Origin of the sequence: Pseudomonas putida (genome assembly GCF_028682475.1) — a bacterium.
GTDB lineage: Bacteria > Pseudomonadota > Gammaproteobacteria > Pseudomonadales > Pseudomonadaceae > Aquipseudomonas > Aquipseudomonas putida_AG.
Window position 1 is genome coordinate 115343 of sequence record NZ_JANHLE010000008.1, and the last position, 99381, is coordinate 214723.

At 60.9% G+C, this 99381-nt stretch carries 83 protein-coding genes (1 of these 83 running past the window's edge); 31 read left to right on the forward strand and 52 right to left on the reverse strand.

What is annotated here, in order from left to right; genetic code table 11:
* The 9 genes from NPS47_RS09445 to NPS47_RS09485 all read right to left on the reverse strand — a co-directional run.
* On the reverse strand, positions 1–1066 hold the 5' end (the start) of the coding sequence (locus NPS47_RS09445) for a Tc toxin subunit A (RefSeq protein ID WP_274294724.1). It extends 3743 nt beyond the left edge of the window; only the first 1066 of its 4809 coding nucleotides appear in the window; the start codon lies at positions 1064–1066; its stop codon lies off the left edge, out of view.
* 184 nt (positions 1067–1250) lie between these two features.
* Positions 1251–1958 (reverse strand): zinc ribbon domain-containing protein, encoded by a 708-nt coding sequence (locus NPS47_RS09450; protein WP_274294725.1) that lies wholly within the window; start codon positions 1956–1958, stop codon positions 1251–1253.
* 163 nt (positions 1959–2121) lie between these two features.
* On the reverse strand, positions 2122–3765 hold the full coding sequence (locus NPS47_RS09455) for a fatty acid--CoA ligase (RefSeq protein ID WP_274294726.1): 1644 nt from the start codon (positions 3763–3765) through the stop codon (positions 2122–2124).
* 11 nt (positions 3766–3776) lie between these two features.
* Entirely contained in the window at positions 3777–5573 is a 1797-nt protein-coding gene (locus NPS47_RS09460; protein WP_274294727.1) for an acyl-CoA dehydrogenase C-terminal domain-containing protein, read from the reverse strand.
* The gene (locus NPS47_RS09465) at positions 5566–8040 is read right to left on the reverse strand and encodes an efflux RND transporter permease subunit (RefSeq protein ID WP_274294728.1); all 2475 of its coding nucleotides are present in this window, start codon (positions 8038–8040) and stop codon (positions 5566–5568) included. The genes NPS47_RS09460 and NPS47_RS09465 overlap by 8 nt, the downstream gene beginning before the upstream one ends.
* Before the next feature lie 30 nt (positions 8041–8070).
* Positions 8071–9138: a WD40/YVTN/BNR-like repeat-containing protein gene (locus tag NPS47_RS09470; RefSeq protein ID WP_274294729.1), complete on the reverse strand. Its 1068-nt coding sequence runs from the start codon at positions 9136–9138 to the stop codon at positions 8071–8073.
* Positions 9139–9235: 97 nt separating this feature from the next.
* Complete coding sequence (locus NPS47_RS09475; RefSeq protein ID WP_274294730.1) at positions 9236–10594, reverse strand: DUF1329 domain-containing protein; 1359 nt, start codon at positions 10592–10594, stop codon at positions 9236–9238.
* Positions 10595–10636: 42 nt separating this feature from the next.
* A complete protein-coding gene (locus NPS47_RS09480; protein ID WP_274294731.1) occupies positions 10637–12592 on the reverse strand; it encodes a DUF1302 domain-containing protein in 1956 nt (651 codons plus the stop codon).
* Between the two features lie 85 nt (positions 12593–12677).
* Entirely contained in the window at positions 12678–13244 is a 567-nt protein-coding gene (locus NPS47_RS09485) for an RBBP9/YdeN family alpha/beta hydrolase (protein ID WP_274294732.1), read from the reverse strand.
* Positions 13245–13521: 277 nt separating this feature from the next.
* On the opposite strand from NPS47_RS09485, the gene NPS47_RS09490 reads away from it, so the two are divergent.
* Together NPS47_RS09490 and NPS47_RS09495 are read left to right on the forward strand one after the other, a co-directional pair.
* Positions 13522–14532 (forward strand): AraC family transcriptional regulator, encoded by a 1011-nt coding sequence (locus tag NPS47_RS09490; protein ID WP_274294733.1) that lies wholly within the window; start codon positions 13522–13524, stop codon positions 14530–14532.
* A gap of 1155 nt (positions 14533–15687) precedes the next feature.
* The gene (locus NPS47_RS09495; RefSeq protein WP_274294734.1) at positions 15688–15990 is read left to right on the forward strand and encodes a DUF6124 family protein; all 303 of its coding nucleotides are present in this window, start codon (positions 15688–15690) and stop codon (positions 15988–15990) included.
* A 59-nt stretch (positions 15991–16049) separates the two neighbouring features.
* Here NPS47_RS09495 and NPS47_RS09500 read toward each other — a convergent pair whose 3' ends face one another.
* From NPS47_RS09500 to NPS47_RS09530, 7 genes are all read right to left on the reverse strand, one after another.
* Positions 16050–17060, reverse strand: coding sequence for a YeiH family protein (locus NPS47_RS09500; RefSeq protein ID WP_274294735.1), 1011 nt, complete (start codon positions 17058–17060; stop codon positions 16050–16052).
* Complete coding sequence (locus NPS47_RS09505) at positions 17057–17383, reverse strand: Rieske (2Fe-2S) protein (RefSeq protein WP_274294736.1); 327 nt, start codon at positions 17381–17383, stop codon at positions 17057–17059. Before NPS47_RS09505 ends, NPS47_RS09500 begins: the two co-directional genes overlap by 4 nt.
* Complete coding sequence (locus NPS47_RS09510; protein ID WP_274294737.1) at positions 17380–18033, reverse strand: DsbA family oxidoreductase; 654 nt, start codon at positions 18031–18033, stop codon at positions 17380–17382. Before NPS47_RS09510 ends, NPS47_RS09505 begins: the two co-directional genes overlap by 4 nt.
* A complete protein-coding gene (locus NPS47_RS09515; protein WP_274294738.1) occupies positions 18030–19349 on the reverse strand; it encodes an MFS transporter in 1320 nt (439 codons plus the stop codon). The genes NPS47_RS09510 and NPS47_RS09515 overlap by 4 nt, the downstream gene beginning before the upstream one ends.
* Positions 19350–19457: 108 nt before the next feature.
* Positions 19458–20510, reverse strand: a complete 1053-nt coding sequence (locus tag NPS47_RS09520) for a 3-keto-5-aminohexanoate cleavage protein (protein ID WP_274294739.1) — start codon at positions 20508–20510, stop codon at positions 19458–19460.
* A 58-nt stretch (positions 20511–20568) separates the two neighbouring features.
* Complete coding sequence (locus NPS47_RS09525) at positions 20569–21417, reverse strand: TauD/TfdA dioxygenase family protein (protein WP_274294740.1); 849 nt, start codon at positions 21415–21417, stop codon at positions 20569–20571.
* A gap of 13 nt (positions 21418–21430) precedes the next feature.
* Positions 21431–22411 (reverse strand): quinone oxidoreductase family protein, encoded by a 981-nt coding sequence (locus NPS47_RS09530; protein WP_274294741.1) that lies wholly within the window; start codon positions 22409–22411, stop codon positions 21431–21433.
* 195 nt (positions 22412–22606) lie between these two features.
* Between NPS47_RS09530 and NPS47_RS09535 the strand changes: the two genes are divergently transcribed.
* From NPS47_RS09535 to NPS47_RS09545, 3 genes are all read left to right on the forward strand, one after another.
* Positions 22607–24106, forward strand: coding sequence for a PLP-dependent aminotransferase family protein (locus tag NPS47_RS09535; protein ID WP_274294742.1), 1500 nt, complete (start codon positions 22607–22609; stop codon positions 24104–24106).
* Between the two features lie 112 nt (positions 24107–24218).
* Positions 24219–25280 (forward strand): sugar phosphate isomerase/epimerase family protein, encoded by a 1062-nt coding sequence (locus NPS47_RS09540; RefSeq protein WP_274294743.1) that lies wholly within the window; start codon positions 24219–24221, stop codon positions 25278–25280.
* A 34-nt stretch (positions 25281–25314) separates the two neighbouring features.
* Positions 25315–26583: an MFS transporter gene (locus NPS47_RS09545; RefSeq protein WP_274294744.1), complete on the forward strand. Its 1269-nt coding sequence runs from the start codon at positions 25315–25317 to the stop codon at positions 26581–26583.
* A gap of 111 nt (positions 26584–26694) precedes the next feature.
* On the opposite strand, the gene NPS47_RS09550 is transcribed toward NPS47_RS09545, so the two are convergent.
* Positions 26695–28536, reverse strand: coding sequence for a potassium transporter Kup (locus NPS47_RS09550; RefSeq protein WP_425313491.1), 1842 nt, complete (start codon positions 28534–28536; stop codon positions 26695–26697).
* 233 nt (positions 28537–28769) lie between these two features.
* The gene (locus NPS47_RS09555) at positions 28770–29648 is read right to left on the reverse strand and encodes a Dyp-type peroxidase (protein WP_274294746.1); all 879 of its coding nucleotides are present in this window, start codon (positions 29646–29648) and stop codon (positions 28770–28772) included.
* Positions 29649–29783: 135 nt separating this feature from the next.
* On the opposite strand from NPS47_RS09555, the gene NPS47_RS09560 reads away from it, so the two are divergent.
* Positions 29784–30686, forward strand: a complete 903-nt coding sequence (locus NPS47_RS09560; RefSeq protein WP_425313489.1) for a bile acid:sodium symporter family protein — start codon at positions 29784–29786, stop codon at positions 30684–30686.
* A gap of 41 nt (positions 30687–30727) precedes the next feature.
* On the opposite strand, the gene NPS47_RS09565 is transcribed toward NPS47_RS09560, so the two are convergent.
* Both NPS47_RS09565 and dksA read right to left on the reverse strand, forming a co-directional pair.
* Complete coding sequence (locus NPS47_RS09565) at positions 30728–31363, reverse strand: DUF1826 domain-containing protein (RefSeq protein ID WP_274294748.1); 636 nt, start codon at positions 31361–31363, stop codon at positions 30728–30730.
* Between the two features lie 20 nt (positions 31364–31383).
* Entirely contained in the window at positions 31384–31788 is a 405-nt protein-coding gene (dksA, locus tag NPS47_RS09570) for an RNA polymerase-binding protein DksA (protein WP_274294805.1), read from the reverse strand.
* Positions 31789–32181: 393 nt separating this feature from the next.
* Here dksA and NPS47_RS09575 point away from each other — a divergent pair, with 393 nt between their 5' ends.
* From NPS47_RS09575 to NPS47_RS09585, 3 genes are read left to right on the forward strand one after another with little or no spacing between them, the layout of a single operon-like run.
* Positions 32182–32946, forward strand: a complete 765-nt coding sequence (locus NPS47_RS09575; protein ID WP_274294749.1) for an ABC transporter ATP-binding protein — start codon at positions 32182–32184, stop codon at positions 32944–32946.
* Positions 32943–34373: an ABC transporter permease gene (locus NPS47_RS09580; protein WP_274294750.1), complete on the forward strand. Its 1431-nt coding sequence runs from the start codon at positions 32943–32945 to the stop codon at positions 34371–34373. Before NPS47_RS09575 ends, NPS47_RS09580 begins: the two co-directional genes overlap by 4 nt.
* Complete coding sequence (locus tag NPS47_RS09585) at positions 34370–35719, forward strand: ABC transporter permease (protein WP_274294751.1); 1350 nt, start codon at positions 34370–34372, stop codon at positions 35717–35719. Before NPS47_RS09580 ends, NPS47_RS09585 begins: the two co-directional genes overlap by 4 nt.
* Positions 35720–35957: 238 nt before the next feature.
* Here the strand turns inward: NPS47_RS09585 and NPS47_RS09590 are convergent, their stop codons facing one another.
* From NPS47_RS09590 to NPS47_RS09630, 9 genes are all read right to left on the reverse strand, one after another.
* Complete coding sequence (locus tag NPS47_RS09590; protein ID WP_274294752.1) at positions 35958–37085, reverse strand: fimbrial protein; 1128 nt, start codon at positions 37083–37085, stop codon at positions 35958–35960.
* A complete protein-coding gene (locus NPS47_RS09595; RefSeq protein ID WP_274294753.1) occupies positions 37082–39679 on the reverse strand; it encodes a fimbria/pilus outer membrane usher protein in 2598 nt (865 codons plus the stop codon). The genes NPS47_RS09590 and NPS47_RS09595 overlap by 4 nt, the downstream gene beginning before the upstream one ends.
* A gap of 35 nt (positions 39680–39714) precedes the next feature.
* On the reverse strand, positions 39715–40461 hold the full coding sequence (locus NPS47_RS09600) for a fimbrial biogenesis chaperone (RefSeq protein WP_274294754.1): 747 nt from the start codon (positions 40459–40461) through the stop codon (positions 39715–39717).
* A gap of 71 nt (positions 40462–40532) precedes the next feature.
* The gene (locus NPS47_RS09605) at positions 40533–41081 is read right to left on the reverse strand and encodes a fimbrial protein (RefSeq protein ID WP_274294755.1); all 549 of its coding nucleotides are present in this window, start codon (positions 41079–41081) and stop codon (positions 40533–40535) included.
* Between the two features lie 293 nt (positions 41082–41374).
* Positions 41375–43771, reverse strand: a complete 2397-nt coding sequence (locus NPS47_RS09610; RefSeq protein WP_274294756.1) for an ATP-binding protein — start codon at positions 43769–43771, stop codon at positions 41375–41377.
* Positions 43753–46149 (reverse strand): ATP-binding protein, encoded by a 2397-nt coding sequence (locus NPS47_RS09615; protein WP_274294757.1) that lies wholly within the window; start codon positions 46147–46149, stop codon positions 43753–43755. Before NPS47_RS09615 ends, NPS47_RS09610 begins: the two co-directional genes overlap by 19 nt.
* Positions 46146–46811, reverse strand: coding sequence for a response regulator transcription factor (locus tag NPS47_RS09620; RefSeq protein WP_274294758.1), 666 nt, complete (start codon positions 46809–46811; stop codon positions 46146–46148). Before NPS47_RS09620 ends, NPS47_RS09615 begins: the two co-directional genes overlap by 4 nt.
* Before the next feature lie 165 nt (positions 46812–46976).
* Positions 46977–47642: a response regulator transcription factor gene (locus NPS47_RS09625; RefSeq protein WP_274294759.1), complete on the reverse strand. Its 666-nt coding sequence runs from the start codon at positions 47640–47642 to the stop codon at positions 46977–46979.
* A gap of 242 nt (positions 47643–47884) precedes the next feature.
* On the reverse strand, positions 47885–49219 hold the full coding sequence (locus NPS47_RS09630) for an EAL domain-containing protein (RefSeq protein ID WP_274294760.1): 1335 nt from the start codon (positions 49217–49219) through the stop codon (positions 47885–47887).
* Positions 49220–49378: 159 nt separating this feature from the next.
* Here NPS47_RS09630 and NPS47_RS09635 point away from each other — a divergent pair, with 159 nt between their 5' ends.
* Positions 49379–50278 carry a TauD/TfdA dioxygenase family protein gene (locus NPS47_RS09635; RefSeq protein WP_274294761.1) on the forward strand — a complete coding sequence of 300 codons (900 nt, stop codon included), beginning with the start codon at positions 49379–49381 and terminating at the stop codon, positions 50276–50278.
* A gap of 22 nt (positions 50279–50300) precedes the next feature.
* Here NPS47_RS09635 and NPS47_RS09640 read toward each other — a convergent pair whose 3' ends face one another.
* Both NPS47_RS09640 and NPS47_RS09645 read right to left on the reverse strand, forming a co-directional pair.
* Positions 50301–53930, reverse strand: a complete 3630-nt coding sequence (locus tag NPS47_RS09640; RefSeq protein WP_274294762.1) for a transporter substrate-binding domain-containing protein — start codon at positions 53928–53930, stop codon at positions 50301–50303.
* A 132-nt stretch (positions 53931–54062) separates the two neighbouring features.
* Positions 54063–55274, reverse strand: a complete 1212-nt coding sequence (locus NPS47_RS09645) for an EAL domain-containing response regulator (RefSeq protein WP_274294763.1) — start codon at positions 55272–55274, stop codon at positions 54063–54065.
* A gap of 209 nt (positions 55275–55483) precedes the next feature.
* Between NPS47_RS09645 and NPS47_RS09650 the strand changes: the two genes are divergently transcribed.
* The 10 genes from NPS47_RS09650 (at position 55484) to NPS47_RS09695 (ending at position 63773) form a co-directional block, all read left to right on the forward strand.
* Positions 55484–56110 (forward strand): response regulator transcription factor, encoded by a 627-nt coding sequence (locus NPS47_RS09650; protein ID WP_274294764.1) that lies wholly within the window; start codon positions 55484–55486, stop codon positions 56108–56110.
* 176 nt (positions 56111–56286) lie between these two features.
* Positions 56287–56841: a fimbrial protein gene (locus NPS47_RS09655; RefSeq protein WP_274294765.1), complete on the forward strand. Its 555-nt coding sequence runs from the start codon at positions 56287–56289 to the stop codon at positions 56839–56841.
* 71 nt (positions 56842–56912) lie between these two features.
* Positions 56913–57458 (forward strand): fimbrial protein, encoded by a 546-nt coding sequence (locus NPS47_RS09660; protein ID WP_274294766.1) that lies wholly within the window; start codon positions 56913–56915, stop codon positions 57456–57458.
* Between the two features lie 44 nt (positions 57459–57502).
* Complete coding sequence (locus NPS47_RS09665; protein WP_274294767.1) at positions 57503–59992, forward strand: outer membrane usher protein; 2490 nt, start codon at positions 57503–57505, stop codon at positions 59990–59992.
* 22 nt (positions 59993–60014) lie between these two features.
* On the forward strand, positions 60015–60773 hold the full coding sequence (locus tag NPS47_RS09670) for a fimbria/pilus periplasmic chaperone (protein WP_274294768.1): 759 nt from the start codon (positions 60015–60017) through the stop codon (positions 60771–60773).
* Between the two features lie 32 nt (positions 60774–60805).
* Positions 60806–61384, forward strand: a complete 579-nt coding sequence (locus tag NPS47_RS09675; RefSeq protein WP_274294769.1) for a fimbrial protein — start codon at positions 60806–60808, stop codon at positions 61382–61384.
* Between the two features lie 10 nt (positions 61385–61394).
* Positions 61395–61877 (forward strand): fimbrial protein, encoded by a 483-nt coding sequence (locus NPS47_RS09680; RefSeq protein ID WP_274294770.1) that lies wholly within the window; start codon positions 61395–61397, stop codon positions 61875–61877.
* Positions 61874–62377, forward strand: a complete 504-nt coding sequence (locus NPS47_RS09685; protein ID WP_274294771.1) for a fimbrial protein — start codon at positions 61874–61876, stop codon at positions 62375–62377. The genes NPS47_RS09680 and NPS47_RS09685 overlap by 4 nt, the downstream gene beginning before the upstream one ends.
* Positions 62378–62385: 8 nt before the next feature.
* Entirely contained in the window at positions 62386–62919 is a 534-nt protein-coding gene (locus NPS47_RS09690) for a fimbrial protein (RefSeq protein ID WP_274294772.1), read from the forward strand.
* A gap of 5 nt (positions 62920–62924) precedes the next feature.
* Entirely contained in the window at positions 62925–63773 is an 849-nt protein-coding gene (locus NPS47_RS09695; protein WP_274294773.1) for a hypothetical protein, read from the forward strand.
* Positions 63774–63876: 103 nt separating this feature from the next.
* On the opposite strand, the gene NPS47_RS09700 is transcribed toward NPS47_RS09695, so the two are convergent.
* The 7 genes from NPS47_RS09700 to NPS47_RS09730 all read right to left on the reverse strand — a co-directional run bounded on the left by NPS47_RS09700 (position 63877) and on the right by NPS47_RS09730 (position 71199).
* Positions 63877–65283, reverse strand: coding sequence for a purine-cytosine permease family protein (locus tag NPS47_RS09700; protein ID WP_274294774.1), 1407 nt, complete (start codon positions 65281–65283; stop codon positions 63877–63879).
* Between the two features lie 131 nt (positions 65284–65414).
* Entirely contained in the window at positions 65415–66230 is an 816-nt protein-coding gene (locus NPS47_RS09705; protein ID WP_274294775.1) for an AraC family transcriptional regulator, read from the reverse strand.
* On the reverse strand, positions 66231–67148 hold the full coding sequence (locus NPS47_RS09710) for a pyridoxal-phosphate dependent enzyme (protein WP_274294776.1): 918 nt from the start codon (positions 67146–67148) through the stop codon (positions 66231–66233). It lies immediately after the preceding gene.
* A 222-nt stretch (positions 67149–67370) separates the two neighbouring features.
* Entirely contained in the window at positions 67371–67835 is a 465-nt protein-coding gene (locus tag NPS47_RS09715) for a sterol desaturase family protein (RefSeq protein WP_274294777.1), read from the reverse strand.
* 80 nt (positions 67836–67915) lie between these two features.
* Complete coding sequence (locus NPS47_RS09720; protein WP_274294778.1) at positions 67916–68857, reverse strand: HlyD family secretion protein; 942 nt, start codon at positions 68855–68857, stop codon at positions 67916–67918.
* 4 nt (positions 68858–68861) lie between these two features.
* Positions 68862–69062, reverse strand: a complete 201-nt coding sequence (locus NPS47_RS09725) for a DUF1656 domain-containing protein (protein WP_157192674.1) — start codon at positions 69060–69062, stop codon at positions 68862–68864.
* On the reverse strand, positions 69052–71199 hold the full coding sequence (locus NPS47_RS09730; RefSeq protein WP_274294779.1) for an FUSC family protein: 2148 nt from the start codon (positions 71197–71199) through the stop codon (positions 69052–69054). The genes NPS47_RS09725 and NPS47_RS09730 overlap by 11 nt, the downstream gene beginning before the upstream one ends.
* Before the next feature lie 469 nt (positions 71200–71668).
* Between NPS47_RS09730 and NPS47_RS09735 the strand changes: the two genes are divergently transcribed.
* Positions 71669–72376, forward strand: a complete 708-nt coding sequence (locus tag NPS47_RS09735) for an MgtC/SapB family protein (RefSeq protein WP_191832550.1) — start codon at positions 71669–71671, stop codon at positions 72374–72376.
* Here NPS47_RS09735 and NPS47_RS09740 read toward each other — a convergent pair.
* Complete coding sequence (locus NPS47_RS09740; RefSeq protein WP_274294780.1) at positions 72373–72588, reverse strand: hypothetical protein; 216 nt, start codon at positions 72586–72588, stop codon at positions 72373–72375. The two genes, NPS47_RS09735 and NPS47_RS09740, sit on opposite strands and share 4 nt — an antisense overlap.
* Before the next feature lie 191 nt (positions 72589–72779).
* On the opposite strand from NPS47_RS09740, the gene NPS47_RS09745 reads away from it, so the two are divergent.
* A complete protein-coding gene (locus NPS47_RS09745; protein WP_274294781.1) occupies positions 72780–73691 on the forward strand; it encodes a LysR family transcriptional regulator in 912 nt (303 codons plus the stop codon).
* 73 nt (positions 73692–73764) lie between these two features.
* Here NPS47_RS09745 and argE read toward each other — a convergent pair whose 3' ends face one another.
* The 5 genes from argE to NPS47_RS09770 all read right to left on the reverse strand — a co-directional run bounded on the left by argE (position 73765) and on the right by NPS47_RS09770 (position 78079).
* A complete protein-coding gene (gene argE, locus NPS47_RS09750; RefSeq protein ID WP_274294782.1) occupies positions 73765–74925 on the reverse strand; it encodes an acetylornithine deacetylase in 1161 nt (386 codons plus the stop codon).
* Positions 74918–75592: a DUF1028 domain-containing protein gene (locus tag NPS47_RS09755; protein ID WP_274294783.1), complete on the reverse strand. Its 675-nt coding sequence runs from the start codon at positions 75590–75592 to the stop codon at positions 74918–74920. Before NPS47_RS09755 ends, argE begins: the two co-directional genes overlap by 8 nt.
* Positions 75593–75602: 10 nt before the next feature.
* Positions 75603–76013 (reverse strand): RidA family protein, encoded by a 411-nt coding sequence (locus tag NPS47_RS09760; protein ID WP_003201555.1) that lies wholly within the window; start codon positions 76011–76013, stop codon positions 75603–75605.
* Positions 76013–77332, reverse strand: a complete 1320-nt coding sequence (locus NPS47_RS09765; protein ID WP_274294784.1) for a flavin-containing monooxygenase — start codon at positions 77330–77332, stop codon at positions 76013–76015. The genes NPS47_RS09760 and NPS47_RS09765 overlap by 1 nt, the downstream gene beginning before the upstream one ends.
* Before the next feature lie 210 nt (positions 77333–77542).
* Positions 77543–78079 (reverse strand): hypothetical protein, encoded by a 537-nt coding sequence (locus NPS47_RS09770; RefSeq protein WP_274294785.1) that lies wholly within the window; start codon positions 78077–78079, stop codon positions 77543–77545.
* Between the two features lie 187 nt (positions 78080–78266).
* On the opposite strand from NPS47_RS09770, the gene NPS47_RS09775 reads away from it, so the two are divergent.
* Positions 78267–78788 carry a GNAT family N-acetyltransferase gene (locus NPS47_RS09775; RefSeq protein ID WP_274294786.1) on the forward strand — a complete coding sequence of 174 codons (522 nt, stop codon included), beginning with the start codon at positions 78267–78269 and terminating at the stop codon, positions 78786–78788.
* Here NPS47_RS09775 and NPS47_RS09780 read toward each other — a convergent pair.
* From NPS47_RS09780 to NPS47_RS09795, 4 genes are all read right to left on the reverse strand, one after another.
* Positions 78773–79636 carry a DNA-binding protein gene (locus NPS47_RS09780; protein WP_274294787.1) on the reverse strand — a complete coding sequence of 288 codons (864 nt, stop codon included), beginning with the start codon at positions 79634–79636 and terminating at the stop codon, positions 78773–78775. The two genes, NPS47_RS09775 and NPS47_RS09780, sit on opposite strands and share 16 nt — an antisense overlap.
* 108 nt (positions 79637–79744) lie before the next feature.
* Complete coding sequence (locus tag NPS47_RS09785; protein ID WP_274294788.1) at positions 79745–80596, reverse strand: helix-turn-helix transcriptional regulator; 852 nt, start codon at positions 80594–80596, stop codon at positions 79745–79747.
* 102 nt (positions 80597–80698) lie between these two features.
* Positions 80699–81739, reverse strand: coding sequence for an ABC transporter substrate-binding protein (locus NPS47_RS09790; protein WP_274294789.1), 1041 nt, complete (start codon positions 81737–81739; stop codon positions 80699–80701).
* Positions 81740–81805: 66 nt separating this feature from the next.
* Positions 81806–83296, reverse strand: coding sequence for an aldehyde dehydrogenase (locus tag NPS47_RS09795; protein ID WP_274294790.1), 1491 nt, complete (start codon positions 83294–83296; stop codon positions 81806–81808).
* A 302-nt stretch (positions 83297–83598) separates the two neighbouring features.
* Here NPS47_RS09795 and NPS47_RS09800 point away from each other — a divergent pair, with 302 nt between their 5' ends.
* The 6 genes from NPS47_RS09800 to NPS47_RS09825 all read left to right on the forward strand — a co-directional run bounded on the left by NPS47_RS09800 (position 83599) and on the right by NPS47_RS09825 (position 92211).
* Positions 83599–84981, forward strand: coding sequence for an aspartate aminotransferase family protein (locus NPS47_RS09800; protein ID WP_274294791.1), 1383 nt, complete (start codon positions 83599–83601; stop codon positions 84979–84981).
* A gap of 163 nt (positions 84982–85144) precedes the next feature.
* Positions 85145–86524 (forward strand): APC family permease, encoded by a 1380-nt coding sequence (locus NPS47_RS09805; RefSeq protein ID WP_274294792.1) that lies wholly within the window; start codon positions 85145–85147, stop codon positions 86522–86524.
* 208 nt (positions 86525–86732) lie between these two features.
* The gene (locus NPS47_RS09810) at positions 86733–88211 is read left to right on the forward strand and encodes a benzaldehyde dehydrogenase (RefSeq protein ID WP_274294793.1); all 1479 of its coding nucleotides are present in this window, start codon (positions 86733–86735) and stop codon (positions 88209–88211) included.
* A gap of 19 nt (positions 88212–88230) precedes the next feature.
* A complete protein-coding gene (locus tag NPS47_RS09815) occupies positions 88231–89355 on the forward strand; it encodes an NAD(P)-dependent alcohol dehydrogenase (protein ID WP_274294794.1) in 1125 nt (374 codons plus the stop codon).
* Between the two features lie 63 nt (positions 89356–89418).
* Positions 89419–90303 (forward strand): transporter, encoded by an 885-nt coding sequence (locus NPS47_RS09820; RefSeq protein WP_274294795.1) that lies wholly within the window; start codon positions 89419–89421, stop codon positions 90301–90303.
* A gap of 93 nt (positions 90304–90396) precedes the next feature.
* A complete protein-coding gene (locus NPS47_RS09825; protein WP_274294796.1) occupies positions 90397–92211 on the forward strand; it encodes a sigma-54-dependent Fis family transcriptional regulator in 1815 nt (604 codons plus the stop codon).
* A 4-nt stretch (positions 92212–92215) separates the two neighbouring features.
* Here the strand turns inward: NPS47_RS09825 and NPS47_RS09830 are convergent, their stop codons facing one another.
* On the reverse strand, positions 92216–93001 hold the full coding sequence (locus NPS47_RS09830) for an enoyl-CoA hydratase/isomerase family protein (protein ID WP_274294797.1): 786 nt from the start codon (positions 92999–93001) through the stop codon (positions 92216–92218).
* 222 nt (positions 93002–93223) lie between these two features.
* Here NPS47_RS09830 and NPS47_RS09835 point away from each other — a divergent pair, with 222 nt between their 5' ends.
* Positions 93224–94936 carry a hypothetical protein gene (locus tag NPS47_RS09835; protein WP_274294798.1) on the forward strand — a complete coding sequence of 571 codons (1713 nt, stop codon included), beginning with the start codon at positions 93224–93226 and terminating at the stop codon, positions 94934–94936.
* A gap of 31 nt (positions 94937–94967) precedes the next feature.
* Here the strand turns inward: NPS47_RS09835 and NPS47_RS09840 are convergent, their stop codons facing one another.
* From NPS47_RS09840 to NPS47_RS09850, 3 genes are all read right to left on the reverse strand, one after another.
* Positions 94968–96113, reverse strand: coding sequence for a glycerate kinase (locus NPS47_RS09840; RefSeq protein ID WP_274294799.1), 1146 nt, complete (start codon positions 96111–96113; stop codon positions 94968–94970).
* 240 nt (positions 96114–96353) lie between these two features.
* Entirely contained in the window at positions 96354–96617 is a 264-nt protein-coding gene (locus NPS47_RS09845; RefSeq protein WP_274294800.1) for a hypothetical protein, read from the reverse strand.
* Positions 96618–96787: 170 nt separating this feature from the next.
* Positions 96788–97882 (reverse strand): sugar diacid recognition domain-containing protein, encoded by a 1095-nt coding sequence (locus NPS47_RS09850; RefSeq protein ID WP_274294801.1) that lies wholly within the window; start codon positions 97880–97882, stop codon positions 96788–96790.
* A 161-nt stretch (positions 97883–98043) separates the two neighbouring features.
* Between NPS47_RS09850 and NPS47_RS09855 the strand changes: the two genes are divergently transcribed.
* Positions 98044–99378 (forward strand): MFS transporter, encoded by a 1335-nt coding sequence (locus tag NPS47_RS09855; protein ID WP_274294802.1) that lies wholly within the window; start codon positions 98044–98046, stop codon positions 99376–99378.
* The last annotated feature ends 3 nt before the right edge of the window (positions 99379–99381 follow it).

The following is a 99381-nucleotide window of genomic DNA, read 5'->3' on the forward strand; positions in this document are numbered from 1 at the left end:
TAAAGGGGGCCTGAGTTTCCAGGGCAAATAACGAATCCAGATCCGATCGGTGGACTTCAGTCGCCAGGCAAAAACTATCGGCTCTTTGCAACTCGGACAAACCGTTCACACCGAAATTCTTGATAAAGAATTCGTCTTGCTCGGTGGCAAGGTTATCGGCGTAAAGCTGGTGAGTGCGAGGGTCGCTACGTCGACCACTGCCATCGTTACCTGTAAAAACGGGCGCCTCGATAAGCATCGCTCTTCTGTGCGCGCCCAGCCCGGTACTTTGTTGCATCGCCGCATCCGACAGCAGGGAATGCGCGCCCTTACGAATAAAGTAAGGGTATTCCCCGTCAACGTGTCTGCCTACCTCGCCCAAGGTTAATTCAGGCAAACCGGAAGTCAGCACCCCATTGATTTGATCTTGCCAGCGCTCATACGGCAATAAAAACGGATAACGGCTTTTAGCCAGCGCCTTATCAACATCCTCCTCTTCGTCATGACTGCGCAGGAATCTTTTTATCGTACTTTCCAACACGTCGCTGACAATATCCAAGGTTGAAACGATGCCATTCATTGCTGCTGTATCCAGCACTTTGCTACTCAAATCTGACCGGCGCTCACTGAGACGCAGCTTGAAATCCGCTGCGTCGACTGCCTGTTCAAGTTTCAACGCCTTGCAGTACAGCGCTCTTGCGTAAGCCACCGGAGACGTCGAGGCTTCGATGGCTTTTGGTAGCGCCATCGCATCCCAATCGATGAGAAAGCAGTTGTTATAGGTAGGACCACCGACCAGTGCCGACACGCCATGGCGTTGGCTGAAAGCGCGTCGAATACCGCCACTCAAGGCGTTCTCTCTGAACTGACGGGCCACCACGATGCCAACGCTCTGGGCTAATCCAGAGAGGGTCCGGGCATCAGTGATATGCAGTTGGCTGTGCTTTCGTAACAACGCTTCTGGCGCCGCGTTTACCAGGGCCGTCAATGACCCTGCTTGAGCAACAACGGCTTGCAGCGCCACGGATTGCGACGAAGACCATTGTTGCAGCCATGGCTGATCAATCGACTGCTCACTCTCTTCCATGTCATTTCACCTGGTAATTTGCGTACGCCGATGGTGATGATTTGATGGATAGATAAGTACAGCTAAGCGGCTGGCTCAACTGGCATTTTTGTCAGTAGCGGGGCTGATGGCGTGAGCTTAAAGTGAAGCGGGAACAACCCTTATCGTTGTTCCACGTTGATGGCAGTACTGGCAGGCTACGAAGTCAATCAGGCTGGATCGGATCGGCTGAAAACCAGGCGCCCATCATTTGCGTGACCCCGGCTTTGAACTCCACATGACCGTGCCGGTAGGGTTCCTGGTTGAAGACCATGTCCTTGAAGCGCTTGATGATTTCCTCGTGATCGGCGTCGGGCGATGCGCCCGCCAAGGCGACACTGGCAACCAGCTGAATCTCTTCGCCCGAGGCCCGCGTATCATCGCCGGAGGCAAAAAGGGCGATACTGGTCAGGTAACCGGTTTCTTTGTCCACAGAGCCGGTCAGGGCAACGTAGGAACCGAGCGCTGCGTTGAGAAAATCAAGGGCCTGCCCCGTTTCGATGTCCGTCGGGTCAATGGCAAAAGGCTTGTCGAGCGCTTTGAAGGTTGCGTTCACACGATCGGCGTAGTGCTTGGGTGTCATCCCCAGCGTCACGTAATACACCAATTGGCCGTTCTGTACCTTCACCGGGCTGCGAGGTGCACGGACCTCCACCGACTCGTCGACGGCGAAGATAGGGGGGACAGGGGCTGGTGCAGTGTTGTTCCAGCCAGAAAATAGCGCAAGAACCAGGACCAGCACACCCCCGACGCCAGCGATCACTTTAAGCTGTCTGGCCGTGTTCACCGCCGGGTGGTCTTCGCCGCAGTTCGGGCAAACGATGGCATCGTGGTCTACGGGTTGGTTGCACGACTTGCACAGCGTGACGGTCATCAACAGCGTCCTTTCGTCCTTGAAAATGGAAGGACGATTGTAACGCCTGACCGCCCCGTGTGGGAGCTGGCCTTGCCAGCGATGCAGGCACCGCGTAGCAGCTGGCGATGCGTCGATCCCATCGCCAGCAAGGCTGGCTCCCACAGAGATTCAACCGCAGTACCTACAAGGCGTGAATTTCGCGAATCAGCTTCTTGTTGATCTTGCCGACGCTGGTTTTCGGAATCTCCTCGACAAACCGCACGTGCCGGGGCACCGCCCATTTGTTCAGGCGGCCACTGTCGACAAACTGCTGCAGGTGCTGCGCCAGGGACTTTTGATCCAGTTGCACACCCGCGACACAGACCACCAGGGCCAGCGGCTGCTCGCCCCATTGCGCATCGGCGATCCCCACCACCGCCACCGAATCGACGCCAGGGTGCTGGCTGATCAGGCTTTCCAGCGCCACCGAGCTGATCCACTCGCCGCCGGTCTTGATCACATCCTTGATCCGGTCGCGAATCTGCACCACCCCACGGTCATTGATGCAAGCCATGTCGCCAGTGTGCATCCAGCCGCCAGCCCACAACGCGGCGCCTTGCTCGGGCTCTTTCAGGTACCCCTGGGTCAGCCACGGCGCGCGCACCACGACTTCACCCAGACTTTCACCGTCGTGCGCCACGTCATGGCCCTGCTCATCGACGATGCGCAGGTCCACCAGCGGGATCGGCACACCGGCGTTGATCCGCAGCGGTACCTGCTGCTCCATCGGCAGAGCCAGGTCTTCGGGGGTCAGGCTGGTCAGGCACAGCAGCGGACAGCTCTCGGACATACCGTAACCGCAGTGCACCCGAATCCCGCGCGCACTTGCCCGTGCCGCCAGCCCCTGGGTCAAGGCGCTGCCGCCGAGGAGCATTTTCCAGCCGACCAGGTCGGTTCTGCGGCCCTCATCGCAATCGAGCATCATCTGCAGCAGGGTCGGTACGCAGTGGGAGAACGTCACCTGCTCTTCCCGGAACAGGCGCACCAGCTGGTTGGGCTCGTAGCGCCCGGGATACACCTGCTTGATGCCAAGGGCGGTGGCGACATACGGCACGCCCCAGGCATGCACATGGAACATCGGCGTGATCGGCATGTACACATCACCCGAGCGCAGCAACGGCTCGCCGCCACAGGCAGCAAAGGTGCCCAGCTCGTTGAGGGTATGCAGCACCAACTGACGATGGGTGAAGTAGACGCCCTTGGGGTTGCCGGTGGTGCCGGTGGTGTAGAACAGGGTCGCCAGCGAGTTTTCATCGAAGTCGGGGAAGTCGAACTGACTGTCGGCTGCGGCCAGCAACGCCTCGTACTCACCCAGCACCGATAGTTCAGTGGCGCACGGCTCGGCGTCGCTGAAGCGGATAAAGCCTTCCACCGTCTGCAGTTCACCCTGCAGCTGCTCCATCAGCGGCAGGAAATCGTCATGCACCAGCACCAGGCGGTCCTCGGCATGGTTCATGGTGTAGAGGATCTGCTCGGCAGACAGGCGTACGTTGACCGTGTGCAGCACCGCACCGATCATCGGCACGGCAAAAAAGCATTCCAGCGCGCGGTGGCTGTCCCAGTCGAGCAAGGCCACGGTATCGCCAGGTTTGACCCCGGACTGCACCAGCACATTGGCCAGGCGCTGGATACGTTCCAGCAAGGTCGTGTAGGTGTAGCGCAGCTTGTCGGCGTAGACGATTTCCTGGCCGGGTTGATAGCGCACGCCGGAAAGCAGCAGGCGCTTGATCAGCAATGGATAGCTATAGGCCCCGGGAGCCGGGGTGATAACGCGGGTGTTGATCATCTCGGGGTCCTTCACAGTTGATCGGCATCGAGCAGGAACAGGCTGGCACTGCCGGCCTTGACCGTGGCGCTGAGCGACTGGATACGCGGCAGCAGACGGGCGAAATAGAACCGGGCAGTGCCCAGTTTGCTGGCGTAGAACCCGGATTGCGGCTCCTGTTTCAGGGCGACATCGGCCATCTGCGCCCACATGTAGGCGTACAGCGTGTAGCCGAACACATGCAGGTACTCTACTGCTGCTGCACCGATTTCCTGCGGGTTACCTTGGGCGCGGTCGAGCAGCCAGGCGGTCAGCTCGTCGAGGTTTTCGACTGCGGCCAGGAGGGGGGCGCTGAACTCAGCTGTCATCGCGGGGCAAGCCCGCTCCCACCGGGGGGATTGGGCGAATGCTTTGATTTGCGCGGAAAGCAAGGCGTAAGCGCGGCCACCGTCGGCGACCAGTTTACGGCCCACCAGGTCCATGGCCTGAATGCCATTGGTGCCCTCGTAGATCTGGGTGATGCGGCAATCGCGAATCAACTGCTCCTGACCCCATTCGCGGATGTAACCATGGCCGCCGAACACCTGCTGGCCGTGGACGGTGGCTTCCAGGCCCATGTCGGTCAGGAACGCCTTGGCCACCGGCGTCAACAGCGCCACTTGTGCCTCGGCGTTGCTGCGCTCGGCAGGGTCCTGGCTGTATTTGGCCAGGTCCAGCTGCAGCGCGACATAAGTGGAAAACGCCCGCCCGCCTTCGTTCAGGGCTTTCATGCTCAGCAGCATGCGGCGCACGTCCGGGTGCACGATGATCGGGTCGGCAGGCTGTTCAGCCGCTACCGGGCCAGTGGGTGCCCGGCTTTGCAGACGCTCACGGGCATACTCGATGGCGTTCTGATAAGAACGTTCGCCCAGCGCCAGGCCCTGAATGCCAACACCCAGGCGTTCGTAGTTCATCATGGTGAACATGGCGTTCAGGCCCTTGTTCAGGTCGCCGACCAGATAACCGACGGCGCCATCGAAGTTCATCACGCAGGTGGCCGAGGCCTTGATGCCCATCTTGTGCTCGATCGACCCGCAGCTGAGCGCGTTGGCTTCGCCCAGCGAGCCGTCCGCTTCGACCATCACCTTCGGCACCAGGAACAGCGAGATACCCTTGGCACCGTGCGGCGCATCCGGCAGCTTGGCCAGCACCAGATGAATGATGTTTTCCGACAGATCCTGCTCACCGCCGGTGATGAAGATCTTGGTGCCGCTGATGCGGTAGCTGCCGTCGGCCTGCGGTTCGGCGCGGGTGCGGATCAGCCCCAGGTCAGTGCCGGCATGGGGTTCGGTCAGGCACATCGAGCCGGTCCAGCGCCCTTCGTACATGGCCGGCAGGTACTGGGCCTTGAGTGCTTCGCTGGCGTGATTGAGCAGCGACAGGCAGGCGCCGGCAGTCAGCATCGGGTACAGGCCAAAGGACAGGTTGGCGGCGTTGAGCATTTCCTCGACCTGAGCACCGATCACTTTGGGCATGCCCATGCCACCATATTCCACGGCACCGGCCACGCCCACCCAGCCATCCTCGGCGTAGCGGCGATAGGCGTCGGCGAAACCGTCCGGGGTGATCACCCGGCCCTCTTCCCAGCGGCAGCCCTGCTCGTCGCCGCTGCGATTGAGCGGGGCCACCACCTGGGCAATGAGCTTGCCGGCCTGTTCGAGAATCGCCTTGGCCGTGTCGGCATCGACCTGCTCGGCCAACGCTGGAATCCGTGACCAGACGGCCGGAATGTCGAAGACCTCATTGAACAGAAAATCCATATCGCGCAAAGGTGGAAGGTAATCAGACATTTTGCGAACACTCGACTGCTTGGGTGGTGTGTTTTAGCCGGTCGTCAGTGACGGTACCGGGAGCGGTAACCTGGGCCTTGTTGCCAGGCAGAAGGAAGTACGACAGCGCCGGAATCAGGATCAGCGCACCGAGCATGTTCCACAGGAACATGAAGGTCAGCAGGATGCCCATGTCGGCCTGGAACTTGATCGGCGACCAGGCCCAACCGACCACCCCGGCCGCCAGGGTGATGCCGACCAGGCCGACGACCCGACCGGTAAAGGCGACGGCGTTCTCATAGGCCTCGGACAGCGGCATGCCTTTACGCTGGTAGTGCAGCTGGACGCTGAGCAGGTACAGCGCATAGTCGACGCCGATGCCCACGCCCAGGGCGATCACCGGCAAGGTGGCGACCTTGACCCCGATGCCCATCATCACCATCAGCGCCTCGCACAGCACCGAAGTGAGCATCAGCGGTACAACCGCCACCAGGGTGGCGCGCCAGCTGCGGAAGGTAATCAGGCAGAACACAGTGACGGCCAGGTACACCAGCAACAGCATGGTGCGGTTGGCATCACGCACAACGATGTTGGTCGCCGCTTCGATACCGGCGCTGCCAGCGGCGAGGAGGAACTGGCGGTCTTCACTGCTGTTGGCCTGGGCGAAGCGCTCGGCCACCGCGACCACTTCATCCAGGGTGTCGGCCTTGTGGTCCTTGAGGTAGGCGATCACCGGCATTAGCGAGCAGTCGTTGTTGAACAGCTCCGGGGCATTGACCGAGGCCTGCTGCGCGGCGTAATTGAGCACATCCTGGTTGCGCTGGATGCTGTTGAGCTTGGGGTTGCCTTCGTAGGTACCGGCGGTGATCTGGCGCACGGCGTTGGTCAGCGACAGCGTGGTCTGCACCCCGGCGTGTTGTTGCAGCTCCCAGGCCAGGCGGTCGGCGAGCACCAGGGTCTGGTAACGCAGGCAGCCTTCGGGAGCGGTCTTGATCATCACCGCGAAGGTGTCGCTGGACAGCGCGTAATGGCCGGTGATGTAGGCATTGTCGCGGTTGTAGCGCGAGTCGGCGTGCAGCTCCGGAGCACCGCTGTCGAGGTCGCCAATCTTCAAATGCAGGCTCAGGGCAAAGCCCCCTGCCCCCAGCACTGCAGCCACCAGCAAGGCCGCCGTCGCCCACTTGCGCGTGGTAAAGCGATCGAGCAGGTCCCAGAGCTTGCCGAAGCCACGGTGCTCGGCGGCCCGCGAGTCGATGCGCAAGGCGCGCTCGGCGGCTTTGCGACCGACACCGACATAGGACAGTGCCACCGGCATCAGCAACAACGAGGTGAAGATCAATACCGCCACGCCGATACTGGCGGTGATGGCCAGGTCCTTGATCACCGGGATGTCGATCAGCATCAGCACGGCAAAGCCCACCGCATCGGCGAGCAGCGCGGTGACACCGGCGACGAACAAGCGGCGGAAGGTGTAGCGCGCAGCCACCTGACGATGGGTACCGCGGCCGATGTCCTGCATGATGCCGTTCATTTTCTGCGCGGCGTGCGACACGCCGATGGCGAAAATCAGGAACGGCACCAGGATCGAATAAGGGTCGATGGCATAACCCAGCCAGGCGACAATGCCCAGTTGCCAGACCACCGCCGTCAACGAACACAGGACCACCAGCAGGGTACTGCGTACACAGCGGGTGTAGAGGTAGATGATCACCAGCGTGGTCAGCACCGCCAGGGCAAAGAACAGCATGACCTGGATCAGGCCGTCGATCAGGTCGCCCATCAGCTTGGCAAAGCCGATCACGTGAATCTTGTAAGGGCCCTGCGCCTCGTACTGGCTGCGCAGTTGCTCAAGCTTTTGCGAGAACGCGTGATAGTCGATGCCACGGCCGGTAGCCGAATCCTGGTCCAGCAGCGGCACGATCAGCATGCTCGACTTGAAGTCGCGGGCGACCAGGCTGCCGACGATATTGGCGCGCTCGATGTTCTGGCGCAGCTGCTCGATGTCGGCCGCCGCACCCTGATAGCTGTCGGGCATCACCGGCCCGCCCTGAAAGCCCTCTTCCGTGACTTCGGTCCAGCGCACTGCCGGGCTCCACAACGACTTCATCCAGGCGCGGTCCACGCCCTGGCTGAGAAACAGCTCGTCGTTAATCTGGCGCAGGGTCTGCAGGTAGGCCGGGTCGAAGATGTCGCCTTGGGTGTTTTCCACCACCACCCGCAGAGAGTTGCCCAGGCCGCGCAACGACTGGCGGTTTTCCAGGTAGTTCTGGATGTACGGGTGGCTCTGCGGAATCATCTTCTCGAAGCTGGGCCGCAGTTCCAGGCGCGTCACGGCCATGAACCCCAGCACCAGGGTCGCCAGCAGCATCATCAGCATGAACGGCAGGCGATGATTGAACACCAGGCGTTCCAGCCAGTTGCCGGAGCGGGTGTCGAATTCGCCGAGGGTGCGGATCACCGGCAAGGTGTCTTGTTGGATAGTGGCCATCAGGTTTTTCTCTTGTTATGGGGACGGCAGTTATTCAACGGCGAGCGTGCGCACGCCACGTTCGCCCACCAGCACCAGTTCGCTGGCAGCATCGAATGCCGCCGCGCTGATCGGTGTGCGCGCCGCTTGCCTGACCTGGGCGAAACTGGCGCCGTCGTCGCGGCTGAGCAGTACATGCCCGGCCTGGCTCAGCAGCCACAGCTGTCCGGCGCTGTCCAGGCTGCCTGCGGTGATGCTGTTGGCAAGGTCGGTGGTCACTGGCTGCCATTGCTGGCCGCCGTCGGTGCTGCGCAGCACATGGCCACGCAAGCCATAGACCAGGAGCACCCCCGGCTTGCCGGTGGCGCCAAAGAACGTGCCGCTGTAAGGCGTGGTCAGCCGGGTGAAGTGCTGGCCATCGGTGTCGAGCTTGAGCAGCAAGCCCTGCTCACCGGTGATGTACAGCGCACCATCGACACTGGCGAGGCTGGTCAGGTGCAAGCCTTGCGGGTTGTCGCTGCGCTCCAGCCACGGCGTCCAGTGCTGGCCACCGTCAGTGGTGTGCAGCAGCAGGTTGAAGACACCGACGGCAAAGCCGTTGTGTTCGTCGGCGAACCAGACATCCAGAAACGGTTTGTCGGCGCCCTCTTGCACCAGCCGTTCAGCTTCGCCGATCAGTGCAGGCCAACGTTCGTCCTGCGGTGCGGCCTGGGCCTGGGCGCGGTAGTAGGCCAGCACCTGCTCGCCGAGCACGCGACCGTCCAGTTGCTTTTGCCAACTCACGCCGCCATCGCGGCTGTGCAGGATCACGCCGTCGTTACCGACTGCCCAGCCCTGCTCGGCACTGGGAAAACTCACGGCGTTGAGGTCGGCACTGGCCGGCACGCTGGCCTGTTGCCAATGGCCGCCGTTGTCATCGGAATACAGAATGTGCCCACGCGGGCCGACCGCCACCAGGCGTGCGCCGAGGTTGGTCACATCACGCAACGGGCTGACCGTCGCCAGGACGCTGGGCATGGCCGGCAGATCCAGCACATCCGTGTAGGGCGCGGCCTGTGCCGCACCTTGAAGGGCGGCCCACGTCAGCATCAACGCAGTACAGCGCTTGAGAAAATACATACCGGGTCCTCCGGATCGCCGCTGCACGCAGCAGGCTGCTCGACAAACGTTCCGGCATCAGGGGCGATGCCGGAGCGTACCTACCTTGTGGGCGGATTCAGCGAATACCGGCGCCAGCCAGCGACTCAGGCGACCACTGGGTTTTGGACAGCGGGTCGATGTAACGAATGCCGCCGTAAGCACCGACTACGCCATTGAGGTTGTAGGTGCCGCCGATCAGGTCGTAGATCATGAAAGGCGTGGCGTCCGGGGTCTGTTTGTCGTAGCTCTGGCTGAGGAAGGCGAACGAGCCACGGTACAGCTGACCACGGGCGTCATACTGGTCGGAGGCCAGAGCGATCCAGCTGTCCTCGTCGAGGTAGAAGCGGCGCTTGTGATAGATGTGACGGGCACCGTCCTTGAGCTTGCCCTCGACCACCCACACGCGGTGTTTCTCCCAACGCACGAACTGCGGCGCCAGATGGTTGGGGGTGATGAGCTGCTTGATGTCGGTGTTATAGGTCAGCTTGTAGGTGTTGTAAGGCACATACATTTCCTGCTTGCCGACCAGGTTCCAGTCGTAGCGGTCCAGGGCGCCGTTGAAGACGAACACGTCATCATAGGTACCCGAGCCCGAGGTCCCCGGGTTGGGGGTGTCGTAGGCCAGGTTCGGCGCCAGCTTCACCCGGCGCTGCCCCGGCAGGTACTGCCAGGCGCTGCGTGGCTGCACCAGCGGGTTGGCAGCGTCACGCAGCATCATCGCTTCACCGGCACGGCGGGCAGGCGCGGTGTACACCAGCTTCATCTGGTAGTAGGTGTCTTTGGCACCGATGGTTTTGTTCATGTCCTCATAGATCGGGTAGCTGATGTTGGCTTGACCGGTGGTGGACAGGGTCGGCACACCCGCGGAATCGACGTTCCAGGAGTCGTACTTGGCCGCCATGCTCACGCCCTGGTAGCGCAGGAGGAAGTTCCACATGGCCTCGGCACCGGTCTGCGGAATCGGGAACGGAATCCCCGGCAGCACGTTTTCAACGGCTGCGCCGCCTTCCTGGCTGTGCGCACCGACAGCATTTTTCGCGGTGTTGTCCAGCACCTGCGCAGGCAGCGCCACGGTGCGGTGGGTCGGGTAGACATCAACCGAGAAGGTCGGGAAGCGCTTGAGCAGCTCCTGGGTGGTCGCCGTCAGCTGGCCTTTGTACTGATCAGCGTTCTTGCCATTGATGACCAGCAGCGGTTTTTCCCCGGCAAACGGGTCGGGACGCATGCTGTCGCCGTTCTTGAAGCTGGCCGGTGGGGTAACCAGCCCGCCCTGGTAGGCGGGAATCGAGCCGTCGGCATTGGCGGCGCTTTCGGCACCGATGCGGGTCAGGCTGGTGCCGAGGCGGGCTGCCTGGTCGCTGGATACAGCGGCCTGGGCAGAATGGATTGCAGCCAGGGACAGACAGGTAGCTAAAAGTGTACGCACGTAGTTCATGATGATTGTTTTCCTGCGTGATGTCTGAAGGAAAGACGTGACTTAAAAAGTGGTTTTAACGGTCAGGTACAGCGCGCCACGGTCCTCAGTGGTCGCCCCGCCGCCAGAAAAAGAGGCATAGCCTCCGCCGTAGCAGGTGTAATCCTGCTCGCCGTCCAGGGCATTGGGAGTCGTGCCATCGGTCTGGCCGTTCTTGCACGACTGCGTCTTGCCAAAGCTGTCGACGTACTTGAGGTCGACGAAATACTGGTTGTAAACGGCGGCGCTGACGCCCACCGCGTAGTTGCCGGTGTCCTCGGCGCCGCCGCCCTGCACCGGCGAGACGCCATCGAGACCGACGTTGACCGACAGCGGCATGCTCAGGTCGACACCGGGCATGACCTGGTACCAGGTCGGGGTGAAGTTGACGGCGATGCCCCAGTTGTCACGGGTCGGTTTGTCGATCCCGCGGTAGCTGCTCTTGCCCTTGTACAAGGCCTCGTTGTGGCCATCGAGCTTGAGCAGGTTGCTGTAGAACAGTTCGCCCAACAGGGTGGCGCTATCGAACAGCGGCGTATCGGCGATGGTCATCAGGCCGTTGAGGGTCCAGTGCAAGGTCTGGCCGGTGGCACTCAGACCGTCGCCGTCACTGGGCACGTCAGTGATCACACCACTGCTCGGCAGGCGTGGCGGCAACAGACCGAAGCCTCCAGCCAGGCCGCCTTGGCCCGGCGCGCTGACGATCGCCGGAATGCTCGCCAGCGGCATGTTGTGGCGGATGTTCAGGTCGCTGCCGACGCTGATGCCGGCGACGTCTTTGGACAGGCTCAGGCCATAGACATCGATGTTGTCGGCGTAGGCAAACTGGTAAGTGGCGCTTTGCAGCGAGTTGTAGAGGTTGCCAACCGCGCCCTGACGACCGGCTGGCGGGTTGCCGAACGGGCCACGGGAAACCGTCAGGCCACGGGTATCAAGCCAGGCCTGCGGAAGGATTTCCGAAGTCTTGCGGTAGTAGAAGCCCACGGTGCCGCCCAGCCATTCAGGCGACCACTTGGCCATCACGCCCCAGTCACCGCTGTTGCTCGGGGTCAGGTCGTCACCACGACGGATGCTGGTCAGCGCGCCGCGCACCGGGATCAGCCCGGGGGTGCCGGTGTGACCCAGGAGGAAACTCTGGGCGCCCTCACCCACCACATCGGAGCCGCCATAGTAGGTGCCTGCTTCCGGCAAGCGAGCGGCATCCCAGTTGAAGAAATACTGCGCGCCGATGGTCAGTTCCGGGTTCACCAGGAACGAGGTGGACAGCTGATTGCGCGGTACGAACAGCTCCTTGGCTTCAGTGCCCGGCGAGGCCGCCAGCTTGGCCAGGTCCAGGCCGGACTGGCCATAGCTGAGCGAGTGCACCGGGTTGAGCAGGGTCTCGCCCCAGAACAGGTTGTGCTGGCCCAGTTTGCCGCTCAGTTGCGAGTTCTCGCCCACTTCAGTGCTCATGAACACAAACGCATCGAGCACTTCGCCAGACGGGCCGGTGTAGTAGCGTTGGGCATAGTTGCTCAGGTGCGGGCTGCCCAGCGGGGTGCCGGTACCCGGCAAGCCGTTCAGGCTCGGCACGATGCCGGAAGTGTCGCCGTTGCCGTTGACGAACGGGTTGGAATTGGAACCGGTGTTCTCGTAAGCCTTGTCATACCAGCTGGCAGCACTGACGCGAAAGCCCATGTTGCCCTGGTAGATCACATCCAGCTCGGTCAGCAGGTCGACGCGGTTGGTGATGTTGGTACCGGCCTTGCGGAAGTTGTAGTCGCCGTCGTTGTTGTTCGGCGTTGCCAGCATGCGTTTGTCGGCGCTCTCGGTGCGTACGCCGTAGTTGTACTTGACGGTGTTGTCCAGGCGCACGGCCCAGTCTTCGTTCCCGGTATCGAGTTCAAACGCCTGAGCGCCAGGCAAAGCGAGCAAACCGATGGCACAGACCAGCAGACGGCGCTGCGACGGCACAGCGCAATGAGTGCGGTGTTTTGGCATTACGATGACTCCACGAATTGTTATTTTTGTTATCGCCGCCCGACTGATGCGGGCGTTGGTCAAGCGTCCGTGCACTACTGCAGGATTAACGGTCCAGAATCTGAATGAAGGTTTCGGCCTGAGGCCATGGGCCAAATCCGGCAGCCGGGTTCAAGTGGCCGACTTCGCCAAGGAGCTCCAGCTCGCTGCCCCAGCCTTCGGCCATGGCGGTAACGGCTTCGAGGCTGGCCAGGTGATCGTTGCTGCTGGCGGCCACAATACTGGGGAACGGCAAGGGGGTGATGGGCAGCGGCGCCCAACCGTTGGCGCGCAGGGTGTCCGGGCTTGGGTAAGCTGCGGGCCATTGCGCGTTCAGGTCCGGTGGTGCCGCCAGCAAGGCGCCTTTGATCTTGCGGTTAAAACGTGCGGCCCAATGGGCGACCATCAACACACCGGCGCTGTGCGCCACCAGCACGACGTCGCCGTCGATCTGCTCCAGTTCGCGCTGGATCGCTTCGACCCGGGCGTTGCAGTCCAGGCCGTTGACCTGCAACGGCGGTACTGAGCGGACCTTTTCCAGGCGCGCCTGGAGCAGCGTCTGCCAATGCTCGGCGACATGGTCGCGCAGGCCGGGGACGATCAGAACGGTAGCGGCGGTATGCAATCTTTCCACATCAGCACCTATGCTCAGGAGAGTCAGCTCACCCCGTTGGGGGAGCGCTTCGAGAGTCACAGTAATCACCCCTCCCCCTGGGTGCTTTACATTGAACGTCAGTGACTTCACATTTGATGACACGGGTGCGGGCAGCCGTCCGCTACGCTTGAACAGTCGGAAACTGACCCAGGATGAGGGGCAGCAAACGACTTTTCATTTGATGACACTCAGGCTATAAGAAGCAACCCGCCACAGAAGCGGGACGCCTAATGAGAAATGCGTGGAAAACAATAAAATGACCGCCCTTGTCCGTGCTGCAAGCTTGACCAATTACCTCGAAGTGTCGCGCCACGTGGGGTTGAACCCGCATGCCTTGCTGGCCCAGGTGGGCCTGAGCGCGGCATTGCTGGATGATCCCAACCAACGCCTTGCGGTCTCAAGCGTGATTACCCTGCTGGAAGAGTCGGCACGGGTCAGTGGCTGTGAGACCTTTGGCTTGCGCATGGCCGAATTGCGCCAATTGTCCGACTTTGGCGAGATCAGCCTGCTGCTCAGTCATCAGCGCACGCTGCGGGATGCCTTGCAGGTGATCGTGCAGTACCGGCATTTGCTCAATGATGCGCTGGCAATCCACATCGAAGACGCTGGCAAATCGGTGATTATTCGTGAAGAGGTGGTCAGCGACCTGCCACGTAGCAGTCGTCAGGCCACCGAGCTTGCGATCGGTGTCATGCGGCGTCTGTGTGCTGCGGTGTTGGGGGCGCACTGGCATCCGATCAGTGCCAACTTCACCCACGCCGCTCCGGCCGATCTGGCGATCCATCGGCGGATTTTTGGTTGCAAGCTGGTGTTTGGCAGTGAGTTCAACGGCATTGTCTGCCCGGCTGCCGATCTGGATGCGGCCAATCCGCTGGCCAACGAGGCGATGGCGCGTTTGGCCCAGCGTTATCTGGATACGCTACAGGCCGGGGGCAAGTTGTCGCTGGAGCTGGAGATGCGCAAGACGATTTATCTGCTGTTGCCGATGGGACGGGCGACGATCGAGCAGGTGGCGCAGACGCAGGGGATGAATGTGCGGACCTTGCAGCGGCGGCTGGAGGAATGTGGGGTGACCTTCAGTGATCTGATCAACGGCGTGCGGCGGGATCTGGTGGTTCGCTATCTGGAGAATCCCAGTTATTCGTTGGGGCGGATTGCGGATATGTTGGGGTATTCGATGCCCAGTTCGTTTACGCGCTGGTTTATTGCGCAGTTCGGGATGCCGCCGGCGGCCTGGCGGGTGCAGCATGGGGTTCAGCAGCGTTGAGGTTTTGGGCTTTGGGCTTTGATGGTTGGGGGCATATCCATTGGCGGCGGTGGCGCTTAATCACCTTTCCGCCCTTACGGCGGGTTACTTTGGCAAACGCCCCAAAGTAACGCAAAGGGCTTGCCCCACCAGGGGCCCTCCGCTGCGCTCCGGGTCCCCTCGCTGCGGCGTCGCTACGGGGTATCGCGAGCTACGAGTTGCAAGCAACTCTACGCTTCGCGACTTCGGCTACGCCGAAGGTGCTACGCACTCACCCCTTCGCAACGCCTCCGCTCGGCCCTTCTGGTTAACGGGGCAGTAGATCAAGATCAAAAGCACAATTCGCTTCGCTCTTGCTTATCGAGGTGTGCCGACAGTCGAAGTGGCTAACGCTTTAAAAAAGGAAAGCTGAATCAATACAAAACGTAGCCCTCTACCCAAAGCAAGAGCGCAGCGAATTGTGCCCTTGATCTTGATCTGCTTTTGATCTTGATTTTGATCCACCGGCCCCGTTAACCAGTAGGGCTGAGTGGAGGTGTCGTGGAGGGACTAGCGCGCAGCGCCTTCGGCGTAGCCGAAGTTGCGAAGCGTAGAGTTGCTTGCAACTCGTAGCTCGCAATGCCCCGTAGCGGCACCGGAGCGAAGGGACCCGAAGCGTAGCGTAGGGCCCCTGGTGGGGCGAGACCTTTGCTTACTTTGGGCTGGGCCGGCACACCGGCGTTTGCCAAAGTAAGCCGCCGTAAGGGCGGAAAGGTGATTCAGTGCCGCATTGGCAAATGGATATGCCCACAACTCCGAGGGCCTCATCGCGGGACAAGCCCACTCCCACCGGGCAAATCAGATTCCACTGACTAGCCAGCGTCTGGTCCTAGGACCTATCCTACGCAATCTGTCGGCCTCAGTAGCTTGCCCGGGGAAGGTCTTCACACTAGGCTCGCTCGGTCACTGAATATTCGGTGATCGGGTTTGGCGACCCGGCAAATACATGCAGACATACCCCTGAACGATGGCTGGCGTCCTGGACGCTTGCGCCTCTTTTATGGTGGCTGTGCGCGGGAGGGCTTAGGCCCTGCCGGGGTTTCCTGCGTTGATCCGGTTCGCCAACCCGCGTACAGCTACCACCCATTCTCGTTTGGCGACGAGGGAGTGGTGGCTCCATCAACCAGGAGCACCATGATGAAAAAGCCCGTCCCCGATCCTCCCAGCCTGCACCTCATTGAAACGCTCGAGACCGACGTCCCCAGTTGCCCGGAACATCCACCCCTGTTCAGCGTACGCGCCGGCATCAATGCTGAAGATGCGCTGGTGCATGCTTCGTTTTACCTCAAGTGCGCCCGTACCACCGTTATCGAGTCCGTCCGCCATACCAACAAGGAAGGACGAGGCTTGGCCTGGTCCACCCAGCATTCGGTGGAGATGGCCATGGCGCTGCTTGATGCGTTGCTGGACGGGCTAGAAGCGCGACAGATGCCAGACTGATCAGGCTGCTGTAGGAGCGGATTTATCCGCTCCTACAAAAGATAGGCGCTCCCACCCCGTTACAACCCCCAATGCATCAATGCCAACACCAGCAACACCAGAAACACCGTCTCCCCGACCATCAACGCAATGGGCTTGAAGCCAACTTTGGCCAGCTCCTTGAGCTGCGTCTTCATCCCCAGCGCACTGATAGCCACCACCAGACACCAGCGCGACAGATCATTGACCCCGCCCTGGACCACCGTAGGCACCCACCCCGTACTATTGAGACAAGCCAACAACACAAACCCCACCGCAAACCACGGCAACAGCGGCGGCCGCTGCCCACCGGTATCATCCCCGGACCGCCGGGTAATCATCGCCGCACAGACAATCACCGGCAGCAACATCGCCACCCGCATCAACTTGACCACCGTGGCAATGTCCCCCGTCTCGGTGGACATGCTGTAACCCGCCCCCACCACCTGCGCCACATCATGAATAGTGGCGCCGAGAAACACCCCGGCTTGCGGCGGTGACAGCTGCAACCAATCGGCAATCATCGGATAGAGGATCATCGCCAGGGTCGACAGCGCCGACACCCCGATCACCGTGAACAGCGTCGCATGCTCCTTCTGCCGGTGCGCCGGCAAGGCTGCGGCCAACGCCAACGCCGCCGACGCACCACAGATCGCCGTCGCGCCACCGCTCAACATACCGAACAGCCGATTGAAGCCCATGGCCTTGGCCGCCACCATCGACACAGAAATGGTCACCACGACAATAATCACCACCAGCGCCACCGGCTTCCAGCCAAGGCTGGCAATCTGCTCCAGGGTAATACGCATGCCCAGCAGCGCCACGCCGATACGCAGCACCGTGCGGGCGGTGAATTCAATTCCGGCCTTGCAGCTGCCGTCAGCCGAGAGAAAATTCAGTGCCAGGCCCAGCAACAGGGCAAACAACATCACCGGTGCATCGTAATGCTCACTGAGAAAACTCGCCGCCGCCGCCGCGATCAGACTCACGATAAAACCTGGCGCAAGCGCTCGCACCCGGTTGTTAACGGCAGTAATTGCCATGGTGCTCATTGGCCGCACTCCTCGGATTCGATCACGATAAACACCTGCTCGCCCTGACGCTCGACCGGGTAACTGGCTACCTTGAGCTGGGTGGAATTGAGCAGATAACCACTGGCCAGATCGAAGCGCAGGCCATGCGCGCAACACTGGATCACTCGCCCATCCAGGCGCCCGCCACACAACGACGCGCCCTGATGCGGGCAGCTGTCGTCGATGGCATATAACTGGTCGGCGACGTTGAACAGCGCCAGGCTCTTGTTATCAAAATCCAGCAGCACACGGCTGTCGCGTGCTGGCACCTTGGCCTGCGGCACGCAGTAGCGGTAACTCATGCCACTGCCGCCTGATTCAGCGCTTCCCGCATCACGCCAAGCAGCACCTGGGCCGGTTGCGCGCCGCTCACCACCTGCTGGCGGTTGAAACGAAAACAAGGCACACCCTCGTGCGGGTAGTCGTCTGCGCCAATGAACGGGCTGGCATCGCCACGCAGGCAGTCGGCGACCTGCGCGGGACTCAAGCCACAGTTCTGGGCAATGTGCAGCAAGGTGACCGGATCGCCCAGGTCCTTGCCTTCCTGGAAGTAAGCCGCAAACAGCTGTGCCAGCAACGCCTCGACGCGCTCAGGTTCACCCAGGGCCACCGCGCGTTGCAGGAGGCGGTGCGCGTCGGCCGTGTTGGGCATGCGGCTGATACGCGAGAAATCGATGTTGACCCCCGCCGCTTCCGCTACCGCACGTACCTGAGCCTGACGCTGGCGCACAGCCTCTTCGCTGCCCAGACGCTTGCGGTAGAACGCTTCGAACGGTTGACCGGTCCTGGCCATGTCCGGCAGCAGTTGCACGCCGCGCCAGCACAGATCGATTTCGACGTCGGGCTGTTCAACCAGCAACTGCTCAAGCGCACGCTGCAGATGACGCTGGCCAATCAGGCACCAGGGACAGATGAAGTCGAAGAACACTTCGATGGATAAGGTTTGCTTCACGGTTTTACCTCTTGAATCTGCCCTGCATCAGGTGCTGGTTGCACCTGCCCCTCCAGGCGAGCCATGTCGCTGTGGTAGTGGCGCTTGGCAATAAAAAACACCGCCGCCGCGCCGATGCTGATCAGCGGCACCAACTGGAACGCGGCATGCAGGCCGATCAGATCGGAAACCCGGCCGGTAATCAGCGGCCCGGTGGCCAGGCCCAACAGGTTGTTGCACAGGGTCAGGGTGGCGAACGCGGTGCCGTGCACCGAATAGTGGGTCAGGTTGGCGACCATGGCACTGGACGGGCCATTGGTACCGACGGCAATCATCATGCCCAGGCAGATCAGCACCAATTGCCCAGTGCCTGAGGGCAGCGCAAAGGCCACCGACAACAACAGGCAGCTGCCCAGGCAATAAGCGATCGCCAGACTGATTTTGCGGTCCGGACGCTGACGGCCCAGACGGTCGCAGAGCATCGCGCAGAGAATCGTGCCGATACCGCTGCACAGCACGATAATCGCGGCGACAACGCCCGCCTGGTCGGTGCCCATGGCGTAATAGCGGTTCAGGTAGCTGGGCATCCACACGATCACCGTGCCACCGACGAACAGTTGCAGGCCGCTGGCTACATAGGCGGCGATCACCGAGCGGCTGCTGTACAAAGTGCGCAACGGACGGCTGACCTTGCAGGGTACCGTCGAGCGCGGCGGCGAGATCTTCGCCTCTTTGACCAGCAGTGGATACAACAACGCCAGCATCAGGCCAAAAAGCGCCATGCCGGCAAAGGCCCAGCGCCAGCCCAGATGCTGGGCCATAACCCCGCCCAGGGCCATGCCCAGCACCGAGCCGAACATGCCACCGGCCATGAAGGCACCGGCGAGGGTCGCGCGCATGTCGCGCGGGAACACCGCAACCACTACAGCGATGCCGACGCTGCCATAGGCCGCTTCGCCAACGCCGACCAGGAAACGGGCGACAAACATCTGCTGATAGTTTTCCGCCAGGGCGCACCCCAGGGTCGCCAGGCTCCAGAGCACGGCCATCAGCACCAGGCTTTTGACCCGGCCAAAGCGGTCGGCCAGCAGTGAAAGCGGAAAGGTCAGCAGCCCGACCATCAGCGCAACGATACCGCTGAGCAGGCCGAGCTGGCTGTCACTCAGAGCCCATTCGCTCTTGAGCAGGGGGAATACCGCGTTGAGCACCTGGCGCGACATGTAGTCGGAAATCAGCAGGCCAAAGGTCAAGGCGAAGACAATCCAGGCATAACGCCTTGGAATGCCACGTGAAGTGTCGGCACCGTCATCTGCGGCGCTGGCGATATAGGCGGCCATGCTGCCTCCTCTGTTGTCTGGCGTAAGTCTTGTTGTTATCGAAAGCCTGACTAACAGCGCTGTTGGTTAGGGTGGGTCGGCCCGCCGTCACAGGCCGACCCTGTCCGGTCAGCCGCGCTGTGGTACACCCTTTTGGCCCGGCTGGCGGTTAGGCGCCATGCCGTTGGCTTTGAGTGTCTCTTCAATGCTGCTGTACTGCTGGCCGATGCGGTAGATGGCACGGGCTTCTTTACCGTTGGCGATCTCACGGCCCAGTTCATGGGCAACGCGCACGGTCTGCTTGATCTGATCCACCGAACCGAAGCGCTTGCCCTGGTGGTCGATGATGGTGTCTTCGTTGCCGCAACGTGGGTGCAGGCCCATGGCCAGTGCCATGGTATTGAACGGCAGCACGTTCTTGAGCAGCGATTCTGCGGTCAAGGTGCAGCCGTCCGGCGCGCGGTGAATGAAGTTGAAGAAGTTGAACGGATTAGGACCGTCGAAGCCGCCACCAATGCCGATCCAGGTCAGGTTCAGCGGGCCCATGTAGTCGCCGCGGCGCACGATGCGCTCGAGGGTTTCCAGGGCATGCATGCCGGTCAGCTGGAAGTGTGGCTGAATGCCGCTCGCCTGCAGGCGACGCAGGTGCTCGCGGACCCAGGCAGGGCCGGCTGGCACGGTCATTTCACTGTAGGCAGCCTGAATTGCCGGGTGGGCCAGGGAGGTGCCTTCCAGGTATTCCGGATACAGCAGCTCCATGATGTTCATTTGCGTGGTGTTGATCGCCACGGTGACCTGATCAGGTTTTGGCGTCAGCTCAGCGAGCATGTGGCGGGTGTCGTCCGACAGCCATTTGGCCGCTTCGCCGTCACTTTCCGGGGCGAAGGAAATCGAGCCGCCCACTTGAATGATCATTTCCGGCACGGCTTCGCGTACGCCAGCAATCAGTTCGTTGAACTTGGACAGGCGTTTGGAGCCTTTGCCATCGAGTTCACGTACGTGCAGGTGGAGCACGGTGGCGCCTGCTTCATAGCAGTCGACGGCTTTCTGGACCTGTTCGTCCATGGTCAGCGGAATGTCTTCGGGAAAATCCTCAGGCATCCATTCCGGGCCATACGGGGCGACAGTGATCACCACCTTTTCCATGTTTTCCGGGTGTAACGAATCATCGAAGAATTGCATGCTGCGGTCCTCTATCTTGTTATTGTCTTGGCTGCACTGAGCAGCGAATGGCTAATGCTTAAAAGGTCCGGTCACCCTTGATCCCTGCGCGCTCCATCTTGCGATGGCAGGCCGGGTAGTCCATCACCGCGTAATGCTGGGTGCTGCGGTTATCCCAGATGGCAATGCTGTTGGGTTTCCAGCGCCAGCGCACCTGATATTCGGGCAGGTATGCCTGGCTGATCAGGTAGCGCAGCAGATCGCCGGCACCGGGGTTGGCGTCCTGACCAAAGCGCACCCGCTGCGGGGTGTGGTAGTTGCTGAAATGGGTGGTGAAGGCGTTGACGAACAGCACCTGCTCGCCGGTTTCCGGGTGGGTGCGCACCACCGGGTGTTCGGCGTCGGGGAACTGGGCTTTGAGCGCCAGGCGTTTTTCCAGCGGCATGGCCGCACCGAAACTGGCTTCGATGCTATGGCGGGCGCGCAGGCCTTCGATCTTCTGTTTCACTTCATCCGGCAGGTTCTGGTAGGCCAACACCATGTTCGCCCACATGGTGTCGCCACCGACCGGCGGGCACTCCACGCAGCGCAGCACGCAACCCATGGGTGGTGCTTCGCGCCAGGTGGCATCGGTGTGCCAGGCATTTTCGTAGCGGTCGGCAGGCTGGTCCGGACGCTTGTAGATCTGTACCAGGCCCGGGTGCTCCGGGTCGCTGCCGGCTACCGGGTGGTCTTCCAGCTCGCCAAAACGCCGGGCGAAGGCCACATGCTCGGCACGGCTGATGTTCTGGTCACGCAAGAACAGCACCCGGTGCTTGAGCAATTGCGCACGAAGCTGGTCGAACAGATCGTCATCGTGCACCGCATCCGCCAGGTTGACCCCGGACACCTCAGCGCCAATGGCGCAAGTCAGTTGTTCGATGTGCATGCTACAGCCCTCTTCAGATGACGAAGATCGACGAACCGGTGGTTTTGCGTGCTTCCAGGTCACGGTGCGCCTGAACCGCATCTTGCAAGGCGTAGTGCTGGTTGATTTCAATCTTGATGCGGCCGCTGCTGACGTGGTCGAACAGCTCACCGGCAAGGTCAGCCTTCTCCGCAGGGTCAGCGATGTAGTCGGCCAGTGCCGGACGGGTCAGGTGCAGCGAACCTTTCATCGCCAGGATCTGTGGATCGAACGGCGGGATGGTGCCGGAGGCAGTACCGACGCAGACCATCAGGCCACGGCGCTTGAGCGAGTCGAGCGAGGCCATGAAGGTGCTTTTGCCAACGCTGTCGAACACCACGTTGACGCCCACGCCATCGGTCAGCTCGCGCACGCGCTTGGCCACATCTTCGTGGCTGTAGTTGATGGTGTGCGTGCAACCATGCGCCTTGGCCACTTCGGCCTTGGCCTCAGTGGACACGGTGCCGATCACGTTGATGCCGAGCAGCTTCGCCCACTGCGAAACGATCAGGCCCACACCACCGGCGGCGGCGTGCAGCAGGATCGTGTCACCGGCTTTGAAGTCGTACAGACGGCGCATCAGGTAGGCCGAGGTCAGGCCACGCATGGTCATCGCCGCTGCAGTTTCAAAGGCGATGGTCTCTGGCAGCTTGATCAGCGCCGCAGCCGGGATCAGACGGTCGGTGCAATACGCGCCGAGGGTGTTGAGAAAACCGGTGTAGGTCACGCGGTCGCCGACCACCACGTTGGTCACGCCCTCACCCACCGCTTCCACGACCCCCGCCGCTTCCACGCCCATGCCGTTGGGCATCGGGATCGGATAAGTGCCGTTACGGAAATAGGTGTCGGCGTAGTTCAGGCCAACCGCCACCTGGCGCAGGCGAACTTGCCCTGGACCGGGCTCGCCGACCTCGGCGTCTTCATAGCGCAATACTTCGGGACCACCGGTTTCATAGAAGCGTACGACTTTGGCCATGCTTGTCACTCCAATCATCCATTCGGACGCGTTGCGTCTGTTTTTGTTGATTGGACTCTATGCGCTACGGGGTGAGGGTGCTTCTCATCAGACGACAAGGTGTTTTCATTTGATGACACGGCGTGCGCCACTGGCCGGGCGCAAGGGTTTCTCGTACGATTACCTGGCCTTTTTCACCTTGCCAACGAGCACCCAATGAAGTCCGCCTCCGGTTTGCTGTTGTCAGGTATTGAGCTGGACCGCGACAGTGCCACCCCGCTTTATCGCCAGCTTTACCTGCAGATCCGCAAACAGATCCTTACCGGGCGCCTGCAAGGCGGCGTACGCCTGCCGTCGACGCGCACCTTGAGCCAGGAGCTGAGTCTCTCGCGCATTACCCTGCTCAATGCTTTCGATCAGCTGATCGCCGAGGGTTTTCTGGTGTCGCGCACCGGTGCCGGGACCTACGTCGGTGACGAGTGGGAGCGTGCGGACCAGAGCAACACACCACCGCCCCCTGCGGCGCCGCGACTGTCCAACCTCAGCCAGTCGATGCTGTCGATGCGCAGTCATCATTTTCGCGGAGTGTCCTACTCGCACTGCAGCCCCGATACGCCCACCTCCTTTCTGCCCAGCCACGGCGCATTCGAGGCCTTTCCCCAGCATGTGTGGAAGCGACTGATCAGCCGTCATGTGCAAAAACCGAGCAAGGCGATGCTCGGCTATGGCGAGTTGCAGGGCCTGGAGGATCTGCGTCAGGCCATTGCCGACTATGTGTTCGATGCCCGCGGCATCGACTGCAGCGCCGCGCAGGTGGTGATCGTCTCCGGCGCCCAGCAAGCCTTCAACCTGCTGGCCATGCTGCTGCTCAACCCGGAAGACCCGGTGTGGATGGAAGATCCCGGGCATATCGCTGCACGCATCGCCTTCCAGGCCCACGGCTGCCAGATCGTGCCGGTACGGATCGACGACCAGGGCATCGATGTACAGCAAGGCATCGCCGACAGCCCCGACGCCCGCCTGGTGTTCACTACCCCCTCGCGTCAGCACCCGCTGGGCGTGACCCTCAGCCACAGCCGCCGCATTGAGCTGATCGAGTGGGCTGCCAGCAACCAGCGCTGGGTTATCGAAGACGATTGCGACAGCGAACTGCGCTACAGCGGTCGGCAATTGCCGGCGCTGTATGCCATGGACCAGAGCGATCGGGTGATCTACGTCGGCACCTTCAGCAAGGTACTGTTCCCGTCGCTGCGCCTGGGCTATGTGATTCTGCCGCAGGCCCTGGTCGAGCCGTTCTGCACCATTCGCGCGGTGATGGACCGCAGCCCGTCGACGCTCCTGCAGGCGGTCACCGCCGATTTCATGACTGAAGGTCATTTCATCGGTCATATCCGGCGCATGCGTGCGCTTTATCAGGCCCGCCAGCTGTGTCTGCTGGAAGTCCTGCAGCGCAGGCTCGGGCACTTCTTCAGCGTCGCTGCGGTAGAAGCCGGCATGCACCTGATCGCCTGGCTGCCACAGCACCTGGACGACCAGGACATCGCCCGCCAATTGGCCCAGCACGGCGTCCACACCTACGCCTTGAGTGACTACTGCCTGCAGCGCTACCTGCCCCCTGCCCTGTTGATCGGCTTTGCCGGCACGGCGCAAGAACAGGCCGAGGCCAAAGTCGAGGCGCTGGTTCAGGCGCTCACGGCCATGGGGCAGCCTGTGTAGACAGTGGCCAGTGGTCTTAATGTTTGCTTCGTAATGGATCTATCGAGAGTTCCCCAGTGGCGCGATAAAGGATGCGCCGGTAAAACCGGTGCCCGCACCAGGAACGACTCGAATGAATGCTATCCAAGAACGCTTCACCCGGTTGCTCGATAACAAGACTAAAGGCGCTGCAGCGCCGGTGCTGTTGACCCGACAACTGGCCACACGCCTGATCGAGCGCCTTGATCAGGTTCGTTTGTTTGCCCATGCCTATCCGTTACTGACCAACCTCACCCACGGGCGTCTGACGCCTTTCGACCTGCTCGACTTTGCCTACCGTCATGAGCTCAAGGGCTTGAGCCTGCACATGCTCGACGGCGAGCACAACAGCCTGTCGCAGATGAATGCCGGGCAATTGCGCGCCTTCGCCGACAAGGCCCGGCAGCTCGAACTTGATGTACACCTGGAAATCAGCAGCACGCTCAAGCCCGACGTTGATGCGGTGATCGCCGTGGCCAACGCCATCGGCACCCGCAACATCCGCGTGTACTCGCGCTACGAAGGCGCGCTGTCGCAGGTCATGGACACCATCGCCGGCGACCTGCATTACCTCGCCCAGCAAGCTGACGCCCACGACCTGTACTTCGATTTCGAGCAGCACGAAGAGCTCAAGAGCGATGAAATCGCCCGGTTGCTCAAGCAGGCCGATCATCCGCGCCTGCATGCGCTGTTCGACTTCGGCAACATGATCAATGCCTGTGAGCAACCGCTGGAAGCCCTGAGCAACCTTGCACCGCACATTCGCCAGGTACACCTCAAAGGCGTGCGGGTGGTCCCCGAAGCACAGGGCTTTGGCCATTACGGTGTGCTCCAGGGCAGCGCCGAAGACGACCTGCCCAGCCCGCGTATGGTCTACGAGCTACTGATGCTCGGCGAACAGCAACCGCAGGTTATCGCCTTCATCCTTGAGCAGGAAAACCACTACGTCGCCCCGGCGTTCCGGCAATCCAACGAGCCTGCCGACCCCTTCATCGCCTACCGCGAGATGAGCGAAACACCGCTGCCCGAAGGCTTCACCCTTGAGCAGATGCTGGCCGGCGAACAGCGCTGGGCGAACAACCAGGTCAGCTACATCAAAGGCCTGTTTGCTGAATTGCGCACCCTGGCCGAGCTGAGCCTGGCCACCAGCGCCTGATGCCGCCAACCCCCACTACGCCTGGAGAATAACAATGACTGCGCAAGACAAGGCCAAATGGTTCAAATTCCTGATTCTGATCCTCGGTGGCGGCACCATCTACAAGCTGGCCAACCTCAAGGACGCGTTTTATGTACCGATGCAGACATTCATGGGCCTGTCCCATACTGAGATCGGTCTGCTGCTCAGCGCCAACGCCATCATCGCCACCGGCCTGTTCGTGGTCGGCGGCCTGCTGGCCGACCGCTTCGATACCCGCAAGCTGATCCCTCTCGGCCTGCTCAGCACCGGCGCGCTGGGCCTGTACCTGGCGACCTTCCCGCCGTTCAGCAGCTTGATGGTCGTTTTTTGCCTGCTGGCGGTGTGTGCCGACTGCATCTACTGGCCGGCGCTGCTCAAGGCCATTCGCGGGCTGGGCAACGACAAGGAACAGGGGCGCCTGTTCGGCTTGCTTGAAGGCGGTCGTGGGGTGGTCGACACCCTGGTGGCGTTCTCGGCGCTGGGTGTTTTCATCGCCATGGGCGCCGCCGAGGCGGGTCTGAAAGCCGCGATCATCTTCTATTCGATGATCGACATCGCGGCGGGTGTGCTGACCTGGTTCCTGCTCAAGGGCAACCACAGCGCACCGGTCGTCGGCGCGAAGAAAAACCCGTTGTCCAACCTGATGGAAGCGATCAAGGTCCCGGCGATCTGGCTGGTCAGCTTCAACGTGTTCATGGTGTACATCGTTTACTGCGGCCTGACCTACTTCATCCCTTACCTCAAGGAAGTCTATGGCTTGCCGGTTGCCCTGGTCGGCGCCTACGGCATCATCAACCAGTACATGCTGAAGATTCTTGGCGGCCCGGCCGGTGGCTTCATTGCCGACAAGCAGTTCAAGAGCCCCAGCCGTTACCTGAAATGGGCGTTCCTGGCGTTGCTGCCGTTGATGGTGATCATCCTCATGGTGCCCAAGAGCCCGGGCTACATCTATGCCGGCATGGCCGCGACGCTGTCCTTCGCCTTTATCGTGTTCTCGATGCGCGGCGTGTTCTGGGCACCGATGGGCGAAGTGGGCATCGCCCCGCACATTACCGGCTCAGCCTTCGGTATCGGTTGCCTGATCGGCTATGCACCGGGCATGTTTGCCTATGTCGGTTACGGCGCGATTCTTGACCACTTCCCAGGGCAGCAGGGTTACAACTATGTGTTCATGGCGATGATGGGGCTGGCGGTGATCGGCTTTGTGGTTGCCAGCCAGATGCACCGGTTGGTGCGCAACAATGCCCAGGTTGCCGGGGTGGAGGCGCAAACGGCGGTGTAAGCAACCACCCTGTGGGAGCTGGCCTTGCCAGCGATGCAGACGACGCGGATCAGCTGACACCGCGCCGATACCATCGCCGGCAAGGCCGGCTCCCACATCAAGCGCTTCCCATCACATCTCCACCTGTGTCCCCAGCTCAATCACCCGGTTGAGCGGCAGGTTGAAGTACTTCAGGTTGCTGTTGGCATTCTTCAGCAAGAACGCAAACAGCCCCTCACGCCAACGCGCCATGCCGATACGTTTGGTCGGGATCACCGTCTCGCGGCTGAGGAAATAGGTCGTGGCCATCGGGCTGAAGTCAAGCGCCGGTACATGGCACAGCTGCAATGCGGCCGGCACATCGGGCTCTTCGATAAAGCCGAAGTTGAGATTCACCCGATAAAAACCATCACCAAAGTCCTGCACTTCAAAGCGCTCGGACACCGGCACCCGCGGACGATCCTGGGACACCACAGTCAATAGCACCACCCGCTCATGCAGCACCTGGTTGTGCAACAGGTTGTGCAGCAACGCATGCGGTACGGCGTCGGCACGAGCCGTGAGGAACACCGCCGTGCCCTGCACCCGGTGCGGCGGTTGCGCGGCAATGCTGCTGATGAACAACGGCAGCGGCAAGGCCGACTCATCCAGGCGCTCAACGATGATCTTGCGCCCGCGTTTCCAGGTGGTCATGAGGATAAACAGCGCGATACCGGCGATCACCGGGAACGCCCCGCCCTGGAAGATCTTCGGCGCGTTGGCGGCAAAGTACAGGCTGTCAACCAGCAGAAAACCGAGCAGCAGCGGCACCGCCAGCCAGCGTGGGGTTTTCCACAACAGCAGCACCACCGCCGCCGAGAGCAAGGTGGTGATCAACATGGTACCGGTGACGGCCACACCATAGGCCGCCGCCAGAGCACCGGAAGATTCGAAGCCGATCACCAGCAGCACCACGCCGACCATCAATGCCCAGTTCACCGTGCCGATGTAGATCTGTCCTTGTTCCTGGCTGGAGGTGTGCTGGATGAACATGCGCGGCACATAGCCGAGCTGAATGGCCTGGCGGGTCAGCGAGAAGGCCCCGGAAATCACCGCTTGGGAGGCAATGATGGTCGCCAGCGTCGCCAGCCCGACCATCGGCAGCAAGGCCCAGTTTGGCGCCAGCAGGTAGAACGGGTTACGCACGGCTTCGGGATTGCCGAGGATCAGCGCGCCCTGGCCGAAGTAGTTGAGCACCAGGCCGGGCAGCACCAACAGGATCCAGGCGCGGGCAATCGGTTTGCGGCCAAAGTGGCCCATGTCGGCATACAGTGCCTCGGCACCGGTCAGGGCCAGGACCACGGCGCCCAGAATCGCCACGCCGATACCCGGATGCACCACGAAGAACTGCACCGCCCAGGCCGGGTTGAGCGCCAATAGCACTTCCGGGCGCTGGACAATGCCATACACACCCAGCGCTCCGAGCACGCTGAACCACAGGACCATGACCGGTCCGAACAGGATGCCGATGCGTGCGGTACCGTGTTTCTGGATCAGGAACAGGGCCACCAGCACCACGACAGCGATCGGCACCACCCAATGGCCGATGCCATCAAACGCCAGCTGAAGGCCCTCCACTGCCGACAGCACCGAGATCGCCGGGGTAATCATGCTGTCGCCGTAGAACAGCGCCGCACCAAACAGACCGAGCAATACCAGCACCCGACTCAGCCGCGGATAAGGTGCCGCCGCTCGCCGCGCCAGCGCCGTCAGGGCCATGATGCCGCCCTCGCCCTGGTTGTCGGCACGCAGCACGAACAGCACGTACTTGATCGTCACCACCCAGATCAACGACCAGAACACCAGCGACAGAATACCGAGCACGCCGTCATGGTTGGCCTGCACGCCATAATGGCCGGCGAAGACTTCCTTGAGGGTGTACAGCGGGCTGGTGCCGATGTCGCCATAGACCACGCCGACGGCGGCGATGAGCAGGCTAAGTGACGAGGTTTTTACGGGGGAATGGGGTGTTGCTGAGGATAAGACTTGGCTCACGATAGGACGTCTCGGAACGTAGGGCCTGAAAACGCTGCCAGTATCCCTTTATGCGTTACGAGGCTTCGTAAAGAGTCCGTAATTTTTTCTTACAATTAAGCAGTATCGCGGGGCAAGCCCGCTCCCACCGGATCAGCACAACGCGGGTGGGAGCGGGCTTGCCCCGCGATCTATCAGCCCAGCAAGGCGCTCAGGTCAAGCCCTTGAGCACTCAGCGGTGGGCACCAGTAGTACCCCCCGGTAAGCGGCCGGCTGAAGCGGTACAAAGCGTCTACCACGCCGTCTTCCAGCCCGCTCATGCGCCGCAGCTGCACTTCGAAGGCATCGAACGAGTGACCGAAAGCCAGAAACGCCAGGCCCGCACCGCGCTCATCCGCCCATGGCATGGAGCGACGAACAATAAACGCCTCGGGATCGTAGCTCTCCTGGGCCGTGCGTTTGACGTGAGCCGACTCCGGCGCGTCATCGAGTTCTTCGTTGTCAGCCTTGCGCCGGCCGATGATGTCGTCCTGCTCAGCCTGCGGCAACGCCTTGAAGCAGTCCAGATCGTGGCGCCACAGCTGGAACGCGGCAAAGCTCGAACCGCTCAGGCCAGGTACATCGGTGGCCAGAATAGCGGCGTCGACCGCTGCGTCTTCCACCGGGTTTTCCGTGCCGTCTTCATAACCAGTCAGGTCGAAGCCGGTTTTGTGGCGGAAGGCATCGGTGGCCTCAACCAGGGTAAAGGCCGGTGCCAGCAGTTTTTCCAGGGCCTGGCTGAGCAACCACAGGTCACCACGGTCTTCGCCGCGCAACCACAGCCACAGGTCGTGCTGGGTGCACGGGTTGTCTACCGCTGCAGTGAGCTGTGGAAACGAACGCAGGCCCTCGATGCTACGACCCAGCGCGTGCACCAGGGGCGCACCGAACCCGGCCACCACGCGGCTGCCATCGACCTGCTGTTGCAATACGTCAAGCACACCTGGCAGCGCGGCTGGTGTGTGCAAGGTGAAGAACAGGTGACGGGCTTGTGCTGGAATCGGGGCGGCGAGAACGCCTGGCTGGAATTGCATTGGTGATCGGATCCTTAGGTAAAGCGTGAATGCTACTGCCTGGCGCCTGGGTCCACAAGGATCAGCGGGGACCGCACTACACGGCTCAGAATCCTCGCCTACACTGCCGTTCATCCCTTTTTGCGAGCCTCCGACATGACTGCATCGCCACTGCTCAGTGCTTTTCTGCCGATTGCCCTGGGCTTCATCATGCTGGGATTGGGCCTGACCCTGACCCTGGCTGACTTCGCCCGGGTGGTGAAATTCCCCAAACCGGTACTGATCGGCCTGGCCTGCCAGATACTGCTCCTGCCTTTTATCTGCTTTCTGATCGCCAAAGGTTTCGGCCTGGCTCCCGCGTTGGCAGTAGGTCTGATGCTGCTGGCGGCCTCTCCCGGCGGCACCACGGCCAACCTGTTCAGCCACCTGGCCCATGGTGATGTGGCCTTGAACGTGACCCTGACTGCGGTCAACTCGCTGATTGCGATCCTGACCATGCCGCTGCTGGTAAACCTGTCACTGGCCTACTTCATGACCGCCGACCAGGCCATTCCCCTGCAGTTCACCAAGGTGCTGCAGGTGTTCGCCATTGTTCTGGTGCCGGTGGCCATCGGCATGCTGATCCGCCGCCTGGCACCGGGGTTTGCCGCGCGCATGGAACGGCCGATGAAGATCGTTGCCGCGTTGTTTCTGGTGTTCACGATTGTCCTGGCGATGGTCAAGGACTGGCAGACCGTTGTGGACTACGCCCCGGTGGTAGGCGGCGCGGCCCTGCTGTTCAATCTGCTGAGCCTGGGCATCGGTTACTGGCTGCCACGCCTGCTGCAGATCCCCAAGCGCCAGGCGATAGCCATCGGCATGGAGATCGGCATCCACAACGGCACCCTGGCCATCGCCCTGGCCCTGGCTCCGAGCTTGCTGAACAACTCGACCATGGCGATTCCAGCGGCTATTTACAGTTTGATCATGTTCTTCACCGCAGCCGGCTTCGGCTGGTGGGTGAGCCGCGGCCACGACACCGCCCCGGTAGGAGCGGGCTTGCCCCGCGATGCACGATGAACATTGATCCCGATGGGGGCATGCCGCCCCCTCAGGCTCAGTCAGCCTAACCAGTCGAGCGTCACCAACAACCGCCTTTCGCCGATTGGCGGTTGCGGCGAGCGGTGAATCAGCCCTCCTCCCTCATTGCCGATCCACTTCTCGCCTTTTGCCAGCAGTACATGACCAGCCTCGCAGCGTTCTATCAACCCCGCATCGCCGGGCTCGGCTTCCGGGTCGCCCAGGCGATGACGTGCCATCACCCCTTCACGCAACCACTCACTGCCTACCCCGGCGTAACTGGTGATCAGCCTGACCGGCACATGGTCAACATGAAAGCGCGGGCACATAGCCTTGTCTAGAATGCGCAGACGCAGGCCGATACGTTTGCTGTCGAACAGACAGGCAAAGGCACTGACCAGCCAGGTCAGATCCTGCACAAAGGCCCCCTGCCCGGGTAAATCACTATAGCCCTCGACCAGGCCATTCAAGTTCGGCGTACGCTCCGGGCTGGCCAGCTCAAGCACGATGGATTGCCCCAGCGGCTCGCCCTGGGCCAGCAAGGCCGTGGCAAAGTCACTGATTTGCGCCGGTAACTGGCGCTGCCAGACGGCCAGATTCACCTCATCGCGCAGCACCTCACAGAGCACCTTGATCTGCTCGCTGCTTACCTGCCGTAACGGCTGACGGTCGTTCATGGTTTCGGGCTCCGTCAGCTTCAGGCGTGGCGCAGGTGTTTTTCGCGTTGTTCCTGGCGTTCTTTGGCTTCGATGCTCAGGCTTGCGGTGGGCCTGAGCAGCAGGCGCTTCAAGCCGATCGGTTCACCGCTTTCCCGGCACCAGCCATATTCGCCACAGGCCAGGCGCTCGAGCGCATAATCCATCTTGTCGAGCAATTTTTTTTCCCGCTCCAGCAGACGCAGTTGCCACTGGCGCTGCGCTTCGGCGCTGCCGATATCGGCGGGGTCGCTGCTGGTATCGGGCTCGCGCAGGGCTTCGAAGGCTTCGGCGATCCGGGCTTGCAACTCGATACGCTGACGCAGCAGCAAGGCGCGGAAAAACTGCTGCTGTGTGGCATTCATATAGTCATTCGCGGGCTGAGCAAGGAGCTCGGCTTCGGTGATTACTGGGGACATGGTGAGGTGCCTGACTGACAAGTGTAGATGTTATAACATAGCATTTCTGAATCGGATATCTACAGAGTTCAGCTTACTGTCCTTGACGGTGCTCGCCCGACGCAAAGGCCCGGCAATCCATGCGTCGGTAAAGAACCCTTGAGCCGGGCGAGCGGGTAAAACTTAACCGGGCCTCCCTGTGCGGTCTTTAGGAACTGTCTGAAAAATACAAAGCTTGCTGTATTCCCGTTCTTCACATTGAGGGGGTAACGCGCCAATGAACACGCTGCCTTGTCGATAAACGCTTCGACTTCAACCGGCCTGGACGTAAATGACGCACGAGCAAATGTTATGTTATAACGCTTCACACTTCATTGTTCTCTGCATCCAAAGGTTTCCTTCATGTACGCGACACAGCCTTGCACCGGCAGCTCTTCGCTCGCCGAAGAAAAAGCAGCAGTACTCGACCTCCATTCAGTACAGGTGCGATATGGGCAAAACCTGGTCCTCGACGCGTTGACGCTCAAGGTCCATCGCGGTGAAATCTATGCGCTGCTGGGGGCTAACGGCGCGGGGAAAACAACCACGCTGAATGTGCTCCTGGGTTTCATCAAACCGAGTGCAGGCAGTGTCCGGATCAACGGCGTCGACCCGGTCAGCCACCCCGACCAGGCTCGACAGAATGTGGCCTACATTCCAGAGAACGTCTCACTGTATGGGCACCTAAGCGCCCGGGAAAATATCGCTTATTTTCTAGACCTGGCCGAGCAGAGCGAGGACGATGAATCGATTACCTGCGCCTTGGATACGGCCGGCCTGGACCGCGCCATGCATGACCGCAGAGTGAGCAGGTTTTCCAAAGGTATGCGGCAAAAAGTGGCCATCGCGCTGGCACTGGCGCGCCAGGTTCCGGTGCTACTTCTGGATGAACCCGCCTCAGGTCTGGACCCCCGTGCAACAGCCGAACTCAATCGCTTGTTAAGCCGATTGCGAGGGCAACACGTGGCTGTGTTGATGGTTACGCATGATCTGCTAAGCGCTGCAGATATTGCAGATCGGGTTGGCTTTCTTGACGCCGGGCGCCTGGTTGAAGAAGTGGCCGCCTGTGGCAGTGACCGCTTCGATGTACGCGCGCTGCACCGCCGCTACGCGGGGCAAACATCATGAACCTGACGATGCGTATGGCCGCTGAAGAGTGGCGCTACATGGCCCGCAATCGTCTCACTGTTGCAGGTTTGCTCATACTGGCTTTGCTGACGTTAGTCGCTTCACTGACGGTTTTCGAACACCAACGCAAAACCAGTGCAGAACGCGCCCGCTACCAGGCGCAGGCCAATGACGCCTTCGCGGCGCAACCAGACCGGCATCCTCATCGGGTTGCCCACGCCGGACACTTCGTGTTTCGTCCTGTAAGTGCCCTGGCCGCCTTTGATCCAGGCATCGACGCCTATACCGGGCAAACCGTCTTTCTCGAAGCCCATCGTCAGAACGGGGTGAGTTTTGGCGACGTAAGCCAATCCTCACTGCTGCTGCGCTTCGGACAGTTAACCCCGGCCTTTGTACTCCAGGTGCTGGCGCCGCTTTTATTGATATTCGTCGGCCATGCTGCCGTTGCCAGAGAACAGCAGCACGGCACATTACGGGTGTTGCTAGCCCAAGGCGTGAGCAGCCGTCAGATCATTCTGGGCAAACTGCTGGCGCTGTGCAGCATTGCGGCGCTGGCACTGCTGCCGACGGTGCTCGCTCTGGGCTGGCTGGCGTACTTCCAGCAAGCCTCCTGGTTGTTGGCGGCCTGGCTAGTGCTGGGTTATGGCATCTGGCTGTTGATCTGGTCGATAACGGTCGTGCTGGTTTCCGCAGTCGTTGCTCGTGGCCGCGATGCGTTGCTCAGCTTGCTTGCACTATGGGTGGTATTGGCGATTCTGCTGCCACGCGGGGTAGCGGATGTCGCCAATGCCGTTGTCGCCCTGCCCAGCAAGTTTGAAACCGACATAGCCGTAGTGCGTGACTACCTGGCCTTGGGCGATGCGCATAACCCGGATGACCCGCATTTCAGCGCCTTCCGTCAACAACTGCTGACGAAGTACGGCGTTGCCAAGGTTGAAGACTTGCCAGTGAATTACAAAGGCTTGCTGAGTATGGAAGGTGAGCGCGCCTCCAGTGAATTATTCAACCGCTACGCCGCGAAAACATTCAACCAGCAGCAAGCGCAGCTAACGCTGGTTGATCGATTCGCCTGGCTCAGCCCCACCTTGGCATTGCGACGGCTGTCCATGGCGGCGTCTGGTACCGACCTGCTCAACTTTCATAGTTTCCTCGAACAAGCCGAACACTATCGCTACAACCTTGTTCAGCGCTTGAACCAGCTTCAGGCGCAAACGCTCAGCTACAAGGATGACACCAACCCGAACAAGGAGAACCGCATTGAGCACAGCCACTGGCAGCAGTTCCCGACCTTTGAGTATCAGGCTGAATCGGTGAGCACTGGGCTGCAGCGATCGCTGCCGTCATTGGGCGTGTTATCGGCCTGGTTATTGATACTTGTGACAGCCGTAGGTGCGGCAAGCAAGCGTTTAGGGAGCGGCGTGAAATGAGCTGGATAACCTTTGAACTGCGGCTGCTCATGCGCTCCAGGCTGTCACTGGCGACCTTCACACTGATGCTGACGTTGTCGTGCCTCTCGGTGGCGATGGGACTGCATGAAATCAACCGCCAACAACACGCCTTGACCCGACTCAACGCCTTGCAAAACGAGGATGTGGCAGCTGTTGCCGAGGGCTTCAAATCGCCTGGTGAAGCCGGCAAGGCAGCCTATTACACCTTCTACAACACCTGGAACCCGCCTTCGTCCATGGCCTTCGCGGCACTCGGCATGCGTGATGTTGCGCCTTACGCCATGCGGGTCAGAGCCTTGGGGTTGCACGCCCAGCTGTATGCCGGCGAAACCTTGAACCCGGAGCTGGCCCTGGCGGGACGATTTGATTTCGCCTTCGTGCTTATCTATCTGGCGCCGTTGTTCGTCATTTCGCTCTTCCACGACCTGATCTCCAGCGAGCGGCAGTCCGGCAGGCTGGGACTCCTGCTGTCAATGCCCGGCCCCCTCGGACGGCTGTGGGTGCGCCGCGCGAGCCTGAGGTTCACAGTGATACTCGCCTGCCTGAGTGTACCGCTGCTGGTCGGTGCAACCCTGTCAAACGCTGCGCCTCTCGAGGTGGCGATGGCCGTGGTGCTGACGGCCAGCTACCTGGCATTCTGGACCGGCCTCTCGCTACTGGTGGCGAGCCGCCGCTGGCACTCGACGACCCAGGCCATAGCCTTGATGGCGACCTGGGTAACCCTGACGCTGGTGCTGCCAACACTGGCGAACATCGTCTTGAGCCGATCACTGCCGGTCAGCCAGGGCATCGAGCTGATGATGGCGCAACGCGACAAGGTTCACGGTGCCTGGGAAGTCCCCAGAGAAAAAACCATGTCGGCCTTCTTCTCCACTCACCCAGAATGGAAAAATACGCCACCATTGCCGCAGGGCTTTCACTGGAAGTGGTACTTCGCGTTCCATCAGGTTGGCGATGAAAACGTTGCCGAGCAGGTGCAGCACTACCGCAACGGGCTGTTGGCGCGCCAGCGTTGGACCGAGCGGCTCGCCTGGTTGCTGCCCGGTGTCGCGACGCAAGGTGTGTTGCATCATCTGGCCGCCACCGACCAGCATGCGCAGCTGGCCTACCAGGACGCCACCGCACGCTTCCACCAACAGATCCGTGCGTTCTATTACCCCTACCTGTTCAATGATCGCCTTTTTGGCTTGAGTGACTTTGCCCAGCGACCGGTGTTCTTGCCGCATCATGTGAGGTCGGCAGGCTGGACAGCTGACACGCTGGTGCTGATGCTGATCTCGGTACTGATGCTCGGTTTGGGCTTGAGGTCGCTGCGTTGGCACTGACGCGGGCTGCAATCTCTGTAGGAGCGGGACTTGCCCGCGATCTGCCGCAAAGCGGCAGCAAACCCGAACGACGCGGTAAATCAGGAAAATCGCGAATTCAGTATTTGCGGCCGCTACGCGCCCGATCGCGGATAAATCCGCTCCTACAGGGTGGAGGTTGAGCGACACCTCAGCTATCCAGCTGTCGTGCCTCTAGCCCGTCCAGCAACGCATCGAGCAGCGCCATGGCCATGGCTACCTACTGGTAGATAAGGGTAAAGGTCGCCGAAGCATTCGCCGGGCCAGGAGTTACCTTGCTTGAGGTCTGCAGGTAGCGGGCCCGCAAGGGGATGGTGTAGTTGCCTTGTTCGCTTTGCAAGTAGAAGTCGGTATCGCGGACAGTTGCCAGCGGCAGCGGGATGCCGTAGCCGTCGGCGATCTGCACACCAATACCTGTTGCTGCGGGGGCCGTGCTGGATCCGCTCGGGTCAAGGCTGAGCACTCCGTTCCTGGCGTTTATCGCAGGGCGAGCCGGATCGATGTGCAGCTGCAAGTTGTTGTCCGTACGGTATCCAGGATAGCCGTCACCACCTGGATTTTTTCCCCCTTGCGAGATCCAGGTTGAAGCGCTCTCGGCGTACGTACCATGGAAGGCCGGGCAGTTGTTCAAGGCAATGTTGAAGTCCTTCCAGCCGGTAGCACTACCTACCTTTGTAAAGGTTTTGCTCAGATGTGTACCCATCGGTACCACCACATCGGGAGTTTTGCAGGTATTCGCTACGATTTGAATGTTCCCCGAATGGTTCACCTTGTAGAGCAACATCCGCGCGTCGCCAAAGAAGCCCTGCAGTGTGATTTGAGGCAACCGGTTGCCGCGAAGCACACCGGGGCTGACCTCACCGATCTTGATCAGGACCAGCTCGAAGGAGGACTTTTCACGCGTAACGTCCTGGACACAGCGGTGACCAGCATCACAAGTGACTGGTCTCATAGTCGAGGTCATCGGCAGTACACCGTCCAGTTGACTCTTGAACGCCACCCCAATACCAGAGATATCGGTCTTGTAGACCTTGTTGGCGTAAGGACCCGTTGACCAGTTGGCCTTGGGATACATGGCGCTGACGGTGTACTCGAACCATCTTTGGAATGGCGCGAACTCACAAACCACTGTAGTTAACTGGCTTGTGTTGAGCATGAAGGTCTGGCGAAACACCTCTGTACCCAACGGCAGGTCACGGCCTACGGTGATAGCCGAGATCTGCAACGGCATAGTGCCGTCAGGTGGCTCGACGCCTTCGTACTTACAGGTAACAGCCATGGCTGATACGGCCATGCTCCACAATATCGCAGCCATCAGTATCGATTTTATCAGCGTACCTATGTTCATAGCTTCACCTTCTGCATATGCGTGGCAGGCACGTTCTCTGCGACCTGTTTACCGGCCGCACACACTGCATCCACTTGTATAAGATGTTGGTCGGCGTCTGCGCTGGCAGGGATGATCAGCGCGCACTGCTGATCGACCTTGCTGCCCCAGTTGATCAGCAAGCGTCGCGTCTCGGGTTTGACCCGCGCATAGAGCTGCCCCCCCTGCCCGACCATGCCCACCGAGGTGCCTTCACCATCGGTCACCCCAGCGCCAAATGGCAAGGCGCTGCCATCGTCCAGGCGCACGTTAAGCAGCACCGCCCGGCCCTGATTGGTGCCGTATTTCAGATGCACCACAGCACCCGCGCGTGGCGCCACCTGGTGGCTGGTCTCGCTCAATTCGACGTTCAGTGAGATGCCTACCGGGTCGATCGCCACTTCGTTGAGTTCGTACGGACGCAGGTACGGCACCACGGCGTTGCCGCGGCTGTCGAGCTTGAGGCCGGGGTAACCGGTGACCTTCGCCCCTTCGGCGCCCGGGGCACTGACCACGGCCATGGTTTCGCCGCGATAAGGCGTCAAGGTCACGCCTTCACTGTGGGCAACCACGCTGCCACTGGCACCAACCGAAGTGCTGGTGTAACCCTCACCGCGTCCCACACTGGCACTGAGCATGGCGCTCGCGCCGGTGTACTGGCCATTGAAAGTAGCGTTGTTGCTGTTGCCGGCACCATCGTGGCCAATGGTTGCGCCATAGCCATACTGGCGGTCGGCACCGGCCGTACCACTGAGACTGGCCTGCTGGTTGTAATGGCCCTGGCTGTCACGGCCAACCTGGGTCATCAGTTGTGGGCCATAGCCCGAACCGCCGAATTCCAGGGGCATGCTCATGGTCAGCAGATAGCTGTTTTCCATGTCGCCCAGCCCCATGCGGCTGCGGTTGGCGTTGAGGCTGAAGCTGACCCGGTTGAACTGCTTGCTGTAGCTGAACTGGTACTGCACGTCACGACCGGGCAGGTCCCAATAGTTTTGCGCATAACCACTGAGCGCGACTTGCCCCCACGGCCCCAGACTCTGGTCGGCACTCACCGACAGGCGACTGCGAGGTCGCCCGATTGCAGTGGTGCCCCAGCCGTTCTTTTCGCCTTCAAGCAACTGCAAGGCGTTGCTGAAGTCCAGATAGCCATCGGTAGAAAACCGGTAGGCCGCCACCGAGAAGTTACTGCCGGTGCTGAGGATGTTCTTGCTATAGGACAGGCGCATGCTCTGCCCTTTCGAGGTGCCGGCGTCAAGCGCAGTCTGGGCGTGGGTGACATCCACAGCCATGGCACCGATCGGCGTGCCGAATGCCAGGCCGGTGAGCACCGCCATATAGTCATCACTCGATTGCACACCGCCGTAGCCGGTGAAGGTGTTGTTCAAGCCATATTGCAATGTGCCCTGCAGCAACCGGGCCTGATCATCGATGTAGTTGTTGCGGGTCTCGCCAATGGTAAGGCTGAAGCGTGAGGTGCCCGGGCGCAGCAACTGGCTGACCGAGGCATAGGGCACGATAAAATTCTGTTCAGTACCATCGGCTTCGGAAACGGTGACACTGAGGTCGCCGCCGTAGCCGGTGGAATACAGGTCGTCGATCACGAAAGCGCCCGGGGCTACGGTGGTTTCCAGCAAGACGTTGCCGGCCTGGCGGATGGTCACCCGTGCGTTGGTGCGAGCAATGCCACGGACCACTGGGGCATAACCGCGCAAGGAGTCGGGCAACATGCGATCGTCGCTGGCCAGTTGCACACCGCGGTATGACAAGGTGTCGAAAATATCACCGCTGGTGTTGGACTCCCCCACCAACAACTGGCTTTTCAGCGCCGTGATGTCGCGTTGGGCGTAGCTGTCCAGAGCCTGGTACTTGTTGCCCAGACGCGGTTGCCAGCTCATCGAGCCGTTATGGCGCAGGCGCCAGTCGCCCAGGTTGAGGCCGGTATTGAGGCCGAGAAACGCCGAGTCGTAGTGACCATCACGGGTCTTGTTGCGATTGCCGTTGAAGTTGTAGCTCAGCATGCCGGCGGTGACGCCGCGGTCCCACAGTTCCGGGCTGACATAGCCACGGGCGTTACGCTTGAGCGATGCTTGAGGAATGCTGATGTCGAGAATCTGCTCCTCGGGTGAAAAGCTCGCACTGGCCCCAGGGATCAGGCTCACTATCGATGGGCAGGCCTGGCTTTCAAGAATCTGGCTGGCTTCGGGCGTCAAGCGCGTCATCTGTACCCCCAGGCGCTCAAGCAAGGCAGTGGTCATGCAGATAACCGGTTTGCTGCCATCTTTCTCGGCGTCAATCCGAATGTCCTGACGACTGCTCAGCAGACCATTGAGCTTGACGTCGGCACGGTATTGACCAGGCATGATCGGGTTGCCGGCCTGGTAGGCACTAAGGTCAAGATTGCGCGAGTCTTCGGGCAGGAAGGCATCATTGAACTGAATGTCCTCTGCCAGTACGCCTTGCCCTACCCCGGCACCAAGCGCAACCGTCAACATCTTGCGAATCAAGGCCGCTAGCGAATTCAAGGCGAAGCCGGGCTCCGCCCGCAGGAAATACCTGGAGCTGGATGTGGTAGGCATAGGTAACTCGCGAGCAATATCGTCTGAAGGGTGAATCAGGGCTTGAGCGCTTTACGCGTCGGCACCAGCGCCCCGTAATCGTTGATGGCGTTGAACGCCACCTGGGCATTGCCACCCGGTAAAGCGTTGGGCTTTTCCAACGCAAACTGGCGCGTTTCACCCGGCCCGACCATGCCATCGGTGCCACGATTGCGCTGTGCTCCGGCAACCAGTTCAAGCTCTACCACGGAGACGTGGAACGCCGACGGGTTGAATGCCTGCAAGGCCATGCCCTGCCCCTTACTGGCCGGCACCACTTGCCATTGCACTTGTTCGATTGCCTCGGTCGGCGTGCCCGGCAGACCATCAGGGCGATAGAACAGCTTGATCCGCGAACGGAACGCCATCTGCAGCATGTTTTGCGCCTCGGCATCCTGGGGCTTGGGTGGAATTTCCAGCACATTGAGCCAGAACACTGACTCTTTGTTCGCTGCCAGCGCCGCGCCGGTAAACATCACCCGCAAACTCTGGCCTTTACCCGGATCGATGCGCGCCACCGGTGGCGACAGCACAAACGGCGCCTTGGAGTTAGTAGGCGTGGATTCGGCATTACCGGTATCGATCCATGACTGGGTCAAAGCCGGTTGCGAGCCGTTGTTGTTGAGCTTAACGGTAATTTCTTTTTGCCCGGCCGGGTAAACCAGTCGGGTACCAGTGATCACTACACCGGCCACCGCCTGAGAACAGCTCAGCGCTAACAGACTGACCAGTAACAGCTGTTTGAATGGACGTTTGTAAAACATATGAAAGCCCTGCTAGCCCCTCGAATCACGCCCCTTCCCAGAAGAAAAGGGCGTGGACTTTTGTCTGCCGCTTACGGGTAAGCGATGGAGTAAGTCACGGAGCTGGTTACGGTGCCGGCAGCGGCTACGTCTTGCGCGTAGTACTGCACACCATAAGGCAGAAGCGCGCTACCTGAAGCAATATCAATCTGGGTGGTGGCGGTTCTTTGCGACTCATGCCCGGCTTTGATTGCGTTGTTGGCGTTAGCGCTGCTGGTATCGACCAATTGCAACTGCACGCCCTTTGCCGTGCCACCAACGTTTTTCAGGTTACCGCTGCTAGGATCGACAGAGCTGCCGGCTTCGAAGAAGGTATAGGCTTTTTTCGAGGCCGCACCGCACTCGCTCAGCTCCATGGTGAATCCGGTCAGGCCTGCGACCTGGCCCTTGGTGCCCAGGGTTTTGGCCGCGACAGCTGGCAAGGTGACAGTGCTGGAGTTACTACCCCCGTTGACTTTGACAACACAGGTTTCGGCTTTGACTTCACCGTTGAACGTGATGGTGCCGTCCCCCGCCGCCATGGCGAAAGGCGTCGAGCCGGCAGCGATCATTAGTGCAAGAAGGCGGGATTTGTAATGCATGAAAGAACTCCGAGAGAACGATTGTTGTGCTGTTAGTTGCGCACGCTCATGAACGGTAGCGATCATGATTTGTTGCGTGACCAAGTGTAAGTAGCAGGACAGCCGCTCAATATAGGAGTGGTCCGAAAATCATTCCGACACTTCAAGGTATAACAAGCAGGGTGAGTACCCTGCTGAGCTCCAAAATAAATTAACCATCAGTTTTCAGGATCACGGTCTATAGGAGTGCTCCTAAAAACAACCCCGGCGTTGCAAAGTTAATTACGCACCTTAGTTAAAACCCAATTTAAACGCTACGCCGGGATATCAGTCAGGGCATGCCACTGCTCGACAAGCATGCGCAAGTACGTCGCCGTTTCGGCGTTGCGCCAATCTGTCTGAAACCGCACTGTTTGTTCCAGTGTTGCAGCCGCTGCGGCCAGATCAGTCCATGACAGCGCCAACGCCGCGCCGTGCAAGCGATGAGCCGCATGCACGGCGCGGGTCTGATCGCCCAGCGCTACCGCCTCAAGCAGATGACTCAGGTCGGCACGCAGTTCCTCGTGCACGGCCGAAAGCTCCATCACCTGGGGCGTGAGGCCTTGCCCCTGCGGCACCAGCGGTAGGTCACACCACAGTTCGATGACTTCCTGCAATTTGGCCAGGCGGATCGGCTTGCTCAGCACGCCGTCCATACCTGCATCGAAACAGCGCTCAAGGTGCTCATTACCGGTCAACGCCGAGATGGCGATGATCGGACAGTATGTCCTTTCCAGGCTTTGCTCCAGCTCACGGAATTCAGCGGCCAGGCTGTAACCATCCTGGTCTGGCAGATCGCAGTCCATCAGCACCAGATTGACTGGCTGCTGGCTGAACACTGCCAGTCCTTGCGCGGCGTCCTCTGCGAGTAATACTTCGCAGCCAAAGCCCTCTATCTGTGCACGCAGTACGTGTCGGTTGGCCTGCGTGTCTTCCACCACCAGCACGCGCAGGCCGCTGACCGCCGAAGTGTCGGCAGTGACAGGCTGCTGCGCTTCGGTTGCGCCAGGCAAATCTTGTGTTGCTGCCAACTCTACCGGCAACACCACCTCGACCGTCGTACCAACTCCCTGCGTGCTGCTGAGCGTGAGTTTACCGCGCATCAATTTCACCAGGCGCCGGCAGACCACCAGCCCCAGGCCGGTTCCGCCGGTGCGCTTGAATGCGTTACGTGACCGGGCATAAGGTCGGAACAACGACTGCAGTGCCTGCGGCGACAGGCCAATGCCACTGTCCACGATGCGCATCAGCAACTGCCGGGTAGTGGCCGTCGGCCCCTCCAGCAGCTGCAGCTGAACCTCGACCCGACCGGCGTCGGTGAACTTGATCGCATTGCTGATCAGGTTGCGCACGATCTGGGCCACGCGCAGGTCATCGAGCATCAATGGCGCGATAGCGCGCTCGCCGCTGAATGTCAGCACCAGGCCTTTCTCATCAGCATGCAGCTGATAGCTGTCTATCTCGCGTTGCACCAGCCCCGGCACGTCTATCGGCTCCAGGCTGAGCTTGAGTTGGCCGGCATCCATCCTCGATATGTCCAGCACATCATCCACCAAGCGCAGGAGCGTGGTTGCGCCGTTGTTGGCCAGACCAGTGAAATGCCGCTGCTGCTCGTCGAGGGGGGTATGCTCGAGCAACTCCACCGCTGCCAGCACCGCATTCATGGGCGAGCGGATCTCATGGCTCATTACAGCCAGGAACATGGCTTTCTCTTGTTCGTTTTGCATCGCCCGGCGACGTTGCTGGCGGCTTTGCCAAACCAGGGCCAGCAACAACAGCACAACCGACAGCAACATCCATAGCTCGCCGTCATAGTGTTCGGCGATGGTTGTGAGGGGCGGAATGTCCAGGTTCATATCGGCAAACCAATCGTCAAAGATTGCTTTGCGCTCATCTGCGGTAATGGAGGCCAGCGCCTTCTCCAGTATGGAAAGCAGGAGGGCCTGGTCGTCACGCACCGCCATACTGACACCCGTATGCAGTGCAGGTATTACACCGGAAACCTGCAGCACGCCCTGGAACTGTCGGGACAGGTAGGGAATCAGCAACCACTCCGAAGCAACAGCGGCGTCGGCTTGCCCCTCCTGAACCATCACCATCATATCCACCGCATTCTCGGCGATGATGATCGTTACCCCTGGCGCTTGATTGCGCAAGAATGCGCTGTACTCGTCCCGCGCCAATATCACCAGCGTCTTGCCTGCCATTTGTCCCAGCTCAACGATGGGCTGATCGCCAAAGCGGCTGACAAGAACGGTCGAGCTGTTGTTGTAGCGGGTGGTGTAGGCCAAGCCGACATCGTCGGCTATAGCTGCAGCCCTGCGCCGCGTGGACAGCAAGTCAATCTCGCCGTTGATCAACAGATCTTTACGCGCGCTTCGTGAAGTGGTGGTGGTCACTAACTCGAATCGCAGCCCCGTGCGCAGTCCGATCATCCGCAGGTACTTGGAGGACAGCCCTCGCAATTCCTTGCCATTCAGGTATTCGAACGGCACAAGCTTGTCAAACACACCTACGCGCAGCAGCGGATGGGCAGCAATCCAGTCGCGTTCCTGCGCAGTCAGTTCCAATCGCGAGGGGGTGGCGTTTACGCCTGGCGACGCCAGGCTTGCCGCCAGGGCGAATGTCAGCAGTAGACGACGAAGGAACATACTCACAATGGCGTTACCCATTGGGCCGGCGCCCCCGGCAACACGTCGAGCGGCATTCCGCCGCTCAAGGCATTCCAGTGCTCGACCAGTCCCTTCAACGCCAGCGCATAGGCAGGCTCATTCCATTGCACATCCGCGCGCAAGAGGTTTTCCAGTGTCTCGCTATCTCTGGCCAAGGCCGCCCACTCCATAATCAAGGCCGCACCGTGCAAACGATGGGCGGCATGCAAGGCAGCCTTGCGATCAAACAAGGCCATGGCCTTTACCAGGCTACCGACATCACGGGCCATTTCCCGGTTGATTGCCGCCTGATCTAGCGTCGGGGCCATCAAGGCGGCACTGGGGGCTGCCAAGGTCACGTCACACCAGGCCTCGATGACCTCGCGCAACTTGCCCAAGCCGATGGGTTTGCTCAGGACCCCGTCCATGCCGGCAGCAAAACAGCGCTCCAGGTGCTGATCACCGGTCAATGCCGAAATAGCGATGATCGGGCAGTGCAAGCGACCCAATTGCGCTTCCAGCTCACGTAACTCACGGACCAGGCTGTAGCCATCCTGATCGGGCAAGTCACAGTCCATCAGAATCAGGTCGTAGCAGCTTTCACGGAACAAGGCACGGGCCTGGGCGGCGTCGGCCGCCACCACCGGACGACAGCCAAAGCCGCTGATTTGCGCGCGCAGCACCTCCTGGTTGGCCAAGGTATCCTCCACCACCAGCACCTGCAGGCCGCAAAGCGCCGGTACCGGGGGCAACGTCTCAATGCACGTAGACGACAGAGGCTTCGGCGCGGGCGTCACCGGCAGGAGGATGGTCACTGTAGTGCCCACCCCCTGCTCACTCCTGAGAGTCAACGAGCCGTTCATCAAGCCCACCAGCTGCTGACAGATTACTAAGCCCAAGCCAGTACCGCCTGATCGCTTGTACGAGTGACTGGCCTGGGCATAGGGCCGAAACAGTGAAGCCTGGACGGCGTCGGAAATGCCGATACCCGTGTCGCGCACCTCGATCTGCAACTGCGGCTCGGCAGCGCCTTCCACCCTCAGGCGCAAGTTGATGTCGACATATCCGGCATCGGTAAATTTGATTGCGTTGGAGAGGACGTTATGAAAGACCTGCGCCAGACGGGTACTGTCGAGCAACAGCAAGGGAAGTTGCGTCTCGATATGCGGGTTCAGCGCCAGCTGCTTTTCCCGGGCGCGCAGGCTTTGCAAGCCCACCACACCCTGTAACAGCGCCCCGACATCGGTGGGCTCGACAGCAAGGCGCAACTGGCCTGTCTCGAGCTTGGACACATCAAGCACGTTATCCAGCAATCGCAACAATGCATTGGCACCACTGTTGGCCAAATCCGCAAAGTGGCGCTGCTGATCATTGAGCCGGGTGTGCCCCAGCAGTTCCATGGCCGCCAGCACAGCATTCATGGGCGAGCGGATTTCATGGCTCATGGCCGCCAGGAACGAGGTTTTTTCCTGTTCGTTACGGACGGCCCGGCGTCGTTGCAAAAGACTGCGGTACACCAGTACACCGAGGGCGATCAACATCAACGCCCCCAACAGCAACAGATGCAGGTAGTGGCTGCTGATACTCAACAACGAAAGCTGGTCGACATCGAGTTCCCGATACCACTGTTCGTAGAGGTCATGGCGTTGCTGCGGCGTGATCGAATTCAGCGCTTTGTCGAGGATTGAAAAAAGCACTGCCTGGTCAGCTCGCACCGCCATGCTCACATCCAGTTGCTGGCTGCCGACCACGCCCGAGGTTTCCAGAATGCCTTGGAACTGCCGGTAAAGATAAGGCATCAGGAAGGTTTCGCTTGCCACTACGGCATCCGCGCGGCCGTCCTTGACCAGGTTCAGCATTTCCAGGGCAGAATTGCTTTTGATCAGCCTGGTCTCGAGTTTCCTGTTCCTGAACATGAGTTCGTAGTGGTCGATATTGGGAATCACCACGGTTTTGCCCTGCAACTGCTCAAGGTCGAAGGCCTCGGGACCGTCGACACGCGTCACAATGATCGGTGAGGTAGATTGGTAAGGCAGTGCTTTCAAGGTAGAGGGGAGCGGCGACCCTCTGAAACGCAAGTAAGAAGACAGCAGGTCAACCCGGCCTTCCAGCAACATATTCACGCGCACCGCTGCCGTGCTGCCGGGCACATAACTGAAAGACAAGCCGGTCTTACGACTCACTAGCTCAAGAAAATGCAGTGTGCGTCCGTGCAGCTGTGTACCGTCCATATACTCGAACGGAATCAGGTCCTCGACCACGCCTACACGCAGGTGTGGATGTGCCTTGATCCAGTCCTGCTCCTCAGCGGTCAGATCAATCGCTGCTGCCCAGGCGCCGGACGACCAGCAACCGACCAGCAGAAGAACCAGCGCCGCCCGGTTTAGCCACGCACTCATGACGGACCGGTGAACTTTTTATTCAGCTTGAACAACTCATTGTTTGAGGTGACTCCAAGCTTGCGAAACGCCGAGGTTTTTTGTGTGCTGATGGTCTTGATGCTGCGGTTGAATTTTTCGGCAATGTCGCTCACGGTCATGCCCGCCAGATAGCAGCGAATAACCTCCTGCTCGCGACTGGTCAGCTCGGCCTGTACCAGCGGGTCCGGTGCTTCGTTTTGATCCTGGACTGTATTGGTTACAGCCTCAGCCAGCCGGTAGGTCATATCGTCATTCAGGTACACCGCACCGCCTGCAACCCTGCGCACCGCCTTGACCAGTTGCCTCATCTCTTCGCCTTTGCCGACAAAGCCCCGGGCGCCCACGCGCATGGCCAGGCCGACGGTAGCCGGGTCATGATGGCTGGAGAGGATGAGAATCTGACAATCGGGAAACTTGATCCGCAACGCACGGATAAGCGATACCCCGTCCAATTCGTCGGGGTTCAGTGAAAAGTCCAGCAGCAACAAGTCAGCCGGTGCCTTCGCCAAACCGGCGATCAGATCCCGGCTTCGTTCATAGATACCGACAACTTCAAAGTCTGTTTCGGCGGCCAGAGTGTTGGCTAGCCCATGGCGCACAACGGCATGGTCATCGAGTAACGCAATGCGTATCCGTTTCATGGTGAACGAATCCAGTCGAACCCGTGCGGGTGACACTGTTGAAATAAGCGGCCGCTGATCAATCCAGCGCCCTGATACGCACCTCAGTATACTCAACAGCGGGCAGTTTTCACGTCATGTTTTGCGCGCCTCCCCTGCTATCCGCACGGCCGCCCCAGCAGTGGTTCAACGCCCTTCGATAATATGTTTGATCTTGAACAGTTCGTTGTTGGAGACCACGCCCAACTTGCGAAACGCCGCAGCCTTTTGCGAACTGATGGTCTTGATGCTGCGATTGAACTTCTCGGCAATGTCGGTAATGGTCATGCCTGCCAGATAACAGCGAATGACCTCCTGCTCACGGTTGGAAAGGCTGACATACCGTATGGCATCAGCGCGATTTTTTTCGTCGCCGTCGTAATTGACCGCGGTGGCCTCTGCAACCCGATAGGCCATGTCCGGGCTCAAATACACCGCGCCCGAAGCAACCACCCTGATAGCCTTGACCAACTGGCTCATGTCTTCACCTTTACCGAGAAATCCGCGGGCGCCGACGCGCAAGGCGAGAATGACGGTCGCTGAATCATGGTGCGTGGAAAACACCAGGATACGGCACTCCGGATATTTCACCCGCAACGCACGGATCAGCAAAACACCGTCCAGTTCATCTGGTCCGAGGACAAAATCCAGCAGCAGGACATCGGCCGGAGCTGTTGCCAGGCCGCTCATCAAATCGCGGCTACGGGCGTACACACCGACCAGTTCAAATTCCGACTCCTGCGCTAATCGATTGACCAATCCATGCCGCACGATTGCATGATCATCCAGTAAAGCAACTTTTAAGCGTTTCATAGATCACAGGACACTCTGTATAACGAGCAAAAATACATCCAGGTATTACTGCAAATCGCCTACAGCCAGCAGCATTAGTGCAAACAAGGTATTAGCGCGATTATCATGTAATCTAGAGAAGTACTGTCCTGCTGAGTATCGGAAAACTCCTAAAAGTTAACATTGGGAAACACCAAAATAAATCTCAGGTGCGCACAAGCGGCGCAACTATGCACTGAGACTAGCTGAAGAAACAATTAACATTACCGAAGCTTTTCCTGCTCTACCATGAAGGTCATAAAATCATCGAACTCCATCGGTCGGGCCAAGGCATAGCCCTGCCCTATGCGACACCCCAGGCGGTACAACAACGGGATGGTATGTTCATCTTCGATACCCTCGGCCACCATGTTCAGATTGAGTAAACCTGCCCAGTTGACGATGCCGGCAATGACCTTGCGGGAGGACGCGTGCAGTTCAACACCGCGAACGAAAGCGCCGTCGATTTTCATCTCGTCGAACGACTGATTCGCCAACAGCTTCAACGTCGCCGCACCCGAGCCAAAATCATCCAGGGACACCTGGAAGCCCTTGGCGCGAATGGCTGTCAATGAGGCCGAAAGCTGCAGCTCGTCGGGTTCCGGTACATCCTCGGTCAGCTCGATTTTCAGTAATCGGCTCGGCAAGTCTGCCTGGTACATGCGCGCTGCCAAGCGATCCGCGAAGTTCGCGGTGCAAATGGTCTTGGCCGATGCGTTGACTGCAATCGGGATGCGGATGTTCTTGCGCTTCAACGCCGACAACGCCTTGAGGGTCCACATTTCCACCAGACTGAACAACAACAGGTCCAGTTCAAGCCGGTTAACCAGGGGGATCAACACCGAAGGCGGTATCTCGCCGAAGCGCGGGTGCCGCCAGCGCACCAACGCTTCAGCACCGACGACACGTCGGCTGAGCAATTCAAACTGTGGCTGGAAGACAAAGCGCAGGCCTGTTCCGGTGGTCAAGGCATTGATCACTTCGTCTTCGGCCAGGCTATCGAAGATGACTGTAGCCATTGGCTGGTCACGTTGCGCACGTGTCAGCAGCAATGCACGCAAGGCGTCGCCGAGATCCATCGTGCCGCCCTCACGCACGATCTCTACGCTGATGCCTGCCGCACGTGCCAGCCGTGCATGCGACTCCAGCGCACTGATGGCGACCCCGCCCAGGCGCTTGACCCAATGCGCACTGGTGACCTTCTCGCTCATCAGCGAGGCATGATCGTCGATCACTTGCGGCGGAGGAATAAGAGTGGTTTCTCCGGTCCAGAAGATGCTCGGGAACTGGCTCAAGGTGCCAGCCTCATACAAGCTTCTGAGCAGGCTCGGCAACATCAGCCCATCACCACATTCGGGACGAATTTCACACACGATGACGTCCGCGCTACTTTCGTGCAACCACGCCGCCACCGCACTCAAGGCGTCGAGATTGGTCACAGGCGTGATGCCCATGCAGTCCAGGGCTGAGGCGAGCCGGGAGGCTGACGTGGCGTCAGACGCCAGGGTAATCACACGCAACACGCTGAACTCGTTGGGCACAGCGGCATTCAAGGTCATGGCAAGAAGGTTCCAGGGTTTGTTCTGGAAAAAATCTTATCAGCCACACATTTGAAACAAATAGGAATGGGACTAAAAGTAACTGTTGGGCTATCCGAGACTGCAACGGCGCGCCCCTAAGCCATGCTGTGACAACCTCCCCCCACACGAGCGTCCGCCATGAGCGAATTCATTTACTGCCATCCCCACCACCACAACCGCGCAGCCGACTACCGCCACTTGCGCGTCACGCCAAGCACCGGCGCTCTGGGTGCCGACGTCGAGGGTCTCGACCTTAATCGCCTCAATACTGCAGGCTTCGCCGAGCTGCGCCAGGCACTGCTTGCGCACAAGGTCCTGTTCATCCGCGACCAGCACCTCAGTATCGCGGACCTGGAACGGGTTACCCTGCAGTTCGGCGAATTCGGCCACGAGCCCTACGTGACCACGATGGCCGATCACCCGCATGTGGTGCATGTAGTCAAGGAAGCCGACGAGAAGGCGCCCTTCGTGTTCGGCGGCGCCTGGCACAGCGACTGGACCTTCCAGGAGCGCCCGCCGGCCTTCACCCTGCTCTACGGCCACGACATCCCGCCTTACGGTGGCGACACCTGCTACGCCAATCTGGCGCTGGCCTATGAATGGTTGTCGCCGGGCATGCAGGCGCTGCTGGACAACCTTGATGCAATCCACAGCCCCGAGCGGGCCTACGGGGTCGGCGCCAACCACAACGCCCTGCTGGAAAACATGGCGATCCGCTTTGGCAGCGATACCTCACAAGACATGCGCAGCCACCCATTGGTGACCCGCCATCCGGAAACCGGCGAGAAGGTGCTGTTCATCAACCCAGCCTACACCACAGGTATCCAGGGCTTGCGTACGGAGGAAGCCAAGCCGCTGCTCGACTACCTGTTCAACCTGGCCGGCGCGCCAGCCTTCACCTGCCGCATGCGCTGGCGCCAGGGAACCCTGGCGATCTGGGACAACCGCAGCACCTGGCACCTGCCGATCTCCGACTACCACGGCATGCGCCGCGAGATGTTCCGTACCACGGTTGTCGGACAGGCGCCCAGCCGCTGATACCTCCCACCGGGTGGCGCTGTCAGAGGTTGTGCAATGCGTCTTCCAGCGCGTCGATGGCTGCTTCGACCTGGGCGACAGCCTGCTCGAGTTGCGCAAACGAGACCTGAGGGTCCAGGCAAGCGATCTCCAGTTGCCGGCAACGCTCAACCAGCTGCTCCCCCTTGACCACCTTCGCCGCACCTTTGATTCGGTGGGCCAGCTGGCCGAGCTTGTCGGTGTCGCCTGCTTGCAGCAAGGCCTTCAGTGCCTGGCAGTCCTTGCGATTGTTATTGATCAGCTCGCCGAGGATCTGGCGAAACTTCACCGGCTCACTGCTGATCAACAACTCCAGCGGGCCGAGGTCGACCAGGCGCAGCGCCTCAGGGGCCTGAATCAGCGGTTCTGAGGGGATAGGGACAAACTCGCCGTCCAGCTCAGTACCCGGCTCAAGCGCCAGCAAACGGGCGTCCAGCTCATCCAGCCCCAGTGGTTTGATCAGGCAATCGATCATGCCGGCCTGGATACACAGCTCGATCTCTTCCGGTTGCGCGTCGGCGGTCAGGCCGATGATCACTGTCGCTTCCAGCCCCTGTTCCTGTTCGGTCTTGCGGATCGCCCGGGTGAGGTCGACACCATTCATCACTGGCATATGGCAGTCGGTAATGATGATATCGAAGGGTTGCTCGCTCCAGCGCTGGAACGCCACCTGACCATTTTCCGCTTCACAGACTTCATGGCCGAGGTAACTCAGTTGCTCATGCAACACCTGACGATTGATCCGGTGATCATCCACCACCAGCACTTGCAGTTGGTATCTAGGCCTGGCCTGGATCAACGCAGGCACCGGCCGCACATCCATGTGCTCAAGCACTTGCAGGCGCATCTCGACATCAATCCGGGTGCCACGCCCCAAGGTACTGGTCAGCGTCACCCTGCCCCCCATCATTTCGCACAGCGAGCGGCAGATCACCAGACCCAGGCCTGTGCCTTCGGTCTGCTGGACATTGCGCTGGGCCTGGACGAAGGGCCGGAACAAACGTTGCTGGTCGCTCGGGCTGATGCCGACGCCGGTGTCTTCGACACTGAGGCTGACATGGAGCAGGCTGGTATCGACCAGCACCCCGCAGATGCTGATCTTGATCGCGCCTTCTTCGGTGAACTTGATGGCATTGCTGACCAGATTGGAGAGGATCTGCTTGAAACGCAGGGCATCGACCAGCACATCGCAATTGATGCTCGAGTCGATATCGAGGATCAGGTTCAGGCGTTTCTGCCGGGCCAGCCCTTCAAACACCCTGGCCACCGACTCGACCAGTTCGCGCAGGTTGGCACGTTTGGGCGACAGGCTCAGGCGACCGGACTCGATACGGGCGATGTCGAGGATATCGCCGATCAGTTCCAGCAGGCTTTTTGCCGAGGTATGGGCGATTTCAATGCTGGCGCGATCGATGGGTTTGCTGTCGGCACGCTTGAGTGCGAGCTCAAGGATGCCGATGACCGCATTCATGGGCGTGCGAATTTCATGGCTCATGGTCGCCAGGAAACTGGTCTTGGCGCGGCTGGCGTCGTCGGCCAGGTTTTTCGCTTCCTGTAGCTGCTCGACCAACTGCCGGTGTTCGGTGATATCCAGCCAGCCGCAGATGACGCCCTTGGTAACGCCTTGCGAATCCTGGAACGGCTGCACCCAGTGGTTGATCCACACTTCCCGGCCTTGCAACTGAATGGCATGCACCGACTCGATGGTCTGGCCGTCGCGCATGGCCTGCAGGTAGTTGCGATGAAAGTCCGGCAGGCTCTCGAAGTTTTCCTTGGGCAACTGGCGCACCGTTTTGTTCAGCACCTGCTCGGCGCTCAGGCCGACGCTTTTCAGGTAGCTGCGGTTGCACGACAGCATGCGCCCCTTGAGATCACGTACATACAGCGGTGGCGGCATGCTGTCGGTGAGTGTTTCGACAAACTGCAGTTGATCGTTGAGCATGCGCTCAGCCTTGGCCCGGGCCTTGATCTGCCGACGCAGATAGACCACCCAGACCAGCGACAGCAACAGCAGCAACCCGGCACCCGCGACGATTTCAACGATCACCCGCTGGTAATCGATCCAGGTCTGGCCGCTCATGCCCGGTGGCGAGCGCCAGCGGTTGGAGATCGCATTGAGCTCATCGGGTGCAATGCTCTGCAAGACCTTGTCGATGATCGATTGCAGTTCAACATCGCTGCGGCGCATCGCAAAGTTCGTCGTGGACGGCCCGACATCGAGCACTCGGTTGATTACCAGTTGGTCGCGAAACAGGCGCTCAATGTAATAACGCGCTGCTGGCAACGCCACCATGGCGGCATCGGCGTTGCCTTTATAAAGCATGTTCATCGTATCCAGCGTGGTGCCAGCTTCGATCACTTCTGCGTTGGGGTAGCGCTTGCGTAGCTGTTGAGCTGCCACGTGCCCGGACGGAATTGCCAGCCGCTTGTCGATCAGGCTCTCCAGCTTGCCTTGCTGCTGCATGCCGCTGATCAGCACAAACGGGCTATCGATCAGGGGCCGGGAAAAGCGCAGGTACGCTTCACGCTCGGGGCTGGCGGTCATCAAGGCCAGATCAGCTGCGTTTTTATGCAGCGCTTCGATCATCTGCGGGTACCCGCCCCTGACCACAACTATCTCGAAATGCAGACCGGTACTAAGGGTTATCACTTCAAGCAGATCAGCGACCCCGCCGGAAAACACACCGTTCGAGTCGTAGTAGGCACCCGGCGCCATATCATCATTGATCACCAATCGTGCCACCGGGTTGCGCTGAATCCAGCGCAACTGCTCGACGGTCAGGTCCATGGGTGCTTCATTGGGAAGGAAGCTGTTGCCGACCCAGCGCTTGGCCAGATTGCGCAACTGATCGTCGCCGATCGCCTCGATGGCGACATTGATGAGCCGCTGCAAGCGCGTGTTGTCGGTGCGCAACGCATAACTGTAGCCGCCTACCGTCAGGTCACTGAAACGCTCAAAGCGCAAGTAGCCGTAATACGCACGATTGATGCGGTAGTAGGCACTGTACAGATCGTCCAGATAAACGTCGGCTTGACCAAAGGCAGCGGCGGCAATCGCCTTGTCATGGTCGGCATACACCCGCATGTCGGCCCTGGGATAGCGTTGTTTCAACTCGGCACTGTGTTCAGTGCTGACCGCTACGCGCAAGCCGGCAAGATCTGCGGGCGAATGCCGTGGTTCGGCACTGCGCTTGAACAGTGCCAGGCGGTCCCGGGCGTAGGGCTTGCTGAGCAGCAAATCCTGGCGCGGCGCAAGGCTACCGTGTCGGCTGATGACGTCGACGCTGCCCTCCTGCAAGGCATTCTCGGCATCGTCGTCGTTTGCAAAAGGAATGACTTTGATTTTCAAGCCCAGTAACTGCGCGACCAGGGCGGTTGCATCGGCGCTGATGCCCTCATACTGGTTGTCTTCGGCATTGACCGAAAACGGCGCTGACTCGCTGGCCGACACACCCACCCTGAGCTCGGCCTTGTGCCGCAGCCAATGCCAGTCTTCGGTGGAAATTTCAATATCGTGGCGGTCGATTCGCAGCTGGCTCGACAGCACCTGCGGGACCAGGGGCAAAGAGGCAGCCACAACCGCAGCGCTGCTGCACAGCAGGCAGATGAACAGGCACAAAGAACGTAAATACATGCGGGATCAGAGACCGAAAGAGCCGGAGAGTACGGGAACCAGTGGCTTGAGGGCAGTTCATCCAGGAACACAGCAAGAAGCTGGATAACCGCCAAGACTGGCGCAATGATAGTTCAAAGCCGTTGCCGTCGTTCAATCATCAACACCTGCCCCGCCCTTGGCTGTCGCCTGCGCCCTGCAGAAGTCGATAAAGTGATTTTGCGGCATAGGTCGGGCAAACAGAAAACCCTGGCCAAGGGTGCCACCCAGTTCAATAAGGCGTGCTTGCTGCTCGGCCGTCTCTACACCTTCAAGAATCAGCGTTATATCCAGTGCCCGCGCCAACGCCACCGAACAGCTGATGATCGCGGCGCTTCTGGGCTGGCTTTGCATTTTGTGCACGAACGTGCGGTCGAGTTTGATCTGGTTGAACGGCAGTTCACTGAGTCGATCCAGCGAAGAGTAGCCAGCACCAAAGTCGTCCATGGCCAAACCGCAGCCGAGCATGCGCAGCCTTACCAGATTCTCCAGACTACTGGCAGGCGCACTGATCAGCCCGGATTCGGTAATCTCGAACATCACCCTGCCCGGCGGTACCTGGGCACGCTTGAGCAACGCCGGAATGCGCTCGGTCAGGGCGTTGCAGGCCAATTGACCAGGGTGCAGGTTGAACGCCAGGTTGACCAGCCGCCCTTGCGCTGCCAGCCGTTGGTACAGTGCCAAACCCTGTTCAAACAGGTGCCAGAACATCCGGTCGATCAGATTGTGCTGTTCCATTACCGACAAAAAATGCGCGGGCGAGAGCACGCCCCACTGCGGGTGGTTCCAGCGCGCCAATACTTCCGCACCGACCAATCGTTGCCCCTCAAGGGTGACTTTGGGTTGGTAGTACGCCTCGAATTCACCATTATCCAGGCCTCGCTGTACGTCGCTTAGAGACGGCAGTTCAGCAGGTGACAGCAACCTGGGTTCGGCATTGCGGTGTGCGTGGTAACGCTTGACCAGCGGGCTGAAACCCTCCAGGTGAAACGGCTTGCCCAGATCACCCAGGTAGGTCAGCCCAAGGCAGTGGATCATCGCCACAGTGGCCTGGCGCAAGATCGGGTCGAGCTCGCTGCACAGCACCACGGCGCCGACCTTGCCACTGCTGCTGGCATGACGCAAAAAGGCCAGGCCATCCATACCGGTCATTTTCAGGTCACACAGAACAATATCGACAAAGCCACAGGCAGCCAGCACGGCCATGGCCTGATCACCGTCCGCGGCTTGCAAGACAGGACTCGATAGGTGTTTTTCCAGGGCGGTTACGGTAACGAGGCGCTGGAAGGGTTCATCCTCCAGGACCAGAACAGTCAAGTTTTGCATTGCAGGGCTACACGCAAAATAAGGGAAGACAGTGTGCGAGGCGCGCTTCTGGCATCTCCATGGGAAATTTCCTAGGCCTCCTAGGAAATTTCCTAAGGTAAACTACATTAACGTACAGCCCTGCCCCGCTCGGCTAATGGTGTTAGTCTTTTACCGCCCGGGTTGTACCGTTCCAGTAACAAGCGTTTTCTCAAGGTAAAAATCACACTATGCATAGCGTTCTGATAGTTGACGATCATCCGGTCATTCGACTTGCCGTCAGGGTCCTGCTGGAAAAGCACGGCATGCGCGTGGTGGGTGAAGCCGACAATGGACTCGATGCTGTTCAGCTGGTGCGCGACCTGACACCGCAAGTGGTCATCCTCGATATCGGTATTCCCAAGCTGGACGGCTTTACCGTTATCTCCCGGATCAAAGCCCTGAATGTGCGCAGCGAGATCCTCATACTGACCTCGCAACCCGCTGACTCGGTGTGCCGCCGCTGTGTCCAGCTCGGCGCACGCGGCTTCGTCAACAAAGAAGAAGACCTCGGCAGCCTGATCACCGCGATCAAAGCTGTGGACGCCGGCTATACCTTCTTTCCCTCGCTGACCTTTGACAGTGTCAATCCGACCGAGCAACTGACTGAACGTGAACAGATTCAATCATTGACCGACCGGGAAGTGACGGTACTGCAGTATCTGGCCCAGGGTTACTCCAATAAAGAAATTGGTGAAAAGCTCTTTCTCAGCAACAAGACGGTCAGCACTTATAAAACCCGGTTGCTGCAAAAGCTCGGGGCCGCGTCGCTGGTTGACCTGGCTGAGTTTGCCAAACGCAATGCCTTGACACCCTGACGGCCCTGAATGGGCCTGTAGGAAATTTCCTAGGCCTGCGTCGGCAACGTCCTACTCACTTCTACCCCTCCTCACTCCTAGACTTACTCCAGCTCAACGGCACAGAGAGGCCGCAGCTCAGAGAGTGTTCCATTGAGTCCCCTTCAAGGACGTCAATTTCAATTTAGGAGTGTGAAATGAAAGTTAGTACGTTGGCTGGCGCGATCATGGCAGTTTCCCTCGCAGCGACTTCTGCTGTCAGTGTTGCCAAAGATCAGGGCCACGGTGTGATTACCTTCAAGGGCGCGATTATCGATGCACCGTGCTCCATCGCTCAAGAGTCGCAGTACCAGACGGTCGACATGGATCAAATTGCCAACGTTAGCCTGAAGAACGGCGGCAAATCCAACCCGACTCCCTTCAAGATCGAGCTGCGCGGCTGTGAGCTGGGCGCCCTGAAGTCGGCAACCGCAACCTTTACCGGTTCGCCTTCGTCCAACCCTGACCTGCTGGCGCTCAAAGGCACCGCCCAAGGTGCCAGCCTGGCTATCGCCGACCACACCGGTGCGCTGATCAAGCTTGGCTCTGCTTCGCCTGCACAGACGCTGTCCGATGGCGACACCTACCTGCAGTTCAGTGCCTACTTGCAGGGCGACATGGTTACCCCAGAAGGCGGCGGCGAAGGCACTGCGGCCGAAATCGTACCGGGTGACTTCGAGACGTTCGCCAACTTCACCCTCGCTTATCAGTAACGGCTACCGTCACTGAAGTACCCCGCAGTACGCACAGGCTGCGTACTGCGGGGGAGCTAGCGGAGGTCTAGATGATTCGTTCAACCGCACTGCTGCTGCCACTGCTCCTGTGTGCCTTGGGCGAGCCCGCCTGTGCTGCTGAGCGGCCACTGACCACAGCACTCAAAGGGCGCGTGCAACTGGCCGGAAGCATCGTCGACAGCGCCTGCACCATCCGCGTGGGTAATGACAATCAAACCGTGACATTCAAACCCACGGCACTTAATGGGTTAGTCAGCGGCGATAGTTCAGCTCAACAATCCCTGAATATTTATATCAGTGATTGCGTCGGTTCCAATGCGCTCAGCAACTCCGAGCCTTCGCAGCGTTTCAAACTGGTATTCGAAGGTGAAACTGAAGGTCAATACTTCGGTATTAAAGGCGGTGCACAAGGCATTGCATTACAGATAAAAGATGAACACGGAAAGTTGATATCACCCGGCATGTTGCTTGAGCACAGCACGCTGTCCAGCGACAGCCTGATGCTTAATTACTCACTGACACTCGTCGGTAACGGTCATGCACTGGAAGCGGGCGACTATCACGCCACGATCAAGCTGAGCATTCAGCACTTCTGAACTGCAGACACTCGGTGTGCAGTGTCGTTCAAGGATTTAATCACGTGGATCACCGTAAGGTACTGGCTACCACAGCGTTGTGCTGTGCCGCGACGTGGGCAAGTGCAGCCGAAGAATTCCAATTCAACACCGATGTACTGGACCTCAAGGATCGCGAGAACCTTGATCTTGGGGTGTTTGCTTCGGCCAACTTCATCATGCCCGGCCAATACAGTCTGATGGTGCACGTGAACCGCGATACATTGACGGAATTCCCGGTTGACTACTTCCCCGCCGAGGACGACCCCAAAAGCAGCGTTGCCTGCCTGTCGCCGGCGCTGGTCAATGAACTGGGCTTGAAAGAACAGGCGATCAAATCACTGACCTGGTGGCACGCCGGTGACTGCCTCGACCTGGGCAGCGTTCCCGGCATGCAGGCCCGTGGCAATCTGGGCACTGCAGGGCTGTACCTGAGCATCCCCCAGGACCAGCTGGAATACACCGCGGCCAACTGGGACCCGCCTTCGCGCTGGGACGACGGTATTGCCGGGGTGCTGTTCGATTACAACTTCAACGCCCAGACCACCGAGCGCAAGCAGGGTAAAGGTCGCAGCGACAACCTCAGTGGCAATGGCACCACCGGTATCAACCTGGGCGCCTGGCGCTTGCGCGGTGACTGGCAGACCCAGATGCAACGCAGTGACGACCAGCCGTCACTACAGCAATTTGCCTGGAGCCGGTTTTATGCGCTGCGCGCCGTGCCGTCGCTGCGCTCGAGCCTGATCGTCGGTGAAGACTATCTGGACTCCAACCTGTTCGGCAGCTTTCGCTACACCGGCGGCAACCTGAGCAGCAATGACAACATGCTGCCACCCAACCTCAGGGGTTATGCCCCGGAAGTCAGGGGGGTGGCACGCACCAACGCGCGCGTGGTGATTCGCCAGCAAGGCCGGGTGCTCTACGACACCCAGGTGCCGCCAGGCGCATTTCGAATCCAGGACCTCAATGATGCGGTCTCTGGCCAACTGGACGTGCGCGTCGAAGAGCAGGACGGCAGCGTCCAGGAATTCCAGATGGACACCGCCAGCATTCCCTACCTGACCCGTCCGGGCACGGTGCGCTACAAGCTGGCCGCCGGTAAACCTTCCGATTGGGAGCACCAGATGGATGGCCCGGCCTTCGCCACCGGTGAGTTTTCCTGGGGTGTCAGTAATGGCTGGTCATTGTATGGCGGCGGCCTCGGCGCCAAGGACTACGGCTCGCTGGCTGTCGGTGTGGGCCGCGACCTGATGGCGTTCGGTGCGCTGTCATTCGACGTCACCCAGTCGCGGGCCACCCTGCCGGAGCGCGACACGCTGACCGGTAAGTCCTACCGTGCCAGCTATTCCAAACGCTTCGATGAGTACGACAGCCAGGTCACCTTCGCCGGCTACCGGTTCTCGGAAGAAAACTACCTGAGCATGAACGAGTTCATCGAAGCCCGGCGCGGCGGCGAGCCGCTGAACCAGAGCAAGGAACTGTACACCGCGACGGTGAGTAAACAGTTTCGCGACTCCGGGCTCAGCCTGTACTTCAACTACAACCACCAGACCTACTGGAACAGCCAGGCCAGTGACCGCTACAGCCTGTCGTTGTCGCGCTACTTCGATGTCGGCGGCCTGAAGAACCTCAGCCTGTCGCTGACCGCCTACCAGAACAAGGCCAACGGCACTTCCGATGACGGTGCCTATCTGTCGGTCAGCATCCCTTGGGGCAGCACCGGTTCATTCAGCTACAACTCATCGGTCAATCGCGGCGAAAGCAGGCATAGCCTGGGTTACTACGACCGCATCGATGAGCGTAACCACTACATGCTCAGCGCCGGTAAGTCCTCAAGCGGCGAAACCGCCAGCGGCTTCCTCTCCCATGATGGCGATCAGGCCCAGGTGGTGGCCAGCGCCAGCTACCAGGCCGGTGAGTACACCTCGGCCGGCCTGTCCCTGCAAGGCGGCGCGACCCTGACCGGTGAAGGCGCGGCGCTGCACCGCAGCAGCGTCATGGGCGGTACCCGGTTGCTGCTCGATACCCAGGGCGTGGCCGGCGTGCCGGTGCGTGGCAACGGCGGGGTCACCCGTACCAACCGTTTCGGCAAGGCGGTGGTCACCGACGTCAACAGCTACTACCGCAACCAGGCCAGCATCGTCCTGGACAGCCTGGCCGACGATGTCGAAGCCACCCAGTCAATCACCCAGGCAACCCTGACCGAGGGTGCGATTGGTTATCGCCGTTTCGATGTGATCGCCGGGCACAAGGCCATGGTCGTCATTCGCATGGCCGACCGCAGCGCGCCGCCCTTTGGCGCCACCGCGCAGAACCGCCGCGGCCAGGAAACCGGCATTGTCGGCGAAGACGGATCGACTTACTTGAGCGGCATGAAGCCGGGCGAAAGCATGTCGCTGCATTGGGGTGGCAGTTCGCGTTGCCGTTTTACCCTGCCCGACCAGGTGCAATCGCCGGAACGACAACTGGAGCTGCTGTGCCAGCCCGTCAGCGAGGCGGACAACAGCGCCGCTTAATCTATTTGCAACAGGTACCTTTATGAACTCCAGCTTCAAGCGCAACACCCTGCCCCTGCTCGCCTTGATCGGCGCGTGCACGGCACAAACCAGCCTGGCCGCCGTGTCGCTGGACCGCACCCGGGTGATTTTTACCGGCAGCGAGAAATCGGTCAGCCTCAGCGTCAGCAACCAGAACACCCAGCTGCCCTACCTGGCCCAGGCCTGGATCGAAAACGAACAGGCCGAGAAAATCACCAGCCCCCTGGTGGTCCTGCCGCCGATCCAGCGTCTGGAAGCCGGGAGCAACAGCCAGGTGAAGATTCAGGGCCTGCCTGAACTGGGCCAGTTGCCGCAGGACCGCGAGTCGCTGTTCTACTTCAACCTGCGCGAGATTCCGCCGCGCAGCGATAAGCCGAACACCTTGCAGATCGCCCTGCAGACGCGGGTGAAGCTGTTCTATCGCCCCGCGGCTATCGCTCCAAGGGCCGGTGTCAACCAAGCCCCCTGGCAGGAAAAGCTGACCCTGACCCGCCAGAACGACCGCTACCTGGTGAACAACCCGACGCCCTACTACGTCACGCTGATCGACGCCACACCCAACCTCAAGGCCGCCAGCGCAACCGACTTCAAACCCCTGATGATCGCCCCGCGGGGCCAGCTCGACCTGGGCGTCAGCAGCAAGGCGCTGGGCGACAAACCGGTGCTCACCTACGTCAATGACTACGGTGGCCGCCCACAACTGCAGTTCAGCTGTGTTGCAGCCACCTGCACCGCCAGTCCCGTTGCCAGCAAGCGCTGACATCCGATGACCCATTCACCTGAGGGCAAATCATGATGCCTGGAACCCGTAGCTGTCTGGCAGTCTTGCTCTGCAGCGCCAGTGTCTCGACCTTGTCTCATGCCGCTGGCAGCCCTGCGCAGACGGCCGAGTTCCAGGTGACCGGGACCTTGCTGGAAAGCGCCTGCTACCTGGACCCCAGCTCCGCCTATCAGACCCTGTCGTTAGGCGAGCTGAGCACCGCCCGGCTGTCACGCATGGGTGATCAGGGCACGCCGGTGGCCCTGCACCTCAAGCTGCAAGGCTGTGTACGCAGCGACGGCGGCCGCCGTGATGAGCAACAGGGCACCCTGGTCTGGAGCGCGATCGAGCCGGTGGCAGCGCTGGCCTTCAATGCGGTGGCCGATGCCGATACCCCCGAGCTGATCAAGGTGGTCGGTGCCGAGGGTTTCGGCCTGCGTCTGCTCGATGTGCAAGGCAACGATGTACGCCTGGGCCGCATAGCCCCGGCCTGGTTCGTCTCGCCCGGCGATAGCCAGCTGACCTATTACATCCGCCCTGAACGCACGGCCGCGCCGCTGCGCCCGGGCGCCTTTCGCGCCAGCCTGAATGTGAACCTGGCATATGACTGAGGCTTGCAGAATGACTGTCGCACGTACTGCCCTGCTGGCCATGCTGCTGGGCAGCGCATCCTCGACCAATGCTGCCGAGCAACAGGTGGTGACGATCACAGGTGTTGTCTATGCAGCGATTCCTTGCGTGATCAATAAAAACGCCCCCATCAGCGCACCGTTTGGCGATGTGCAAACCGCTGGCATCGATGGCAATTACAAGACCATCACCCTCGAGTACACACTCGATTGCAGCCGCTCGGCGAGCAATGAACTGCGCATGCAGGTGCGCGGTACCCCCGCCTTCGATCCGGCGCTACTGCAGGTGCCCGACCATGACAGCCTCGGTATCGCCCTTAAAAAGGACGGCGCCCGGCTTGCAGTCAACACCTGGGCAGACTTCGACACCCGCAAACAGCCCGTGCTGCAAGCCGTGCTGGTCAAGCGCGAAAACAGCGAAATCAAGGCCGGCGCGTTCAAGGCCAGCGCAACCCTGGTGGTGGACTATCGATGAATACCCTCTATCGCATGCTGGCAATACTGTCAGTCGCCGCCCTGCCCCTGCCCTGCATTGGCGCGGACAACCTGCAATTCAGCGGCACGCTGCTGGCTCCGCCCGGCTGTACCGTCAGCGACAAGGGCGGGCGTATCGAGGTGCGCTTTCAGCGCAATATCGCCGTCAACCGCATCGATGGCGAGCTCTACCGCCAGGCGATTCCCTACCAGATCGAATGCCCGGGCGCCGCCAACGCAGGCATCACCTGGCACATGCGCCTGACCCTCAAGGGCACTGACGCCCATTTCGAACCTGCCGCGCTGAAAACCTCGGTGAACGATCTGGGCATCAAGGTACTGCTCGGCGGTACCCCACTGATTCCCAATCAACCCCGGGAGATCGATGTCAACGCCTCGACACCGCCGGTGCTGGAAGCCGTACCGGTAAAACTGACCGGCGCGGCGTTGCCCAGCACCGACTTTACCGCTTCGGCGCTACTGATGGCCGAACTCTACTAGGAGGATCTATGGGCAAGTGGGCCATGACCCTGAGCGCCTGGGTCGCCGCCAGCCTCTGGCTGCCTGCGCTACAGGCAGCAGAAGACAACCTGTACTTCTCCGGCACCCTGGTGAATGAGCCTTGCGTGCTGGCCGAGGAAGACGAGTTGATCAAACTGGACTTCAAAAGCGTGATCGACAAAGACCTCTACCTCAACGGCAGAACCAAGGGCCGCCCCCTCGAGCTGCGCCTGAAAAACTGCGATCTGGACGTCGGTAAACGCATGGTCAGCATCACCTTCAGTGGTAACGAAAGCAGCGAACCGCCCGGGCTGCTGGTGCTGCAAAGCGCGACCGTCCAAGGCCTGCTGGTGGGGCTGGAAACGACCGCCGGCACGGCCTTGCCGTTGAACAAGAGTCACCGCATGGGCGAACTGAGCAGCGGCGACAACCTGCTCAACTTCAATGCCTACCTGCAAGGCGAGCCCGAGGCACTAGCCAATCGCAGCCTCGGACTGGGCGACTTCGAAGCCTCCATGACCTTTGCCTTGAGTTACGAGTGATCACCATGAAAAAGCCCTACCCTACGGTGCTGCGCAGCGCCCTGGCAGCGGTCCTGTTCGGCGCTACTGCACTCCAGGCACACGCTATCATCATTACACCAACGGACAGTCGGTATGAACCGGGGGGCGTACGCTATAACTTCGTAGTGAGCGACTGGAGTTCAGGCACGGCAGGAATGCCTAGCCCGTGCGTAGACCTCGACTATGCTAAAACCACTTGTAACGTTTCGCTGTACGTGTTCAGAAGTTACGGGAGCATCGTCGTCGTAGGATTCTCCGGCACAACTTGGCATGTACCGATTCGCCGTGGCAGCGAGACGATGGCCAACCTGCTATGGGATTTGGAGGGTAAAGGTTTTCGAATACCCCACAGCGGATCGATTCTGGTCCCGAATAGTTCCGTCAAAGATGGAATCTGCATCTCGTTCGGCTTCGCGAAGGTCGGTCCCAACCTTGGTGGCGGAGTGGGTCCTTTCGGCCCCTGCACCCGTGTCGTTGAGCCGATGCTACAGTGCGCGATCAAGGGTGATACCACCATCGACCACAAAAACCTGCCCGACAATGCCCTGAACGGGGCGCAGGCCTCGACCCAGCTCAGTCTGCAATGCCGGGGCCCGGCCAGCGTGACCGTCTCGGCGTCCAGAACCAACACCTATGGCGTACGCCTCAGAGACGACGACAGCCTGTACTCGAAGATCACCGTCAACGGCAAGGACGCCACGGCGGGCATCAATGTGGCGGTCGCAGATGGCCTGAACACCCCGCTGGATATCACCTCGACCCTGAGCACCCGCGGAACAGTGACCCCGGGGCCATTTTCCGGCTCCACGGTGATCACTGTTTCACCGCCTTGAACAGTGGTGTGTGTGTCTGTCTGTGGGAGCGGGCTTGCCCCGCGATTGCAATTTCCAAGTGACATCGCATCGCGGGGCAAGCCCGCTCCCACCGTAGGGTGTATTACTGCATTGCCAGCTGCATCGACATCTGCCGGCGGCGATACGCCGAATCCCGGCTGGCCAGCCAGTAATACAGCGGCGAAGTCACCAGCAGACCAACCAGCCAGGACAGGTCGGCGCCATCGATATACGCCGACACCGAGCCGACATACAGCGGTGTGTTCATGAACGGAATCTGCACAACGATACCGATGGCATACGCCAGCAACGCCTGCGGATTGTAGCGGCCATAGATACCGCCATCGACGCGGAAGATCGAATCGATGTCGTACTTGCCCTTGTGAATCGCATAGAAGTCGATCAGGTTGATCGCCGTCCACGGCACCAGCACCACCAACAGTGCCAGGACCATATCGACAAAGTGCCCGATAAAGTCCGCCGAGGCGCCAACCGCCGCCACGCAGCAACCACTGAGCACTACCAGCGACAGCACCGCACGGCTTTTGGCGGTCGGAATCCAGCGGTGGGCGAAGGTCTGCACCAGGGTGATCAGGGAAAGCACCGCGCCATACAGGTTGAGGGCGTTATGGCTGATCACACTGAGCAGGAACAACACCAGCATCAGCGGGCCAATGCTGCCAGTGGCCAGTTTCACCGCATCCATGGTGTCCATGCCCGCCGGGGTGGCCAGCACCGCCACCGCACCGAACACGAACGACAGGCTCGAACCCAACGCCGAACCCAGGTAGGTGGCCCAGAAGGTCGAAGCCACACCCACATCCTGCGGCAGGTAGCGCGAATAGTCCGAGACATACGGCGCAAAGGCGATCTGCCAGAGCGCCGCCAGCGATACGGTGGCCAGCCAGCCGGAGATGTTGAAGCTGCCACGGGTGAGGAAATCAGCGGTCTGGATATGGCTCAGGATGTAGCCGAAGCCCAGCACGATGCCCACGCCCAGCACCCAGGTGCCGATACGGTTGAGCACATGGATGAAGCGGTAGCCGATGATGCCGATAATCCCCGAACCCAGGGCGCCAATGACGATACCGACCGGCACCGGCACGCTATCGACCACGCCATGCAGCGACTTGCCGGCGAGGACGATGTTGGAGGCAAAGAAGCCGATGTACATCACCCCGGCAATCACCACCACCAGCAATGCACCAAGGGAACCGAACTGGGCGCGGCTCTGGATCATCTGCGGGATGCCCATTTGCGGGCCTTGCGCCGAATGCAGCGCCATCAGCACCCCGCCGACCAGGTGGCCAACGAGGATGGCGATGATGCCCCAGACCAGGTTCAGCCCGAACAGCTGTACGCCCAGGGCGCCGGTGACAATCGGCAGCGGCGCGATGTTGCCGCCGAACCAGAGGGTAAACAGGTCTCTCACCTTTCCATGGCGATCTTGTGGGGGCACGTATCCGATCGTGTGTTTTTCGATAAGCGGAGCGGATGTTGCGGTGGTCATGACGAACTCCAAGGCAAGGATGAGTACGTGGACGTACTTCGATCGCGCCGGCACGAAGGGCGCTTTCTTGTAGGAGTGATCATGAGCAATGCGCGAAGCCAGGAAAATTACTAAATATGTTCCTTCAGACCTTAAAAAATATTGTCGTGGGCTTTTTTCGCCTGCAGACCCCGCGGTGGCGCGCCATAGGTGCGGCGGAACAAGCGGCTGAAATGCGCTTGATCGTAGAAGCCCAGGTCCAGGGCAATCGTGCTCAATGGCTGGCCCGCCAACACCCGAGGCAAGGCGCGTTCCAGGCGCAGTTGGGTCAGCCATTGCTGGGGTGGCAGCCCACAATGGTTGCGAAAGCGGCGCAGCAGTTGCCAGGGGCTCAAGTCGGCGAACGCGGCCATTTCCTCAAGACTGGGCGGCTGATCCAGGCGTGACTCCAGCCAGTCGCGCAGTTGTCGCCAACGCAGTGGATCGAAGCCGTTGCCGGGCTCACTGACCCTGAGGGTCGAACCCAGCCCGAGCAACAATGCCAGGGTTTCCCACAGCTGACTCTGGAACGCCAGCGCGTCCTGCTGCAGGTGCAAACCATTGAGCAACTGTTGCAGCTGCGGATGGCGTAACTGCGCGGCATTGAGGGTTGGCAGACCTTGTCGCCCATCGCTCAAGTCACGGCTGACTTCGGCCAGCCAAACCGGGTCGAGGGTCAGGATACGAATGCCATAACCCTGATCATTGGCACTGGCGCCGTCGTGAACGTGCTCCGGCGCCATCAGCAGGATGTCCCCTGCCCCGGCCACCTGGCGCTCGCCACCGGCGGCATAGCGCTGCTGGCCGGCGACGATCAGGCCAATGTGATACTCCAGGTGAAAGTGCCGGGGAAAGGCAAATTGCTGATAGCGCGCAGCGATCAGGCGCACGCCTGGATGCCCGGGGGCTTGGTGGATGACGCTATCCAACTAGCAGGCCGCGCGCCACTGGCGGATCTGGTCGATGGTCGCGGTAACGCCGCCACAGACGATCACCAGCACCTTTTGATAGCGCTTGAGTTCATCCGTTGGCGCGTAAGCCAATGCCAATGCCGCACCACAGGCTGGCTCAACCAGAAGGCGCTGGTCAGAAAGGAACCGCTCGCAGGCATCGAGTGCTTCGCGGTCGCTGATAACGTGGCTATACACCGGACGCTCCTGCGTCCACTGGAACGCACGCTGACACACCTGCTTGGCCGCCAGGGAAGTGGCCACGGTGTTGACGCTGTCCAGTGCAACCAGTTGCTTCTGCGCCATGGCGGCAGCCAGCGAGGCGGCGCCTGCGGTTTCTACCGCGAACACCGGCACCTGACCCCAACCATTGCGCGCCAAGCCTTCACAGACGCCGGAAAGCAGACCGCCACCGCCCACCGAGAGCACCACGGCATCAGGCTTCAGGCCGCTGGCGGCGACTTCATCGATCATGCTGGCATGGCCCTGCCAGAGCAGCGGGTCATCGAAGGGATGGAGGTAGGCATCGTCGTCGCCCAGCAGCGACAGCGCCAGGGCATTGGCCTCATGCCAAGCCTTGCCGTGGACGATGACTTCGGCCTGCTCCTGGCGGATCAGCTGTTTGGCCCGTTCGGTGGTGGTTTCCGGCACCACCACGGTCACCGCCAGGCCCAGACAGCGCCCGGCGTAGGCGACGGCGATCCCGGCATTGCCGCCCGAGGAGGACACGAATCGGCGTTTGCCCTGTTTGGCATAGGCTTCACAGGCAGCACCAATGCCGCGCAACTTGAACGAGCCCGACGGCTGCAAGGCATCCAGTTTCAGCCAGACGTCCAGGCCACTGGCCAGGCTCAGCGGGCGAGATGCCAGCAGCGGGGTTTCGATATGCAGGCTCATGCACTTACTCCATGTAGGGAACAACTCCAGCGTACGTCTAACGCTCCGGGCAATCTTGTATGAAATTGCGCAGCTGCTGACTACCTCAATCATTGTGGGAGCCGGCCTTGCCGGCGATGGGGCCAGCACAGCCTACATCACCGGTGTTGGCCGGGTTGCGACCGTTGCACGGTCGATCGCTGGCAAGGCCAGCTCCCACAAAATTGAGCAAGGTGGCCGATTTTACCGGTGCCGCCGAGCACGCAACTGCCGCTTCAACCTGTGCATCGGCGGCGCATACAGAAAGCCGAACGACACACTGTTATCCCGCCCCTTCAACGCATGGTGCAGCAAGTGCGCCTTGTACAAACGCTTGAGATAACGGTTACGCGGTCGCGGTTTGAACGGCCAGTGCCGATGCACAACGCCATCGTGGATAATCACGTAGATCACCCCGAACGCCGCCACCCCTGCCCCGACCCACTGCAACGGCGCATGCCCGGCGCGGCCGATGGCCACCAGGGCGAAAGCGATCAACGCCAGGGCCAGCAGGTAGACGTCATTGGTTTCCAGCGCCCCCAGCTGCGGCTCATGGTGCGAGCGATGCAGGAACCAGCCCCAACCATGCATGATGTAGCGGTGCGCCAGGTAGCCGATGCCCTCCATGGCCGTCAGGGTGCAGAGAAAAACAGCGAAGTTGAGAATCATGGCGACATCTATCGGCTGGTTGGCACAAACGGCCAGAAGCCTACCATTTTGACCCAGCCAGCAGGAGGCATTTCGTCACGCTATGGGCGTACGGTCACGGTCGCGGTGGTGCCGGCACGCAGGTTGTTCTTGCCGGCATAGCCGGGATCAATCTCGATCCGTACCGGTATGCGCTGGGCCAGTTTGACCCAGGTGTAGCTGGGGTTGACGTTGGCCAGCAGGCGGCTACCTGGGGCGTTTTCGCGGTCGGTGATCGCGTAGGCAATGCTTTGCACCTTGCCTTCGAAGTGTTCCCCGCTCATCAGCGCGATCTGCACCGGATTGCCTATCTGAATACGCGGCAGCTTGGTTTCCTCAAAATAGCCACTGACATAGAACGAACTGCTGTCCACCAGGGCCAGCAGCGGGCCACCGGCGCTGGCGTAGTCGCCCTGCCGGGTCAACAGGTTGGTGACGTAGCCACTGACCGGCGCATAGATACGCGTGCGCTGCAGGTCCAGTTCCGCCTGGGTCAATGCCGACGTGGCCAGTTGCACGTTGGCGCTGGCCAGGCTCAGGTTGGCTTGTCCGCGCATCAGCTCGGCCTGGGCGACGGCGACATCGGTGCTGGCCTTTTCCCACTCTTCGCCGGAGATCGCTGCGGTTTGTTTCAAGGTGCGCCGGCGCAGCTCTTCGCTCTGACGCTGCTTGAGCGAGGCCTGGCTGGCGATAATCGCCGCCTGGGCCAAACCTTCGCTGGCGCGCGCGACTTCGATGGCACGACGGGCATGCTCGACCGCCAGGGCATAGCGGTCCGGGTCGACTTCCAGCAGCAGCTCGCCTTTGTCGACATGCTGGTTGTCGGCTACCCGCAGGGCGACGATGCGCCCGGCGACATCGGCCGATAGCGTCACCACGTCGGCCCGCACCCGCGCATCGCGGGTCCACGGGGCACGGGTGTAATGCTCCCAGGCGAACCAGCCGAGGATCAGCGCCAGTGCCACGATTGCCAGGGTCGAGGCCTGGGCCACAAGTTTCTTCACCGTTTCAGCTCCCCATGAACAGGATGATCAAGGCACAAATGCAGCTGTACAACGCGCCCTCGAACAAGGCCGGGTGCCACACCCGCTGCATGACGCCCAGGCGCTGCAACAGCCACAACAGGGCAAACAACAGCGGCATGGCCAGCAACAGCGCCTGGGCAATCGGCGGCAGGTAAACGCCGCCGACTTCGAAATCAATGGGCAAGGGCTGGCTCTCCGTCGACGGCGGGATCAAGGTAGCTGCTGTAATGACGAAGGAAACCGGCGATCACCAGCAGCGCGACGCGAATGCGAAACAGCGAACGCAACTGTTCGGCCGCTGCCGTGAATTGCTCGCTGTGCAGAGCGTCAAGCTCTTCGCCCAGCGCTTGCAGGGTATCGAGCAGCACCGGCAGCTGCCCCCGGGTGCGCCCGGCGACATAGCGGCCGGTGTCGCGCAACACCTGTCCCAGGCGCGCGCGGGTGCTGTCGCTGAGCAACAGGTTGGCCCGGCCCTGCTCCTGCAATTGGCGCAACGCTACACCCAAGGCCATGCACGCCAGATTGACTTCGAACAGCGCCCTGGAGCGGGCGTCCTGAGTGGCTGGCAGCAGGCCGATAATCAACGTCAGGCGGTCTACCATGCGGCTTTCGAACGCAAACTGGCGCTCATCGGAGCTCGGCCCCTTGAGCAAGGCATAGACCTGCTCACGGGTCTCGCGGAACAATCGCTCGATGCGTAATTGCGGGTTGAAGGGAAACAGCCAGGCATACACCAGCAACGACAGCACCCCGCCGCAAAGATAGGCACCGGCAAACTCGAACCACTGCATCGCGGTGTTCTGCCAGGCACCGATGTTCTGCGGGCCGAACAGCAGGAAACTGGACAAGCCCAGGCCCATGCCGATTCCCGCAGTCATTGGCGTCGACAAGCCGACCGCAACCACATACAGCAACGGCAATAACAACAGCGCGAGCATCTCGAAATCGACCACCTGGGGGATCAGCCAGAACTGGTACAACGCCGAGACCAGCAAGGCCATGCCCAAGCCGCGCATGTAGTTCTGCGCCGCCATCAACGGGCGCGGAAAGGTAGCCATCAACGAGCAGAGAATGCCCACCAGAATCACCCCGGCACGGGCACCGTCCCAAGCCGTCTCGATCCAGATCAGGCCGGCGACCAGCAAGGCAAGAAAAGCCCGGCTGGCGTTCATCGCCGCCAGGCGAAAGTCCAGGTGCAGCGGGTTGGTCCGGGCCTGGCGGTACAGGCAGTCGCCCGCACGGCCTTCCTGAATGGCATCACTGAGTTCAAGCATCTCGCTCAACTGTTCCAGCAACCTGGCCTGTTCCCAACGCAACGCCCAGGCCAGGGAGCGCAAGGTCGGTGGCAGATCGGGCGCCAGTTGCTCGGCTTGCAGGGCGGCCTGATCAAAACGCCGCTGCAAGGCGCTGAAGTGTTCCCGTGCGCTGGCGGGCATCGCCCTGCCCTGTTGCGCCAGTTGGTCGAGAAACGCCAGTTCGTCGGTGAGCAGCTGGTTGATGAAATCCGGATAGGCACCCTGCCAGCGTTCAGCGATCATCAGCTTCTGGTTGCGCAGCACGGTCAGGCGCGAGCTGAGCAGCACCAGCTGGTTGCCCAGCAATTGCACCAGGTCGTTAGCGCTGCGCAGGTGCGGGGCATCGAAATACAGGTGGCGGCGCAGCCCTTCCAGTGCGCTGATTTCACCGAGGATCTGCATTTGCCGCTGGCTGAAGGCCGCTGCGCTTTCCTCGCCGCGAATGGCGGCGGCGGCATGTGCGGCCATCAGTTTGATCAGGTGGTCGACTTTACCGAAGTAACCTGTGGCCACCGCCTGCGGCCGGGCACTGAGCAGGCTGACGGCGCACACACAGGCCACCGCCAGCAAGGTTTCGGTGACCCGGGTGATGGCCAGCATCAGGGTATTGTCCTGCTCGGGGATTGCCAGCATGGCCACCACCACAGCGGTAAAGCCGCTGAGCACGAAGGCATGCGAGCTGGTGTAGCGCAGCAAGGTGCCACCGGCGGTGCACAAGGCCAGCCACAGCGCCAGGGTGACGATGAACGGCAGCGGCGCCTGGGGAAACAGCGCCATGATCAGCACCGCCACTGCGGCCCCCACAGCAGTACCCACCACTTGGGCGAAACTGCGTTGCAAGGTCATGCCGCCCAGCGGCTGACTGACGATAAACACCGCCATGATCGACCATTTCGGTTGGTCGAGGTCGAAGATAAACGCCAGGTACAGGGTCAGCAGACAGGCAACCATGGTCCGCAGGGCAAAGCGGAAGGTGTCCGGCCCCGGGTGCAGAACCATCTTGAAATAATTGATCAGTGGCTGCATACCGCTCCCTCGCCGTGCCGTGCTGTTTACCTTAGCCACTGCGGCGGGCCGGCGGAAGCGGCGTTGACACACTACAGCGTTGCAAATCCGGAACAGTGGCGATCCGGCAGGTCAGGGAAGCAATTGTCATGAAAACAACCTTGACCCTGGTGCTGTTGAACGTTAGTTTCTCGCCCGCATTTTTGCATGCCTATACAGGAGTCCTGCATTGGACAGTAGCTCTAGTCGATTGCGACAGGTTCATACGGCGCGCTAGTTCAGCAGACTCTCTCTGCCACTGCCCCGCCGTACATGGTGGTCAGTGGCGCCTCGCATCCCGAGCGGATGACGACGCTTCATTCTCCCTTCCTGCAAGCCCGGCACGATTGTTCGTGGCCCTGGCCTGTGACCCTGCGTAATCAATTTATTCATACCTGCATCGACTGGGTTCGATGCGTTGCGGCCCTGCGCCGTGGATTCGAGGTTTGTCATGGATTGGAAAGTATTTCTCCTGCGCGTCACTGTCGCGCTGGTACTGGGCGCCCTGATCGGCGCTGAACGTCAACTGCGCCAGCGCCTGACCGGCCTGCGCACCAATGCCCTGGTCAGTACCGGTGCCTGCCTGTTCGTGCTGATGACCCAGGCCGTGCCGGGCATGGCCGCCACCGATGCGTCGCGGATTGCCGCCTATGTGGTGTCGGGCATCGGTTTTCTCGGCGGTGGCGTGATCATGCGCGATGGCCTGAATGTGCGCGGCCTGAACACTGCCGCCACACTGTGGTGCACCGCCGCCGTGGGTGTGTTGTGCAGCATGGGCCTGTTGCTGGAGGCCGCAGTGGGCAGCTGCGTGGTGCTCTGTGCCAACATCCTGTTGCGCGATATCGCCCAACGCCTCAACCATCAAGAGGTGCTGCCGGCCAATGAAGCCGAGCAGCGTTTCGAGGTGCGTATCACCTGCCGCGCCGAAGATGAAATCCAGGTGCGCAGCCTGATGCTGCACAGTTTCGGCAGCGGCGGGCTGCGCCTGCAGTCACTGCACAGCGAAGACCTGGCCAATCCAGCCAAGCTGGAAGTGCGCGCCGAGCTGTTGGGCAGCCCCGATGCGCCGACTCAGCTGGAGCGCCTGGTCAGCCGGGTGAGCCTGGAAAAAGGCGTCAGCTCGGTGCGCTGGCAGGTGCACGAGCTGACGGCCGATTAGCGACGCTCGTCCGACAGCGGCGTGGGCTGATCGGGCTCCGGCAAGCGTGTGCTTTGATCCGGGGAATCGGGCAGGCGCTCGATGTCCTGGGGATGCTCGCGCCGCTGCGGGTCGCCGTCGACGTTGGGGTCGGTGACCGGATCATGTTCACGTTGCGGATCATTCAGTGGGTCCTTCCACAGTGGATCATTTTCGGGACGTGGATGGCTCATGGCAGATACCTCTTCAGACCGGCCCGGAGAAATCCGGGCCTTGATGTTTCGAGGCGGCTGCCGTACCCCGGTGCCGTCCGGGCGATCAACGGTTGCCCAGCGAAAATATCCTCAATGCCCAGCAAAATCCGCTGCAGGGCCAGGCGCCTGAAGGGGTAACCTGTAGCAAAATAATCAGCCAGAGGTGCACTGTGGCGTCCTATACCTTGCGTCAGTTGAAGTATTTCGTCACCACCGTGGAGTGTGGCAGCGTCGCCGAGGCGTCGCGCAAGCTCTACATCGCGCAACCGTCGATTTCAACTGCAATCAAAGGCCTGGAAGACAGCTTCGGCGTGCAGCTGTTTATCCGCCATCATGCCCAGGGCGTATCGCTGACGCCCGGTGGCGGACGTTTCTATCGCAAAGCCCTGGAACTGCTGCGCATGGCCCGGGAGTTCGAACAGAACGCCCTGGCCGACAATGACGTGGTGTGCGGACAGATCGATATCGGCTGTTTCGAGACCGTCGCCCCGCTCTACCTGCCACGCCTGATCAAAGGCTTTCGCGAGCGTTTTCCGGGGGTCGAGATCCGTCTGCAGGACGGCGAGCAGCAGGAGCTGGTGCAAGGCCTGACGGGTGGGCGTTACGACCTGGCGATCTTCTACGATCATGATCTGGACAGCACCATCGAGACCGAAGCGTTGATGGCACCGCAACGGCCCTATGCCTTGCTGCCCGCCGGGCATCGCTTTGCCGAACAGGCCCAGGTGTCGCTGCGTGATCTGGCCCTGGAGCCGATGATCCTCCTGGATGTGCAGCCCAGCCGTACCTATTTCGTGAGCATTTTTGAAGAACTGGGGCTGAGCCCGAACATTATCTTCAGCTCGCCTTCAATCGAAATGGTGCGCGGCATGGTCGGCCAGGGCTTTGGTTTTGCGCTGCTGGTGACCCGGCCACACACCATGAGCACCTATGATGGGCAAGCGCTGGTCTGCGTGGAACTGGCTGAAGAGGTGACCGGCTCCGGCCTGGTGGCCGGTTGGTTGAAACGTGCGCAGCTGACCAAGCCTGCGCAGTTGTTTGTCGATTACTGCAAAGAGCAGTTTGCGGCGTGGCTGGTATAAGCATTGACAGCATCGCGGGGCAAGCCCGCTCCCACCGAAGCTCACTGTGGGAGCGGGCTTGCCCCGCGATGAACTAATTGTTGCAAAGGTACTCGGCCAGGCGGTCCATCAGGCGGTCGCAGGCCGCCATTTGCTCGACACTGACGAACTCGTCGGGCTTATGGCCTTGATCCATGCTGCCAGGACCACACACCACCGCCGGGATCCCGGCCTGGTCGAACAACCCGCCTTCGGTGCCAAAGGCCACAGTGCTGAAGTCGTCGCTGCCACACAGCTGCGCTACCAGCTGCGCGGCGGCGCTTTCAGGTGCGGTCGCCAGGCCCGGATAAGCCGAAATCGGCTCAAAGCGAATTGCCGTGTCGGCCTTGACCGCCTGCATGGCGGGCAGCAAGGTCTGTTCGGCGTAGGTTTGCAATTCGTCGACTACCGCCTGTGGCTCGAACGCCGGCAAGGCGCGCACCTCAAAATCGAAGCGACAATCTGCCGGCACGATGTTCAGCGCCGTGCCGCCCTGGATCACCCCGACCTGCACGGTGGAGAACGCCGGATCAAAGCGCTCATCGTGGTGTTCTGGTGCGGCCAGGCGCTGGCCGATCTCACCCAGGCGGCCGATCAAGCGCGCCGCCTGTTCGATGGCGTTCACGCCATACGGCGCATAGGCCGAATGGCACGGTGCGCCATGCACATGGCAACGCATCGCCAGCTTGCCTTTATGACCCAGCACAGGCTTGAGTTCAGTCGGTTCGCCGATCAGGCACAGGGCCGGCTGAGGAATACGTTGCGGCAGCACTTCCAGCAGGCTGCGCACCCCCAGGCAACCCACCTCTTCGTCATACGAAAACGCCAGGTGCACGGGGCGGCGCAGCGGGCTGGCAAGAAACACCGGCACCGCAGCCAGTACCGAAGCCAGGTAGCCTTTCATGTCTGCCGCGCCGCGGCCGTAGAGCTTGCCATCACGCTCGCTGAGGGCGAACGGTTCAACCGTCCAGGGCTGACCGTCCACCGGTACCACATCGGTATGCCCCGACAACACCACGCCGCCCGCCACTGCCGGCCCGATACTGGCCAGCAGGTTGGCCTTGCTGCGCTCGGCGTTGTAGATCAGCTCGCAACTCACCCCCAGGCCTTGCAGGTAGTCACGCACGAACTCGATCAATGCCAGGTTCGAGTCGCGGCTGACCGTGGCAAAGCCGATCAGCCGGGCCAGCAAGGCGCGGCTGCGCAGCTCACTCATCGCCCGGCACTCCATAGCTCGGCGCCAGGGTCGGGTTCAGTGCACGGGTCAGGTAGTCCTGCAGCTGTGGTTCATAGGCGCTCCAGAGCTTGTGCAGTTCACCGATCGGGTTCTCCTCAGCCCAGTCAACGCGCAGATCGACGATCGGCCAGAGCAGATCGCCGACCACCGACAGCGCCGCCGAATGCACCGCCCCCGCCTCCCCACCGGCGTCCTGCCCGGCTTGCAGGGCAGTCAGCAAGCGTGCCGCCAGGCAGCCTTCGCTGTTCTCGAAGGCTTCGACCATGCGCTCGATCACCGCACTGTTGGCCAGCAGGTTGCCCGCGGCCACACATTGCTCACCGGCCAGGGCGTTGTGCGTGCCCAGGGCATGGTTGCCGCTGAACACGGCGGTACGCCCTTGCGCATCGACCACCGCTACCTGACGGTACTGGCTGTAGCCGTTGCGGGTCAGTGCATGGTCCAGCGCCTGATGCGGCGCCAGCCCTTCACCCAGGGCATCGAGCACTTGCGGCCCGAGGGCCGGCAAGGTGATGTTCTGGCTCGACACCGCACCGACACCGGAGCGCAGCCAGGGGCAACGGGCACCGACGGCGATACTGGATGAACTGATGGCAATCCCCAGCTGGCCGGTTTCGGCGCAGCGACCGACGATGGAAAAGGTCATGGCACGCTCCTTATTCGGGGATGACTGCGATTACATCGATTTCCATCAGCCACTGTGGCTGGCCCAGGGCACTGACCACCAGCCCGGTAGAGATCGGGAACACGCCCTTGAGCCACTTGCCGACCTCCTGGTACACCGGCTCGCGGTAGCGCGGATCGATCAGGTAGGTGGTGGTCTTGACGATATGGCTCAGGTCGCTGCCCGCCTCTTCGAGCAGTTGCTTGACGTTGCGCATGGCCTGTTCGGCCTGGGCCCGCGGATCACCAAGCCCCACCAGCTGGCCGTTGAAGTCGGTACCGACCTGGCCACGCACATACACGGTGTTGCCGGCGCGCACTGCCTGGCACAGGTCGTTGTCCAGGGTCTGGTTCGGGTAGGTGTCTTTGGTGTTGAACATGCGGATACGGGTATGAGTAGGCATCAACGGACTTCCATAAGGCTGGCGGATTGAGTGTGGGTTGCGGGAGTTTCGGCCTGGCGTTGCGAGGCATCCCGGTAATCGAAATAGGCGCGTTGCTTGATGATGTGTTCGGCAATATGCCGGGCGTCGTGCCACACGCCCCAGATAAAGGCCGAGCCGCGACGGGCCAGCCATGGCAGGCCGACGAAATAGATACCCGCTTCGCTGGAAACGCCGCGCTGGTGCTGCGGCTTGCCGTCGGCCTTGAAGGCATCGACCTGCAACCAGTTGTAATCGACCGAGTAACCGGTGGCCCAGATGATCGTGGTGATACCGGCCTTGGCCAGGTCCAGCTCGAGGATCGGGTTGCTGATGCACTCAGGGTCCGGGAGCATGATGCGTGCTTCCGGTTCTTGCGGCAGGTCCAGGCCATTGGCGGCAATGTAGGCATCGGCGGCATCAAGCAAGGCCAGGTAGTTCTCGTCACCGCGGGCAATGTTCTCGGCCAGGTTCGCTTCGAAGCTCACCACGCCGTTGTTGATGGCCTTGGTCAGACCAACCAGGGTCATGCCCTGCTGGGCCAGGCGGCGGAAATCCACGGTATGACCGCCACGCGCACCGCTGACGGCAATGGTGACGTGCTCTTTACCGGGTTGTACGCCCTCGGCGTCCCACAGGCCGAGCACGCCCAGCCACCAGCAGAAGTCGCGATTGCGATAGGCACGTGGCGGACGATCATGGGCGCCGACCGAGAGGTAAACCTGCTTGCCGGCGCGCTGCAGCTCATCGGCAATCTGCACGCCTGAAGAACCGGCACCCACCACCAGCACAGCCCCTTCGGCCAGTTGCTGAGGGTTGCGGTATTCGGCGGAGTGCATCTGGTAAACCTTGCCGTCCGCTGGCGCGATTGCCGGAATCACCGGGCGCTGGAACGGGCCGGTGGCAACCACGATGTTCTTGGCTTCGATCACCCCGTCGGAGGTTTCCACGGTGAAGCCAGGGCGACCGACGTTGCGCTCGACCTTGGTCACCTCGACACCGGTGCGTACCGGGGCGTTGAATTTTTTCGCGTAGGCTTCGAAGTAATCGGCAACCTGGTCTTTGCCGGCAAAGGCATCGGGATCGAGGCCGTCGAATTCCAGGCCCGGAAAGCGGTCGTGCCAGGCCGGGCCATTGGCAACCAGCGAATCCCAACGCCCGGTACGCCAGGCTTCGGCGATACGGTTGCGCTCCAGAACCAGGTGCGGCACGCCGAGTCGGCTCAAGTGTTCGCTCATGGCCACACCGGCTTGGCCGGCGCCGACTACGAGCGTGTCTATTGCGGTTTTATTGTTTGTCATCGCTGCGCCCTACTGAGGTTTCCCACGCGAATCATCGTGGGTGGGTGTAGGTCGCATTCTGTGCAAAGGATGGAAATGGCGAAATTATGATTTTTGTGGTTGCTGGCAAGCAAAAAGCTGCGACGCCGGAAATTTCATTGATCCAGGGCGTTTGGCGGGGGTTGGTGCTGACAATGCGGCATCCCTGCGGCGGCTGAAATGCGCGCAACGTTACTGTCCTGTTCCAAATATCCCTTGGACCGCTTTGTTCAAGGAATCAACTTTATTTAAAACCTCCTGAGTTTTTGACTGCCCTTGAGATTGCGAAGAAGATGTACTGTTCGACAATCCTCCGCAGGCGCTAAAACAGTTTTTTGCCATGCTGCCACACGTTTCAAAGCACGACGTTTTTCCTTGGCACGTCATCGCGCACTGTGAATATTTCTGATTGCACGCGCTGTTGCACTGGGTAGTCGGGTTTTTCTGTGCAGAAGGTTGCGATTGCGGAATCGGCGATTTCGGGTTGGCGCACCGCGCTGGGCAGTCGTACGTCGAGTAACAGGCATTACTGCAAGCGGCGATTTTTGAGGACGTTGGAGCGTTTGAACAGACGTTGAGGCAGTCATGCTTGCCGCCTTCGCACAGTTTGATGCAGTCCGCCGATTGCGCGGCTGGCGAAAAGAAAACAAAAAAAAGCAGCACCAACGCTAAAAAATCAGCCCCCCATTTACCGGGGATGAACCGCCGTTTTACCCTGTGAATACCCATGATCAAACCCCTCCTGAACAGGAGCGCTTAACTTTTTCGGGCATGGGTTGTTAACATTGAGTTCCGCAGCAATATATACAATCCACCGGTAGAGACTGCCAATATTGTTTGTGAATTGTGGATATAGCAGAGGCGGATAAAGCAGGCCTTGCGGCTTGCCTCACCTTTTGTATCGGACAGTACAACCATGCCCACCACCCTCCGTTGCGCCCGCGACGACGACGCAGACTTGCTCCCGGCTATCGAGCGTTCTGCCGCGCAAATTTTTCTTTCCTGCGAAGGCCTGCAGTGGATCGCCAGTGAAGAGGTGCTCAGTGCCGCGCAGCATCGCGCATTTATCGCTGCTGGCCATAGCTGGGTAGTGGTTGACGAGCAGGATCGTGCGCAGGGCTTTCTCTGTGGCCAGGCCTGTGGCGAGGACTGGCACATTGTCGAACTGTCGGTGGCGCAGGCGCTGCAAGGCCACGGGCAAGGTCGTCGATTGATCGCTACGGCCAGCGCCTGGGCGCAAGCGCAAGGCTTTGCCGGGATGACGCTGACCACCTTCAGCAACGTGCCGTGGAATGCGCCCTTCTATGCACGCCTGGGCTTTGAGCGGCTGGACGCGCAGAGCTGCAGCGATTTCCTGCAGCGCCAATTAGCTGCCGAACAGTCACATGGGCTGACGGATCGGTGCGCGATGCGCCTGAAACTTCAGGGCGTGGCCTGAAGCTGCTGCGTCAGTTTTTCAGCCTGACGTAGCTGTGCTTCCAGCTTGCCGATCAGTTGCAGCTGCTGGCGCAATTCGGTCACCCGTTCGGCCAGGCTCAGCGCCAGGTTCTGGTTCTGCTTTTCCAGCTCATCGCGCGAGCCATTGAGTTGCGCCAGTTTCACTTCCAGCCCTTGAATCTGTGCCAGACGCCGCTCGCTCTGGGTTTTGAGTGTGCGCTGGGCATCTTTAAGCGTACGGATCTGTACCAGCAAGCCTTCGTTGTCACGGTTCAGGCGCGTGAGTTCGTCCTGTTTGACCATCATGGTCTGCTGCAACTGCCGCAGCTCGACCTGCAGTTGCTGCACCTGCTCGTCCTTGTCGGCCAGGCGCAGGTTCAATTCGCCAACGGCCTGATTGAGCGTGGCGTTGCGGGTCTGTTCCGTCTGCAAGGTACTGCGGGTGGTGGCCAGCGCGGCGGACTCTGCGGCCAAGGCTGCGGCCTGGATTGCATGCTGCTGTTGCAGCGCCGCGAATGCCTGCTGGCTGGCCTGCACCTGGGCCAGCAGCGTTTGCCGCTCTGCCTCGAACGTACTGCGCACCTCCTCGATGCGCGCCTCCCCTTCCTCACGCAACTGCTCGGCCAGTTGCTCGACCAGGGTTGCCAATGCGTTGCTGAGGTTCGGTACACTCGACGGCTGCGCCGGGTACTGGTTGTCCAGCTCTTTCAGATAACGGTGAATCGTGGTTTTCGAGCCGGTATTGCCCAGTTCGATACGTACTGCATCGATGCTGGGGTGGACACCCCGAGCCAGCAGCGCCTGACGTGCCTTGTGCACGACGGCCTTGTTGATGCCGCCACGGGCCATGGTTGCTCCTGTTATTTCGTAATGTGGTACGTACTATGGCCGTGCATGGTATCTCATCGCCTCGCAGCGCGCTTTGAAAAGTAGTTACTTGAATAGAACAATCACGGCTTATCGTCTGCGCCGCAGGTAGCTTTCCAACGGGTCTTTGCTCAGCCCTTCCTGCGCCTGGGCCACCGAGTCGATGAACAGCGAGAACAGCTCCGATTGCTTGGCGATATCAAGCTTGGCGTACAGGTGCTTGCGGTGGGTCTTGACCGTGTCCTCGCTGATACCAAGGCGTTCGGCGAGTGAGCGGATGGAGTGACCGCGGAGCATGTATTGAGCGACCAGGCACTCGCGCTCGGTCAACAAGGAGGAGCCGAACTTGGTCAGCGCTGCGTTGATCTGCCGGCCCAGCGCGCTTTCAAAGCGGCCGCCGAGTGCATCGGCGTCAAGATCGCCCCAGTGCCGGCGTACGACGGCCAGTACCCAGGGGGCAATGCGCTTGAGTTCGTCGACCTGCTGCCGGCTCAGACGGCAGGTACTGGCCAAGGCGACTGCGATCGTCAGTTTCGGCCCGAGCGGAACAATGTAGTTGAGCTCGTCTTCAAGACGCGCATGCTGGTAGAACGACAAATAATATTCGCTACGCTTGAAATGGTCCGGTGCGACGTCGCTCAGCCGGTAACAGCCTGGCGCGATGCCCTCCATGCTGGCCCGGTAGAACGGGCACAGTAGGTAGAAGCCTTCGAGGTACTTGCGCACGTTGCCTTCCGGCATCCATGGCCCCTCCTCATCGCGTTCGAACAATGCCGACGGCAAGCCTTGATGGGGAAACAGGAACACGGTGATGGCATGGGACGGTGCCAGGGAGTTGAGCGCGGCGAACAGCGACTCAACGAACCCGGACGTTCCGATGCAATCGACCACATGAGCCATCTGCTGGAACCACTCTGCGGATTGAAGCCGGTTATTGCCCATCGTGTGTCTCACCTTCTGCATCGGGGATGCCGAGGTAATCCAACATCGGCGCTGAAGCATTGTTCCATTGCCGGGATGGGCTCACCATCACTGTTTATCGTCTCAGCGTGCAGCCCAGGCATTGAAGCGTTGTTCCAGCTCTTCACCGTGGTCGACCCAGAACGCAGCATCCACCAGTTGTGCATCGGCGAGGTTGGCAGGCGCGGTGGGCAGCTGATGCTGGACATCGGCAGGCAATTGCGCGAGCGCTTCAGTGCGCACGGGGCCATAAGGGATCTGGCTGGAGAAGGCTTTTTGCGATTCGGCCTGACTGGCGAAGGTGATGAACTTCTCTGCCAGCGCCTTGTTCCCGGAGCCGCGCACGATGGCCCAGTGGTCAGGGTCATACAGGCTGCCCTGCCAGACAATGCCCAGCTTGGAGCCATCCTTCTGAGCCGATGCAATGCGTCCGTTGTAGGCTGCGGACATCACCACGTCGCCGGCAACCAGCCATTGCGGCGGTTGCGCGCCGGCTTCCCACCACTGAATGTTCTGCTTGATCTGGTCGAGCTTGCGGAAGGCTCGGTCCACCCCTTCAGGCGTGCCTAACACCTTGTAGAGATCCTCGCGGGAGACGCCGTCAGCCAGCAAGGCCACCTCGAGGGTGTACTTGGCACCTTTGCGCAGACCGCGCTTGCCCGGAAAACGCTGGGTATCCCAGAAATCAGCCCAAGAGGCAGGCCCGCTGCTGAGCTTTTGCGTGTTGTAGGCAATCACCATGGACCATACATAGCTGGCCACACCGCATTCGCTCACGGTACCCGGCAGGTAGTTGGCCTGATCGCCGAGCAGCGCCGGATCGATCCGTTCGAACAAACCCTCCTCACAACCACGAATCAGCTCGGGACTTTCTACCTCCACCACGTCCCAGGACACATGGCCGACGTCGACCATGGCTTTGATCTTTGAAAGTTCGCCATTGTATTCGCCAGCCACCACTTTCCCTGCCCCGCTGTTTTCAAAGGGCTGGAAATAGGCGGCCTGTTGTGCGGCCTTGGTAGCACCACCAAACGAGATGACCGTCAGACTGGACGTGCTGGCCAGCGCAGGAAGACTGACAGCGGTGAGCACTGCAAAGCTGAGCGACGCGGTGAAAGTACGCATGGAAACGCCCTCACGACTTATAGTTGTGTGTTTGTTGTTATTGAGGCTCCGGGAAGGAGCCAGGCTTTAACGCAGCTGAAACCAGGTGGTTTTCAGTTGTGTGTACTTGTCGAACGAATGCAACGACAGATCGCGGCCGAACCCGGACTGCTTGCCGCCACCGAACGGAACGGCAGTGTCGAGTGCGTCCATGGTATTGACCGACACGGTGCCGGCCTTCAGCGCCCTGGCTACACGGTGGGCGCGATTGAGATCGTCACTCCATACCGAAGCGGCCAGGCCGTAGATGCTGTCATTGGCGAGCCTCACGGCCTCCTCTTCGCTGTCGAAGGCGCTGATGGCCAGCACCGGGCCGAAGATTTCGTCACGGGCCAGGCGGCTGTCGCTCTTCACGGCGCCGAAGATAGTCGGTGTGATGAAGTTGGAGGAACCATTGAACGTCAGTTGTTCGCCACCGCTGAGCAGTGTCGCGCCTTCCTCACTCGCCTGGCCGATCGCACGCATGATCCGCGCGGTCTGCTCGCTATCGACGATCGCCCCTGCGCTGCTGGCCGGATCGAGCGGATCACCCGGGATCCAGGCTTGCGCCTTGGCGATCACCCGCTCGACGAACTCGTCATGGATAGCGCGCTGCACGTAGAGCCGGGAGTTGGCCGAACACACCTCACCCTGGTTGAAGAAGATGCCGAACGCCGCTTTTTCCGCAGCCAGATCGAGGTCCTGGCAGTCGGCAAACACGAGGTTCGGGCTTTTGCCGCCGCACTCCAGCCAGACCTGCTTGAGGTTCGACTGGGCGGCATACTGCATGAAGTATTTGCCCACTTGAGTCGATCCGGTGAACACCAGGCAATCGACGTCCGGATGAAGGCCCAGGGCCTTGCCGGCGCTCTCGCCCAGCCCCGGCACGACGTTGAGCACGCCTTCCGGAATACCGGCCTCCAGCGCCAGCTGGCCCAAGCGCAGGGCGGAGAATGGCGATTGCTCAGCGGGCTTCAATACCACGCTGTTACCTGCGGCCAGCGCCGGGGCGAGTTTCCAGGCCGCCATGTCCAGCGGGAAGTTCCACGGCACGACGGCGGCAATGACCCCCAATGCTTCTCGGGTGATGGTTGCCAATGCATTGGCTGCGGTTGGCGCGACCTGGTCGTAGACCTTGTCCAGCGCCTCGCCGTACCAGGCGAACACGCCGGCCGCGCCCGGAACGTCGATGTTGTAGGCATCCATGACGGGCTTGCCCATGTTCAGTGAGTCCAGCAAGGCCAGCTCTTCGCGGTGTTCCAGCAGCAGTTCGGAAAGCCTGAGCAGGATCTTCTTGCGCTGCGCCGGTGCCATGCGCGCCCACGGACCATCGTTGAATGCGCGGCGGGCAGTGCGCACGGCCAGATCGACCTCGTCCTCGCCGCAGGCCGCGACGCGAGCCAGCAGCTGATTAGTGGCAGGGTTGATCGCATCGAAGGTCGCCCCCGAGGAAGACTTCAGCTGATGACCACCAATAAGAGCGGTATCGATGAATGTTTGCCGCTTGGCCCGCTGCTGCCAGAAGTTAAGGTCGAACACGCTGCACTCCCACATCGACCGTGGACACGGTCTGTTGTTATTCATGTGGGTCGATGGTGCGCCACTATCGAGGCAAGGCAAATTAGTAAAAATGTTCTCCAGTCATACGAAAAAGCTCTGCAGAGCGGCAGCTTGGCAAAGCGAAAATCGGCCGGGTGTTGTCACCAAAACGGGTGATTTCGGGGGCGCCGAGAGTGTGGGAGCATTTCTCCCACCCCAGCGCCCAGGACCGGCGCCAGTTTGCGCACAGGATCAGCGCGGCCTTCCCCTCTCACGTGCTTATCAAGAAAGAGAACAAAGCCATGAATGCACCCTTTGCCCCGCAACGAGACACCCAGGACTATCAGAAAGCCGACGCCGCCCACCATATCCATGCCTTTCTCGATCAGAAGGCACTGAATGCCGAAGGGCCACGGGTGATGGTCCGCGGTGAGCGCCTGAACCTGTGGGACAACGACGGCAACCGTTACCTGGATGGCATGTCCGGCCTGTGGTGCACCCAGCTCGGCTACGGCCGCCGGGACCTGACCGCTGCCGCCGCCGCGCAGATGGATCAACTGTCGTACTACAACATGTTCTTCCACACCACCCATCCGGCAGTGATCGAGCTTTCCGAACTGCTCTTCAGCCTGCTGCCGGGGCACTACAGCCACGCGATCTACACCAACTCCGGCTCCGAGGCCAACGAGGTGCTGATCCGCACCGTGCGCCGTTACTGGCAGGTGGTCGGCAAGCCACAGAAGAAGATCATGATCGGCCGCTGGAACGGTTACCACGGCTCGACCCTGGCGGCCACCGCGCTGGGCGGGATGAAGTTCATGCACGAGATGGGCGGGATGATTCCGGACATCGCCCACATCGACGAGCCTTACTGGTACGCCCATGGCGGCGAGCTGACCCCGGCCGAGTTCGGTAAACGCTGCGCCCTGCAACTGGAAGAGAAGATCCTCGAACTCGGTGCCGAGAATGTTGCCGGGTTCATCGCCGAGCCTTTCCAGGGCGCCGGCGGCATGATCTTCCCGCCTGAAAGCTACTGGCCGGAAATTCAGCGCATCTGCCGCCAGTACGATGTGCTGCTGTGCGCGGACGAAGTAATCGGTGGCTTTGGCCGCACCGGCGAGTGGTTCGCCCATCAGCACTTCGCTTTCGAACCGGACACCCTGTCGATCGCCAAAGGCCTGACCAGCGGCTATGTGCCCATGGGCGGCCTGGTGCTGAGCAAGCGCATCGCCGAAGCGCTGGTCGAGCGCGGCGGTGTCTTCGCCCACGGGCTGACCTACTCCGGGCACCCGGTGGCCGCAGCGGTAGCGGTGGCCAACCTCAAGGCCTTGCGTGACGAGGGTATCGTCCGCCAGGTGAAGGACGACACCGGGCCGTACCTGCAGCAGATCTTGCGCGAAGTGTTCGGCCAGCATCCGCTGATTGGCGACATTCAAGGCACCGGACTGCTGGCAGCCCTGCAGTTTGCCGAAGACAAGCCAACCCGCAAGCGCTTCGACAACGAGAACGACCTGGCCTGGCAGTGCCGCACCTTCGGTTTCGAAGAAGGCGTGATCATCCGCTCGACCCTTGGCCGCATGATCATGGCGCCCGCCCTGGTCGCCACTCGCGCGGAACTCGACGAGCTGGTCGAGAAGACCCGCATCGCCGTAGACCGCACCGCGCGGCTGGTCGGCAAACGCTGAGCTGAACGCCCACGCCTGCTGGCGTGGGCGCTTTGCGTGCACCGCGTTTGACCTCGGGCGGCCAGCAACCGGTTAGCCCCACGTCCTGCAAACAAGCGTCATCACCGGTAGCGAGCGCGCTCGCCTGCCGCAGCGTCGTGTATTCGATTTCCAGGAGTTCGCAATGCATACAACAACAAACACAGCAGAAACTCACCCCCACCATGACCCATTGCACGCCAGCGCTTCGGGGCGCTTTCGCAAATCCATGGGGCTCACCGCACTGGTGCTCTTCGGTCTCGCCTACATGGTTCCGCTGGCGGTGTTCACCACCTATGGGCTGGTCACCCAGATGACCAAGGGGCATTTGCCCACCGCCTACCTGCTGACCCTCGCCGCCATGCTGCTGACCGCCTACAGCTATGGCCGCATGGTCCAGGCCCACCCGTATTCAGGTTCGGTCTACACCTACACGCGCAAGGCCTTTGGCAGCTACTTCGGCTTCATGGCCGGCTGGACCCTGCTGCTCGACTACATCTTCCTGCCGCTGCTCAGCTACCTGCTGATCGGCATCTACATGTCCGAGTACTTCCCGACGATTCACGCCTGGGTGTGGGTGCTCGGCTCCATTGCGCTGGTGACCTTCCTGAACCTGATCGGCATCGAGTCGGTGACACGGGTCAACTGGATCATGGTCGTTGTCCAGCTGGTGTTCATCGTGGTCTTCGTCGCTTTGTCGATCCACAACCTGAGTGCACAGTCAGCGCCGGTATCGCTGTTGCAACCCTTCCATCATGAAGGCTTCAGCGTTCCGCTGGTGATGACCGGTGCCGCCGTGCTGTGCCTGTCCTTCCTCGGCTTCGACGCGGTGTCGACCATGGCCGAGGAAACCACCAACCCGAAATTCCGCATCCCGCTGGCGATCATGGTGGTGTCGCTGATCGGTGGCCTGCTGTTTGTGCTGGTGTCGTACTTCGCCCAGCTGGTGTTTCCGGAATGGAGCACCTTCGCCGACCCGGACTCGGCGTCGGTGGACGTCATGCGCCGGGTCGGCGGTGAACTGCTGGTGACCGCCTTTACGGCCACCTACGTAGCGGGTTGCTTCGCCTCGGCGATGGTCTCCCAGGCCAGCGTATCGCGGGTGCTGTTCGCCATGGGCCGCGATGGCGCGCTGCCGCGGGTGTTTGGCCGGCTGGTGTCGAAGAAACGCGTACCGGCCACCGCGATCATGCTGGTCAGCGTGCTCTCGCTGATCGCCTTGTTCATCACCCTGGACACCGTCGCCAACATGATCAGTTTCGGCGCACTGTTCGCCTTTTCGATGGTGAACCTGGCCGTGGTCAAACATTACCTGGTCGATCAGAAACTGCGTGGCACAGCGAACTACCTGATGTATGGCGCCATACCCGCGCTCGGCTTCCTCAGCACTATCTGGCTGTGGACCAGCCTGTCGAGCATGTCGTTCATGATCGGCCTGAGCTGGATGGCGTTGGGGTTCATCTGCCTGATCGGGATTACCCGGGCGTTTCGTCTGAATCTGCCGGAGCTGCAACTGGCGGAATGACCCGGTATACGTGGCGGGCGCGGCGTTCGTGAGCCCGCCGCGCACAGCGTTCAATATCTGCACAGCCCATCCACCCGCACTGTCCAGAAACTGAACATCCAACCCCTGTAGACCTCCTCAACAGCCCCTGTTTTCGGGGGTGTGACCGATTGGCACAGCTTCTGCTCTGTACCTCGTCACGCTCCTACAAAAAACAGGAACACTTGCGATGACTACCTCTGCCTTTCTGCAACCTCTGCTACCCGCCGAACTCTGGAACGAGCGCCTGTTCACCGGCCAATGGCAAGCCGGACAGGCGCCGTCGACACCGGTACTGGAACCGGCCACCGGCAATACCCTCGGCACCCTGGCCAACGCCGATGCCGATCAGGTCGCCTGCAGCACCAAGGCTGCTCACCTGGCCCAGACCGACTGGTTTCAACTGTCCTATGACGAGCGTGGTGCGGTATTTCGTAAAGCTGCCCTGGTCGCCGAAAACCATGCCGACGAAATCGCCGACTGGCTGATGCGTGAAAGCGGCTCCACGCGGGAAAAAGCCGAGTTCGAAACCCGGCTGAGCATCAAGGTACTGCACGAAAGCGCCAGCCTGCCTTCGCGCAGCCAGGGTGAAGTGCTGCCTTCGGTGCCCGGCCGCCTGAGCCTGGCCCGTCGCCGCCCGTTGGGAGTGATCGGGGTGATTTCGCCGTTCAACTTCCCGCTGTACCTGGCCATTCGTGCAGTTGCACCGGCGCTGGCCACCGGCAACGCCGTGGTGCTCAAGCCGGACCCGCGCACCGCTGTGTGCGGCGGTTTCGTTATCGCTCGAGTGTTTGAACTGGCCGGGCTGCCCGCCGGACTGCTGCACGTGCTGCCCGGCGGTGCCGATGCCGGTGCGGCGCTGACCAGCGACCGGCACCTGGCGATGATTCAATTCACCGGCTCCACCGCCGCCGGGCGCAAGGTCGGCGAAGCGGCCGGCCGTCACTTGAAGAAGGTCTCGCTGGAGCTGGGCGGGAAAAACTCGCTGATCGTGCTTGACGATGCCGACCTCGACCTCGCGTTGGCCAACGCCACCTGGGGCGTCTATCTGCACCAGGGCCAGATCTGCATGTCCACCGGCCGCCTGCTGGTACAGCGCGGTATCTACGAGCGCTTCCTTGAACGTCTGGTGGCCAAGGCCCGTAGCCTGACTGTCGGCGATCCGGCTCAGGGCCCGGTGCACCTGGGACCGCTGATCAATGCCCAGCAATGCGATAACGCCCAACGGATCGTGCAGGCCGCGCAACAGGCAGGGGCGAAACTGGAAGTCGGCGGCAGCCATCAGGGCCTGTTTTTCCCGGCCACCGTGCTCAGTGGAGTAAACCGCGACAACCCGGCGTTCAACGAGGAAATCTTCGGCCCGGTGGCAGTGGTGGTGCCGTTCGACACCGACGCCGATGCCGTTGCCCTGGCCAACGATACCGAATACGGCCTCTCGGCCGCCGTGCTGTCGCGGGACGTCGGCCGCGCGCTGAAGCTGGGCGAACAACTGCGTGTCGGGCTGTTGCACATCAACGATCAGACCGTCAACGACGAGGTCGTCAACCCGTTTGGCGGCGTCGGTGCCTCGGGCAATGGCGCCAGCATCGGCGGCCCGGCGAACTGGGAAGAGTTCACCCAGTGGCAATGGCTGACGGTCAAGGGCGACGCCCCGGCCTACCCTCTTTAACCGGCAAAGGACAATAACAATGAACACTACTGCCTACTATCCAATCACCGCAGCCGTCACCCGTGGCAAAGGCGCGCCGTTCACTCTGGAAGCCGCACGGATCCGCGCACCGCGCGCGGACGAAGTGCTGGTACGCATCGTCGCCACCGGCATGTGTCACACCGACATGATCGTGCGCGATCAGTACTATCCGGTGCCACTGCCGGCAGTACTCGGCCATGAAGGTGCCGGCGTGGTCGAGGCCATCGGCCCGCAGGTCAAAGGGCTGCAGGTCGGCGACCATGTGGTGCTCAGCTATGGCCACTGTGGCCATTGCCTGTCCTGTGGTGGCGGTCATACCGCGTATTGCCAGGAGTTCTTCGGGCGTAACTTCAGCGGTGCCGATCCCCACGGCGAAAGCGCCCTGAGCGATGACGCCGGACAGCGGCTGAACGATCACTTCTTTGCCCAGTCGTCCTTTGCCAGCCTGGCACTGGCGCGGGAAAACAACGCGGTCAAGGTCAGCCAGAAAGCGCCACTGGAACTGCTGGGGCCTTTGGGCTGCGGCATCCAGACCGGTGCGGGCGCGGTGATCAACTCGCTGAAAGTCACCCCGGGCAGCAGCTTTGCCGCATTTGGTGGCGGTGCCGTCGGACTCAGCGCGGTGCTCGCCGCACGTGTGGCCGGGGCGACCACCATCATCGCCGTCGATGTCGTGCCGTCGCGCCTGGCGCTGGCAATGGAGCTGGGCGCCACCCACGTGGTCAACAGCAAGGACGTCGATCCGGTGGCAACTATCCGTGAAATAACCGCTGGCGGGGTCAACTTCGCCCTGGAATCGACCGGGCGGCCAGGCGTGTTGCGCCAGGCCGTCGATGCCCTGGGGAGCCGTGGCGCCCTGGGGGTGGTCGGCGCCCCAGCGCTGGGCGTCACTGCCGAGTTCGACGTCAACGACCTGTTGCTCGGCGGCAAGAGCATTCGCGGCATCGTCGAAGGTGACAGCGTGCCGCAAAAGTTCATCCCCGAACTGGTCGAGCTGTACCTGCAAGGCCGTTTCCCGTTCGACCGTCTGGTGAAGTTCTACAGCTTCAAGGACATCAACCAGGCCGCCGAAGACAGCGAAAAAGGCCTCACCCTCAAGCCAGTCATCCGTATCCACAACTGACCGACAGACCCGGGGCGCCCAGCGCCCCGCCCTGCGAATAACAACAAAAAAAGGTACCGCTCTGTGTTCACTCTTTCCCGACCCCGCCTGGGCCTGTTGGCGCTGGCGCTCGTCTCGACAAAATCATTGGCCGTTGACGTCAACTCCGGTGACTACGTCGCCTTTCCCAGTGGCACCAACCTCGCCGCCTGGTATCAGCAATATGGCCGCGCCGAGCGTTACAACGCCGACGGCGGCCCTGATGCCAAGCAGGCCACCGGCATCAAATCCAACATCAGCATTTTGCGTCTGATCCACTACGTCGATATCGGCGGCATCACCTTCGCCCCGCAGATCCTCCTGCCGTTTGGCCACGTCTACGATGCGCGAATCGACGGCCAGTCGCTGGGCAGTAACAGCGGCATGGCCGACCCGATCATTGGCGCAACCTTCTGGCTGGTCAACCAACCGCACGCCGGTGTCAGCGGCCGCTACCTCGGTATCATCCCGCTGGTGTACCTCCCTTGGGGCCAATACGACCGCGACGAGGCGATCAACCTTGGCGAAAACCGCTACAAGCTCGACCTGCAACTGGGCTGGATCGAACCGCTGTGGGGCAAGCTGGCGATGGAGTGGTATGCCGATGCTGTCATCTATGGCGACAACCAGCAGGCTGGCCAGCAAACACTCAAACAGGGCAAGACCTACCAGCTGCAGGCCAATCTGCGTTATGACTTCAACCCCAGTCAGCGTCTGGCGCTGGGTTACAGCGCCAGTACCGGCGGCAAGCAATACCTGGACGGTAACTACAACGGCAGCAAAACCGAAGTTCAGCAAGTACGCCTGGAGTTCCAGCAGATGGTCACGCCGAGGGTACAGCTCAGCACTCAGTTGACCCATGACGTTAAAACCGAGGGCGGTTTTCAGGAAGAGATAGGCGTCAACCTGCGCGCCGTGCTGCTGTTCTAGACTTGACGCTGGAGCAGACCGGCGTATAACCAAAGGCGGCCGCCAGCCCCCAAGGCCCGGCGGCATGCCTCCACTTTTAATACAGGTGTCTCGATGGATGCCCGAACACCCGCCTATCAGCAGCGCCTGGCCATTGCCCGGCAACGTTTTGCCGAAGGCGACAACCTGCCAGCGAATCTGTTGCCCGATGCCGTCGTAGACTCCTGGGTCCGCTCGCGGGCTGCCGGCGTGCAGCCGTCGGACCGCTGGCAAGCTCGACCCGATGATGACTTGCAGCCACTGGCCGGGCAGGACCTGCAACTGGCCAGCTGCGTGCAGCCGGAAATTGACCGCCTGTGGGAGCACATCGGCGGCGCTTCCTGGGCGCTGTTCTGCGTCAACCCCGACGGCGTACTGGTGCATGCGCGCCAGGCCTATGACCTGCTCAGCCCCCTGGCGCCCTTGCAGGTCGGTCGACGACTCCAGGAGCAGGACCTCGGCACCACGGCGCCCGCCTGTACCCTGGCTGAAGACAAGCCGATCATCCTGACCGGCAACCAACACTACCTCAACGACTTCGAGCGGTTTTTCTGTGTCAGCGTGCCGTTACGCGGTCTGCGCGGCGAAGTGCTTGGCGCACTGGACATCACCGGCATCGGCGATCGCCAGGCCGGTGCTGTGCTTGAACAACTCAACCATGCCGCCATGGCGGTTGAGAATCGTCTGTTCGCCGGTTTGAGCGACTGCCGGATTCTCTCGCTGCAACACGACCCGCGACTACTGGGCACCGCCTTGCAAGGGTTGCTGGCGGTAGCCGCCGACGGCAGCATCCGCTGTGCCAACCGTGCGGCCCAGCGCCTGCTGGGGCTCAATGGCTACACCCACGACCACCTGCACCTTGAGCACCTGTTCGATGTCAACAACCTGCTGGACGCACGACCGGTGGCGCAACAGCTGATCCTCACCGACGGCTCCAGACTGTACGGCCAGTTGATCGAACCCACTCCCCACAAACCTGCCCCGGCACCCACGCGCCTCACCGGTACGGCCACCGCCCAAGGCAGCGATGCGTTGCTCAACCAGCAACTGGCCAACGCCCACAAGGCCTTTGCCGCTGGCGTGCCGATCCTGCTGCTCGGAGAGACCGGTACCGGCAAAGAGGTGTTCGCCCGTACCTTGCACGAACACTGGAACCCGCAGGCGCCCTTCGTCGCCATCAACTGCTCGGCCATTCCGGAAAGCCTGATCGAGGCCGAGTTGTTCGGTTACGCCGAAGGCACCTTCACCGGCGCGCGCAAGGGTGGCTCCAGTGGCCAGCTGGCAGCAGCCCATGGCGGCACCTTGCTGCTCGACGAGATCGGCGACATGCCTGCCGCCTTGCAAACCCGGTTGCTGCGGGTGTTGCAGGAGCGCGAGATCACCAGCCTCGGCAGCTCGGTGCGCCGCCCGCTGGATGTGCGAGTGATCAGCGCCACCCATTGCGACCTGGCGCAGCGCATGACCTCACAGCTGTTTCGCGAAGACCTCTACTACCGCTTGAACGGCCTGACCATCAACCTGCCGCCGTTACGCCAGCGCAACGACCTGCCACTGCTGATCGAACGCCTGCGCCTGCGCCATGGCGTGCCGCCCCTGCACCCTGAGGTGCTGCAAATGCTGCAGCAACACACCTGGCCGGGCAATATCCGCCAACTGGAACAGGCGCTACGCCTGGCTGCGGCGCTGGCCAGTGGCGAGTCGATGACCTTGCTCTGCCACTTGCCGGTAGACCTGCAGGCGTCCGCGCACCTGGCTCAGCCTGGTGATCTGCAAAGCACCTTGCGGCACACGATCCAAGCGGCTTTACAGGCTAACGGCGGGAACGTCTCGGTCACCGCCAGTCAGCTGGGGATCTCCCGGACCACGCTGTATAAAAAGCTCAAGGACTGATCACTTACTGGCCAGTGAACACCGGCATGCGTCGCTCGGCCATGGCCCGCGTACCTTCGGCGAAGTCCTCGCTGATGATCTGCCATTGCTGTTCGCTGGCTTCGCGCTCGACCGCGCGCGCGACCTGGTCGGCCAGGCCTTGACGCAAGGTTTCGCGGCTGGACATCACCGCCCGCGGCGCCGAGCCGGCGATCTCTTCGGCCAGCGCCCGCGCGGCCTGTCGCTCCTGGCCGGGTTCGGCCAGCACATCGGCAAGCCCGATGTTCACCGCCTGCACACCATCGATGCGGCGGCCCGTGGCCAGCAACAGTGCTGCTTGCTGCGGGCCGACCAGACGCGGCAGGGTCACCGACAAGCCGAACCCCTGGTGAATCCCCAGACGATTGAAGTTCGCGCAAAAACGCGCCCGGCTGCTGGTCACACGAAAGTCACCGATCAGCGCCAACCCCAACCCACCGCCAACGGCAGCGCCTTCAACAGCTACGATGATCGGCTTGCGGGTGCGAAACAGCTTCACCGCATGCTGGTAGATACGTCGCGGGTACTGCGGGTCGTTCTCCGCTGCCCCGGAAAAATCGGCGCCGGCACAAAACACCGTACCGCCCGCCTGCACAATGACCACTCGGCATTGCTCCAACGCGTCGAGATGCTCCAGGACGCTGACCAGATCTTCAATCAGCTCTTTGTCGAAGAAATTGTGCGGTGGGCGGCTGAACTCCAGCACCGCCACGTACCCCTCCAGCACCAGCTGGATACCACGACCCGGTTCGAAAACGTGGGACTGCGACATGAATGTCTCCTCGACGGCTTGGTCTTCGTACGCGCGGCCCGTCGCCGCTGCACACTGTTGATGGTGTTACTCGCTTGCTGATCGGCAAGGTGATAACAGCCGCTATAAGTTCCGGTCAAACGTCCTCGTTCTTCACCACCCGGCTCGGGTGGCGCAGCCCCTGTGCTTGGGCGCTAAGGTCAGTTGTCCCCCAACCAGAACAACAAGAGAGAGACACATCGCATGAAGATTGCTGCCCTTTCGCGCTGGACGTTGATATCCGGTTTCCTCGCCCTGCCCCTGGCCGGCTTCGCCCAGGCCGGTGTTGCGCCAGCCAACCCCTTTCTGGCGCAGTCCTACAACAACCAGACGCACTGGAATGACGGCGCCTCAGACAGTACCGATATCGCCATGGCACGCGGCGCGTTCAAGCTGACCCCGGACTCTTACCGGATCGTGCCAAACGAGTCGGGCAGCCTGGTGCAGTACACCGACAACGTCGCCGGCACGGATGTGTACTGGTACTGGGCCGGCTTTTCGCTGCGCAAACTGAAGGTCGAAAAGGACTTCTCGTTCAGCGAAATCGCCCGTGTCGACCTGCCGGTGACGCTCCCCAACTATCAACCGGTGAGCGCGCAGCAACGCCTGGAGCAAGCGGCACAGACCCGCAGGTTTCTCGACGCCAAGGACGAAAAGGGCTTGCTCGAGTACATGCAGCGTCAACCCAATCGTATGTTGACCGGCACCAGCGACCAGGTTCTCAACGGCGCGATCTACTCGTTGCTGACCCGCGACGATGCGTTTATCGGTGCCAGTGGACGACGCCTGTTCCGCATCGACCAGAACGACCCCAAAGACCCTGCCTCCGGCATGCAGATGACCCGTGAGGCGCAGCTGCCCGCCACCCTGTTCGACAACGAAAAGGTCAAGCGCGGTGTCGGCTTCCCCGCCGATGTCACCCTTGGGCTGGGCATGACACTCAACGGCTACCTGGTCGCCAATACCATGGGCGGTGCCGTCATTACGCTAGATCGCGATACCCTCAAGGTCATCGACACTTACCGTCTGGAAGGTAGCGACGAGCTGTTCCTCAACTCGTTCGCCACCGGCCCCGAGGTGGACGGCGGTGCCGTCTATGTAGCGTCCAACCAGCATATGTACCGTTTGGTGGTGGACAAACAAGGCAAGCTCCACGCCGACGAAAACCACGGCGCCTGGAAGGCGGCCTACGAGCGTGGCCCGCGCTTCACCTCGGTGAAAGTGGCCGACGGCACCGGGTCGACCCCCACCCTGATGGGCTACGGTGCCGATGAAGACAAGCTGGTGGTGTTTACCGACGGCGCGAAAAAAATGCGCCTGGTGGCCATGTGGCGCGACCAGATCCCTGCCGGCTGGAAACAGAAGCCCGGCACCCTGTCCGCGCGCATCGCCGATCAGCGTGAAGTGGACATGGGCGCGGGCATCGACACCGTGCAATCAGAACAATCGGTGGCCGTGTACGACGGCTATGCCTTCGTCGTCAACAACATTCCCAAGGACGACAAGCCACTGCTGAACGAGGCCAAATACTACGTCACCATGCTCAACGGCATGACCCGGCCAGCACCTGAGGGCGTGGCCATGTTGAAGTGGGACAGCACCCGCGACGTCTGGAACAGCCAATGGGTCCGCAGCGATGTCAGCTCGATTTCGGTGGTACCGATGATCAGTGGCGGCAGCCGCATGGCGGTGGTCAACGGTTTCTACACCAACCGCCTCGGCGAGGGCTATCACATCGGCATGGACCTGGACACCGGCAAGACCGTGCTGGAAATCGCCACCGGCAGCGACCCGCTGTTCAATGGCATGTACGCCCCGATCAAGGTCGATGCCCAGGGCCGGTTGATGTACGGCATGGCCTTCGGCCTGGTGCTGATGGATACCCGGCGCATGGAAGCGGTCAAGGCCGCGAACTGATCTGTTGAGCGCTCTGGCGGTGTCGGCTGGCTCAGCCTTGAGCCTTCCGCGCGCAACGCCAGAGACGCGCGACATCCCGCGCCCGGGCGTGCAGCAACGGCGCCGCCTGGGTACACGCCTGCTCCAGGCTCATCGGGCCATTGGTCAACGCGAAAGCGGCATCGATACCGTGGGCGTAGAGTTGCTCATAACCTTCACCCAGGGTCCCGGCGATCACCACCACCGGTACGCCGTGGCGTCGGGCAATCCGGGCAACGCCGAACGGCGTTTTGCCGCGCAGGGTCTGGGCATCGAATCGCCCCTCGCCAGTGATCACCAGATCCGCGCCCTGCACTGCCTGCTCCAACCCGGCCAGCTCAGCGACAACGTCGATACCGGGGCGGAACGTGGCCTGCATGAACGCCTTGGCGGCAAAGCCCATGCCGCCAGCGGCACCGCAGCCGGGAAAGTCGCGTACATCTTCACCCAGCAACTGAGCGCAATGATCGGCAAAATGCCCCAGTGCCTGATCCAGGGCCTGCACCTGCTCGGGACTGGCACCTTTCTGTGGTCCGAAAATAGCCGATGCGCCGTTATTGCCGCACAGCGGATTATCGACATCTGCGGCGACTTCAAGCTGCACCCCGGCCAAACGCGGATCCAGACCGCTGGCATCCAGGCGTGCCAGCTGAGCCAGGGCCAGGCCGCCTTCGACCAGTGAGTGTCCGTGAGCATCCAACAGGCGCAAACCCAGTGCCCGCAACATGCCGCTGCCGGCATCATTGGTGGCACTGCCGCCGATGGCCAGAATGATTCGCCGGGCGCCTGCATCAAGGGCGGCAGCGATCAACTGACCCGTGCCGAATGTGCTGCTGCGACAGGCATCACGTTGCGCCAGGCTGAGCAACTGCAAGCCACTGGCCTGGGCCATTTCGATGATCGCCGTGCGGCTCTCGGCCAGCCAGCCCCAGCCGGCCTGAACGGGTTCTCCCAGCGGGCCGCGTACGTGCTCGCGGCGCAGTTCACCGCCACAGGCAGCAATAATCGCTTCCATCGTACCTTCGCCACCGTCGGCCATCGGGCACTTGAGCAACTGCGCATGCGGCCAGACCTCAGCCAGCCCCCGGGCGATGGCATCGGCCACCCCTTCGGCGCTGAGGCTGTCCTTGAACGAGTCGGGGGCGATGACGATTTTCATGGGGCTTCTCCTGAACCGAATAGCCATATGCTGACAGCAAGTCAGCGAGGCGGCCTTGTTCGGATGCACAAAAAGCAGGAGTGGCTGGTTGGGCAAATGCTTCGAAAGCCTTGCGCTTTCAAGCTCATTTGCGCGCCCCTCGACACTGGAGAAGCCACCCCAAGCCGTCCCCGATTTTCACAAAAATGGCAGGTGGGTTCGGCCTGGAGCATCGTAACTATGCGAATGTTTTTTCAGCAGCTACGGGGCAAGTTGCGTAAGTGTAAAGGTGAATGGCTTCGGATCATTAGCCTCTACACCCAGTGAGTACCTTTCATTTAACGCAACGTTGAATTGATACGCCCATTGGGTTTGAGTTTCACCGAGGGGGGTGGAACCGTTGAAAACCTGTGTGGTGCCACTGACGATAAATACGTTCGAGGCACGAACATTGTGATCACCATTTTCAATAGTTCTGCCGAACTGGTCCTTAACGCCCGTGATCTTCGCTGCTACTTTTTCCATGTCATTCACCTTGGTGGTGGTTTGGATTGCAGGCTCAGTATTCCTAGGCGCGGTTAGGCCCCACAACTATCAGTTTTACTAGTTCCGGCTTAATGACTGAAACTGTTAGGCTCGTTGCGGGTGTTCTTGACCCGTCGCCGTAGTAGCGCTCGGCCAGACACTCTTTGTTATCAAGCCGGCAGCAGTTGCAGCCCCAGGTAAAGACTCAACATCCCCTCCAAACGCAACGGATCTACCTCCGCCAATTCCGCAATCCGCTCAAGACGATAGCGCAGACTGTTACGGTGAATCCCCAAGGCGTCAGCGCAGGCCTGGCTCTGACCGTCATGAGCGCACCAGGCGCGTAAGGTGGCGAGCAATTGACCGCTGTTGTCTTTGGCGCGAATGCGCTGCAAGGGTTCGAGCAGCTCGTCCAGGGCATCATCGTTGCGGTGACGCCAAAGCAGCGCGGGCAAACGGTAGCGGGAAAGTGTAAGGATTCGCTCGGCCGGCAGCACTTCACGGCCATAGGCCTGCAAGTCACGGACACGCCGGTACCCACGGCGCAGTTGTTCAAGGCTCTGCGCTGGCGAGCCGGTGGCCAGGCGCTGCACATTCCAGCCGTGACGCTGGAGTTTCTCCAGCAAGCGCGGCTCATCCAGGGTCACGCTGGCCGGGCGGCACCACAGCAGTGACTGACGCGCAGGGCTTACGCACCAGCTGTCCGGATAGCGGCTCATCAACCAGCCGGCCAAGGTTTCTGCAGCGGGGCCGGTATCCAGCTCGAACAGACATGGCACCCGCGGCAGCTGTGGCTTGAGTCCCAGTTGCCGCGCTTCATCGACCAGACGTGGCGAATCACCCGAGCCGCCAAGTAACAACGCGAGCAAATCGTCGCATCGCTGGCGCCGCCATTGCTGCTCCACCTGCATATGCCGTTGGGCCAGGAGCATCTCGGCGGTCATGCGTACCAGTTGCGCATAAGTACGCAGTTGCTGCGGATCGCCGGTCAGGCCCAGCACCCCCATCAAGCGACCATCGAGCAGCAGCGGCAGGTTGATCCCCGGCTGCACACCCTTCAGGCACTTGGCCGCCTCGACATCCAGCTCGACAATTCGGCCGTTGGCCAGAACCAATTGCGCCCCTTCATGACGGGTATTGATGCGCTCCGGCTCGCCACTGCCGAGGATCAGCCCCTGGCTGTCCATGACGTTGACGTTGCACGGCAAAATCGCCATCGCCCGATCGACGATATCTTGCGCCAGGTCATGGTCCAGTTCGAACATGGGAGGATCCTTGTTGTCGCAATGATTGGTCCGCGGCACAGCAGGCCGCTGAAAATGCTGTGCATAAGCACAAAGACAGCCACGGTCCGCTCACCGAGACTCATCGCAGCAGCCGCCTCGACGCAGGCTGCAGCGATAAAAATAAACGAAGAGAGCAAATCATGTCATACAGCCCTGCCCCTGACCAAGGCCAAGACGACACCCGCAATGCGCTGTATCGGCGCATCACCCTGCGGCTGATCCCCTTCATCTTCATCTGCTACCTGTTCAACTACCTGGACCGGGTCAACGTTGGCTTCGCCAAGCTGCAGATGCTCGATGCACTGAAATTCAGCGAAACCATCTACGGCCTCGGCGCCGGTATCTTCTTTATCGGTTACGTGCTGTGCGGCCTGCCCAGCAACCTCGCGCTCAATCGCTTCGGTCCACGACGCTGGATCGCGCTGATGATGATCGTCTGGGGCACTTTGTCGACGTGCCTGCTGTTCGTCACCACACCGATGGAGTTCTACGTGCTGCGCCTGTTCACCGGTGCGGCTGAAGCAGGCTTCTTCCCTGGCATCGTGCTGTACCTCTCGCGCTGGTTCCCGGCCACACGCCGCGGGCGGATCATGGCCTTGTTCATGTCGGCGATCCCGGTATCCGGGCTGCTCGGCGGGCCATTCTCCGGCTGGATCCTCAACCACTTCGCCGCCGGTCAACATGGCCTGGCCGGCTGGCAGTGGATGTTCCTGATCCAGGGACTGCCAACCATATTGCTGGGCTTCATGGCGGTGTTCCTGCTCAGCGACGGCTACGCCACGGCCAAATGGCTGAGCCCGGCAGAGCGCGACATGATCAAACATGACCTGGCCGTCGATGCCGCCAGCAAGCCGGTCACCGCCAGTGACAGCCTGCTCTCGGTGTTCACCAACCCGATGATCTGGACCTTCGGCTTCGTTTACTTCTGCATCCAGAGCGGTGTGTACGCGATCAACTTCTGGCTGCCGTCGATCATCAAGAGCCTGGGCTTCAGCGATGCCCTGCTGATTGGCTGGTTGAGCGCGATTCCTTACTTGCTGGCAGGTGTGTTCATGCTGTTGGTGGGGCGCTCGGCAGACCTGCGCAACGAGCGGCGCTGGCACCTTGTGGTGCCGATGCTGATGGGCGCGGCCGGCTTGCTGATTGCGGTCAACTTCGCCCACAGCCCGGTCATTGCCATTATCGGCCTGAGCATCGCCACCATGGGCGCCCTCACCGGCCTGCCGATGTTCTGGCCAATGCCCACGGCGCTGCTCAGTGCCGGTACCGCCGTGGCGGGGCTTGCGATCATCAACTCGGTCGGGCAGATGGCCGGCTTCCTCAGCCCGTACCTGGTGGGTTTCATCAAGGACCAGACCGGTTCGACCGATGCGGCGCTGTATTCGCTGGCCGGCTTGATTGTGGTCGGCAGCCTGGTGGCTTTGCGGGTTTCGCGTTCGCGCGTTGGCAATCGTGTTGCTGAACAAGTGAATTGAACT

What these genes read in the sequence shown, in the direction of transcription:
- NPS47_RS09715 (WP_274294777.1), bottom strand. Translation starts at nt 67,835, where the DNA reads ATGATTCTCAACTTCGCTGTTTTTCTCTGCACCCTGACGGCCATGGAG.
- NPS47_RS09840 (WP_274294799.1), bottom strand. Translation starts at nt 96,113, where the DNA reads ATGAAAATCGTCATCGCCCCCGACTCGTTCAAGGACAGCCTCAGCGCC.
- NPS47_RS09535 (WP_274294742.1), top strand. Translation starts at nt 22,607, where the DNA reads ATGAAGTCCGCCTCCGGTTTGCTGTTGTCAGGTATTGAGCTGGACCGC.
- NPS47_RS09695 (WP_274294773.1), top strand. Translation starts at nt 62,925, where the DNA reads ATGAAAAAGCCCTACCCTACGGTGCTGCGCAGCGCCCTGGCAGCGGTC.
- NPS47_RS09710 (WP_274294776.1), bottom strand. Translation starts at nt 67,148, where the DNA reads ATGAGCCTGCATATCGAAACCCCGCTGCTGGCATCTCGCCCGCTGAGC.
- NPS47_RS09790 (WP_274294789.1), bottom strand. Translation starts at nt 81,739, where the DNA reads ATGCGTACTTTCACCGCGTCGCTCAGCTTTGCAGTGCTCACCGCTGTC.
- NPS47_RS09625 (WP_274294759.1), bottom strand. Translation starts at nt 47,642, where the DNA reads ATGAAACGCTTAAAAGTTGCTTTACTGGATGATCATGCAATCGTGCGG.
- NPS47_RS09470 (WP_274294729.1), bottom strand. Translation starts at nt 9,138, where the DNA reads ATGTATTTTCTCAAGCGCTGTACTGCGTTGATGCTGACGTGGGCCGCC.
- NPS47_RS09595 (WP_274294753.1), bottom strand. Translation starts at nt 39,679, where the DNA reads ATGCCTACCACATCCAGCTCCAGGTATTTCCTGCGGGCGGAGCCCGGC.
- NPS47_RS09605 (WP_274294755.1), bottom strand. Translation starts at nt 41,081, where the DNA reads ATGCATTACAAATCCCGCCTTCTTGCACTAATGATCGCTGCCGGCTCG.
- NPS47_RS09450 (WP_274294725.1), bottom strand. Translation starts at nt 1,958, where the DNA reads ATGACCGTCACGCTGTGCAAGTCGTGCAACCAACCCGTAGACCACGAT.
- NPS47_RS09645 (WP_274294763.1), bottom strand. Translation starts at nt 55,274, where the DNA reads ATGCAAAACTTGACTGTTCTGGTCCTGGAGGATGAACCCTTCCAGCGC.
- NPS47_RS09740 (WP_274294780.1), bottom strand. Translation starts at nt 72,588, where the DNA reads ATGAGCCATCCACGTCCCGAAAATGATCCACTGTGGAAGGACCCACTG.
- NPS47_RS09465 (WP_274294728.1), bottom strand. Translation starts at nt 8,040, where the DNA reads ATGGCCACTATCCAACAAGACACCTTGCCGGTGATCCGCACCCTCGGC.
- NPS47_RS09490 (WP_274294733.1), top strand. Translation starts at nt 13,522, where the DNA reads ATGACCGCCCTTGTCCGTGCTGCAAGCTTGACCAATTACCTCGAAGTG.
- NPS47_RS09590 (WP_274294752.1), bottom strand. Translation starts at nt 37,085, where the DNA reads ATGAACATAGGTACGCTGATAAAATCGATACTGATGGCTGCGATATTG.
- NPS47_RS09610 (WP_274294756.1), bottom strand. Translation starts at nt 43,771, where the DNA reads ATGGGTAACGCCATTGTGAGTATGTTCCTTCGTCGTCTACTGCTGACA.
- NPS47_RS09800 (WP_274294791.1), top strand. Translation starts at nt 83,599, where the DNA reads ATGAATGCACCCTTTGCCCCGCAACGAGACACCCAGGACTATCAGAAA.
- NPS47_RS09655 (WP_274294765.1), top strand. Translation starts at nt 56,287, where the DNA reads ATGAAAGTTAGTACGTTGGCTGGCGCGATCATGGCAGTTTCCCTCGCA.
- NPS47_RS09530 (WP_274294741.1), bottom strand. Translation starts at nt 22,411, where the DNA reads ATGGCCAAAGTCGTACGCTTCTATGAAACCGGTGGTCCCGAAGTATTG.
- NPS47_RS09700 (WP_274294774.1), bottom strand. Translation starts at nt 65,283, where the DNA reads ATGACCACCGCAACATCCGCTCCGCTTATCGAAAAACACACGATCGGA.
- NPS47_RS09670 (WP_274294768.1), top strand. Translation starts at nt 60,015, where the DNA reads ATGAACTCCAGCTTCAAGCGCAACACCCTGCCCCTGCTCGCCTTGATC.
- NPS47_RS09615 (WP_274294757.1), bottom strand. Translation starts at nt 46,149, where the DNA reads ATGAGTGCGTGGCTAAACCGGGCGGCGCTGGTTCTTCTGCTGGTCGGT.
- NPS47_RS09765 (WP_274294784.1), bottom strand. Translation starts at nt 77,332, where the DNA reads ATGACAAACAATAAAACCGCAATAGACACGCTCGTAGTCGGCGCCGGC.
- NPS47_RS09845 (WP_274294800.1), bottom strand. Translation starts at nt 96,617, where the DNA reads ATGGAAAAAGTAGCAGCGAAGATCACGGGCGTTAAGGACCAGTTCGGC.
- NPS47_RS09690 (WP_274294772.1), top strand. Translation starts at nt 62,386, where the DNA reads ATGGGCAAGTGGGCCATGACCCTGAGCGCCTGGGTCGCCGCCAGCCTC.
- NPS47_RS09805 (WP_274294792.1), top strand. Translation starts at nt 85,145, where the DNA reads ATGCATACAACAACAAACACAGCAGAAACTCACCCCCACCATGACCCA.
- NPS47_RS09640 (WP_274294762.1), bottom strand. Translation starts at nt 53,930, where the DNA reads ATGTATTTACGTTCTTTGTGCCTGTTCATCTGCCTGCTGTGCAGCAGC.
- NPS47_RS09835 (WP_274294798.1), top strand. Translation starts at nt 93,224, where the DNA reads ATGAAGATTGCTGCCCTTTCGCGCTGGACGTTGATATCCGGTTTCCTC.
- argE (WP_274294782.1), bottom strand. Translation starts at nt 74,925, where the DNA reads ATGAGTGAGCTGCGCAGCCGCGCCTTGCTGGCCCGGCTGATCGGCTTT.
- NPS47_RS09505 (WP_274294736.1), bottom strand. Translation starts at nt 17,383, where the DNA reads ATGAGTTACCGCTACTGCGTGCCGCAGGCCAAGGTGCCAGCACGCGAC.
- NPS47_RS09630 (WP_274294760.1), bottom strand. Translation starts at nt 49,219, where the DNA reads ATGACCTTGAATGCCGCTGTGCCCAACGAGTTCAGCGTGTTGCGTGTG.
- NPS47_RS09770 (WP_274294785.1), bottom strand. Translation starts at nt 78,079, where the DNA reads ATGGGTATTCACAGGGTAAAACGGCGGTTCATCCCCGGTAAATGGGGG.
- NPS47_RS09730 (WP_274294779.1), bottom strand. Translation starts at nt 71,199, where the DNA reads ATGCAGCCACTGATCAATTATTTCAAGATGGTTCTGCACCCGGGGCCG.
- NPS47_RS09565 (WP_274294748.1), bottom strand. Translation starts at nt 31,363, where the DNA reads ATGAACGACCGTCAGCCGTTACGGCAGGTAAGCAGCGAGCAGATCAAG.
- NPS47_RS09685 (WP_274294771.1), top strand. Translation starts at nt 61,874, where the DNA reads ATGAATACCCTCTATCGCATGCTGGCAATACTGTCAGTCGCCGCCCTG.
- NPS47_RS09780 (WP_274294787.1), bottom strand. Translation starts at nt 79,636, where the DNA reads ATGGCCCGTGGCGGCATCAACAAGGCCGTCGTGCACAAGGCACGTCAG.
- NPS47_RS09515 (WP_274294738.1), bottom strand. Translation starts at nt 19,349, where the DNA reads ATGGCCGCCTATATCGCCAGCGCCGCAGATGACGGTGCCGACACTTCA.
- NPS47_RS09815 (WP_274294794.1), top strand. Translation starts at nt 88,231, where the DNA reads ATGAACACTACTGCCTACTATCCAATCACCGCAGCCGTCACCCGTGGC.
- NPS47_RS09455 (WP_274294726.1), bottom strand. Translation starts at nt 3,765, where the DNA reads ATGATCAACACCCGCGTTATCACCCCGGCTCCCGGGGCCTATAGCTAT.
- NPS47_RS09520 (WP_274294739.1), bottom strand. Translation starts at nt 20,510, where the DNA reads ATGCAATTCTTCGATGATTCGTTACACCCGGAAAACATGGAAAAGGTG.
- NPS47_RS09760 (WP_003201555.1), bottom strand. Translation starts at nt 76,013, where the DNA reads ATGCCTACTCATACCCGTATCCGCATGTTCAACACCAAAGACACCTAC.
- NPS47_RS09495 (WP_274294734.1), top strand. Translation starts at nt 15,688, where the DNA reads ATGAAAAAGCCCGTCCCCGATCCTCCCAGCCTGCACCTCATTGAAACG.
- NPS47_RS09580 (WP_274294750.1), top strand. Translation starts at nt 32,943, where the DNA reads ATGAACCTGACGATGCGTATGGCCGCTGAAGAGTGGCGCTACATGGCC.
- NPS47_RS09525 (WP_274294740.1), bottom strand. Translation starts at nt 21,417, where the DNA reads ATGCACATCGAACAACTGACTTGCGCCATTGGCGCTGAGGTGTCCGGG.
- NPS47_RS09855 (WP_274294802.1), top strand. Translation starts at nt 98,044, where the DNA reads ATGTCATACAGCCCTGCCCCTGACCAAGGCCAAGACGACACCCGCAAT.
- NPS47_RS09635 (WP_274294761.1), top strand. Translation starts at nt 49,379, where the DNA reads ATGAGCGAATTCATTTACTGCCATCCCCACCACCACAACCGCGCAGCC.
- NPS47_RS09575 (WP_274294749.1), top strand. Translation starts at nt 32,182, where the DNA reads ATGTACGCGACACAGCCTTGCACCGGCAGCTCTTCGCTCGCCGAAGAA.
- NPS47_RS09600 (WP_274294754.1), bottom strand. Translation starts at nt 40,461, where the DNA reads ATGTTTTACAAACGTCCATTCAAACAGCTGTTACTGGTCAGTCTGTTA.
- NPS47_RS09810 (WP_274294793.1), top strand. Translation starts at nt 86,733, where the DNA reads ATGACTACCTCTGCCTTTCTGCAACCTCTGCTACCCGCCGAACTCTGG.
- NPS47_RS09825 (WP_274294796.1), top strand. Translation starts at nt 90,397, where the DNA reads ATGGATGCCCGAACACCCGCCTATCAGCAGCGCCTGGCCATTGCCCGG.
- NPS47_RS09560 (WP_425313489.1), top strand. Translation starts at nt 29,784, where the DNA reads ATGACTGCATCGCCACTGCTCAGTGCTTTTCTGCCGATTGCCCTGGGC.
- NPS47_RS09555 (WP_274294746.1), bottom strand. Translation starts at nt 29,648, where the DNA reads ATGCAATTCCAGCCAGGCGTTCTCGCCGCCCCGATTCCAGCACAAGCC.
- NPS47_RS09735 (WP_191832550.1), top strand. Translation starts at nt 71,669, where the DNA reads ATGGATTGGAAAGTATTTCTCCTGCGCGTCACTGTCGCGCTGGTACTG.
- NPS47_RS09460 (WP_274294727.1), bottom strand. Translation starts at nt 5,573, where the DNA reads ATGTCTGATTACCTTCCACCTTTGCGCGATATGGATTTTCTGTTCAAT.
- NPS47_RS09545 (WP_274294744.1), top strand. Translation starts at nt 25,315, where the DNA reads ATGACTGCGCAAGACAAGGCCAAATGGTTCAAATTCCTGATTCTGATC.
- NPS47_RS09480 (WP_274294731.1), bottom strand. Translation starts at nt 12,592, where the DNA reads ATGCCAAAACACCGCACTCATTGCGCTGTGCCGTCGCAGCGCCGTCTG.
- NPS47_RS09660 (WP_274294766.1), top strand. Translation starts at nt 56,913, where the DNA reads ATGATTCGTTCAACCGCACTGCTGCTGCCACTGCTCCTGTGTGCCTTG.
- NPS47_RS09500 (WP_274294735.1), bottom strand. Translation starts at nt 17,060, where the DNA reads ATGAGCACCATGGCAATTACTGCCGTTAACAACCGGGTGCGAGCGCTT.
- NPS47_RS09650 (WP_274294764.1), top strand. Translation starts at nt 55,484, where the DNA reads ATGCATAGCGTTCTGATAGTTGACGATCATCCGGTCATTCGACTTGCC.
- NPS47_RS09785 (WP_274294788.1), bottom strand. Translation starts at nt 80,596, where the DNA reads ATGGGCAATAACCGGCTTCAATCCGCAGAGTGGTTCCAGCAGATGGCT.
- NPS47_RS09850 (WP_274294801.1), bottom strand. Translation starts at nt 97,882, where the DNA reads ATGTTCGAACTGGACCATGACCTGGCGCAAGATATCGTCGATCGGGCG.
- NPS47_RS09775 (WP_274294786.1), top strand. Translation starts at nt 78,267, where the DNA reads ATGCCCACCACCCTCCGTTGCGCCCGCGACGACGACGCAGACTTGCTC.
- NPS47_RS09540 (WP_274294743.1), top strand. Translation starts at nt 24,219, where the DNA reads ATGAATGCTATCCAAGAACGCTTCACCCGGTTGCTCGATAACAAGACT.
- NPS47_RS09475 (WP_274294730.1), bottom strand. Translation starts at nt 10,594, where the DNA reads ATGAACTACGTGCGTACACTTTTAGCTACCTGTCTGTCCCTGGCTGCA.
- NPS47_RS09675 (WP_274294769.1), top strand. Translation starts at nt 60,806, where the DNA reads ATGATGCCTGGAACCCGTAGCTGTCTGGCAGTCTTGCTCTGCAGCGCC.
- NPS47_RS09680 (WP_274294770.1), top strand. Translation starts at nt 61,395, where the DNA reads ATGACTGTCGCACGTACTGCCCTGCTGGCCATGCTGCTGGGCAGCGCA.
- NPS47_RS09620 (WP_274294758.1), bottom strand. Translation starts at nt 46,811, where the DNA reads ATGAAACGGATACGCATTGCGTTACTCGATGACCATGCCGTTGTGCGC.
- NPS47_RS09755 (WP_274294783.1), bottom strand. Translation starts at nt 75,592, where the DNA reads ATGACCTTTTCCATCGTCGGTCGCTGCGCCGAAACCGGCCAGCTGGGG.
- NPS47_RS09585 (WP_274294751.1), top strand. Translation starts at nt 34,370, where the DNA reads ATGAGCTGGATAACCTTTGAACTGCGGCTGCTCATGCGCTCCAGGCTG.
- NPS47_RS09830 (WP_274294797.1), bottom strand. Translation starts at nt 93,001, where the DNA reads ATGTCGCAGTCCCACGTTTTCGAACCGGGTCGTGGTATCCAGCTGGTG.